Consider the following 115,343-nt stretch of genomic DNA (forward strand, 5'->3'; position numbering starts at 1 on the left):
GCCGCGGCTCCCGCCGCTGGGGCTCCGGCCGCCGGCGCGCCGGCCACCCCGGCCCCGGCCGCCGCCAAGTCCTGATCGACCTCGGCTCCGAAGATCAAAGGCCGCGAAGTTCGCTTCGCGGCCTTTTTCTTGCCCGCGACGCAGGCGCCCAGGCCCGGTGGAAGCGCCCGCAGCAAAGCTGTCTTGCCGCGTTTTCCCATTCCGTGAGTAGAGTATCGAACCGTACCGCTTCACCGGAACCGTTCGACCATGACGCCTCGCCTGCTGGCCCCCGTCGCCCTTGGCGCCGCCCTCGCCGCGCTGATGATCGCCGCCCCCGTCTCGGCGTTCGCCGCCAAGGCCCCGACCGTGGCGCTGAAGTCGCTGGCCGACCTGCCCACGCCCCTGCCCTATCCCTATGACGAGAAGGCCGACGCCGAGGCCGACGTCGCCAAGGCGATCAAGACCGCCAAGGCCAAGCACAAGCTGGTGCTGATCGACCTGGGCGGCAACTGGTGCGGCGACTGCCGGGTGTTCGCCGGCATGATCGAGCAGCCCGACCTCAAGGCCTTCGTCGACAAGCATTACGAGGTCGTGACGGTCAATGTCGGCCGCTACGACCACAACATGCAGATCCCGGCCCGCTACGGGATCGACAAGCTCAAGGGCGTGCCGACCTTCCTGGTGGTCGACACCAAGGGCAAGCTGGTCAACCCCGACGCCCTGTTCGCCCTGACCGACGCCCGCCACATGACGCCGCAGTCGCTGGCGGACTGGCTGGCCCAGTGGCCGAAATAGACGGTTTCCACGATCCGGCGCCGGGCGGCTGTTCGACCGCCCGGTCGCACGCTATAGGCGAAGGCGACAAGCTTAGCCGTTAGGTGGATTCCGATGCGTACGATTGCCGTTCTGGCCGCGATGGCCTTCCTCGCCGCGCCCGTCGCGAGCCTCGCGGCCCCGGCGCCGAAGGTCGGGATCCGCAGCACCGCCCAGTTGAAGACGCCCCTGCCCTATCCCTATGACGAGAAGGCCGACGCCGACGCTCAGGTCGACGCCGCCGCCCGGCGCGCCAAGGCCGCGCACAAGCTGCTGCTGATCGATCTGGGCGGCAACTGGTGCCCCGACTGCCGCATCCTGGCCGGCGTCATGCAGCTGCCCGAGGTCGCCGCCTTCGTCGACCAGCACTACGAGGTGGTCACGGTCGATGTCGGCCGCTTCGACCGCAACACCCAGATCCCCGCGCGCTACGGGATCACCGAGGTCGAGGGCGTGCCCGCCCTGCTGATCGTCGACGAGACCGGCAAGCTTCTGAACCGCAAGGAGCTGATCGACGTCACCGACGACCACCACAAGCGTCCGCAGCAGATGGTCGACTGGCTGGCCAAGTGGACGAACTAGGCTAGGGCCTCCGCCACCCCGTCACCGGACCGCCGCCCGCCGCCTCGACGCGAGCGATCGCCTCGGCCAGGGGCTCGGCGGCCACCGCCATGTGGTGGGCGTTAGCGTGCAGGATGGTGTCGGGATCCAGCAGGATCGCCACGTGGCCCCTCCAGAACACCAGGTCGCCGCGCCGCCGCTCGGGCTCGGCGATGGGCGCGAAAAAGGCCAGCTGCATGTCGGTGTCGCGCGGGACCGCCCGACCGCAGGCCGCCAGGGCCTGCTGGATCAGGCCCGAGCAGTCCAGGCCCAGCGATTCGCGCCCGCCCCACTGGTAGGGCGCGCCCAGATAGCCTTCGGCCACCGCCACATAGTCGGTCAGGGCCACGCCCACCGGCGCCAGGTGGGCGGCGACGAACCAGCCCGTGCCCTCGCCCTTGGCGAAGCGGCCCTCGACAGCCTCGATCGTGGTCAGGGCGTTCAGCGAATAGAGCCCCGTCGGCCGTGACTTGATGTTCGGCTCGCTGAAGGCGTAGGTGCGCGGGACGGCCACCTGGTGGGTGGCCGGTTCGCCCGGGGCGGCCCCAGGGGCCTCGAGGTCGGCCTGGGCCACGAAGCCCACATAGCCGTCGCGCCCCGCCTGGCCCCAGGCGAAGCCGTCCTGCACGTCCAGCACCCGGAACAGCTCGCCGAACAGCAGCTGGTCCCACTGCTCGGCCCTAGGGTCGGGCGCCTTGCGCAGGGCGGCGGTCGGGACCGCCACGCGGCGCACGGTCGGGGCCGCGTAGCGCTCTGCGGCGACCAGGCCCTGCAGGTCGAGGTCGGCCAGGTCGGGCCGGGCCAGGGTCACCCGGGAATCGAAGCCGCTCATGCGTCGGCCTTCGGGAAACGCGATTTCAGCATGCCGTACAGCCCCCGGATCACCTGGGCCTCGCCGCCGGACGCGAAGCCCGGCCGCGCCTTGGGATTCCAGGCGAAGATGTCGAAGTGCGCCCACGCGCCCGTGGTCGGGGCGAAGCGCTGCAGGAACAGGGCCGCCGTCATCGAGCCGGCCTGGGCCCAGGCGTCGGGATCGTTCTTGAGGTCGGCGATGTCGCTCTCGACCGCCTCGCGATAGCCGTCCCACAGGGGCATGCGCCAGACCGGGTCGGAGGCGTTGCGCGCGCCCTCCTCGATCTCCAGGGCCAGGTCGTCGTCGGGCGTGTAGAAGGGGATCACCTGCGGCCCCAGGGCGACGCGGGCCGCCCCGGTCAGGGTGGCCAGGTCGATCGTCAGCGCCGGCTCCAGCTCGGCGGCGCGGGCCAGGGCGTCGGCCAGGATCAGCCGCCCCTCGGCGTCGGTGTTGCCGACCTCGACGGTCAGGCCCGCGCGGGTGCCCAGCACGTCGCCGGGCCGCATGGCGTCACCGGCGATGGCGTTCTCGACCACCGGGACCAGCACGGTCAGGGCCACGGGCAGGCCCGCCGCCATCACCATCCGGCCCAGGGCCAGGGCGTGGGCGGCGCCGCCCATGTCCTTCTTCATCAACCGCATGCCCGACGAAGGCTTGATGTCCAGCCCGCCGGTGTCGAACACCACGCCCTTACCGACCAACACCAGGCGCGGATGGGCCGGATCGCCCCAGGTCAGTTCCAGCATGCGCGGCGCACGGGCCGGGACGGCGGCGCGGCCCACGGCGTGGACGGCCGGATAGTTCCGCTCCAGCAGGTCGTCGCCCACCACCACGTCCAGGGTCGCGCCGTGGCGCTCGGCGATCTCGCGGGCGATGGTCTCGATCTGCAACGGCCCCATGTCGTTGGCCGGGGTGTTGACCATGTCGCGGGCCAGGGCGCAGGCGTGGGCGACGGCGTGGATCTCGTCCAGGTCGACGTTTTCGTCCGCGACCAGTCGTCGCGGCTCGCCGCGGTCCTTGGACCGATAGCGGTCGAACCGGTAGGCGCCCAGAGCGAAGGCCAGGGCGATCTGGCCGGGCTCCAGGCCCTCCGGGGTCCAGTCCAGGCGATAGTCGCCGGCCGGCAGGCGGCTCGGCAGGGCGCGGAACAGCATGGCCTCGGCCTTGTCGCGCGTCCCCAGCCCCAGCAGCACGCGGTCCACGGCCCCTTGCGGCGTCGGGAGAACCAGCACCTGGCCGGCCTTGGCCTTGAACTCCTCCAGGGCCACGAAGCCCTTCACGAAGCTGGGCCGCGCCGCGACGAAGGCGTCCAGCTGGTCCTCGTACAGGCAGTGGATGGGCGTCGGCGCGCCGTCCTCCGGGGAGCGGGACGAGGAGGCGATGATCGGTTCCGACATGGGCGCGCCCCTAAGCGAACAGGCAGGTGGAAATTATGCTTAACGATTCCTTGAGGCCCGCGCGCGAGGATGCGGGACCGTCGGGAGATTCCTCTTCATGTGTCGCAAGCGCGCGCTCCTCGCAACCGTTCTCGCCCCCGTTGTCGCCCCCATGATCGTTGGCGTCCTCGCCGCGGCCCCGGTCCAGGCCGCCGACAAGCGGGCCAAGGACGCGCCGCAGTCCGCCCCGGCCGCCGCCGCGCCCCAGGCGCCGCGCAAGGCCACCCCGGCCGAGCGGGCCGAGGCGCAGCGCGCCGATCCGCTGACCCGCATGGCCTTCTGGTCCACCGAGCTGGAGCGCGACGGCCGCGACATCGACGCGGGCGTGGGCCTGTCCCAGGCCCTGCGCGCCCTGGGCCGCTACGACGAGGCCGCCGACACGGCGGCCGGCATCCTGATCTTCGCCCCCGACAGCTATGACGCCCTGATGGAATCGGCGCGGGCCAACGTGGCGCGCGGCCAGGGCTTCTACGCCATCGAGCCGGGCCGCAAGGCCGCCGCCCTGCAGCCGCGCGACTGGCGCCCCCTGTCGCTGCTGGGCGTGGCCTACGAGCAGGCCAAGCGCGACGACGAGGCCCTGGCGGCCCACCGCCAGGCCGTGGCCCTGGCTCCGAGCGAGGCCGTGCCGCTGAGCAACCTGGCCATGCACCTGGCCTCGACCGGCGACCTGAAGGGCGCCGAGACCGCCCTGCGCCAGGCCGCCGCCCTGCCCACCGCCACCATCCAGGTCCGCCAGAACCTGGCCCTGGTCGTCGGCCTGCAAGGCCGCATGGACGAGGCCGAGAAGCTGGCCCGCCAGGACCTGCCGCCCGAGTCGGTCGACAACAACCTGGCCTGGCTGCGCGCCGCCACCGGCCAGGAGAGCGCGACGCGCTCGTGGAGCGCGGTGAAGGCGGGCGGGTAGGGCCGCTTCCATGGACGACCATTTCGTCTGCGGCATCTGCGGCGAGACCCATGCCGGCCTCACCACGGACTGGGCGTACACGCTTCCCGACGAGGTATGGGCGCTGCCCGAGTCGGAGCGAGCGGCCCGTGCGAAATACGACTCCGACCTTTGCCTGCTGGACGACCGCCATTTCATCCGCTGCGTCTTGCCGGTTCCGTTGGTCGGGCAAGAGGGCGCCTTTTGCTGGGGCGCGTGGGCGGAGGTCGAGCGATCGACCTTCTATCGATACCTTGAACTCTACGAGGTGGACGGCTCGGACGAGCCCCCCCATGACGGGACGCTCGCGAACGCGCTGTCTGTCTATGGCCGCACGACGGGCGTGCCGGTGCTCATCCAGTTTGGCGATCCAACCCAGCGTCCGATCCTGAGCACTCGACCGGACGACCAAAGCCCGCTGGCCCAGGAGCAACGTCTCGGCATCGACGAGGCGCGTCATCACGAGATCGTGGCGCGCCTTCGAGGCTAGCCGTTCCGTCGATCCAACCTTTGAACGATCCGCGCGGGGCCGTGCTGGCCCTCGCCCAGCCCTACCGCTGCTTCAGCACGTCCTGGATCTTGATGATCGCCGGACCCATGATCACGATGAACAGCACGGGCAGGAAGAACAGGATCATCGGCACGGTCAGCTTGGCCGGCAGGGCCGAGGCCTTCTTCTCGGCGGCCGACAGGCGCAGTTCGCGGTTCTCCTTGGCCATCACCCGCAGGGCCGCGCCCAGCGGCGTGCCGTAGCGCTCGGCCTGGATCATGGCCGTGGCCACCGACTTGATGCCGGGGTGGTTGGTCCGGCGGGCCAGGCCCTCATAGGCCAGGCGCCGTTCGGGCAGGTAGCTGAGCTCGGCGGTCAGCAGGCCCAGCTCCTCGGCCAGCTCGATCGAGGCCGAGCCGACCTCGGACCCGACCTTGGCGATGGCCGCCTCGATCGACATGCCGCTTTCGACGCAGATCAGCATCAGGTCCAGGGCGTCCGGAAACGCCTGGACGATCGACTCGCGGCGCTTCTGGGCGATGTTGGAGATGTAGAGGTTGGGCGCGTAGTAGCCGGCCCCCAGGGCGAAGACGCAGGCGGCGATCTTCTGCATGGCCAGCAGGCCGAAGTCGTTGATCAGATAGAGGTAGAACGCCACCACCACCGCGAAGGCGAACGGCATGACGAAGCGGAAGAAATAGAAGGTCGAGACCGGCTTGGGCCCCCGGAAGCCGGCCTGGGCCAGCTTGTCGACGACCTTGGGATCCTCCAGCAGCTTGGACAGCTGCAGGCGGTCGACGACGTTCTTGTACATCCCCTCGTCGACGTGGCGCAGGCTGCCGCCGCCCTTCTGGGACAGGGCCTCTCGCGAGCGGCGGCGCAGCTCCTCGCGGCGGTTGGCCACCGACTTCAGCCGGCCCTCCAGGCCGTTGCTGCTCATCATCGGCGCGGCCAGGGTGACGATGGTGGCGAACACCACGATCGCGATGAAGGCGCTGAACAGGGTCTGGGGGTTGGTGAGCAGATCGATCATGGCCGCCCTCCCCTAGAACTTGAAATTGATCATCTTGCGCATCACGAAGATGCCGCACGACATCCAGCAGGCGGCGACCATCAGCATGATCCGGCCGCGCGGATCACTGAACATCGGCGCCATGTAGGCCGGGGCGGTGATCGAGATCATCGCCGCCACGCCGGGCGGCAGGCAGCCGATGATGAAGGCCGACGACACGGCCTCGGCCGACAGGGCCTTGATCTTCTCGGCCATCAGCTTGCGGGCCCGCAGCACCGTCGACAGGTTGCCCAGGGCCTCGGCCAGGTTGCCGCCCGTCTTGGACTGGATGGTCAGGACGATGGTGAAGAAGCGCAGCTCGTTGGTCGGCATGCGCTCGTACATGCGGTCCAGGGCTTGGTCCATCGACATGCCCATGCCGGTGTTCTCGGTCAGCATGCGGAATTCGCCGGCCAGGGGCTCGGGGCACTCGGTGCCGATCATCCGCAGGCAGTCGTGGACCGGCAGGCCCGACTTGATGCCGCGCACGATGATGTCGATGGCGTCCGAGAAGGCCTCGGTGAACTTCTTGGTGCGGGCCTTGGCCATCATGCCGATGACCCAGCGCGGCAGGCCGAAGCCGGCGGCGAAGGCCGCGCCCAGGGCGACGATCGGCATCTGGCGCAGCAGCAGCAGCACCAGGCCGACCAGCACGCCGACCACGCCGCTGATGATCCAGAACATCTGGACGTTGTCGCCCAGGCCGGCGGCGCGCAGGCGCGCGGCGATGGTCAGGGACGCCTTCTTCTTCTGCTGGTCCTGTTCCTTCAGGGTCTTCAGCAGCTGCTTGCGGCGGGCGTCGGGGGTGTTGGCGGCGGCCTTGGCGCGAGMGGCCACGGCCTGGCGGTCGCCGGCGATCAGCTGGGCGCGCTTGACGGTCTTGGCCGAGGCGCCGCCGCCCCCGCCGGCCAGGACGAAGCCCAGTCCCGCGATGGTGATGAAGCCGAGGACGGCGGCCAGGATGATCAGCATGGCCCTATTCCGCCGCGTCGAGGGCTTCGGCCAGCTCGCGCTCCAGGCCGTAATAGCGGGCGCGGTCCCAGAAGCGGGGTCGGCCGATGCCGGTCGAGCGGTGCTTGCCCAGCACCCGGCCCTCGGCGTCCTCGCCGTTCATCTCGTAGACGAACAGGTCCTGGGTGACGATCACGTCGCCTTCCAGCCCGACCACCTCGGTGATGTGGGTGATGCGACGCGAGCCGTCGCGCAGGCGGGCGGCCTGGACGATGACGTCGACCGAGCCGACGATCATCTCCTTGATGGTCTTCGAGGGCAGGCCGTAGCCGCCCATGGTGATCATCGACTCGATCCGGCTGATCGCCTCGCGCGGGCTGTTGGCGTGCAGCGTGCCCATCGAGCCGTCGTGGCCGGTGTTCATGGCCTGCAGCAGGTCGAACGCCTCGGGGCCCCGGACTTCGCCGACGATGATCCGCTCGGGACGCATCCGCAGGCAGTTCTTGACCAGGTCGCGCATGGTCACCGCGCCCTGGCCTTCCAGGTTGGGCGGCCGGGTTTCCAGACGCACCACGTGCGGCTGCTGCAGCTGCAGTTCGGCCGCGTCCTCGCAGGTCACCACCCGTTCGGTCGGGTCGATGAAGGCGGTCATGGTGTTGAGCAGGGTGGTCTTGCCCGAGCCGGTGCCGCCCGAGATGACGATGTTGCAGCGGCAGGCGCCGATGACGCCCAGCACGCGGGCCCCTTCCGGGCTGATCGACGCGAAGTCGACCAGGTTCTTCATCGTCAGCTTGTCCTTCTTGAACTTCCGGATGGTCAGGGTGGGACCGTCCAGGGCCAAGGGCGGGGCGATGACGTTGACGCGGCTGCCGTCGGGCAGGCGGGCGTCGCAGATCGGCGAGCTCTCGTCGACCCGGCGGCCCACCTGGCTGACRATCCGCTGGCAGATGTTCATCAGCTGGAGATTGTCGCGGAAGCGCACGTTGGTGAGCTGGACCTTGCCGCCCACTTCGATGAACACCCGGTGCGCGCCGTTGACCATGATGTCGGCGATGTCGTCGCGGGCCAGCAGCGGCTCCAGCGGGCCGTAGCCGAGGACGTCGTTGATGATGTCCTGGACCAGGTGCTCCTGCTCGGACACCGACATCGAGACGTTCTTGATCGCCACCAGCTCGGCGACGATGTCGCGGATCTCCTCGGCCGCCGCCTTCAGGTCCAGCTGGGCCAGCTGGGAAAGGTCGATGGTGTTCAGAAGCGCGTTGAAGATCGTGGTCTTGGTGGCGTGGTAGTAGTCGCTCTGCTCGCGGACCACGTTGGCGGTCGGCGGCGCGCCCTGGGCGGCGCGCAATTKCTCGAGCCCGTTGGTGGGCTTGGGGCCGGCGGCCTTGGGGGGCGCCGCGGCCTTGGCGGGCGCGGGCGCGGCCGGCTCGGCGCCGGGATCGACGCGCTGCGGGCGCGTGGCGATGGCCGGCCCGTCGTTGGAGACGGGCGGCGGCGCCTGCTCGGTCCGAACGGCGGCCTGGTCGCGCTTGCCGAACATGCCCTACTTCTTCTTGAACAGGCTGGAGAGGATGGACGTCTTCTGGGTCGCCGGCGGTTCGCGGCGGCTGATCAGCCGCGCCAGGTGGTCGATGCCCTCGGCCGCCTTCGACTTGGGCGCCACCTCGGCGACCATCTGGCCGTTGTTGGCGGCCATGCCGAAGGGCTTGGGATCGAACGGCAGCACCAGGGACGGCGTCAGGCCCAGGGCCTCGCCGAAGTCCTTGACCGGGATCTCGGGACGGCCGGGCACGCCCACCTGGTTCAGCACCAGGCGCGGCGGGGCGTCGTTCGGACGGGCCTGGCGGACCAGGTCGACGATGTTCTTGGCGTTGCGCAGGCTGGCCAGGTCGGGCGTGGCCACCACGACCAGGTCGTCGCTGCCGATCAGCACCTGGCGGGTCCAGGCGCTCCAGCTGTGCGGCAGGTCCAGCACCACGAACGGCGCGACGCCGCGGATCTTCTGGGTCACTTCCTCGAAGGCGTCGGACGGGATCTCGTAGTCCTGGTCCAGGGCGCCGGGCGCGGCGAACAGCGACAGGCGGTCGCCGCAGCGGACCATCATGCGGTCCATCAGCACCGGGTCCAGGCGGTCGGGCTGGGTCAGGGCGTCCAGCACGCCCTGCAGCGGGTCCTGGTTGAAGTCGAGGCCGGCCGTGCCGAACGGCAGGTCCAGGTCGACCATCACGGTGGCGGCCTGCACGCGCTCGGCCATCGACCAGGCGAAGTTGTGGGCCAGGGTCGAGGACCCGACGCCGCCCTTGGCGCCGACGAAGGCKATCTGCCGGCCGACGAACGGCGCGGACGGGTCGGCATAGAGGCTGGAGACCGCGCGGATGATCTGCAGCGGCCCCTGGGGCTGGGTGATGTACTCGCTGACCCCGCGCCGCATCAGCTCGCGATAGAGGGCGATGTCGTTGGTCTGGCCGATGACCACGACCTTGGTGCCCGGGTCGCAGACCTGGGCCAGGCCGTCCAGCAGGGCCAGCATGCGCGGCGCGGCGTCCAGGCTCTCGACCAGCACCAGCGAGGGCGTCGACTGGTTCTGGTAGTAGTCGACCGCGGCTTCCAGGCCGCCGGGACGGGCGACGGTCGAGGCGCGGGCCATGCGGCGGTCGGCCGAGGCGGCCTCGACCAGGGCCACGGTCTCGGACCGGGCGCAGAAGGCGTGAATGGTGATGCGCGGCACGGCCGCCTCGCCCATGTCGGCGTCGGCGGCGGCGAGCACCTCCTGCACCATGGCCTGGGTCGAGCCGACCGGATGGACGGTCGGGGCCACCGGCTCGGCGGCCTCGATCGGCACGTCGCGGACGGCGGTCGGCGCGGGGGCCTGAGCGGCGGCCGGAGCCGGCTGCGGCGTGTAGGGCGGCGCAGAGGGCGGCAGGTCGGCGAATGGGGCCGAGGCGCCTTCGCTGGGCCGAACGGGCGGGAAGTCGGCGAACGGGTCGTCGGCCCCCGCGCGCGGCGCGGGTGCGGGTGCGGCGCGCCAGGGATCGCCGCCCGCCAGGGCGAAGTCGTCGTCGGCCTCGAAACCCAGGTCGAAGGGGTCGTGATCGTTCCGCCCGGCCATCAGTTGACGGCCTTCGAGACGACGCCGTTGGACTGTTCGTCCTTGGCCGACGAGGTGACCTCGCCCTTGCGGTACTTGTCGAGCACGGTCGCGCGGCGGCCGGAGTCGATCGGCGTCTCGTTGCGCGGGCTCAGCAGGTCTTCGGGATTGGCCACCTGGGCGGCCATGTTGGCGGTCACCGCGCAGCCGAAGTTCTCGTAGGCGGTGTTGTTGCGCGTGGCGGTGATGTTCTCCCAGCCGCCGCATTGCGGGACCTGGGCGGTGAAGCGCAGGAAGCCGACCTTCAGCGGCGCGCCCGGCGCGCCGGCGGCGTCATAGCCGGTCACCCGCACCGAGGCCGGGGGCGCGCCCATGGAGATCAGGTGCTGGCGCGCGGCCATCGCCATGCGGCCGGCCACCTCGCCGCCCGTGCCGCCGATCGGGGCGGCGACCACGATCTCGCGCGCCTCGGCCGAAAGCCAGCGGCCCACCAGCCCGTCCAGGGCCTGGGTCTGGGCGGCCGACAGCCCCTCGGCGTGCGGCGCCAGCAGCACCTCGTCCGGATGCGAGTCGACGTGGACCCGATCGTTCCACTGCGAGGTCTCGGTGCGCGGCGGGACGGCCGTCTCGGGCTCGACGCCATGCGAGGCGCAGGCCGACAACAGGGCCAGGACCAGGCCCGCGGCGGTCAGGTTCGGAAGAAGATGGGGTCGCGTCATGTCCGCGTTCTCACTCGATCACGTAGCCGACGGGGCCCTGGTAAGCGCGCCCGTTGTTCGCGCCGGCCGGCGCCTTGACCACCTTGTTCAGCCGGCCCAGCAGGACGGTGCTCATGTCGCTCGCGGTCTGCAGGCCGTCGGCCGGGGTCTGCAGGTTCTGCGGCTTGGTCGGGTCGACGATGTAGGGGGTGATGATCACCACCAGCTCGGTCTCGCCGTTCTGGTAGTCGCGCGACCGGAACAGCGCGCCCAGGATCGGCAGGTTGGTCATGCCCGGCAGGGCGTCGATGTTCTGCTTGGTCTGCTGCTGCAGCAGGCCGGCGATCATCAGCGAACCGCCCGACGGCAGCTCGACCGTCGTCTCGGCCCGGCGCACCGTCAGGCCCGGCACCACTAGGCTGGAGCCGCCGGTGGACGAGGCCAGGGTGAAGGCCCCCGCGCTGCTCAGCTCCGAGACCTCGGTCGACAGCTTCAGCGAGATGCGGCCGCCCGACAGCACGACCGGCGTATAGCCCAGGCCCACGCCGTAGGGCTTGAACTCGATGCTGACCCGACCGGCGGTGTCCATGCCCGTCGGCACCGGGAACTCGCCGCCGACCAGGAACTTGCCCGCCTCGCCCGACACCACGGTCAGGTTGGGCTCGGCCAGGGTGCGCACCAGGCCCACGCGTTCGAAGGCCTGGATCATGCCCTTGCCCGAGTTCAGGCCCGCGCTGCCGGCGGTGTCCTTGACCGTCGCCGTGTTGCCGTTGACCACCTTGATCGGGTTGCCGTTGGAATCGACGGAGTCGAAGATCGTCGAGTGGACGACCTGGTAGCAGGTGCCGGTGACGCCGGCGGCGCAGGGCACCACCATCTGCGGCTGCTTGGTGGTGTCGCGGGCCCAGCCGCCGACGACGCCGCCCAGCAGGCTGTTGTTGACGCCGTAGGTCGGGGTGAAGCCGAACTTGTACTGGGTCTCGCCCAGCTGACCCAGCACCACKCTGGAATCGACGCCCAGCTGCTTGATCATGTTGCGCTGGACCTCGACGACCCGGACCTTGAGCATCACCTGGTCCTTGCCGGCGATGGTCAGCATGTTCAGGACGTTCTCGGGCTTCTCGACGAACTTGGCGGCGATCTGCGAGGCCACGCCGGTCTCGTTGGCGTCGGCGACCGAGCCCGTCAGGATCACGCTGTCGCGGATGGCCTGCACCTGGATGTGGGCGTTGGGCAGCACGCGGTGCAGGGTGTCCTCCAGAGCGGTGGAGTCCTGCTCGACCCGGATGGCCAGGCTCAGGATCTTGCGGCCCGAAGCGTCGAAGAACACCGCGTCGGTCGAGCCCAGGGCCATGCCCAGCACATAGATGCGGCGCGGACCGCGCAGCACCGCGTCAGCCACGGCCGGGTTGGTCACCAGCATGTCGCGCACGTCGACGGGCAGCTCGATGATCGCCGACTTGCCGCGCGACAGCGACAGGTTCTGGGCGCCCGAGGCGGTCAGGTCGATGCGCAGCACCTGGTCGGCGGGCGCGGCCAGGGCCTGCGTCTCGACCGGGCGGGGCGCGGCGGCCCGGGGCTGGGTCGCGTAGAAATGGGTGCCGGCCGCCGGGCCGTCGGCCAGGGCGGCGGTCGTCGGCGCCAGCGCCAGGAGCGCCGCGAACGAGGCGGAGAGGAGCCGGCGGATCATGGGCGGACCGAGATGCTGGAGGTCTGGCCGCCGCGGTTGATGCGGACGACCGAGGAGTCTGGCGGAGCGACGGCGCCCGAGGGGCCGCCCAGGTCGGTGTAGGCGCGCAGGGTCAGGGTCACCGGACCGCTCGCCTTGGCGCGGGACAGGGCCTCGGCCTCGACCGGGCCGACCTCGAGGGTGGCGGTGGAGGCGACGATGGTCTTGGCGTCCTTCTTCTCGGCCGCCGTGGTCTGGTCCAGGGCCAGGACCCGGACGTTCTGGATGACGGTCTCGGCGACGACCTGCTTGCCGCCGCCATCGCCCTCGCCGACGGTCGTCTGCTCGTGGGTCTGGATGACGTCGACGCGGTCGCCCGGCAGGATGAAGCCGCCGACGGCGGTCTCGGAGGTGACCGGCACGGCCATGGCCCGCTTGCCTGGGCCCAGGACCACCGACAGGTAGCCGCCTTCACCGCCGCGCACGATCTTGCGGGCCGTGATGGGTTCGCCGGACAGGATCGGGTCGCGCACGATCGCGCCCTCGACGGCCTTTTCCGGGCTGACGCCGCCGATCATCTCGGCCGCGTCGCCGACCGCCTTGGCGGCCTTGGCGGCGACCTTGGTCGGAACGGGCTCGGCCGCGCCGTTGGTGATGAAGGCGGCGTTGATGGTGTCCGAGGGCCAGGCCTGCCAGGCGACGTCGGCGGCGGTCAGGCGGTCGCCGATGGCCAGGTCGCGCTTGGCGACCAGGACCTGGGTCATGGGCTTGGCGGCCGGAGCGGCCTCGACGACGGGCGCCGGCGCGGGCTTGCCGCCCATCGCCTTCTGCATGACCACGGCCAGGCCGATGGCCGCGACGGCGGCGACCAGGACGATCATGACGCGAAGAGGATTCATGCGGACGGGCTCTGGCGACGGGAATACAGGTCGGGGCGAGCCGCCTTCAGGCGATCACGCGCAAATCGTCGAACGGCCCTTCTGGCCGCTTCGCACACTCGCGCGACCATGGTTAACAGCGGCTAAAGGCTCAGCTCCGAAAGGCGGGGCCGAGGGCGCGACAGGCTGACGCGGGGCGCCGGTCGCCGAAGACCTAGGCGCCGACCGCCAGGGTCAGGGCGCCTTGCGGGAAGGCCATCAGGGCGCCGACCGCGATGGCCACGCCGTAGGGGATGTCGCCGTCCTTGGCGCCCAGCTTGCGGACCCAGGGCGGGCTGCCGGCCAGGACCGGCTCGAACCAGCCCGAACGCAGGCTCAGCAGGCCCAGGGTCAGGGCGCCGCCGGCCAGGGCGGTGACCAGCATGAACGGCCCGGCGGCGGGCCAGCCCAGCCACAGGACCGCGGCCGCGAACAGCTTGGCGTCGCCGCCGCCGATCCAGCCGGCCGCGAACATGCCCATGCCGACCAGCAGGGCGGCCAGGCCGGCCGCCAGGCAAAGGCCCAGGGTCGCCAGCGAGGCGCCGCTGATCAGGGCCACCGGCGCGAACGCGGCGATCAGGACCAGGGAGATCCAGTTGGGGATCGTGTAGCTGGTGGCGTCCTTCAGCCCGGCCACGACGACCAGGGCGGGGAAGACGAGCAGCAGGGCGAACTGAAGGGTCTGCATGGCGGCCTTGCCGTTTCAATCGGCGCCAGCTTGCGCCCGATCGCGTGAAGCAATGGTTTCCCGCGCGGCGAAAATCCCGCCGCGAGGCTGCAAGATCGAAAGGTCCGGCGAAGCCTAGCCGGCCTTGAAGATGTCGGCGCCCTTCTGGAAGGCGTCCTTCACGTGGCCGCCCATCACGCCGACCACGCCGACGATCACCACGGCGATCATGGTGGCCATCAGGGCGTATTCGATGGAGGTGGCGCMGGAGTCGTCCTTCACGAAGCGAATTGCGAACTGCCGCATGGCTGGGTTCCCGATCAGGAAGGGGAAAAAAAAGGCCCCGGCATTGCTGCCGAGGCCCTCTTTTTCGAGCGGTAGCGGATTACGAGGCCGAAGCGCCCGTGACCGCGTCGTCGGCCTTCTTGAAGGCGTCCTTCAGGTGGCCGCCCAGGGTGCTGACGATCGTGGCGATCACGACGGCGATCAGGGCGACGATCAGGCCGTACTCGATGGCGGTGGCGCCGGATTCGTCCTTCAGGAAGCGGGTGACAAACTTCGACATGGTGGATCTCCTGGTCAGTAAGTGGATCTGGGCTCTCAAGCCGTGTCGACTTGCTCACCCCCGAAAACACGATCAATTTCGCCCAGCTCGCTTAATGGCCAGTAAACACCGGATAGTTTCGCGAATTTTTTCGATGGTTTATTTTAGTTTACCATTATTTTCTTTTAACTATGCCATAATGCAACAAGCGAAAACCCCTTATGCATCAAGGTTTTCTCAAGTGTCGGAAAGAATACACAAGCAGCGCGCTTAGTTCTTTATTGACCATTCCGAGGCATCCTCGGCGTGTACAAAGCCTGGGAAGACATCGTCATGCGCCGCCTGACTCTCGCGCTCTGCGCCGGTCTGAGCCTCTCCATCGCCACGGTCGCCGTCGCCGACAGCCCGTCCGCGCCGCTGTCGGTCAGCGCCGGCGCCGCCGCCCGGATCGTGCTGAGCGCGCCCGTGCGCGACATCGTGGTGGGCGATCCGGCGGTGGCCGACGTCAGCCTGGTCAACGACCGGACCCTGGTGGTGATGGGCAAGAAGGCGGGCGCGACCACCGTCCTGGCCTTTGACGCCCGCGGCCGCGCCCTGGCCGACCGCGACGTGGTGGTGTCCGACATCCCCGCCCAGGCCGTCGTCGTCCAGCGCGGCGCCAGCGCGGCGACCTACGCCTKCGGCGACCGCTGCTCGCTGCTGAGCACCACCGCCGCGCCCCCCGCCCCGGCCGCGGCCCCGACCACGCCGTAAGCGCCGCCTCCGCCCCCCCCTGATCGCGACGACCTAAACCACTGATTAGGGACGCCTGGCCTAGATTGCGCGCCTGACCTTCCTCAAGGGCGCTGACGCGTGGCTGATCGAACCCGACACTATCGCCGCCTGCTGGCCCGCCTGGGCCTGCTGCGCCGCTTCGCGCGCGACGACGACGGCTCGACCGCGATCGAGTTCGCCTTCGTCTCCATCCCGTTCCTGCTGCTGGTGTTCGGGATCATCGAGCTGGGCATCGCCTTCCTGGTGTCGATGAGCCTGGAGAACGCCCTGATCATGGCCGATCGCAAGATCCGCACCGGCGACGCCCAGAACACCACCAAGGCGCAGTTCCTCAAGGACGTCTGCGGCCAGATGTCGTGGCTGGGCAACGCCTGCACCAACTCGATCACCCTGGACGTGCGCGTGCTGCCGTCGTTCGCCGACGCCAACAAGCTGCAGAAGCCCGTGACCGGATCCACCTGCTTCGACACCGGCGGCCCCAGCTCGATCATGCTGGTGCGCGGCTACTACAAGTGGCCCCTGATCACGCCGCTGCTGCAGCAGGCGGTGGGCGGCACGACGGGCGCCCGCGAGGTCACCTTCGCGACCGTGTTCGTCAACGAGCCCTATTCGGAAACCCCGGTCGCGATCAAATGCTCATGACCGGCCGTCTTTCCCGCTTCTGGCGCGACCGCCGCGGGGTCTCGGCGGTCGAGTTCGCCCTGATCGCGCCCCTGCTGCTGCTTTTCTATTTCGGCATGGCCGAGCTGACCGAGGCGATGATGGCCCAGCGCCGGCTGAGCCACCTGACCGCCTCGATCGGCGACGTGGTCGCCCGCGACACCCAGCTCAGCAACGCCCGCCGCGACGACGTCTTCACCGCCGGCAAGGTGATGATGGCCCCGTTCCCGACCTCGACCCTGCGGATGTGCGTCTACAGCGTCGTCTCCAACGCCGCGGGGAAGGACGTGGTCGCCTGGGCGGAACCGTCCAACAGCCCGACCAACTGCCCCAAGCAGAACGACGTGGTCGACATCCCCGTCTCCGTCCTGCCGGCCGGCCAGAGCGTGATCGTCAGCAAGGCCAGCTACGAGTACGACACGGTGTTCAAGACCGTCTCGCCCGAGACCATGATCTTCCGCCGCACCTTCTATCTGCGGCCGCGCCTCGCCGACCAGGTGGCGCGCGTCCCCTAGGGCTCGCGGAGCGTATCGGCCAACCGTTCGACCAGGGCGTGGGGACCGAAGGTCTCGCCCTCGAACCGCCGCGCGGGCCGCACGCCGATCAGGCTGTTGGTCAGGAACACCGCCTCGGCCTCGTCCAGGGCCTCGGCGCCGGTCGCCACCTCGTGGACGTCGACGTCCAGGCTCAGCGCCGCCGCGATCACCCGTCCCCGGGCGATGCCGGCCAGCACCCCGCAGTGCAGGGCCGGAGTGAACAGCGAGCCGCCCTCCACCCAGAACAGGTTGGCCGCCCCGGCGCAGGCCAGGTCGCCGTGATTGTTGCGGATCACCGCCTCGTCGGCCCCCGCCGCCTTGGCCTCGGCCCGGGCCAGAACGTTGTCGAGATAGGACACGGTCTTGAGCCGCGCGGCGGGCGAGCCCTCGTTGCGGCGKGTCTTGGCCAGGACCAGGTCGACCGGCGTGGTCACGGGCGCGGCCGCGGCGGCGGTCGCGGCCAGGCGGAGCACGGGCGCGGCGGGACGGTCCAGGCCCCGGCCGCCCGAACCGGCCGTCAGGGTCAGGCGCACGGCGGCGCGGGTCTCGGCCAGGCCGGCCCGCTGCGGCGCGGCCAGGCAGAGGGCGCGGGCCTGCTCCAGGTCGAAGGCCGGCAGGCCCAGTGTCTCGCAACCGGCCGCCATCCGCGCCAGGTGGGCGTCCAGGTGCGGCAGGCCCCCGGCGGTCCACAGCATCGTCTCGAACAGGCCGTCGCCGAGCAGCAACCCCCTGTCATCCAGGGGAAAGGCGTCCAAGGGGAAGGCGTCGTGGGGAAAGGCGTCGGGAGAGGTCATCCGCGGGGCGGCTCCATCAGCGCCCGGCGCAGGGCGGCGAACTTGGCTTCGGTCTCCAGGCGCTCGGCGTGGGGATCGCTGTCGGCGACGATGCCCGCTCCGGCCCTCGCCTCCAAGCGCCAACCGTCCGCATCCTGTTCCAGGCCCACGGTGCGGATCAGCACGCTGGACTCCAGGGCCCCGTCCGCCCCGGCCCAGAACAGCGAGCCGCAATAGGGTCCGCGCGCGGTCTCCAGCTGGGCGATCACCTTCATGGCCTGGACCTTGGGCGCGCCGGTGATCGAGCCGGGCGGGAAGGCCGCGCGCAGCAGGTCGGCGCTGGTCAGGCCCGGGGCCAGCCGGCCGGTCACGGTGGAGACCAGGTGGTGGACGTTGGCGAAGGTCTCGACCCGGAACAGCTCGGGCACGGCGACGCTGCCCGGCGGGCTGACGCGGGCCAGGTCGTTGCGCATCAGGTCGACGATCATCAGGTTCTCGGCCCGGTCCTTGGCGCTGGCCGACAGCTCGGCGATCAGCCGGGCGTCCTCGGCCTGGTCGGCGCCGCGCGGGCGGGTGCCCTTGATCGGCCGGGTCTCGATGGAGAGGTCGCCGCCCCCTTCCCTGCTATGAGCCACCTTCAGGAACCGCTCGGGCGAATTGGACACCAGGGCCCGGCCCGGCAGACGCAGATAGGCCGAGAACGGGGCGGGGCTGTCGGCGCGCAGGCGGGCGAACAGGTCGAACGGGTGGGCGCCGGCCGCCAGCCGTCCGGTCCAGGCGCGGGCGATGTTGGCCTGGAAGATCTCGCCGCCGACGATGCGCTCGACCACCTGGGCCACGGCGTCCTCGTAGGCTTCGCCGTCGCCGACCTCGAGGCCCTCACACAAGGGTCCTTCGTGCACCGGCGGCGCGGGGGCGTTCAGCCAGGCCAGGGCCGCCTCGGCCCGGGCCCGGGCGAAGCTCTGCGATCCGCCCCGGCCGACGGCCAGCACCCGCCGCTGMAGGTGGTCGAAGGCCAGCAGGGCCGGATAGCGAGCGCAGGCCAGGTCGGGCCAGCCGGTGCGCGGCAGGTCCAGGTGCTCGACGCGGTCGCCCAGCTCGTAGGCGGCCAGGCCCACCACCCCGCCCTGGAACGGCGGCCCCTCGGGGTCGGCGCCCTGGGGCGGCCCGATCAGCTCGGCCAGGGCGGCGAATGGGTCGCGCCCGTCTTCGGCCGTGACCGTCAGGGTCTGGTCGGGTTCGCGCAGCAGGTAGGACCACCGCCCCGCCTGGCCGCCCGAGATCAGGGCGCAGGCGAAGGGCTCGTCCCGCCACGGGGCCGCGGCCCAGACCGGGTCGCGCCAGGGGGCGCTGATGAGGACGACATGACGCATCGGCGGGTGATACCGCCGCGAACGTCCCGGCGCTACGCCTCGCGTTCGCCGCCCTTGACCATGAACAGCACGCAGAAGCCGGCCAGCAGCAGGGCCGCGACCGGCACGAAGCCGCCGACCTGGGTCTTGAACACCGCCGTGGCCAGGGCCACCAGCAGCGAGCCCAGCCACATGGTCGCCGTGCCCGACAGGGCGTAGAGCCCGAAGAAGGCCGCCGTCTTGTCCGGCGGACACAGGCGGATCAGCAGGGTGCGGCTCGACGCGTACTGGGCGGTGACGAACACCGCGATCAGCAGGCCCAGGCCCAGATAGATCAGCTCGGGCACGGTGCGGAACAGCGGCCCGTTCCAGACMGGCGCGTGGGCGGCGGGGTCGAAGGCCCAGAAATAGAGGATCTTCTCGCGCCCCATGCCCAGGCTGCACAGCAGCACCAGCAGCGAACCGGCGATCTCCAGCTGCACGGCCTTGCGCGGCCCCAGCACCTTGTCGAACCACGGGGCGATCAGGCCGCCGGCCACCCCGAAGATGCTGAGCGAGATGCCGTAGGCCAGCATCTCCAGCGCGCCCCAGCGCATCAGGCCGGCGGCCAGCAGCCCGCCGAACACCAGCAGGGCGGTCATGCCGTCGTTGTAGAGCAGTCGTCCGCCCAGGAAGAGGGCGATGTCGCGGTGGCCCTTCAGGTTGGCGAAGATGTCGCGCAGCATGCCGATCCCGTCTCGGACGCTGGCCATCCAGCCGCGGCCGGTGCGGACGGCGTCGGGGGTCCATAGGAAGAACGGGATCGCGCCCAGCAGCATCACCGCCGCCGCCAGCGGGCCGGAGATCCGGCTGGGCTCGTTCTTGGCGGGGTCCAGGCCGAACAGCGGGGCGTGCGGCACGCCCGGCCAGTCCACCTGGCCCGGCAGCACCATGCCCCACAGCATGAAGACCAGCAGGGCCACAGACAGGCCGTTGGCCACCGCATAGCCCAGGCCCGAGATCAGGGCGGCGCGCCCGGGCGCCGACCCGGCGGCCCGGCCCAGCAGCGAATTGCTCAGCACGTCGGCGAGGTTGTAGGCCACCCCCAGCACGATCAGCAGGCCGCTGGTCACCCACAGCGGCAGGCCGCCGGCGGGCATGGCCCACCACAGGGCGACCAGGGCGGGGACCATCACGGCGGTCGTCAGGCCCAGCATCGACTTGCGCGGCCCGTACTGCTCGATCATCGCCCCGATCAGCGGCGCGGTCAGGGCGGTCAGCAGGCCGTAGATGGTGGAGATGTTGGCCACCACCGCCTGGCCCTGGACCGGATCGCCGACCAGCACCCGCGAGAAGTAGGGCGAGAAGATGTAGATGGTGATCAGGATCACATAGGGGTCGCGCGCCCCCTGCTGCAGGATCCAGGCGAGCGCGCCGCGCGACAGGCCCGACTTCAGCGGGGCGACCGGCTCGCCCTCGCTGGGGACCGCCGCGGCGGCCGAGAACTCACTCATGCGGTTCCACCCTCGTCACAGGGCCGTCGTCTGACGCGGCGGCTTGGACGGAGCGTGGCGGTTAAACGGGTGTTTGTCACGTCCCCCTTTCAACCGTCATCCCGGGCCTTGTGCCCGGGACCCCTGGTTCAGCTTGCACGTGAGGTGCTTTGGCGCGCCGGCGCGCCACTCATCCGCACTTGCGGCGGATAGAGGGGTCCCGGGCACAAGGCCCGGGATGACGGTGATTATTGGAAACGTCAGAGCAGGATCGCCGCCCGCACGGCCTCGCGGCCCGCCGCGTCCAGGCCCACGGCCTGGTCCAGATAGCCGTCGAGCGAACCGTGGCGGGCCTTCATCTCGGCGATCGCGGTGGCCAGGTACTCGGCCTCCACGCCCATGGCCGCGCGCATGGCCGCGTCGGTGGGACGGCGACCCAGCTCGGCCTGCAGGCGGTCGGCCAGCTGCGGCCCGCGCCGGGCGAAGCGCTCCTCGTTGTTGGTCAGCAGGTAGTCGTCGACGATGTCGTCGTCGCCCACCCCGGCCAGGTGGTGGGTCAGGGCGGCCAGCAGGCCGGTGCGGTCCTTGCCCGCCGCGCAGTGGATCAGCACCGGGCCGCGCGCCGCGCCCAAGGCCTGGAAGTAGCGGCGGAACAGGTCCAGGTGCCGCTCGGCGAACGGCGCGCGGCGGTAGTACTCGACCAGGTAGCCGCGGATCGAGGCCTCCGACAGGTCGGACTCGCGCAGGAACGCGTGCCAGGGGTCCTCGCCGGTGACACCCAGGTCGTTGTCGATCACCTCGGCGGCGAAGCCCTCCCAGCGCCGCGACGGGTCGCGTTCGCGCTCGTTGGGCCGGCGCAGGTCGACGATGGTGCGAAGATCGAGGCCCGCCATGGCGACGAGGTCCTCGTCGGTGGCCTCGGCCTGGTGGGCGGCGCGGAACAGCAGCCCCTTCTTCAGCCGGCCCTGGCCGGCGGCGTAGTCGCCGAAATCGCGGAAGTTCTCGACGCCTTGCAGGACGATATGACGGGTCATGGCGCCGTGTTAGCGCCACAGGGTGACGAAAGCGAGACGCCGGCCGGTCCTTTTGATCCGCTCATCCCGGCGAATGCCGGGACCCAGATGGAATGGCTTCGAGGCTGACGCCATGAGCGCTGAATTCATCCCATCATCCACACCGCCATGGGATCTGGGTCCCGGCTTTCGCCGGGATGAGCGGAGTGTAGGGTGGAGTCCATGACCGACCTGCACCGCTTCCAGAGCTTCGACGGCGTCTCCATCGGCTATCGCGTGCTGGGCGATCCGGCGGGCTGGCCGACCCTGATGCTGCACGGCTTCCTGGCCAGCGCCGAGACCAACTGGTTCCTGCCGGGGATCGCCGCCGCGGTGGCCGGTTCCCTCGCCAATGGCGGCCGGCGGGTGATCGCCCCCGACCTGCGCGGCCATGGCCGCTCGGACGCCCCGACCGATCCGGCCGCCTGGCCGCGCGACGTGCTGGCCATGGACCAGGAAGCGCTGATCGCCCACCTGCACCTGAAGGACTACGACCTGGTCGGCTATTCGCTGGGCGCGCGGACGGCCGTGCGGATGCTGGTGCGCGGGGCGCGGCCCAGGAAGCTGGTCCTGGGCGGCATGGGCGACAGCGGGCTGATGGCGGCCGGGGCCCGGGCGGCGATGTTTGAGGACAGCATCCGCCATGGCGACGCGGCCCAGGACCCGCGCGCCGGACGCCGGGTCCGCGCGATGATGGCGGCGGGCGGCTTGAAGCCCGAGGCGATGCTGGGGGTGCTGACCTCGTTCGTGGCGACCTCGGCGGACGAGATCGGAGCGATCGACGTCCCGACCCTGGTGGTGGCGGGGCAGCGGGACGACGACAACGGCTCGGTCGCGGGTCTGGCGGCGATGATGCCGGATGCGCGGGGCGTGAGGGTTCCGGGGGATCACCTGACGGCGGTGATGGAGCCGGCGCTGGCGGAGGCGATTGTCCGATTTCTAGAGGATAGCGGCGGCTAACACTTGCCCCCTACGGACCGCTTCGCGGTCGTCTTCCCCCACAGGGGGAAGAGGCGCCCCGTGCATCCGTCCTCCGCCCCCTATGGGGGCGGACAGACGGCGAAGCCGTCAGGTGGGGGCAAGTGGGTGAGCCACCTGCCCCCTTCATGATCACCGGAACGGCGGCTCGTCGAAGGCCCGCAGTTTCCGCKAGTGCAGGTTCGGGCCTTCCTCCAGCAGCAGCTTGCAGGTCAGGATGCCGATCTGCAGGTGCTGGCTGATCGCCCGCTCGTAGAAGGCGTTCGCCTGGCCGGGCAGCTTGATCTCGCCGTGCAGGGGCTTGTCCGACACGCACAGCAGCGTCCCGTACGGCACCCGGAAGCGGTAGCCCTGGGCCGCGATGGTGGCGCTTTCCATGTCGATGGCCACGGCCCGGCTCTGGTTGAAGCGCAGGGCCGAGAGGCTGTGGCGCAGTTCCCAGTTGCGGTCGTCGGTGGTGACCACCGTGCCGGTGCGCAGGCGCTTCTTCAGCTCGGGGCCGGTGTCGCCGCTGATGGCCTTGGAGGCGTCGTAGAGGGCGCGCTGGACCTCGGCGATCGACGGCACCGGAATCTCGGGCGGCAGCACCGCGTCCAGCACGTGGTCGTCGCGCAGATAGGCGTGGGCCAGCACGTAGTCGCCGATGGTCTGGGTGTCGCGCAGGCCGCCGCAGTGGCCGATCATCAGCCAGGCCTGGGGACGCAGCACGGCCAGGTGGTCGCAGATGGTCTTGGCGTTGGACGGGCCCACGCCGATGTTGACCAGGGTGATGCCCCGGCCGCCCGGGGCCATCAGGTGGTAGGCCGGCATCTGGTGCTTGCGCCAGGTCGATTCCGCCACCGCCAGTTCGGGATTGGCGGTGTTGGCGGTGATCATCAGCCCGCCCGAGCACGACAGCGCCTCGTAGGGGCTGTCGGGCTGGCCCAGCTGCTCGATGCTCCAGCGCACGAACTCGTCGACATAGCGGTGGTAGTTCGTGAACAGGATGAACTGCTGGACGTGCTCGGCCGGGGCGCCGGTGTAGTGGCGCAGGCGGGCCAGCGAGAAGTCGGTGCGCAGGCCGTCGAACAGGGCCAGGGGCCGGGCCTCCTCCATCGCCGGATTCCAGACGCCGTCGGCGATCTCGTCGCCGATGAAGGCGAGGTCCGTGGTCGGGAAGAAGCGGGCGATGTCCTCGCTGCGCACGTCGGCCTGGTTCAGGTCTATGCTGGCGTCCAGCACGTAGGGATAGGGGATCTCCTGGCTGGAGCGGTCGATCTCGATCTCGACGTCGAAATCGTTGAGCAGCAGGGTCAGCTGCTCGACCAGGTAGTCCTTGAACTGCTCGGGCTTGGTGATCGTGGTGGCGTAGACGCCGGGCCGGCTGACCCGGGCGTACGACCGCGCCAGCTTGGGCGGCAGGGCCTCGGGGTCGTAGACCAGCCGAAGCTCGGGATAGGCGAACGTGCCGTCGAACCGCGTCTGCGGGTCGGGCCGGGTTCCATGTTCGAGATAGGCGCGAAGCGCGGTCCGCAGGGCGTCGACGGCGCGTTCGTATTCTTGGTTCAGCCGTTCAACGGCGGCGATTGCTTTTTCTTGGTTTGACATGGCGCCCTATATCAGCGTTCCGCCGCCTTTTCCACCCAAGGCGCGACCAGACCCCCGTCGAAGGCCCTGGGGCATGGACGAAGCCCAATTCGTCGGCCACAAGGGGCGCAATGACCCGCACGGCGACGTGAGGAGAAAGGCTTCTCCCACGTCTTACCAAGACGCCAAGACCATACGGTCGAGCCCGCGCGCTCGACGGGGGAGCCCATGAATAGACGTTTCGCCTTCCTGATCATCGCCGCCATGGTCCTCGGGGTCCTGGTGGGCTGGGCCTGCAACCAGTACCTCGACGCCGCCCAGACCGCCGAGGCGGTCAAGTGGTTCAAGATGGGCACGGACCTGTTCCTGCGGCTGATCAAGATGATCATCGCCCCGCTGGTCTTCACCACCCTGGTGGCCGGCATCGCCCACATGGAGGACGCCGCCGCCGTCGGCCGGATCGGCGCCAAGACCATGGGCTGGTTCATCAGCGCCTCGGCCGTCTCGCTGCTGCTGGGCCTGCTGATGGTGCACCTGCTGCACCCCGGCGCGGGCCTGGTGCTGAACGAGGTGACCGACGTCGCCGCCAAGGCCCCGGCCGCCTCGACCGAGACCTTCACCCTGCAGGGCTTCATCACCCACCTGGTGCCGGTGTCGATCTTCGACGCCCTGGCCAAGAACGAGATCCTGCAGATCGTGGTGTTCAGCGTGTTCGTCGGCACCRCCGTCGCCTCGCTGGACAACAAGGCCCCGCAGATCATGGAGATCGCCGAGCAGGGCGCCCAGATCATGCTGAAGGTCACCAGCTTCGTGATGAAGCTGGCCCCGCTGGCCATCTTCKGSGCCCTGGCCTCGACCATCGCCGAACAGGGGGTCTCGATGCTGGTGGTCTACGGCAAGTTCGTGGTCGGCTTCTACGCCACCATGGGCACGCTGTGGCTGCTGCTGTTCATCGCCGCCTTCATCGTGCTGGGCAAGCGCGCCATCCCGCTGTTCGGCGCGATCCGCGACCCGGCCCTGCTGGCCTTCTCGACCGCCTCGTCGGAAGCCGCCTATCCGCGCATCCTGGACGCCCTGCCCAAGCTGGGCATCCGCCGCCGCATCGTCTCGTTCGTCCTGCCGCTGGGCTATTCGTTCAACCTCGACGGCTCGATGCTGTACTGCACCTTCGCCACGATCTTCATCCTGCAGGCCCACGGCGTGCACCTGACGGTCCAGCAGCAGATCTTCATGCTGCTGCTGCTGATGGTGACCWSCAAGGGCATCGCSGGCGTGCCGCGCGCCTCGCTGGTGGTGATCATGGCCACCCTCACCTATTTCGGCCTGCCCGAGGCCTGGATCGCCCTGGTGCTGGGCGTCGACCACCTGCTGGACATGGGCCGCAGCGCCACCAATGTGGTCGGCAATTCGGTGGCCGCCGCCGTGGTCGCCAAGTGGGAGGGCGAGCTGGACGATCCGGAGCCCGAACCCGTGGCCGCCAAGGCCTAGAAGCCGTTAGCGTGGCAATTGACTTCGGGGGGGAGAGGACCAATCTCTCCCCCGAGGGACATTCGGTCAGGGAGACCGCCATGAACACCAAGACCATGATCCGGGCCGGCCTGCTGACGACGGTCTTGCTGACCGCCGCCGCCCCGGCCCTCGCCGCYGGCGCCGACGATGCGGCCGCCAAGGCCCCCGCCGCCAAGCGCAGCTGCTTCTACATGTCCGAGTGGGACAACTGGAGCGCCCCGGACCGCGACACCCTCTATCTGAAGGTCCGCAACCGCGACGTCTATCAGGTGGACCTGTCGCACGGCACCAGCATGCTGACCTCGCCGGGCGTGCACCTGGTGTCGATCCAGCGCGGCGTCGACTCGGTCTGCAGCCCGCTGGACCTGGACCTGCGGGTCTCGGACGGCTGGGGCATGGCCATGCCGATCATGGCCAAGAAGATCACCAAGCTCTCGCCCGAGCAGATCGCCGCGATCCCGAAGAAGGACCGGCCGTAGGGCCGGACCGGCCGGTGCCGATCAGCGCCGGCTGACCCTCACCCAGTCGACCTCCATCACGGCCGGCAGCGCCGCGTCGTCGACGCCCTTGGCGTTGGCGCCCTCGGGCCACGCCCCGCCGAAGGCCAGGTTGAGGATCAGGTGGAACGGCTGGTCGAACGGCGCCGGCCCCGCCTCGCCGGTCGCCGGCTTCCAGTCCTCCGGCCCCGCCTGGAAATAGCGCTGGCCGTCGACGAGCCAGACGATCCCGCCCGGCGACCATTCGACCGCATAGACGTGGAAGCCGTCCGCCGTCGGGGCCGGGGCGACCTGGCCGCCTTTCTGGCGATGCCCCGCCCCGCCGCCCTCGCCGAAATGGATCGTGCCGAAGATCCGGTTCTCGCGCCCGCCCGCGCAGGTCTCGCACGGCGCGCCCAGATTGACCGTCTCCAGGATGTCGATCTCGCCCGAGCGCGGCCAGCCGCCGTAGACGCCGGTCTCGGGCATCATCCAGATCGCCGGCCACACGCCCTGTCCGCCCGGGACCCGCGCCCGGACCTCGACGCGGCCGTAGCGCCAGGACGCCTTGCCCTTGGTCAGTATCTTGCCCGAGGCGTAGTCCAGGGTTCGGGTGGCCTTGGAGCCGTTCCAGGGGTTGGCGATGCCGGTGGTCGGCCGCTTGATCGCCGTCAGCAGCAGCAGACCGTCCTTGACCGCCACGGTGTCGGGCGAGGCGACATAGCACTGCCGCTCGTTGTTGCCGCCGCCCCCACAGTCCTCGGCGTAGGACCATTTCGACAGGTCCAGCGCGTCACCGTCGAACTCGTCGGCCCAGACCTGTTTCCAGTCCTGGGCGGCGGCCGGCGCGGCGAACAGCAGGCCGGCGACCAGGGCCAGCTTGGCGGCGTGTTTCATGATGTCCTCCCGCCGGCCACCCTACCAGAACCGTCAGGACGCCGCCGCCTCCAGCAGCGCCACGACCATTGCGTTGACCGGCGTGGCGATCCCGTGCCGCGCGCCCAGGCGCACGATCACCCCGTTGCGGGCGTCCAGCTCCATGGGCCGGCCCGCCGCGCGGTCGGCGTGCAGCGAATTGACCCCGTCGGCCGGGCCGGCGCGATAGCCCTCGACCACCGTGTCGGGCAGGTCGTCCGGCAGGTCGGCGCCCTCGGCCCGGCCCACCGCCACGCATTCGCGCACCAGGGCCCGCATGATCTCGGCCACCGGCTCGCGCCGGGCCACGCCCGAGGGCTTGAGGGTCAAGGCGTTGACCGCCCCGGCGCAGTTGAGGGCCAGCTTTTTCCAGGCGGCGGTCTTGAAGTCCGGCGTCGTGGCCACCTGGATCGGCGTGTCGGCGAACAGCTCGACGAAGGCCTCGCCGCCCAATCCCTGCGGGACCAGGATCGAGCCGTCGCGGCGCTGGCGCACGCGGCCAGGGGCGCTGCGCTCGGCCGGGATGTCGACCACGGCCGGGGTGATCCGCTCGGCGGGCACGTACGGCGTGAAGCGCTCGACGTGCTCGACGCCGTTCTGCAGCGCCGCCACGCGGGTGTCCGGCCCCACCAGCCGAGCCAGCCAGGCGCCGGTGGCCGCCGCGTCATAGGTCTTGGTGGTGACGATCRCCCAGTCGACGGGCCCCTCATCTTCAAGAAGGGCCTGGTCCGGCGCGGTCAGCACGCGCGGGCTCGCCGTCAGCGTCCCGCCGGGCGTCTCGACCTCCAGACGGTCGAAGGCCGTGCGGGCGCAGACCTCGACCGTCAGCTCCGGGTTCTGGGCCAGCCAGGCCGCCACCGTGGCCCCTACCGCACCCGGTCCGATCACCGCCACACGCACCGTCATCGCCAGTCTCCAGACAAGAAAACGCCGCCCTCTCGCGAGGGCGGCGGCATGTTATCCCCGTTGTCCCTGCTCTTATTCTGCCGGCAGGGTGTTCTCGGAGCGCTTTTGCAGCATGGTGTCGAAGCTCGACCACACGCCGTCGGCGCCGTGCCATTGGCCCTGGGTGGCGGCCTTGGAATATTCCGTGGCCCGGGCCTCGAAGAAGTTGGCGTGCTCCACGCCCGACAGCAGCGACTGCAGCCAGGGCAGCGGGTTTTCCTTGATGCCGTAGACTTCCGGCAGATGCAGCTGGCGCAGGCGCCAGTCGGCGATGAAGCGGATGTACTTCTTGATGTCTTCCGGGGTCATGCCCTGGATCTCGCCGGCCTCGAAGGCCAGGTCGATGAACTTGTCCTCCATGGTGACCACGGTCTTGCAGCAGTCGACGATGTCGTCGGCCACGGTCTTGGTCACGGCGCCGGTCTCGGCGTTGAAGGCGTGGTACAGCTTGATGATGCCTTCGCAGTGCAGGCTCTCGTCGCGGATCGACCACGACACGACCTGGCCCATGCCCTTCATCTTGTTGAAGCGCGGGAAGTTCATCAGCATGGCGAAGCTGGCGAACAGCTGCAGGCCTTCCGAGAAGCCGCCGAACATCGCCAGGGTGCGGCAGATGTCGGCGTTGGAGTCGACGCCGAACTTCTGCATGTAGTCGTGCTTGTCGCGCATGGCCTCGTATTCCATGAACGCGCCGAACTCGCTTTCCGGCATGCCGATGGTCTCGAGGAGCAGGGCGTAGGCCGCGATATGGATCGTCTCCATATTGGCGAACGACGACAGCATCATCTTCACTTCGGTGGGTTTGAAGACCCGGCCGTAGCGTTCCATGTAGTTGTCGGCCACCTCGATGTCGGCCTGGGTGAAGAAGCGGAAGATCTGCGTCAGCAGGTTCCGTTCCTTGTCGTTCAGCTTGACGGCCCAGTCCTTGAGATCCTCGCCCAGCGGGATCTCCTCGGGCATCCAGTGCACCTGCTGCTGCTTTTTCCAGAACTCGTGGGCCCACGGATAGCGGAAGGGCTTATACGCGGCGGACGGAGTCAGGAGGCCAGGGGTGGTGATCAGCTTGGCGGACATCGAGGACGGCTCCTGGGCAGGCGGACGCGAATCGGACGGACGATTAGACTCTCTTGGTAGCGCAGTCGTCGGGATCATCTAGTGGCCACGACGTCGCAGCACACAACATGTTGTGGGCAGATTGGGTAACGAAAGATGAATCAAGCTTACACCATCTATGGCGCGCTTGGCTCGGGCTCCGTGCCCGTCGAAGCGACTTTGACCCTTCTGGGGCAGCCCTACGCCGTGGTCGAGGCGCCCACCTGGGAGGGCGCGGCCCAGCAGGCCAAGGTGGCGGGGGTCAATCCGCTGAAACAGATCCCGGCCCTGGTCACGCCCGAGGGCGAGACCATCACCGAGAGCGCCGCCATCCTGATCTGGCTGGCCGACCGCCACCCGGAAGCGCGGCTGGCTCCCTCGCTCGATTCGCCCCTGCGCGGCCAGTTCCTGCGCTGGATGGTGTTCGTGCCGGCGTCGATCTACTCGCTGTTCTGGGTGCGGGACGACCCGTCGCGACTGGCGGGGCCGGACGCCGAACTCGGCGCGCGGATCAAGGCGGCGACGGCCGACCGGATCGCCGAGTGCTGGGGGATGATGGAGGGACAGCTCGATCCCGGCCGCTATCTGCTGGGCGACGAGCTGACGGTGCTCGACCTCTACGTCGCCGTGGTCAGCCGGTGGGGTTCGCGGCGCAAGCGGTTCTACGAGGTGGCGCCGCGGATGGGCGAGGTGGTCAAGCGGGTGGACGCCGATCCGCGGCTCGAGGCGTTCTGGGCGGCGCGGTTCCCGTTCGTGGACGGGTGGGAGAGCAAGGGGGCGGCGGGGTAGGTCGGGACGTGGGATCACACCCACTTACCCCCACCTGACCGCTTCGCGGTCTGTCCGCCCCCAAGGGGGGCGGAGGACGGAAAGCGCGCGCCCTCTTCCCCCTGTGGGGGAAGACGATCGCGAAGCGATCCGTAGGGGGCAAGTGTTCGCCGCACATGCGCCCTTGGGCTCTCGCCCATGATCCTGCTAACACCCCTGCCATGCTGACCGATCCCCTGTTCTACGCCGTCGCCATCCCCGCGGTGATCCTGCTGGGCCTGGCCAAGGGCGGGTTCGCCGGGATCGGGGTGGTGGCGGTGCCGCTGATGGCCCTGGTCGTCTCGCCGGTGCTGGCCGCCTCGATCACCCTGCCGATCCTGCTGGTCCAGGACGTGGTCAGCGTCTGGAGCTTCCGGAAGACCTGGGACAAGGGCCTCCTGATCCTGATGCTGCCGTCGGCGGCGGTCGGCATCTTCGTGGGCTGGCTGCTGGCGGCGCGGGTGTCGGTGGCGGCGGTCGAGCTGTCGATCGGCGTGATCTCGATCGCCTTCTCGCTGCAGCGCCTGTGGGCCGAGCGGGCGGTCCAAGCGGCGCAGGCGATCGAGGCCGGGCCCGCCAGGCCCTGGCTGGGCGCCCTGTGCGGGGCGATCGCCGGCTTCACCAGCCAGGTGGCCCACGCCGGCGGCCCGCCGTTCCAGATCTATGTCCTGCCCCGCCGCCTGCCGCGCGACGTGTTCATCGGCACCAGCGCCATCTTCTTCGCCGTGGTCAACTGGATGAAGGTGCCGGCCTATATCGCCCTGGGCCAGTTCACGCCCCGCGTGCTGACGACGGCGGCCGTGCTGCTGCCCCTGGCCCTGGCCTCGACCTGGGCGGGCGTGTGGCTGGTGCGCCGGGTGCCGGCCGAGGGCTTCTACAAGGTCATCTACGTGCTGCTGATCGCCGTCGGGGCCAAGCTGGCCTGGGACGGGGCGCACGGCCTGCTGGCCTAGACCTCACTGCTTCCAGCGGGCGGTGAGCGCCCGCACCACCACCAGGAAGCCGACGATCGCCGCCGCGGTCAGCGCCCCGCCGGCCAGCATCAGCACGGGATGGCGCCCGAACGCCATCCAGGGCCCGACCAGCAGGCTGGCCGCGATGACCAGCAGCGCCACGGCGATCGCGAAGTCCTTGCGGAGGATCCCCAGGACATGGGCCAGGCCCGGGCGGCCGGGCGACCCGCGGGACGGGGTTTCTGGATCATTCGGGCGCGGCACGGGACTATCCTGGAGCCGGTCGGGAAGGTTCCGACCCTGCGCCCGGACGCCCCTGGCCGCTATGCATCGCCGCGCCCTCGCCCCCCTGCACCGAACTTTCATGGCCCTGGGCGCGGGTTTTGGACACGCGGCCCTTTCGCCGCCACGATGATCGGCGCTTATATGTCACGGATCGCGCGTAGAGTTGGGGCCATGACCGAGACGACCAGCATCATTCCAGCGGCGGACCCTGCACAGGTCCCGGCAGTCGTCCCCGCCACCCACTATCCGACGGCGGGCGCCAAGTGCGCCGACCTGGTGGTGCACCTGGCCGGCCTGGCCTGCGCCCTGCTGGGCGGCGGCATCCTGCTGGGCCTGGCCTTCGGCCTGGGCTCGCTGAGCCAGGTGGCGGCCATCGCCGTCTACACGGTGGGCCTGATCACCATGCTGTCGCTGTCGACCGCCTACAACTTCTCCAAGGCCCGCTGGCGGCCGCTGCTGCGCCGCTTCGACCACGCCGGCATCTTCGTGATGATCGCCGCGTCCTACACGCCCTTCACCACCCAGAACCTGCACGGCTGGTGGGCGATCGGCATGACCGCCGCCGTCTKGACGGTGGCCGGCGTCGGCGTGCTGGCCAAGCTGTTCCTGCCGGGCCTGGACAAGCGCTTCTGGGTCGGCCTGTACCTGGCCTTGGGCTGGCTGGTGCTGGTGGCCATCAAGCCGATGATCGCCGGCATGGGCTGGGTGGCCCTGCTGCTTTTGGCCATCGGCGGCGTGATCTATTCGACGGGTACGGTGTTCTACCTGATGAAGCGGCTGAAGTTCCGACGGGCGATCTGGCACGGTCACGTGATCGGCGGCGCCGGCCTGCACTACGCCGCCGTGCTGGTCGGGGTGGTCCTGGCCTCGAGCGGACACCCCTGAGCCTGCCTTGAACACCCCCTCTGATCCCAAAAACGCCGTTTCGAACTTCTTCCGGGATCGCGCCGCCAACAGCCAGCGGGGCAAGCGCCTCTCGGCGCCCCTGACCCAGCCCGACAACCAGGTCGAGGCGCTGGGCTTCCCGGGCGTGCGGCTCAGCGTCGACGAAGCCGACGAGGCCCTGCGCAACGTCGCCGACCGCCTGGCCCCGGCCCGGCCGCTGCTGGGCCGCGACGACTTCAACATCCTGGCCCTGTCGGGCGGGGCGGCGGGCGGGGCCTTCGGGGCCGGCGCGCTGGTCGGCCTGAGCAAGGCCGGGACCCGGCCCCACTTCGCCATCGTCACCGGCGTCTCGACCGGCGCCCTGATCGCCCCCCTCGCCTTCCTGGGCCCCGACTGGGACGACCGCCTGACCGACGCCTATGTCGGCGGCCACGCGGCCGAGCTGCTCAGCCTCAAGCGCCTGGGTCCGACCCTGGGCCCCAGCCTGTTCCGCGGCGACTCCCTGGACGGACTGGTCGCCCCGTTCATCGATCAGGAGATGATCGAGGCCGTGGCCCGCGAGCACGCCAAGGGCCGCCGCCTGCTGATCGCCACCACCAACCTGGACAGCCAGAAGGCCACGATCTGGGATATGGGGGCGATCGCCACCCAGGGCGGCGACGGGGCCGTGAAGCTGTTCCGCGACGTGCTGGTGGCCTCGGCCACCCTGCCCGGCCTGTTCCCGCCCAAGCTGATCGACGTCGAGGCGCCGGACGGCGAAGGCGGCATGGCCCGCTATCAGGAGATGCACGCCGACGGCGGCATCGCCGCGCCGCTGTTCCTGATGCCCGACGCCCTGCTGCGCTGGCGCGAGCTGGGCCAGCGCCTGCGGCGCGGGCGGGTCTATGTGATCTTCAACACCGTGCTGGACCCCGCGCCCCGCACCACCCAGCCGGGCGTGACCTCGATCATGGGGCGCAGCTTCGAGACCATGCTGCGGTTCTCGTACCGCCAGGCCCTGAGCGTGGCGGCCGGCTTCTGCGCCCGCCACAACCTGCCGCTCTGGTCGGCCTCGATCCCGACCAGCTTCGAGAACTTCAACATGATGAAGTTCGAGACGGCCCAGATGCGCCAGACCTTCGACGACGCCGAGGCCCTGGCGATCAGCGGCCGGCTGTGGTCCAGCGCCCTCCCCACGCCCGAGCCCCTGTGGCGGGGCCTGTTCAAGCGCCAGCCGCCGTCGGCGCGCGACCGGACGGTGAAGGACCCGATCCTGGCGCCGTCGGCCGAGCTGATGCCGGTGGAGGGGCCGGTCGGGACCAGCGGCCCCGACCTGGAAGAACCTATTTCTTGAGGTAGCGGGCGCGCAGCTTGTCGACGTTCGGCGGAACGGCGCGGAAGTCCGAGGCCAGGCCCAGGCGGGCGTTGCACGACGGGCAGCGCACCGAGTCCGTGTCGGCCAGTTCGGCCGGCGGGTCGAAGCGCGTGCCGCAGGGCTTGCACTTGAAGTCGCCGGTCGCCGGCGGCGGCGGCTCGGGGGCCATCACCACCACGCGCTTCTTGGCGTCCGGCCGCTGGATGCGCTCCAGCGGCGGCGGCCCGCCCGGCGCGGCGACGCCGCTCTTCAGGCTCAGGATCTTGCGGGGGCGAGGGGGCTCGCTGTCGCTCATGACGCTTGACGGCTCGGTGAAGGACTAGGGGCGGGAAGGCCCGGCGCTAGCTGCATGATCTGGGCCCGAAACTCAAGCGCCCAGCGTGCCATTCGGCGGAACGCCCCTACCAGTGGGGCTTCAGGCTGAACGAAAAGGCCACCATTTCGTCCTTCTGGGTGGCCATGCCCATGATCTGGTCCTTGGCCCTGATCTTGCGGTGGACATAGCCGAACGAGGCCTGCATCGGGCCCTTGCGCCAGGCCACGCCGGCCTGGCCGTCGCCGACCAGCTTGCTGGAGGTGTCGGTGCTGACGCCGGCCCCGCTCCAGTCGCCGTCGCCGCTGCGCAGCATGTTCATGCCCACGGCCTGGCCGCTGGCGGCGGCGAACAGGTACCAGCGGCCCTGCTGGCCGAACTCGCGGCCGTCCTGGACGCCCAGCGAATTGGCGACCTTGTCGCCCATCTTCTTGCCGAACCGCACCGTGGCGCCCGCCTCGGCCGAGCCGCCGGCCCCGCCGAAGCCGAGGCCCGCGTGAGGCGTGACGTCCAGGGCGTACTTGCCGGCGTCCACCGAGACGGCGGCGGGCCAGCCGCGGGTGACGGTGACGTCGACGTCGCGGTCCTCGAAGCTGTCGGCGTCCGGGCGAACCAGGGCCAGGGGCCGGGTCCGGCTGGCCGAGGCCACGCTGGCCACCGAGACGCGCACCGAGTCGACGGCGTGCTCGCCCTCGCCGACCACGACGGCGTCGGACCGGTAGCTGACCGCGCCGCGGCCGGCATAATAGCGGTTGGCGTCCAGCAGGGCCGCGTCGCCGTAGGCGCCGGCAGGAGACAGGGCGAAGGTCGGGTCGCTGGCGCGCTCGGTCCGGGCGGCGGGCGCCTCGGCGAAGCCGACGCTGGCGGGCCGGACGCTCCGCACGCCCAGATCAACCGGGGTGGCGGCGCGCATGTCGACGATGAAGCTGGGCGGGGTCTTGCGGGCGGTCTCGGACGACCTGGCGGGCTTGGACGGTTTCGCGGTTTCAGCCTGCGCCGCGGCGATCGCCACGCAGCTGATGGTCACTCCCGCCACAAATGCCGTGCAAGCACGCATTCCGGTCCCCAGAACCCTTTCCCCACGAAGAGCCTAGCCTGAATTCGGCCGGCGTCCATGGGACAAAACCCCACGTCATCAACATTTCGCACCGAGGTTGGTTCCCAACGGAAAACGGCGCCGCGGGGACCCCGCGACGCCGTGTTTCTTCAAGGATTCTTAAGGCTTGGCTTCGGCCGCCCTATTGGCAGGCCAGGCATTCCTCGTAGTCGGTCTTGGCCGGGGCGTCGAAGCCGTTGGCGGGACCCGCCAGGGCGACGTCCGAACCGGCGTAGGCCGCGCGCTGCACCGACTTGGAGCGCAGGTAGTACAGCGACTTCACGCCGCGCTCCCAGGCCTGCCAGTGCAGCATGTGCAGGTCCCACTTGTCGACGTCGCCGGGCAGGAAGATGTTGACCGACTGGCTCTGGCAGATTTCCGGCGTGCGGTCGGCGGCCAGTTCGACCACCCAGCGCTGGTCCAGTTCGAAGGCGGTCTTGTAGACGTCCTTGTCGTCCTGGCTGAGGAAGTCCAGGTGCTGGACCGAGCCCTCGTTCTCCAGGATCGAACCCCACACCGCGTCGGTGTTCTGGCCCTTCTCCTCGAGCAGCTTCTCCAGATAGGGGTTCTTCACCGCGAACGAGCCCGACAGGGTCTTGTGGGTGTAGATGTTGGCCGGGATCGGCTCGATGCCGGCCGAGGTGCCGCCGCAGATGATCGAGATCGAGGCGGTCGGGGCGATGGCCAGCTTGTGCGAGAAGCGCTCCATCGAGCCACGCTCGGCGGCGTCCGGGCACGGGCCCTTCTCCTCGCCGATGGCGACCGACGCCTTGTCGGCCTCGCGGCGCAGGTGCTTGAACATCCGCATGTTCCAGCTCTTGGCCAGGGCGCTCTCGAACGGAACGTTCTGGCTCTGCAGGAAGCTGTGGAAGCCCATCAGGCCCAGGCCCACCGAGCGCTCGCGCATGGCGGCGTAGGCGGCGGTCGAGGCGGCGTCGGGCGCGCGGTCGATGAAGTCCTGCAGGACGTTGTCGAGGAAGCGCATGACGTCCTCGATGAACGTCGGGTGGTCTCGCCACTCCAGGAAGGTCTCGGCGTTGACCGACGACAGGCAGCAGACGGCGGTGCGCTCCTGGCCCAGGTGGTCGGTGCCGGTGTGCAGCATGATCTCGCTGCACAGGTTCGACTGGCGAACCTTCAGGCCCAGCTCCTGCTGGTGCTTGGGCATGGCGCGGTTCACGGTGTCGGAGAAGATCAGGTAGGGCTCGCCGGTCTGCAGGCGCAGCTCCAGGACCTTCTGCCACAGGGCGCGGGCGTCGACCTCGCGCAGCACTTCGTTGGTCTTGGGCGAGCGCAGGCCGAACTTGTGGCCGTCACGCACCGCGTGCATGAACTCGTCGGTGATGTTGATGCCGTGGTGCAGGTTCAGGGACTTGCGGTTGAAGTCGCCCGACGGCTTGCGGATCTCGAGGAACTCCTCGATCTCGGGGTGGTGGATGTCCAGATAGACGGCCGCCGAGCCGCGGCGCAGGCTGCCTTGGCTGATCGCCAGGGTCAGGCTGTCCATCACGCGGATGAAGGGGATGATGCCGCTGGTCTGGCCCTGGCCCTTGACCTTCTCGCCGATCGACCGCACGCCGCCCCAGTAGGTGCCGATGCCGCCGCCGTTGGCCGCCAGCCAGACGTTCTCGTTCCAGACGCCCAGGATGCCGTCCAGGCTGTCGTTGACCGCGTTCAGGAAGCAGCTGATCGGCAGGCCGCGCTCGGCGCCGCCGTTCGACAGCACGGGCGTGGCCGGCATGAACCACAGCCTGCTCATGTAGTCGTAGACGCGCTGGGCGTGGTCGGCGTCGTCGGCGAAGGCCGTCGAGACGCGCGCAAACATGTCCTGGTACGACTCGCCCGGCAGCAGGTAGCGGTCCTCCAGCGTGGTCTTGCCGAAGTCGGTCAGCAGGGCGTCGCGCGAGCGATCGACCTCAACCTTGCGCACCAGCGCCAGCTTGGGGCGTTCGCGCATCTCCGAGGCCGGGCGCGCTGCGGACGAAATCTTGGTCGCTTCACTAGCCGACATGAGCAAAACCCGTTGAATGACGTGCGTTTTCCGGAAGCGTCAGCTTCACTAGAACCCGCTACATATTGTGGGCCTTGAGCCCCCTGAACCCATATATGGGGCCACAGAGACCTCATCTTCGTCAACGGGAAGTAACGCTCTTCAGGCGAGTTTTTCGTTAACAACTCACTAACGCCCCAAGGTTCCTGGGGTCTATCAAGGGGTTGCACCGCAAAGAAACTTTGGCCCGATTTTTGCGTCACGGCGTTCGCCCAAACGCTCCGCCACCGGAGGGCCGGGTCGCCTCGATTCCAGATTCGAGGAAAGGGCCGCCCGACAAAAAAGCTGGGGGCTGAATGACGCCGGCCGCCTTGCCTTGGCCTCACCCCGTTCGCCAAATGGCCAGGCTTGAACCGAGGGGACCAATCATGATGCGCCGCGCCCTGCCCGCCGTGCTGCTCGCGGCCCTGCTGGCCGCCACCGCCGCCTACGCCGGCGAGCTCGGTCGCCGCAGCACCCTGGCCCAGATCGACGCGGCGATCCGCAAGGTCGCGCCCGTGGGCGGAGACGTCGATCCGGCCCTGGCGTACCTGCGGGCCAACCATGTCGAACACAGCGACCAGCCCAGGACGCGGACCGTCTACGCCATCGTCCGGAACATCCGGGGCGGATCGATCCTGTCCCTGGTCGAGAAGTCCGCCTCGATCCGCATCCTGTACGACGAGCAGCGGCGCGTGACCGAGGTCGACGTCCACGCCGACTACACCAGCCTCTGAGGGCAGGTCGCGGCCGGAGCCGGGCGCACACCGCCGGCCATTCCATCACGCCGCGCGGAGCAGGACGCAAAAGAAAAGGGCCCGGCCTTTCGGCCGAGCCCTCAACTTCAGTACCGGATCGCGATCTTAGAAGTTKATCGAGATCGTGGAACGGCGGTTCAGCGGTTCCTTCACACCGTCGCCGGTGGCGACGGCCGGGGCGCTTTCACCCTTCCAGTCAACGGCCAGGGTGTCGGCGGCGACACCGGCGCCGACCAGGGCGTCAGCCACGGCCTTCGCACGACGCTCCGAGAGCTTGGCGTTGTACTTCGGCGAGCCCGAGGTGTCGGTGTGACCGACGACCACCAGCTTGGTCGCGTGACCGTCCGTCGCGTACTTCGCGGCTTCCGAAACCACCGACTGGGCTTCCGGCGTCAGCACGTACTGATCGAACGGGAAGTAGACGATGAATTCGCGGGCCTCGTACTGCGGCGGAGGCGGCGGCGGAGGCGGCGGGGGCGGAGGAGGCGGCGGCGGCGGCGGCGGCGGGGGCGGCGGGGGAGGCGGCKGCGGCGGCGGCGAAGCGAAGGAGTAACGCAGACCCACGGTCAGCGATTGGTCCTTGTACTCGCCGGCGAAGGCGCCGGGTTGGATCGAGCCCGAGCCGACCGACTGCCAGCCGTGCTCTTCCGTGGCGAACCAGCGGTAGGTCACGTCGACCTTCAGCTTGTCGGTCGCCTTGATCGAGGCGCCGGCGATGGCTTGCCAGGCGATGGCGATGTCGTCGTCGTCGACGGTCAGGTTCTGCGGGGCGGCGGGTTGACCCGCGCCGTTGCCGCTGAACTGGCCCAGGGCGCTGACGTCGAGGCGGTTGATGCCCAGACCGGCGCCGACGAAGGGGTTGATCCACGAGTCCGGCGCGAAATCGTACAGGACGTTGACCATCAGCGACCAGGAGTCGATCGAGCCCGAGGGGCTGCCGCAGGTCGGGGCGGCCGTGGTGCGGGTCACGCCGGGGGTGCAGAGCGCGATCGGCTGCTGACGGACCGGGTTGCCGCGAACCGAGGTCAGATCGCCGGGGCGATAGCCGCCTTCCAGTTCAGCGCGCCAGTTCGGGTTGAACTGGTAGCCCAGGCGGACGAAGCCGGCCCAGTCGTCGTCCGTCGACCAGGTCCAGTGCGCGTGGGCGCCGTCCCGCAGGTTCAGGTCCGATTCGGTGGAGATGCCCTCGGGCCAGTGGTAGCCGAGGTCGACCGCGCCGTACCAGCCGGTCTCTTGGGCCGAAGCGGCGCCAGCGGCGAACACCGCGGCCAGAGCCACTCCCGCCAGGAGTTGGAGTTTCATATCAAGAGCCCTCTATTGCCCTGCAACGGCCGAGACCGACCGAGCATTGTTATACCAAGGCGCGCGATCCGCGAAAGTGTCAGCAGAGCAACACCCGTCCGCTTTCGAGCGCCCTTTAGAGATGACGCCGCGAAAACGTGCCGCCCCCACGAAATCAACTTCCGAGCGTATCTGCTGACAGTCTCGGAAAAAGCGCCAGCATAATATCGGTTCGCACGTGAATCCGCGCAGCGCAAGGCCTTGAGCACGTTTTGGACCGTGTCGCCGCGTAAAATCGTCGCAGCCGTGCAGGAACTCCACAGTTCGCGCACACGGGCGCCGGCTACCTCAGTCGAGGGTGCGCCGATAGCGCGACATGGCCGCCGCCGCGATCGCCACGACAAATACCGCCAAGGCGACAAGACTGGTCCACAAATCCTGAACACCCAGTCCCTTAAGTAAAGAGCCGCGCACGACCCGCAGGAAATKGGTCACGGGAATCACGCTCCCCAGCGCCTGGGCCCAGGCCGGCATGCCCCGGAACGGGAACATGAAGCCCGACAGCAGGATTGAGGGCAGGATGTAGAAGAACGACATCTGCACGGCCTGCAGCTGGTTGCGGGCCACGGTCGAGATGAGAAAGCCCAGCGACAGCGAGCCCAGGATGAACAGCACCACGCCCAGGGCCAAGGCGTCCCAGCCGCCGCTCATCGGCACCGAGAACAGCACCCGCGCCAGGACCAGGATGACCACCGTCTGGATCAGTCCGACCACCACATAGGGCGACAGCTTGCCGATCATCACCTCGATCGGCTTGGCGGGGGTGGCCAGCAGGCTCTCCATGGTGCCGCGCTCGTATTCGCGGGTCATGCCCAGCGAGGTCATCATCACCAGGGTCAGGGACAGCACCACGCCCAGCAGGCCCGGCACGATGTTGTAGGCGGTGATGGCCTCGGGATTGTAGCGCCGGTGGATCACCACCTCGAACGGGTCCTTGCCTGTCTGCGCCACCGGCCCCACCAGGTCGCGGGAAAGCGCCGTACGCGGAAGGTTGGCCAGGGCCGCGATCGCCCCGCCGGTGGCGGCCGGGTCGGAGGCGTCGGCCTCGACCAGGATCTGGGCGTCGTCGCCGCGCACCACGCGGCGGGTGAAGTCCGAGGGGATGGTCAGGGCGAACTGCACCTCGCCCCGGGCGATGGCCCGGTCCAGCTCCTCGGGCGAGGCGGCCTCGTGGACGATCTTGAAATAGCCGTTGTGGGCCAGGGCCGACAGGGCCGAGCGCGCCATCGGCCCGTGGTCCTGCACCAGCACGGCCGTGGGCAGGTCGCGCGGGTCGCTGTTGATGGCGTAGCCGAACAGCAGCAGCTGGACGATCGGCATGACCAGGATCATCGCATAGGTCAGCCGGTCGCGGGTGAGCTGGATGAACTCCTTGGTCAGCACCGCCAGGATGCGGTTCGGGGACAGGCCCCTGTCCGGAGCCCCCGGATCGGACGACCGGGCGCTCATTGGAAATTGTCCCGCGACGAGGCCATCAGCTGGATGAACACGTCCTCCAGGGTGGGCGAGACCTCGCTCCAGGTGAACGGCGGCTTGCGGTAGGGGGCGATGGCCGCCTCCAGCGCCGCGCGATCCTGCCCGCTGACGTGCAGGGCGGCGCCGAACGGCGCGGCCATGGCCACGCCCGGGACCTTGGACAACTCGCGGCCCAGCCGGTCGGCGCCCGGTCCCTCGGCGCGGAAGGTGGTCAGGCCCGACTGGCCGATCACCTCATCGAGGGTCCCGCGCGCCATCAGCTTGCCGTAGGCGATATAGGCGATGTCGTGGCAGCGCTCGGCCTCGTCCATGTAGTGGGTCGAGACCATGACGGTCAGGCCCTCGGCCGACAGGGCGTGGATCTCGTCCCAGAACTCGCGCCGCGCCTGGGGGTCGACGCCCGCCGTGGGTTCGTCCAGCAGCAGCAGGCGCGGCTCGTGCAGCACGCAGGAGGCCAGGGCCAGGCGCTGCTTCCAGCCGCCCGACAGGCTGCCGGCCAGCTGCTTCTGGCGATTGGCCAGGCCCAGCCGTTCCAGCGCCCCGTCCACCCGCGCCCGCCGCCGGTCCAGGCCGTAGATGCGGGCGGTGAAGTCCAGGTTCTCGCGGATCGACAGGTCCTCGTAGAGCGAGAACTTCTGGGTCATGTAGCCGGTCTGGCGCTTGATCTCCTCGGCGTGCCGCCGGAAGTCCAGGCCCAGCACCGTGCCCTCGCCGGCGTCGGGGGTCAGCAGGCCGCACAGCATCCGCAGGGTGGTGGTCTTGCCCGAGCCGTTGGGACCCAGGAAGCCGGTGATCTTGCCGGAGCCGACCTGGATGGTCAGGTCCTGGACCACGTGCTTGTCGCCGTACGACTTGTTCAGCCCCCGGACATCGACGGCCAGGTCGGCCGCCGGTCCCTCCACGGGCTTGGCGGCGACCGCGCTCACTTGCCAGAATCCTTCTTTGGCCCCTTCAGCGGGACCACGTCGACCGGCAGGCCGGGCGGCAGGTCGGCCGGACGGTCCGGCAGGGCCTCGACCAGGAACACCAGCCGGTCGCGGGCGTCGCGGCTGTAGATCACCGGCGGAGTGAACTCGGCCCGTGGGCTGACGAAATTGATCCGGGCCGAAAGGCCGGTCTTGCAGCCATCGCATTCGAAGGCGATCCGCGTCCCGGGCTGGTAAAGCGCGACCTCGGCCTGGGGCACGTAGAACCGCAGCCGCACGCGGTCGTCGGCCAGCAGGGCCACGACCGGCTGGTTGGCCGCCACCCACTCGCCGGGCTGGTAGAAGACGTCCTGCACCCGGGCCGCGGCCGGGGCCCGGGGGCTGATCTGGTTGAGACGGTCCTGGGCCAGGGCCAGCTGGTCGCGGGCGGCGGCGGCCTGGCTCTGGGCGGCGCGGACGGCGTCGGGCCGCGCGCCCAGGGTCCCGACCTCGCGCTGGCGCTCCACCGTGCGGACATTGGCCTGGGCGGTGCGCAGCGTCGCCTTGGCCTGGTCGAGGCGGGCCTGGGCGTAGAAGCCCTTGGCCGCCAGCGGCGCGACGCGGTTGTAGTCGGCCTGGGCCTGGGCCAGCTGGGCCGCGGCGGCGGCGCGCTGGGCGTCGTAGACCGCCAGCTCGGCGGGCCGCTGGCCCTTCTCGGCGTCCAGGGCCTGGCTCTGCGCGGCGGCGGCCTGCGAGGCGGCCTGGTCGCGGGCGGCGACCAGCTGGGCGGCGTCCAGGGCGAACAGCGGCTGGCCGGCGGCCACGCGCTGGCCGCGCTGGACCGACACCGTGCTGACCGGCCCGGCCGCCGAGGCCCCGACATAGAGCGTCTCGCCCTCGACATAGCCCGACAGCCGCCGGGGATGGGCCGAGCCCGGTCCCCAGAGGCGCCAGGCCACGAAGCCGACCAGTCCCACCGCCACGACGGCCAGGACGATGCGAACCTGAGGCTTCATGCGCGCCCCTCCCCCGTTTCGACCAGCATGCCCTTCAGGACCACGTCCGCGTGCTGGGCCAGCAGGGCCTTCAGGTCGATCGGCTTGACCCCGACCGGCTCGAACACCTCGCGCCACAGCACGCCCAGCAGCAGCGGCCCGGCCAGGCTGAACACATAGAGCTGGGGATCGCCGGGCTTGACCTCGCCCCGCGCCTGGGCGGCGGCCACGGCCCCGCCGACGGCGCCCAGCATCACCGACACCACGTCCTCGTGCCAGACCTTGGCCAGCTCGGGGAAGTTCCGCGACTCGCCGATCACCATCTTGGCCACCGCCCCCAGCCGGCCCTCGGTCATCACCTCGGCGATGCGGGCGAAGACCAGGCGGATCAGGTGGTCGAACGGCATCTGGCTCTGGCCGACGAAGCCGGCCACGGCCTCCAGGTTCGGCGCGATCGTCTCGCGCACCACCGCCCGGAACAGGTCCTGCTTGGTCTCGAAATAGAGATAGAGCGCGCCCTTGGAGACCCCCGCCCGGGCGGCGATGTCGTCCAGCCGCGCGGCGGCGAAGCCCTTCTCGGCGAACACGGCCAGGGCCGCGGCGATGATCTCGCCGGGCCGGGCTTCGCTGCGTCGTCGCCACTTGGGTTGGCCGGGCTGCATGGGCGGTCTCGATATATAACTGACCCGTCAGTTATATATGAAAGCGGGACGCCTCACAACGGTTCCCCGAGACGCTCGAAAAGCCGCGCGGTCAGGGCGGGCCGGGCCGCGTCCGTGGCGCAGGCCGCCACCGGAGCCAGGACGCCGATCTCGCTGGTGGCCAGGAAGGCCGCGTCGCTGGCGTCGCCGCACGCCCAGTCGTAGATCGCGCCCAGATAGTTGGAGTAGATCACCCGCCCCAGGCGGTCCGGATCGACGGCCGGAGACACTTCGCCCCCGGCCTGGGCCTGGACCATGGCCAGAACGGCGATCTCGGCKGCGTCGCGCCCCAGATGGGTGCCCTCGAACAGCACGCGGGGAATGCGGACCAGGACCTGCCGATAGAGCCGGGCGTCGTCGATATACATCTCGGCCGAGACGCGCCCGGCCTCCAGCGCCAGCTCGACGCCGGTGGCGACCGTGCCCGACAGCGCCGCCTCGACCTTGTCCAGCGCCACGTTCATGACGGCCAGGGCGATCGCGTCCAGCCCGCCGATCAGGTTGTAGATGGTCTGAGGCGACACCTCGGCCGCGGCGGCGATCTGGCTCAGCGGGACCTTGTCGATCCCGTGCTCGCGCCAGAGATCGGAGGCGGCGGCGATGATCTTGGCGCAGCGGCGCGCCTTGCCCCGCGCGCGCAGGGCCAGCCCCAAATGTGGATTGGGTTCCATTTTCATTGCCGTGGCCATTTTTGGATTGTATTCCAATTTTCAACAAACGGAACCATACGGCGGTCCCTGGGACCCCGATTTCGGGAAGCACGTCCTTGGGCATCTTCGACACCCACGCCGGCCTGGCCGCCCGCTACCAGGCCGCGCGCGCCGCCGGCCGCATGCCCACGGGCGTGGTGATGGAGCGGCTGCTGTCGGCCAGCGAGGCGATCATCGACGGCCGCCGGGTGGTCACGGCCGGCACGCACAACTATCTGGGCCTGGCCTTCGACGAGGCCTGCATCGAGGCCGCGGTGGCGGCGGTGCGGCGCGAGGGCACCGGCACCTGCGGCTCGCGGATCGCCAACGGCTCCTTCTCGGACCACGTCGCCCTGGAGCGCGAGCTGGCCGACTTCCACGGCATGCGCCACGCCATGATCTTCTCGACCGGCTACCAGGCCAACCTCGGGGTCATCTCGACCCTGGTCGGCCCCGGCGACTTCCTGCTGCTGGACGCCGACAGCCACGCCTCGATCTACGACGCCTGCAAGCAGACCCAGGCCGGCGCCATCCGCTTCAAGCACAACGATCCCGAAAGCCTGGACGCCCGCCTGCGCCGCCTGGCCGGCGAGCCGGGCACAAAGCTGGTGGTGGTCGAGGGCATCTATTCGATGCTGGGCGACACCGCGCCCCTGAAGGCGATCGCCGAGGTCTGCCGCAAGCACGGGGCCTACCTGCTGGTGGACGAGGCCCATTCGATGGGCGTGCTGGGCGCGCGCGGCCGCGGCCTGGCCGAGCAGGAGGGCGTGCTGGACCAGGTCGACTTCATCGTCGGCACCTTCTCCAAGAGCCTGGGCGCCGTGGGCGGCTACTGCGTCTCCAACCACGACCAGTTCGAGATCCTGCGGCTGGCCTGCCGGCCCTACATGTTCACCGCCTCGCTGCCGCCGGCCACGGCGGCCTCGACCCGCGTCGCCCTGGCGGCGGTCCAGGCGCGGCCGCAGCTGCGCGAGAAACTCTGGAGCAACATCCGCCGCTTCCACGGCGCGCTGGCCGACGCCGGCTTCCAGTTGGGCGCCGCGCCCAGCCCCATCGTCGCCGTCCGCCTGGAGTCCGAGGCCACGACCCTGGCCCTGTGGCGGGCGCTGCTGGACGCCGGCTACTACGTGAACATCGGCCTGCCGCCCGCCACGCCGTCGGGCGAGAGCCTGCTGCGCTGCGCGATCTCGGCCGGACATTCGCCCGCCCAGCTCGACGGCCTGAGCGCGCGGCTGATCGAACTGGGCCGGACCCATGGCGTCCTCCCCGCCGTCCACGGTCAGAAGGCGACGACCGCCTGGACCATCGGAACCCAGGCCGTCATGCCGGCCGTATAGGGGGTGAAGGTGCCGCCATAGGGCGCGTCGACCGTGCGCATCAGCTCCGCGGTCAGCCACACGCGCTCGGTCGGCACGAAATACCACTTCACGCCCACGGCGGCCTCCCACGAGTCCCGGAACTCGCCGAACACCATCGAGCCGCGGCCATACGCCATCAGCGTGCGGGGCCGGATGAACCCGGCCGCCGACAGCTCGAAGCCGTGATCGAACATGGACGTGATGGGGATCGGGCCGTCGGCCTCGAAGTCATCCACCCAGCGGAAGAAGTATTGCCCGTTGACCGACCACCCGTTCTTTTTCAGCCCCCCGTCGATCGCCCACATCCGATAGGTGGCCTTGTCCACGGTCACGCCCGACGCGAACGCGCCGGTGGAAAAGGTCAGGACGCCGTCGGAGTTGTGCATCGACACGTTCTCCGGGCTGGAGGTGTCGAGGTTCGAGAAGCGATCCTCCCGCGACGAGGTGAACGACGTCCCCAGGCGCATGCGCAGGTCCGGCGAGGCGTAGTAGTCGTCGTACATGTTGCGCGACTTGCCGGCCGGGCCGTAGGGGCCGAGCGGTTCCCACCAGAGGCTGCCGGAGTAGGTCAGGTTCTCGTCGATCTTGGTGGCCGCGACGTTCAGCGTGTTGAGGCCGTTGCCGACGAACGCCATGTAGTACAGCTGGTGGGGAAGCTCCCCGGCGGCCCAGATCCCCTGGGTGAAACCGGGGCGGAAGAAGTTGTCCGCCATGGTGCGGTCGATCGCCTGGAAGTAGGGGAAGGTGTTCACGAGCGACCGGCTGCCGGGAACGCCGGTGTAGCCGGCCGTCAGCGTGAAGGCCTTGTTGAACTGCCAGCCGATGTTCCCGGCCACGACGATCGAGGCCGCCCCCGCGGCGGTCCACACCCTGAAATTATAGCGCAGTCTCGGATCGAACACGTAGCCGCTCAGGGTGGCCATCGAGCGATTGACGGTGATGTCGTTGCGCTTGTTGACGTCGCGGACGACGCCCAGGTGATCGGTGAAGGTGTCGTCCGCCGAGGTGGAGTTGAGATAGCGGATCTGCGTGTCGAGATTGAACTTCAGGAGGACGGGAACCTTGGCCTCGTCCGGCGTCTGCCAGATGACGACGCCGTCCTGGTAGCGCTCGGCCACGCGAGTGACGAGACCTTCCGGCTCCCCCGCGGCGGACGCGACCGCGACCTGCGGAACGGGGGCTGGAGCCGGCGCCGCGGACGGCGGCGGGGCGGCCTGCGGGGCCGCCGCCGTCGACTGGCTGTCCAGTTGCCGCTGCAGCCGGTCCAGCGTGCCCGTCAGCGCCTTCTGCTGTTCCTGCATGGTTCGAAGCTGGTCGCGGACCGCCGCGATCTGCTGTTCTAGGTCGGCGGGCGTGGGCGGGCCGGCGGAAGCCTGCGCCTGGGCGGCGGCCGCGCCCATTGTCGCCAGCGCGCCGACCGCGACGCAGAGTCCGACCCGCGCGAACGGCCTCGCCATGCCAGATTCCTTCCTAGACCCACCATGCGCGGCGACGCCTCCGGGGCGTCGGCGCGAAAGGGATCATGACCAGCGGCGATCGCGCGCACGATCAGGGGAAACCCTCAGTCAAACCGACGCTTCGCCCCAACCCCTGGGCGGCCCCGAAGGCCTCCGGGGACAGGCGCTCGACCGAGGGTGGCGCTTGGTCTAGCTTGACCTTATGCGCGCCCTCCTGACCCTCGCCGCCCTCCTCGTGCTCGCGGGCCCGGCCCAGGCCCGGGACGACACCGACGCCGCCAGCCGTTGCGCCGTCCACGCCGCCCGGCTCGACAAGCCGCTGGGCGACCTGTCGACCCGCTCGGCCTTCCGGTTCTGGAACATCTATATCGAGCGCTACGAACCGATCCCGTTCGACGCCGCGGCGGTCACGCGGAAGCTGGTCGCCCAGTGCGGCGACGACGACCTGCGCGAGGGGGCCTGGGCGTTCACCATCCACATGCTGGCCGCCTCGGGCGACCTGGACGGGGCCTTGGCCGCGGCCGAGGAGCGCCTGCGGCTGTCGCCGTCCGACACGGCCTGGAAGGCGCTGGCCGAGGTCCGGCTGCGCCGGGGCGACGAGGCCGGCGCCCTGGCGGCCCTGCGCCACGGGACGCCGCCCTTGACGCCGCCCTTGACGCCGGGCGACGCGGACGACGCGGTGGGCCTGGCCCGTCTCTATGACTCGCTGGCCGTCGAGCGGGACTCCACCCCGCCGGCGGCCCTGGCCGTGCTGCAGGCCGGTGAACGGTCCTGGCGCGCCGTGGTCCAGGCCCGGCCGACGCCGGAGAACACCATCCGGCTGGCCTCCATGATCTCGCGCCAGGGCGTCCCGCTGGAGCGCATGGGCGATTACAAGGCCGCCGCCGCGGTCTACGCCCGCGTCGAGGCCGAGCTGGCGCCCCTGCGCGCGGCGCCGCTGGACGGCTTCGACGAGCGCGGCGTCCAGGCCGTCCTCAGGCGCGCCTATGTCTACCACACGCGAGCCTCGGCCAGGGCCGGCGACCGGGCCGCCATGCTGGACAGCGCCGGCAAGGCGCTGTCACTGGCCCAGGACGATCCCGTCGCCTTCGCCGACGACGGAACACTGCGGGGCGCGATCTCCATCGATCGCTGGGGCGTGGACCCGTCCTCGCGGTTTCCCGCCGACGAGTACCGACTGGTCGGCGACGACCTGCTGCGGGCCGGCGCGGCGCGCGAGGCCTTGCCGGTGCTCCGGGCGGTCTCCGACTTCTGGGCCGCGGTCGCCCAGGCGCGGGGCAAGCCCTACGACGGCGTGCACCTGATCTCCGTCGCCAAGGCCCAGCGCCTGGCGGGCCAGCCGGGCGCGTCCCTGAAGACGATCGATGACGGCCTGGCCCTGATGCGCGCCGAGGCCCCGCGCCGCACGCCCGTCCCCATCGATCGCTACATGCAGCCGCAGATCGCCGAGGGCCTGCTGGAGAAGGGCCTGGCCCTCGACGCCCTGGCGCGCGGGGCCGAGGCCTGCGCCGCCTTCCGCGAGGCCCGCGTCACCTTCAGCCCCGAGCCGACCCACCATCCGGTGACGAGCCCGCTGCTGACCCAGCTGGACGAGGCCGTCGCCCGCCCGGCTTGCGCCGTCTAGCACGGTCTCGGACGGCGCGACCCAGCCGACGCCGAAGCCGCGCGGTTGCCCGGTCGATGTCAGCCAGGCCGACCGCTACAAGTATCCGGACTGCAAGTAGGCGCGGCCCGGCGTCCCGCCCCTAGGGCTTGGCCGCCCGCCCGTATCGCTTCATCGCCTCGAGCATCCGGTCCACCGGCATGGCGTACACCCTCACGTCGTCGGCGCCGGTCATGGTCTCGCCCGCCAGCAGGGCGTTGGTGATCGCGGCCTCGGTCGCCTGGGCTGTGGCCTTGAACAGCGGGTCCATCTGGTCGTTGCTCAGCATCCGGACGGACGAGACGTCCTCCGCCGACCAGACCTTGGGATTGGCCGTCGAGAAGGCGATGAAGATGTCCCCCGAGCCGTTGCCGCCGAAGCCGCCCTGCCGGCCGACACCCAGCGCGACCCGGGTGGCCAGCCGCTTCAGCTGATGCGGCAGCAGCGGCGCGTCGGTCGCCAGCACCACGATGATCGAGCCCTGCTCGCGGATATCGTCCGCCGAGGCCTGGCCGCGCGCCGCCGCCGTGGCGTCGCAGGGCTTCAGCCACTTGCCGGCCGGCGGGGCGGTTGCACCGCTGGCGTAGCAGGGCAGCAGGTCGGGGATCGCCTCGCCGATCGGCGCCCCGGCGATGCGCAGGTCCTTGCGGCCGCCGAAATTGCACTGCACCAGGACGCCGACGGTATAGCCGCCTTGCTTGGCCGGCAGCACCCGCGAGGCGGTGCCGATCCCGCCCTTGAAGTGCAGGCAAACCATGCCCGTGCCGCCGCCGACCGAGCCTTCCTGGACCGGTCCGCCCTTGGCCGAGTCCAAGGCCGCCAGGACGTGCTCGGGCTTGACGTGGAAACCGTTGATGTCGTTGAGCAGGCCGTCATAGGTCTCGGCCACGACGGGCAGCCACCAGGGCTGCAGCACAGCCTGGCGCGACAGCTCCCACTGGATCACGGCGTCGCGGACCACCCCGACGCTGTGGGTGTTGGTGATGGCCACCGGCCCCTCCAGGTAGCCGCCCTCCTGCAACCAGGTCGTGCCGGTCATTTCGCCGTTGCCGTTCAGGGTGAACCAGGCGCCGAACACCGGGTCGGCGTCGACCTTGCCGCGCGGCAGGACCACGGTCACCCCGGTGCGCACCGGCCCTTGTCCGGGGACCAGCTTGCCGTGGCCGGAGATCAGGGTGGTGTGGCCGACCTCGACCCCAGCGACGTCGGTGATGGCGTCCAGCGACCCGGGCGTGCCGCCGATCGGCAAGGCCAGCTCGTTCTCGCGCGGGCCGGCCTGGGCCGAGGATGCGACGAGCAGGGCCGTGAGGATTGGCGCGAGGAGGCGCGCGAGCGCGTGGATCGGCATGTGTCTGTCCCCTGATTGTCCGGGGACGATAGGCCGGGAAGGACGCGCGCCGAAAGACCCGCGCGGCGGGCCTAGCTTCGCCCCGCGTCGCGCAGGCGCTTGCGGCGGCCGCCCAGGGCGTCCGGGCGGTTCAGGACCTTGCGGTATTCGTCGCGGCGCTCGTGGATCGAGGCGATGACCAGGCCCATGGGCACGCCGATGTCGACCAGCACGGCTTCCGACAGCTGCAGCGAGGCCTCGATGGTCTCGGGCACGGCGTCGGTGGCGCCCAGCTCGTAGAGGCGGGCGGCGTGGCGGGCGTCGCGGGCCCGGGCGACGATCGTCAGGTCGGGGCGATGGCCGCGCGCGGCAGCCACCACGGCTTCCGCCGCCTCCGGCGAGTCCATGGTCACCACCACCGCCCGGGCGTAGTCCAGGCCGCAGCGCTCCAGCAGCTCGACCCGCGAGGCGTCGCCGAAATAGACGCGGTGGCCGTTGCGGCGGCCCTGCTGGACGAAGCCGGGGTCGCGGTCGATGGCGATCCAGGGCAGCTCGTGGCGGTCCAGCATGTCGCCGACCAGCCGGCCGACCCGGCCGTAGCCCACAACCAGCACCCGGCCCTCGGGCTCCTCGCCCTGGTGCTCGGCGACTTCGGGCGCCTCGCTGACCGGGGCCGCCGCGCGCTTGGCCAGGCGGGCGCCGATCCCCGCCAGCAGCGGGATCAGGAACATGGTCAGGGTGGCGGCCACCAGCACCGCCTGGCCGACCTGGTCGGAGACCACGCTGGCGCCCATGGCGTTGTCCAGGATCACGAAGGCGAACTCGCCGCCGGCCGCCAGGGTCAGGGCGGCCTCGATCGCCGCCCGGCCCGACAGGCCCATCAGCCGGCCCAGCCCCATGACCATCACGCCCTTGACCCCGATCAGCCCGGCGGCGACCGCCAGGACGAAGACCGGCGAGGCGACCAGCAGCGACAGGTCCAGGCGGATGCCCAGCGACACGAAGAACAGGCTGAGCAGCAGGCCCTTGAACGGCTCGATCTTGACCTCGACCTCGTGGCGGTACTCGGTCTCGGCCAGCAGGATGCCGGCCACGAAGGCGCCCAGGGCCATCGACAGGCCCGACAGCGACGCCACCAGCCCCGCCCCGATGATCACCAGCAGGCAGGCGGCCATGAACATCTCTTCGCTCTTGGCCTTGGCGACCGAGCGCATCATCGGCCGCAGGGCCAGGCGGCCGAACAGCACGATCACCCCCAGGCCGACCGCCGCCGGGCCCAGGGCCAGCAGGTCGCGCAGGCTGAACGACCCGTCGCCCCGGCCCAGCACGGCCAGGGTGATCAGGATCGGGGCCACGGCCAGGTCCTGGAACAGCAGCACCGAGAAGGTCGCCCGTCCGCCCTCGGAATGCAGGCGCTTGCGCTCGACAAGCACCGGCACGGCGATGGCGGTGGACGACAGGGTCAGGGCCGCGCCGATGGCCAGGGCGGCGACGGGCTGCTGGCCCAGGGCCATGGCGATGGCGCCCAGGGCCAGCGAGCAGCCGATCATCTGCAGGGCGCCCAGGCCGAAGACCAGCTTGCGCATCAGCCGCAGCCGCTCCCACGACAGCTCCAGCCCGATCATGAACAGCAGGAACACCACCCCGAACTCGGCCAGCTGGGCGATTTCCTGAGGGTTGTCGACGGTGACGTAGTCCAGCCAGGGCAGGGTGCGGGAGAGCGCCCCCAGGCCGAACGGTCCCAGGATCACGCCGGCGATCAGGAAGCCCAGGATGGGGTTCAGCTTCAGCCGCTTGAACAGCGGCGCGACGATGCCCGCCGTGGCCAGGAACAGCACCAGGTCCTTGTAGTCCGCCGGCGACATCGCATGGTTCACGTGGTGGGGCCCCCTCTTGGCAGGTTCCTAGCTGGCGAGTTTCAGCCGCACGCCGGCGCCGGCCCCATCCTCGTGATCATTGTCGGGCGGGATCAGCGCCACGCCGCCCGTCTCGAGCGCGTCGATCAGCAGGCGTTCGGTGCTATGGTGCAGGGCGTGGCGCTCGGTCTCGAAGTCCTTGACCGTGCTGCGCGAGACGCCGGCCCGGTCGGCCAGGTCGCCCTGCGACCAGCCCAGCAGGCCGCGCGCGCCGCGGCACTGGGCCGGCAGGAGGATTTTTGCGTGGGGCATCTGGCGCTCCCGGGCTTAGTCACCCATATTGGTTGAGTACGCCCGAAAATGTTGACCGTCAAGGAGCGCCTTTGCACCACACGTCCCTGATCGCCACCATCGTCGCCGGCCTCGGCCTGGCCTTCGTGTTCGGCGCCATCGCCAACCGCTTCAAGCTGCCCGTGCTGGTCGGCTACCTGGTGGCGGGCGTGGTCGTCGGACCGTTCACCCCCGGCTACGTGGCCGACACCGAGCTGGCGCCGCAGCTGGCCGAGATCGGGGTGATCCTGCTGATGTTCGGCGTGGGACTTCACTTCTCGGTCAAGGACCTGATGGCCGTGCGCAAGATCGCCATTCCCGGCGCGGTCGTGCAGATCCTGGCCGCCACCCTGATGGGCATCGGCCTGGCCCACCTGCTGGGCTGGACCCTGGGGGCGGGGATCGTGTTCGGCCTGGCCCTGTCGGTGGCCTCGACCGTGGTGCTGCTGCGCGCCCTGCAGGAGCGGCGGCTGATCGAGACCGACCGCGGCCGCATCGCCGTGGGCTGGCTGATCGTCGAGGACCTGGCCATGGTGCTGGCCCTGGTGCTGCTGCCGGCCCTGTCGGGGATCCTGGGCGGCGAGGCCCCGCCCCCCGGCCCCGGCGGCGTGCTGGGGGCCTTCGCCATGACCCTGGGCAAGGTCGCCGCCTTCGTGGCCTTCATGCTGATCGTCGGCCGGCGGGTGATCCCGTGGATCCTGCACCGCATCGCCCACACCGGCTCGCGCGAGCTGTTCCGGCTGGCCGTATTGGCCATCGCCCTGGGCGTGGCGTTCGGCTCGGCGGCGCTGTTCGGCGTGTCGTTCGCCCTGGGGGCCTTCTTCGCCGGCATGATCATGGCCGAGAGCGAGCTCAGCCAACAGGCCGCCAACGAGACCCTGCCGCTGCGCGACGCCTTCGCCGTGCTGTTCTTCGTGTCGATCGGCATGCTGTTCAACTGGTCGGTGGTGCTGCGCGAGCCCCTGGCCGTGTTGGCCACCCTGGCGATCATCGTGATCGGCAAGTCGGTGGCGGCCTATCTGATCGTCGTCGCCTTCAAGCGCCCCACGAGCGTGGCCCTGACCATCTCGGCGAGTCTCGCCCAGATCGGCGAGTTCTCGTTCATCCTGGCGGGGCTGGGCGTGTCGCTGAAGCTGCTGCCCAAGGAGGGCCAGGACCTGATCCTGGCCGGGGCCATCCTGTCGATCCTGCTGAACCCCCTGCTGTTCGCCATCCTCGACAAGGTGCTGGTCAAGCTGGAGAAGCGCGCCGGAACGGTCGCGCCCGCCGTCGCGGCCCAGCCGCACGGCGTGCTGGTGGGCTACGGCCGCGTCGGCAAGGCCGTGGCCGAGGGGCTGAAGGGCCGCATGCCGCTGGTGGTGATCGAGGACGAGGGCGAGCGGGCCGACGAGCTGCGGGCCGGCGGCTTCGAGGTGATCCAGGGCAACGCCGTGCGCCCGGAGGTGCTGCTGCAGGCGGGCCTGGCCGAGGCCACCCACCTGTTCGTCGCCGTGCCCAGTCCGTTCGAGGCCGCCCGGATCATCGAACAGGCCCGCGCCGCCAGCCCGGCGGTCAAGATCATCGCCCGCGCCTATACCGACAACGACGTCGACCTGCTGACCCAGATGGGCGCCACCCACGCCCTGATCGGCGAACAGGAGATCGCGCGCGGCATGCTGGCCCTGGCCCCGAGGAAGGCCCCGCCGCCGGCTTCGGTGCACTAGGATCGGGGACATGCCCTTGGGCGTGTCCCCACCTCAAGCTCCGCGCCCAGAATTGGGGACACGCACGTGTGCATGTCCCCGGCCGGCGTCACGCCGCATTGACCCGCCCTGCGTCCCGGCTTAGGGACGCCTCACCATGAGCCCCCGCCGCGCCCAATCTCGGGACAAGTCCCGGACGACCTGGCCCATCGCCCTGCTGGCGATGCTGGCCCTGCTCGTCCAGGCCCTGATCCCTGCGGCCGCCATGGCCCACGACGCGGCCGGCCAGTCGGTGATGATCTGCACCGCCGACGGAGCCAAGGTCGAACAGGTCAGCGGCGACGTGATCGGCAAGAAGGATCCGAAAGGGTTCGCCGGCCTGCCCTGCGCCCAGTGCCTGGCCGTGGCCCTGGCCACCACCACCGCGCCCGACGTCGCCGTCGCGCCGGTGCTCTACGGCGTCCACGTCGCGCCCGCCCCCGTCGCCGCCCTGACCGGCGTCGCCCTGGCCCGCGCGCCCCCGCGTCCGCCCGGACAGGGTCCGCCCACCGCCTGATCGCCTGACCTTCGTTGCGCGCGTCCACGGCCGAACGCCGACGACGCGCGTCGTCACGCCTTCAGACCTCGGGACACCCCCATGCCGCCCTCCTTCCGCCTGGCCCTGCTGGCCGGCGCCGCCCTCTGCTCCCCCCTGGGCCTCCCCGCGCTCGCCCACGCGACCGAAAGCGACGCCGACCAGCGCACCGCCGTCGACTCCGTCATCGTCACCGCCCGCGCCAATCCCGAGGACCCGCCCGTCGTGGCCGCCGCCCGCCGGCGCCTGTCGGAGACCCCCGGCGGGGTGTCGGTGATCTCGCAGGAGGCCTTCATCGAGCGCCAGGCCCTGGCCCTGGACGACATGCTGCGCGACGCCCCCGGCGTCTACGCCCAGCGCAAGTGGGGCGGCGACGTGCGGATCTCGATCCGCGGCTCGGGCATCGGCAACGCCAGCCACAACCGCGGCCTCTTGCTGGCCCAGGACGGCGTGCCGCTGAACGAGGCCGACGGCTACGGCGACAGCCAGATCGCCGACCCGCTGAACACCCGCTATGTCGAGGTCTATCGCGGCGGCAACGCCCTGCGCTTCGGCGGCGCCCTGCTGGGCGGGGCGATCAACATGGTCACGCCCACGGGCCGCGACGCCGGGTTCGAGAACCAGATCCGGATCGACGGCGGCTCGTTCGGCCTGCTGCGCGAGCGCGTCGCCCTGGCCCGCCAGTCGGGCGACTGGGACGTCTACGCCGCCGCCACCAACCAGACCGCCCAGGGCTGGCGCTCGCAGAGCCAGCAGAACATCCAGTTCGGGTCGCTGAACGTCGGCCGGTCGTTCGGCCAGGACCGCGAGGTCCGCTTCATCGTCAACGGCTCGAACATCAACCAGGAGATCCCCGGCGCCCTGACCCTGGCCCAGTTCCAGGCCGATCCCCACCAGACCGCCGTCGCCAACGCCAACGGCGACCAGGGCCGCAACCAGCGCGGCCTGCGCGGCTCGCTGCGCACCACCTGGCGGCTTTCCGACCAGCTGGTCTTCCAGGGCGCGGTCTATGCGGTGTGGAAGGACCTGGACCACCCGATCTTCCAGGTCATCGACCAGCAGAGCCGGAACTACGGCGCCTTCGGCCGGTTCGACTGGGACGGCGAGCTGGGCGGCAGGAAGGCCGACGCCTTCTTCGGCGCCTGGTACCGGACCGGCGACATGGACTCCAACTTCTACGTCAATGTCCGCGGCGCCCGCGGCGCGCCGACCTCGCGCACGCAGCAGAACGCCGACGCGGTCGACGTGTTCGGCGAGGGCCGGCTGTTCATGACCGACCACCTGGCCGTAGTGGCCGGCGCGACCTGGGGCCAGGCGGGCCGCGACTACACCAGCTTCGCCGTGCCGGGCGTCCCGACCACCTTCAACCTGCACGCCGAGAAGACCTACGACTGGATCTCGCCCCGCCTCGGCCTGCTGTGGCAGGACGAGGCCGGCGACCAGGTCTTCGCCAACCTCACCCGCTCGGTCGAGCCGCCGAACCTGGGCTCGATGTCGCCCACCAACACCGGCTTCGCCCCGGTGCGGGCCCAGGACGCCTGGACCGGCGAGATCGGCGCGCGCGGCCACAGGGGCCCGTTCACCTACGACGTCACCGCCTACCGCGCGAACCTGAAGAAGGAGATGCTGCAGTACACGGTCAATGCGTCGATCCCGGCCTCGACCTTCAACGCCGACAGGACGATCCACCAGGGGATCGAGGCGGCCCTGGACTGGGCCGTGGCCCCGCGCTGGCGCCTGCGCCAGACCTGGACCTGGTCGGACTTCCGCTTCGACGGCGACGCCCAGTACGGCGACAACCGCCTGCCGATCGTGCCCGAGAACTTCTATCGCTCGGAGGTCCGCTACGACGACCCGCGCGGCTGGTTCGTGGCCCCCTCGGTCGAGTGGTCGGCCACCGACCAGTGGATCGACTACGCCAACACCAAAAAGGCGCCGGGCTACGCGATCCTGAACCTGAACGCCGGCTGGAAGGTTACGCGTTCGGTGTCGCTGTTCCTCGACGCGCGGAACCTGGCCGACAAGGCCTATGTGTCCAACACCCAGGCCGCCCTGACCTGGACCGCCGCGACCGCCACCCTGTGGCCGGGCGACGCCCGGTCGGTGTTCGGCGGCGTCACCGTGAACTTCTGAGGGAGGACGCCATGAAAGCTCCGATCATCGCCCTGCTGGCCCTGGCGGCTGTCGCAGCCGCCCCCTCGCTCGCCCTGGCCCACGTCGTGGCCGCGCCGGGCGAGGCCAAGGCCGGGTCCTATTCCGCCATCGCCTTCCGCGTGGGCCATGCCTGCGCGGCCGGCGACGCCACGCTGAAGCTGCGGGTCGAGGTGCCCGACGGCGTGGCCTCGGCCCGGCCCCAGCCCAAGCCGGGCTGGACCATCGCCATCGAGAAGGACGGCGAGCGGACCACCGCCGTCACCTGGACCGGCCGCCTGCCCGACGACCAGTTCGACGACTTCGCCCTGCTGATGAAGCTGCCCGCCCCAAAGGCCGGCGAGCCCGGCTCGCTGGTCTTCCCGACCATCCAGACCTGCGAGAAGGGCGAGAGCCAGTGGACCGAGATCCCCGATCCGCAGCGCCCCGGCGAGAAGCTGACCCGCCCGGCCCCGACCGTGCGCCTGACCCCCGCCGCCACCGACCAAGCGCCCGCCATGCCCGACATGCCGGGCATGAAGCACTAGTGCAGAGTAGAACCATGAACCGTTTCGCCCTCGCGGCCGTCGCCGCCCTCACCCTCTCCGCCCCCGCTTTCGCCGGCGACTACCGCGCCGGCGGGATCGAGGTCCGCCGCCCGTGGACCCGCCCCGCCCAGGCCGGCATGAACGGCGTCGGCTACCTGACCGTGGCCAATGTCGGCGCCAAGCCGGTCAAGCTGGTGGCGGTCGAGACCCCCGCCGCCCGCTCGGCCACCATCCACCAGTCCAGCATGACGGGCGGCGTCTCCTCGATGCGGGCGCTCACCGGCGGCCTGACCATCGCCCCCGGCGCCAAGGTCGAGTTCGCCCCCGGCGGCTATCACCTGATGCTGATGGGCCTGAAGAGCGCCCAGGCCTTGGGCGGCAAGACGCCCCTGACCCTGGTGTTCGACGACGGCCGCAAGATGCGCATCGACCTCTCGGTGGAAGCCGGCCCGCCCAAGGCCGACCCGATGGCCGGGATGCATATGGATCACCACTGAGGGCGAAAGCCGCACTGACGGGGACATGCCCTCGCGGCGTGTCCCCAAGACCAGGCTCGGTGCGAAATTTGGGGACACGCCGCAAGGGCATGTCCCCGGCCGCGAGTGCACCTCGCCGCCGATGACTTCCGCGCACTAGAAGCCGGTACCGGCCAGCTCCTCCACCTTCCCGCCGCCGCGGCGGGCGTAGCAAACCACGTAGTTCCCGGCTTCATCGGGCCGAAACGAGCGAAATTCGACGCAGGTTCGATCCGAGAGCCGCATGACGACGGGAAGGGTCCGGCGCTGGCTCCAATTTCCGCCAAACGCGATCGTCGCGTCCCTGCGGGCTCGCTCAACGAGAGGCGCGTCGGCGGGACGGACCAAACTCGGCGTGGCGAGGACATACCCCGCCGTCGCGGAAACGGCTGCGACGAACAGGCCTAGGGATCCGGCCAGCAGCAGCGCTCTAATATTCGGCATATCCAAAGCGTGGCGCATCAGGGGAAGCTCCGCAACGGCGCGAACTGACCTTGGGCGCCGGAATCCAGCTCCCCGTCCAAACATGACAAAAATGTAAGGGACGAAACGCCCTGGAATGGCCAAGTTGCGATCCACTTCTTCCAGTGGAACGAACTTTCATGAAACGAGTCTGGTTCGCAGCCGCCGCCGTGGCCGCGCTGTCCCTGTCGGCCTTCGGGGCGCAAGCCCGCGAGGATCACGACCACGCCTGCATCGACGACGCCTGCACCCTGCAGTCGCTGTTCGTCGCCGCCGACACCCCGGCCGCCGGCCCCGCGACGATGTCGCTGGAGTCGCCGCGCTACGGAACGTGGGGCTTCGACGCCTCGGGCATGGACCGTTCGGTCAAGCCGGGCGACGACTTCTACAAGTACGCCAACGGGACCTGGGACGCGACCACCGTCATCCCCAGCGACCGCACCCGCTACGGCAATTTCGACAAGCTGGCCGAGCTGTCGGAAGCCCGCACCAAGGCGATCATCACCGAGGCCGCCTCGGCCAAGACCCCCGACGCCGACACGGTCAAGATCGGCGCCGCCTACACCGCCTTCATGGACGAGGCCCTGGCCGAGAAGCTGGACGCCAAGCCGATCGCCCCGGAACTGGCCGACATCAAGAAGGTCGGGACCAAGGACGACTTCACCGCCCTGATGGGCCGCAGCGCCACGACCGGCTTCTCGACGATCCTGGGCCTGGGCATCAGCGCCGACGCCAAGAACCCGACCCGCTACGCCGTCTACGCCACGACCGGCGGCCTCAGCCTGCCCGACCGCGACTACTATCTCGACGCCAAGTTCGCCGAGAAGAAGACCGCCTACGAGGCCTATGTCGCCCAGATGCTGACCCTGATCGGCTGGGACAAGCCGGCCGAGAACGCCAAGGCCGTCGTCGCCTTCGAGACCCAGCTGGCCGAGGCCTCGTGGACCCGCGCCGAGCGCCGCGACCGCGACAAGACCTACAACCCCATGACCCCGGCCGAGCTGCAGGCCCTGACCCCGGGCTTCGCCTGGAACCGCTACCTGGTCGGGACCGAGCTGCCCAAGATCGACCGCGTGGTGGTGACCACCAACACCGCCTTCCCGAAGTTCGCCAAGGTCTATGCCGACACCCCGCTGGACACCCTGAAGGCCTGGCAGGCGTTCAAGGTCGCCGACGGCGCCGCGCCGCTGCTGTCCAAGCGCTTCGTCGACGCCAGCTTCGCGTTCCGCAACAAGACCCTGGCCGGCCAGCCCGAGCAGAAGCCGCGCTGGAAGCGCGCCGTCGCCTCGGTGAACGGCGAGCTGGGCGAGGCGGTCGGCCGCGTCTACGTGGCCCGCTACTTCCCGCCGGAATCCAAGGCCAAGATGGTCGACCTGGTCGGCAACATCCGCGCCGTCCTGAAGGCCCGCCTGGAAACGCTGGACTGGATGTCGCCCGAGACCAAGGCTCAGGCCGAGGACAAGCTGGCCAACTTCACCGTGAAGATCGGCTACCCCGACAAGTGGCGCGACTATTCCAAGCTGGTGATCAAGTCCGACGACGTCTACGGCAACGCCCTGCGCGCCGGCGCCTTCGAGTGGCGCCATGACGTCGAGCGCCTGAACGGCCCGGTCGACAAGAGCGAGTGGGGCATGACCCCGCAGACGGTCAACGCCTACTACAACTCGGTCAACAACGAGATCGTGTTCCCGGCCGCCATCCTGCAGGCCCCGTTCTTCCATCCGGATGCCGACCCGGCCGTCAACTACGGCGGCATCGGCGGGGTGATCGGCCACGAGATCAGCCACGGCTTCGACGACCAGGGCCGCAAGTCGGACGGCAAGGGCGTGCTGCGCGACTGGTGGACCGCCGAGGACGCCGCCAAGTTCAAGACCCAGGCCGACAAGCTGGGCGCCCAGTACGGCGCGTTCGAGCCCCTGCCCGGCGCCAAGGTCAACGGCGCCCTGACCATGGGCGAGAACATCGGCGACATGGGCGGCCTGGCCTTCGCCCTGCAGGCCTATCACGCCTCGCTGGGCGGCAAGCCGGCCCCGGTGATCGACGGCTTCACGGGCGACCAGCGCGTCTATCTGGGCTGGGCCCAGGTCTGGCGCGCCAAGATCCGCGACGACGCGCTGCGCCAGCAGGTGGTCAGCGACCCGCACTCGCCGGCCTATTACCGCGTCAACGGCACCATCCGGAACCAAGACGGCTGGTACGGCGCCTTCGACGTCAAGCCGGGCGACAAGCTGTACGTCGCACCGGAGGACCGGGTCCGGATCTGGTAGCACGGACCKGGGACACGCCCTCGCGGCGTGTCCCCAACCGCGCCACAGACTTGGGGACACGCGCAAGCGCATGTCCCCCGGGAACGCAAAAACGGCGGCCCGCCATGCGGAGCCGCCGTTTTTATCGTCTGCGTCAAAAACCGAAACCAGGGCCCAGAAACACCAAACCCGTCGCGGGGGATAATCGCGACGGGTCCAGCTATTTCTCGATCATTCGATCTAGGTGGGCGTTTCCTCCCCGAAACGCCGAAGGAAGGGAGCTCTCTTTGGGCTCGTTTCTTCCTTGCAAGGGTTAGAAACGGCAAATCCGAGATGGTGTCAACGGCAACGATCCGGATTCCGTAAGGGGAAACGAAAATTTTTGACACAAAACCGTTAKATTGGACTGGCGGGTCAAACTTATCGTCGTTCTCCCACGATATTTTTGACAAGTCAGTCAAAACTTACCGATTCAGCTTCTCCCGAAGCTTGACCAGCACGGCCGAGCGCGACTCGAAGACATAGTCGGGACGCGAGACGGTGACCGGCTCGACTCCGGCCGCGCCCAGGGCGGCGGCGGCGTCGAAAAGGTCGGCGGCGGCCAGCAGGGCGCCGTTGGCCCGCCGGGCGCCCTGGCCGACGAACGGGGCCACGGCCGCCTGGCCCGCCGCGTCCTGCTCGGCCGGCCACACCAGGGTGGCCATGTTCCGCGCCCGGCCCTTGGCCTCGACCACCGACAGCAGGCGGGCCAGCGAGTCCAGCTGCCCGGCCGTCCACGGCGTGATCAGCGAGGCGGTCAGCTGGGCCTGGCTCTTGAGGATCACCCCGTCGCTCAGCACCTTCAGGCCGTTGGCCGCCAGGGTCGCCCCCGTGGTGGTGATGTCGACCACCAGCTCGGCCGCCCCGGCCGCCGGGGCCCCCTCGGTGGCCCCGCTGCTCTCGACGATCCGGTAGTCGGCCACGCCGTGGCGGGCGAAGAAGGCCCGGGTCTGGGTGACGTACTTGGTGGCCACACGGAGACGCCGGCCCGTCTTCGCAAGGTGCGCGTGACCCACCTCGTCGATGTCGGCCATGGTGTCGACGTCCAGCCAGCTCTTGGGGGCGGTCACCACCAGGTCGGCGCGGCCGAAGCCCAGGGCCCGCAGCAGCATGACCCGGGCGTCCATGTCGTCGCCGCGCTCGCGCAGCAGGTCCTCGCCGGTGACGCCCAGGTGCAGCTCGCCGCTGTCCAGGCCCGCGGCGATGTCGCCGGCCGACAGCAGGCGCACCGACACGCCCGGCAGGCCCGACAGCTCGGCCGAATAGCCGCGCGAGCCGCCCGACATCTCCAGCCGGAAGCCGCACTCGGCCAGCCAGGCCTCGACCTGCTCCTTCAGGCGGCCTTTTGACGGAATGGCGAAGATCATCTGCCCATTCACTGGAGTACTCATTCGCCGCCCCCCGCATAGGCTCGCGCCGGGCGCACCATGCAGCCCACGGCGCCGGTCTTGGTTTCCGCGCCCAGCCGGTTGGGCAGGCCGTCGTAGCGGCMGCCGGCGGCCACCGGGCGTTCCTCGTCCAGGGCCGCGCTGCGCACCTCGAACAGGAAGCCGTCGTAATAGCCGAAGGCCCGGCCGAAGGCGGCGGCCAGGGTCATGCCGTCCTCGGGCACGCCGCGCGCGACCAGGCCCGCCAGGCGCTTGCGCCAGCCGTCCAGGGCCGCGTCCAGCGCCCCGCGCTCGCGCCCGCCCAGGGCCGAGATGGCGTCCAGGGCCGCGCCCGGACGGTCGCCGACCGCCAGGAAGGCCCGCACGGCCTCGGCCTCGCCGGCCGACAGCGACCCGGCCTTGGCGGCCTGAGCCCGCTCGACCAGGCGGTGGGCGATCTCGGCGGGACGGCGGCCGCCCACCGGCTCGATGCCGGCGAGGCTCCACAGCTCCTGCAGCACCGCCGAGGCCTCGGCCTCCGGCAGGCCCGCCAGCAGCGCCGCGATGCGGCTTCCCTCTTCGCCCATTGCTTGTCCGAGGGCCGACGATCCGCCTTCGAGCTCGATCCTCAGCTGGCGCGGCTTGGTGAAGGCCCGCTTCAGCCGCGCGCCCAGGGGCGGGGTCAGGCCCAGGCTGTCGACGAAGGCCCCGAACAGGCTGACGTCGCCCAGCAGCAGGGTCAGGTCCGAGCGTCCTCCGGCCACGGACGACGCCCAGGCCAGGGCGGCGATCTCGGCGTCGGCGGCCACGGGATCGCCGGCCTCGAAGGCCTCGATCCCGATCTGCAGGAACTCCTCGGCCCGGTCGCTGCCGCGCGGCGCGACGCGGAACGCCTTGCCTTCGTAGAAGTAGCGGCCCGCGCCCTCACCCGCAGCGAGGTGCTGGCGCGCCACGGCCACGGTGAAGTCCGGCCGCAGGCAGGCCTCCTCGCCCGCGTCGCCCGAGACGACGAACAGCCGCGAGCGCATGGCCTCGCCGGCCAGGTCCAGCAGCAGGCCCAGCGGCTGCAGCACCGGCGCGTCGGTCGGCGTGGCGCCGGCGGCCAGGAACGGAGCGCGGATGGCGTCGAGCGCCTCCGCCGGGATGGAACGCTCGAGCCTCATGCCTTAGCCCCCGATGATCTTGCGGACCGCCGCGACCAGCTCGCCGCGCGGGATGGTCTGCTGGCCCGGCCGCTCGGCCTTCCAGGCGGCGTTGTCGGCCACGCCCGAGGCCAGCTCGCGGCCCAGGTCCAGGTCCTTGATGGTGACCGTGCCGGCCGCGATCTCGTCGCCGCCCAGCATGATCGCCGCCGGCGACAGCCGCCGGTCGGCGTATTTCATCTGCGGCCGCATGCCCGAGGTCCCGAGATACACCTCGGCCGGGATCCCCGCCGCGCGCAGCTCGCCGGCCACGGCGAAATATTCGCCCATGTGGGCCTGGTCGAAGGCGATGATCACCACCGGGCCCCGCGCCGCGCCGCCGGGCTCGCGCCCCGCCGCCCGCAGCGCCGCCGCCAGGCGCGAGACGCCGAACGAGAAGCCCGTGGCCGGGGTCTGCTGGCCGGTGAACCGCGCCACCAGGTCGTCATAGCGCCCGCCGCMGCCGATCGAGCCGAAGCTGACCTTGTTGCCCTTGTCGTCCGTGGTCGACAGCAGCAGCTCGGCCTCGAACACCGCGCCCGTATAGTATTCGAGCCCACKGACGATCGAAGGCTCAAAAAGAGCCTGGTCGTCGGCCACGCCCAGGCTCTTCAGGGCCGCGTCGATCTTGGCCAGCTCGTCCAGCCCCTCGTCGCCCTCGGCCGAACCGCCGATGACGTTGGCGATCTTCGCCAGCGTGTCCGAGCGCCCGCCGCTCCCCGCCTGGACGAAGTCCAGCACCGAGTCGACCGCCTTGCCCACCAGGCCCGCGCCCTTGGTGAAGGCGCCGCTCTCGTCCAGCCGGCCCTCGCCCAGCAGCAGGCGCACGCCCTCCACGCCCAGGCGGTCCAGCTTGTCGACCGCGCGCAGCACGGCCAGCTTCTGGCCGTTGGTCTCGACCCCGGCCGCGGTCAGCAGGCCGTTCAGCAGCTTGCGGTTGTTGATCTTCAGCACCGCCCCGCCGCGCGGCAGGCCGGCGGCCTGCAGGCCCTCGACCGCCATGGCGATGATCTCGGCGTCGGCCTCGGGACGGGCCGAGCCGACGGTGTCGGCGTCGCACTGGATGAACTCGCGGAACCGCCCGGGACCCGGCTTCTCGTTGCGCCACACCGGCCCGAAGGCGTAGCGGCGGAACGGCTTGGGCAGGGTCTCCCAGTTCTGGGCGGCGAACCGGGCCAGGGGCGCGGTCAGGTCGTAGCGCAGCGCCATCCACTGGTCGTCATCGTCCTGCAACGCAAATACGCCCTCGTTGGGACGGTCGCTGTCGGGCAGGAACTTGCCCAGGGCGTCGGCGTATTCGAACGCCCCGGTGTCCAGCGCCTCGAAGCCGTAGCGCTCGTAGACGGCCGACACCGCCTCCAGGATCGCCCGCTCGGCCCGCAGGTCGCGGGCGCGCTTGTCGGCGAAGCCGCGCGGATTGCGGGCCTCGGGACGGAAGGTGTTGTCGCTGGTCTCGTCGGTCTTATCGGTCATGGCGCGCGTCGGATCCTTAGAACTTCAAGGTCTCGACGGATGGCGCTCGTGCTCAAGCCCCATCCGCCTTGGGCGGGGCTCGGGCTGGGCGGTCGCTTTAGAGCGAACGGACCCGGCCGATCCCGCGAGGCGAGGTCGGATGGTGGTGGTGGCCGTGATGGTGCGGCGTGCGGGTCATTGCGGTGGGGCTTGTAGCGGATAGGGCGAGGCGGGGGAAGGGGGGCGGCTTGACGCCTCCGGCTTTCGCAGCAATGTTCTCTTTATGTTCCATAACGACCCGCCCATGTGGGCGGGTGTCAGGTCAATGCCCGCTCCCAACCATATAGCGCGCGCCTCGAGCGCCTTGACTTGGGATCGCTCATCCCTCCAGAAGTTTCGCCGTGGGCGAGGAATTCCAACAGCGATGACACTGGATATTCGTGGGAGCCTGAAAAACACCAAGATCAGCGCGAACCGATATGTCGTCTTCGAGGAGATGATATCGAACTCGATCGACGCCTTCCTAATAAGGCAAGACGAGTCGCCGTCAGAGATTGGCCTTCGAATCAAGATCGCGGTTAGCCTGATCACGACGGATCTGTTGGGGGAGGAGCTCGATGTGGCTGTCTCCTGCACTGACAATGGTTGCGGTCTCGGCGAAAAGCAGATCGACGCTTTCCTGACCAAAGACACTTCCTACAAGGACGACCTCGCGATCGCCGGCATCGGCAAGTGCAAGGGCGCTGGGCGGATTCAGTACTTTCACCACTTCGCCCGGGTCGGTCTCGCCAGCACCTACCGGAACGCATCAGGCGTCGAGAGCCGACGGCTGGCTCCCACCGAAGGCGCAAAAAAGCTTGAGCTTACGGACTTCACAATCAGCGCTGGGAACGAGGCCGATATAGGAACAACGATCAGCCTTGACCGGCTAAAGCCTCAGACTCGGGCCAACCTCTTCCGCCTCGAGCCCCTCAGCGAGGTCTTTTCCGCCGCCAATCTGCGGCGGCATGTGCTGATTGCATTCCTGCAAAGGCTGGTCAGTCTCCGCGCGAGACTCGGCGATTTTATCATCATCTTCGAGACGACAAATCCCGATGGCCGGATCGATACCGAAACTCTGAAGGCAGAGGATTTGCCGGAACCGGCTTCGGTGCGCCCGGTGGATGTTGCTGAGCGAGAGCCCAGGACCGGCGATCCGCTAGGAAAGAACCAGCGGTTCACCCTGACCCACTACAAGCTTGACGCTAGGGAGCTCGACCTGCGCCGCAATGCGATCGCACTTTGCGCCAAGTCCTCACCCGCGCAAGACATCACAGCTCGCTATCTACGCACTGGCGCTGAGATGAACAATCCAGTCGCTGGTCACTACCATCTCGTCCTCATCGAAGGAGAAATGCTAGATCGCCGGGTCAACGAGCAGCGGGATGGCTTCTGGGGTATTCCTGAAACGATACCGACTGGAGAATTGTTCGCCGACGAGACCGTCTCGTTCGAGGCCCTTTATGAGCAGATCGATCCCATCATATATGAACTGGTGACGCCAGTTTCCTGGAATAAAGAGGCCGTTATCCAGGACGTCCAGAACATGTTCGGCGTCATCCCGCAGATGCTGCAGGACACCGAAACCCGGGTGAATTACGGGGACACCGCCAAATCCGTCGTTGAGCGTGTGCTTAAGAAGTATCAGGATCGAATTATCAATGAGACTGCTGAGATTTTCGACCTGAAGCAGGAAATTTTGAAGGCAGAGCCACACACGGCAGATTATCGCGATAAAATACACGAACTGTCCTGGCGATACACCGCGTCACTCAAGAACTTCGATATGGCCAACCTCTCCCAACTAGTGGTGCGGCGGGCAGCGATCGTTGAGATACTAGCCTTGGCCTGCGGCCGACAACTCGAGGTTCAGACCGCTGAAGTCGGCCGAGCCCGCAATGAGGAGATCATCCATAGCATCTTCTTCCCGATGCGGAAGGACAGTACCGAGGCCAAGGATCACGATATCTGGCTGCTAAGTGAAGAATATCAATACTACGACTACATCGCATCTGATAAGCCGCTGTCCCGCATCCGCTGGGATGGCGATGGCCTGCTATTCGACAGCGGCGTAGACGACGAGCTTGCGAAAATTCTGGACCGCAGGACGGCCGACCATAAGGGCCGGCGCCCAGACATCGCCATCTTCAGCAAAGAAGGCTCCGCCATCATCGTGGAGTTTAAGGCTCCTGGCGTCAGCATGGACGAACATATTGGCGACCTGTCCGAATATGCTCATCTGCTCGCCGCAAAGTCCAAAGGTCGGCTTCGGAAATTCTATGGCTATCTGATTGGAGACACGATCAATCCCCTGCGCATGGCCGGATGGACACGCTTCGCGACGGGGAAGGGTTATTTCCGATCCGACCCTCTTCCCGACCCGGAGCATGGTCGCAACCTCGGCGAACTCTACGCCGAGATTCTGTTCTTCGAGGACGTAGTCGATCGCGCTCGAAAGCGAATTGGCGTCTACAAAGATAGGCTCAAGATCGAATTGAGCTAGGGAATCTTTCAGACAAATACTGAAGCAATATAGGCTTCTATCCAATGTTCGACTCTGGCGGCTCCACGCTGCCGATCGGCGAGGTTCCTCGATCTAGAGCAATCGGAACATCCGCGCGTAGCACCTCACATCTCACGGCGAGACGATCGCAGGACGGGACGGGTTGCTCAAGGACCGCCCTCCGGGCGGCCGCCCCGCGGCGCGCAGCGCCGTCCTTGACCAACCCGTCCCGTCCTGCACGCTGCAGCCTCCAAGAGATGTAAGGTTCGGCCCGACCTGGGGAGGTCGGGCGCGGCAGGGGGTTTCCTTTTAATCACCGTCATCCCGGGCCTTGTGCCCGGGACCCCTGGTTCAGCTCGCAAGTGAAGCGCATTGGCGCGCTGGCGCGCCACCCCTCCGCACTTGCGGCGGACAGAGGGGTTCCGGGCACAAGGCCCGGAATGACGGTTGAAAGGTGGGTGATGAAGGGCGGGCGATGGGGACAGACCTGCGTCCATCCTTGGGTGATCCACCACAAACCCCAACCCAATCAACGCCCTAGAAAATCTCGACCCAAATCGATCCTCGGCGTTCAGGCCGCCCGCATACTAACCCTCGCCCCACCACCGGGGAGGCCGTCCAGCTGGCGACCTGGCGGGTGGCGGGGGCGGTCGAGCGGGTAGCGGTCGTCGGGGTCCTTCGGGGCGCCTTCGCGGCGGTCCCGGGCAGGTTCTCCTCAGGAGACGAAGCCCGGGCGGCGGAGGATCGGCGGGCGCGGCAGGCGCGGGCTGAAATCGCCCGCGTGGTCCGGACGGGTTCGTCACCCTCCGCCCGCCGGGGGCCTCTCTCGGGAGCGGGTTAAAACCCCGCACCTCGAAGGCTCACCGGATAACGGCCGCGCGGAGCGTCCAGACCCTGTCGAAACGGTACACTCCAACACTAATCACCGGGCACGGCCCGGACGCTCCGCCGCCTCCCCACCCGCCGGGTTTCCCGGTCGGGGACATGCGCTCGCGCGTGTCCCAGCAGACGCAGTGCGCGATTTGGGGACACGCCCAAGGGCATGTCCCCGGCCGGGCGCGCCCGCCCCAACCCAGTCCAGCCCTTCACGGAGACTTCCATGACCAAGTACACACCGCCCGCCAACGATGACCTGGCCGCCTTCCGGGCGGAAAGCGACTTCGACAGCCTCACCGACGCGGAGATCGAGGCCCGGATCGAGGCCGGCCGAAAGGCGCTGGGGCGGGAAATCCAGCTGAGGATCCTGCACCTCCACGAGCGCGCGCGGTCGCGGCCGCCGGCCCAGGCGGCGAGCAAGCCGGGCAAGATCCGTCATTGAGCGCTTTTGGGGACACGCCGCGAGGGCGTGTCCCCGGCCGCGCTTCAGTGTTTCCCAGATCCACTAAAGTCTTAATGACGTCTTTACTGATTTATCCACAGCCGCCTCACAGTCCACGAACATGAACGCCGTGTAATATGACACCGAAGTAACCCACCTTTCCGGCTTGTAACTTGAGATGAATGTCCGGGGTCGGCAGTTATCGCCTCATCTGAGGGGATGACACGATGACCAAGACCATGCTGCTGGCGAGCGCCGCCGCCCTGTTTTTCACCGCCGGCGCGGCTCATGCCGCCCCTGGCGCCGCTGATGCGCCGCAGGCCGCCCAGGCTCCGATCCCGACCGGCCCGACGGCGACGGCGCCGCTGGACGACTCGGCCCAGAAGGGCGTGCTGGTCTTCACCCCCGACTTCTTCGCCGCCCAGCGCCCGAACACCGCCCTGGACATGGTCGAGCGCGTGCCGGGCTTCTCGCCCGACGACGGCGCGGGGACGCGCGGCTTCGAGGGCTCGGTCGGCAACATCCTGATCAACAACAACCGCCCGGCCTCGAAGAACGACCAGGGCACCGACGTGCTGGAGCGCACGCCCGCCAGCCAGGTGGACCGCATCGAGCTGATCCGCGGCGGGGCGCCCGGCATCGACATGCAGGGCTATTCGGTGGTGGTGAACGTGATCCTGAAGACGGCCGCCAGCCGCCAGTCGATCGTCACCTGGAACGCCTATCTGTTCGACGGCGGCCACGACGTCCAGGGCGGCAGCTACCAGTTCACCGCCAAGAACGGCGACCGCAGCTGGAGCGTGCTGCTGAGCGACGGCACCAGCACCAGCGACTCCAACGGCTCGGGCCGCGACATCATCCGCGACGCGACGGGGAAGGTGACGTCCGACCTGCCGTTCGCCAACGACGGCTGGGGCGGCGGCGACTCGATCCGCCTGAACTATGCGGGCCCGGTGGCCGGCGGCAAGCTGGAGGCCACGGCCCAGTACGGCATTCACGACTGGCAGGAGTGGCAGGAGATCGGGGTGACCGGCGGCCCCGACGGCTCGTACAGCGACTATGCCGAGGACACCAAGTCGGGCGAGCTGGGCTTGACCTACATCCGGCCGCTGGCGCCGAAGTGGACGCTGGAGACCCGGCTGATCCACCAGTTCGAGAGCTTCGAGAACGAGGCGACCGGCCGCGAGAGCTCACTGGGCGTGGCCAAGCCGGAGGCGCGGTTCACGTCCGAGGGCGACTCGTCGGAATCGATCCTGCGGGCCCTGGTCCGCCACGAGCGCAGCGCCGCGATCACGATCGAGGCCGGCGGCGAGGTGGCCTACAACATGCTGGACACCCAGCAGGCCTTCACCCTGGGCGGGACGGCGGTGGACCTGCCCAGCGCCTCGGTCAAGGTGGAGGAGCTGCGCGGCGAGGCCTTCGTCAAGGGGACCTGGCGGGTGAACCCGCGCCTGACCCTGGAGGGCGGGCTGCGGCTGGAGACCTCGACGATCAAGCAGTCGGGCGACGCCTCGGCCAAGGAGAGCTTCTTCTATCCCAAGCCGCGCTTCCAGCTGACCTGGACGCCCAAGGCCAACCACCAGGTAAGGGTCCGCTTCGAGCGCGAGCTGGGCCAGCTGGACTTCGGCGACTTCGTGGCCTCGTCCGACTTCGACGACGGCAACGTGCACGGCGGCAATGTGGACCTCAAGCCCGAGCAGCGCTGGATCTCGGAAGTGACCTTCGAGCGGCGGTTCTGGGGCGAGGGCATCGTCTCGATCGGCTATCGCCACGACGAGATCATCGACGTGATCGACCGCCTGCCGCTGGACGGCGGCCTGTCGGCGACGGGCAATATCGGCAACGGCACGCTGGACCGGCTGTCGGTCAACATCGTGGTGCCGACCGACAAGTGGGGGATCAAGGGCGGGCGGTTCACCTTCAAGAACGACTGGAACGAGACCCACGTCACCGACCCGACCACCCACCAGGACCGGCCGATCTCGGACGTGCGCCCGACCCAGGCCAATATCGGCTTCCAGCAGGACATCACCGCCTGGAAGACCCAGTGGGGGATCAACTGGCTGCCGAAGCTGGGCCTGGAGACCTTCGATCCGGACCAGACCAGCGGCTGGCGCGGGGCGGGCTATCTGGAAGGCTTCGTCGAGTACAAGCCCACCCCGACCCTGTCGCTGCGCGCCCAGCTGAACCTCTGGGACGACTTCGTGATCCGCCGCACGGTCTATGCCGACCGCGCCCCGCCGCGCCCCGTGGCCTTCACCGAGGAGCGCGACATCAATCCCAACACCTTCGTGACGCTGAAGCTGCGCAAGACGTTCTAGGCGCCTGGATTTGATTGGAGCTCCTCATCTCAAGTTGTCATCCCGGCCGTAGCGAAGCGAAGAGCCGGGACCCAGGGGCCGGTGCAGTGCGCCGGCCCCTGGGTCCCGGACAGCCTCTTCGAGGCTTCCGGGATGACAACGGTTTGAGGTTACTGGGGCGGTCCGCCCGGCCCCTGGAAGTCGAAGCCGGCGTCCTTGCGCTTGCCGCCCCCGAAGGTCCAGGCCAGGCTGACGCGCACCATCCGGGCGTCGGGATCGCGGACCACCAGGCTCTTCAGGGCCGGCGTATCGATCACGTCCTTGTTGCGATAGAGGCCCAGCACGTCCTGGACCGTGACCACCAGCGCCAGGCGATCGTCGATCTTGCGACGCCAGCCCAGGTCGATCCCGGTGGAGGACATGCTGTAGCCCTGGGCGGTCAGGCGCTTGCCGTTGATGAAGCCGTTGACCTGCAGCAGGTCCTTGGCCGTGGCCTGCCAGCTGAGGCTGGCCCGGCCCGAGGCGGCGGTCATCGAGCGCTTGTCGGCGAAGCCCAGGTTGKACGCGTCGATCTCGGACCAGAACAGGTTGGAGCTGAGATTGTAGGTCAGGGTCTTGGACAGCTTGCCGTTCAGCACCAGCTCCAGCCCGCCGTTGCGGCCCTGGGCGACATTGGCCTTGGTGGTGACGAAGACGCCGCCGCCGATGTCGGTGACCACGTCGCTCATCACCTTGTCGTTCAGGCGGTAGTACAGGGTGGCCATGGCCAGCAGGGGGGCCTTGCGGTACTGCCAGCCCAGCTCGAACGACTGGGTCTCCTGGGGCTTCAGGTTCGGGTTGCCGATCCGGTAGTTGACCGGGTCCAGCATGAACGGGACGGGGCTCAGGTCGAACGGGCCGGGGCGCTGCAGGCGTTCGCTGTAGCTGGCCGTCAGCTTCTGGCGCTCGCCCAGCGGGTAGGACAGGTGCAGGCTGGGCAGCCAGTCGGCCGTATCGTTCTCGTCCCTGCGGTTGGGCGTGGCCAGGTCCAGCTGGGACTTCTCGTAGCGCAGCCCGGCCAGCACGGTCAGCTCGCCCACCGGCCGCTCGTAGGTGGCGTAGGCCTGGCTCAGGGTCTGCTCGTAGAGGAAGACGCTGGTCAGCAGCGGGTCGGGGACCAGCGCGTCCAGGGTCGCGCCCCGGAAGCCCCGGTTGGTATAGCCGTTGTCATCGAACTGCAGGTCGAACCCCAGCTTCAGCGTCCGCCCCTCGCCCACCGGCCGGACATAGTCGCCCTTCAGGTCGGTCTGGCGGACGTCATAGCCCAGGCGCTGCTGATCGAAGCTGTCGGTGGCCGTCGGCAGGCTGTTGACGGTGTGGCCGGTTCGCACGCGGTTATCGTCGGTGACGTCATAGCTGAGCTTCAAGGTCAGCTCGTGGCCCTCGCCGTCCAGCTTGCGGCGCAGGTTGCCGCTGATCGCGGCGTTGTCCCGCCGCTGGCGGACGGTCAGGTCGCGGTCATAGGCCTGGGTCGGATCGCCGGCGCCGTCCTGCCGATCGGTGTGGGACTGGCTGTCGACGGCCAGGTCGAAGCGCGACAGCCGCGCCTCGCCGCCCAGCCGCAGCCTGTCGGTCAGATCGTAATCGACCGTGCCCTGGCCGGTGACGCTCTCGAAATGGAGCTGGCTCTGGCCCCGGGTCTCGCTGTCCAGGTCGGCCTGCCGGCGATGCTCGTACTCGACCTGGTCGGCCGCGTCGCGGCGATAGCCCAGGTCGCCCGAGGCCGACAGCTTGCCGCCATTGTAGCCGACATTGCCGCTGATCCCGCCGCGACCGCTGTCGCCGGTGGTCAGGCGCAGCCCGCTGGTGCGGCCGACCCCCTTGGCCTTCTTGGTGATCAGGTTGATGACCCCGCCGGTGCCGTCGCCCCGGAACTCGGCCGAGGGATTGGTGCTGACCTCGACCCGGTCGATGCGGTCGGCCGACATCTGCTGCAGCGCCTGGCCGCGCCCCTCGCCCTGGAACAGGCCCGAGGGCTTKCCGTCGATCAGGATGGTCACCGACGAGTCGCCGCGCAGGCTGACATTGCCCTGCAGGTCGACCTCGACCGACGGGATGTTGCGCAAGGCGTCGGCCACCGTGCCGGCCTGGCTGGAGAGGTCGCCGCCGACGCTGTAGCTGCGCCGATCGATCGAGGTGCGGACCTGGGGCGCGTCGGCCTTGACCTCCACGGCGGCGACGCCCGTGGCCGCCTCGGCGGGCTTTGGCGACGCGGACGGCGCGGCGGCGGGCGGAGAGGCGGGAGCCGCCGCCGGAGCGGCTTGAGCGGCGGCGAGCGCCGCCCAGACGAGGCCGATATGCACTTCAGTATCCCCCTTGGAAAGCCGCTGGCGGAGGCGGCGGAATGACTTATGATACAGCTGTACTTTCGATCAGAATACAAATGTACTTTCGGTAATGGAGGCGGTGCGTGCGGATTTCGGGCGCGGAGAGCCAGGTGATGGAAGCGCTGTGGCGATGCGGGCCGCTGACGCCGGACGGCGTGGTGGCGGAGGTGGGCGAGGCCCACGACTGGGCCCCCGGCACGGTCAAGACCCTGATCACCCGCCTGCTGCGCAAGGGCGCCATCGCCGGCTCGCGTGAGGCGGGCGGCTATCTCTATCGCCCGCTGATCACGCGCGACGACTATGTGCAGTCGGAAAGCCAGAGCCTGGTCGATCGGCTGTTCGGCGGCGAGGTGGCTCCGCTGGTCGCCCATTTCGCCCAGCACCAGGCGCTGACGGCCAAGGACGTCCAGCTGCTGAAGGACCTGATCGCGGAGATCGAGGACGATGGCTGACCTGCCGGAGCTCGGAGAAATCCTGCTGCGCGCCAACCTGGCCCTGGCCGTCGCGGTGGCCGGGGTGATGGTCCTGCGCCTGCCCGTCCGGCGGTTGTTCGGCGCGCGGATCGCCTACGGCCTGTGGATCCTGCCGCCGCTGGCCGTCCTGGCCATGCTGGTTCCGGCGCGAGTGGTGACCCTGCGCCTGGCCGCGGCGGCGATGGAAGCCACGGAAACGACGCTTCCCTCGGCGGCGCCGGCGCCCGACGCCCCGCCGTTCGACGCCCTGCCCTGGCTGGTCGCGCTGTGGCTGGCCGGCGTGTCGGCCTGCCTGGCCTGGCAGACCTKGCGGCAGCTGCGGTTCGCCCGCGCGGCCCGGGCCGGACGGGCCGGCCCCGCCGTGGTCGGCCTGCTGCGGCCGCGCGTGGTGACCCCGGCGGACTTCGCCCAGCGCTACACCCCGGCCGAACGCGAGGTGGTCCTGGCCCACGAGCGGGTCCACCTGGAGCGCGGCGACCCGGCGGTCAACGCCGGCCTGGCCCTGCTGACCTGCGTGAACTGGTTCAATCCGGCGGCCCACGCCATGTCGCACTGGCTGAAGATCGACCAGGAGCTGGCCTGCGACGCCCGGGTCGTCGCCGCCCACCCCAGGGCCCGCAAGGCCTACGCCCAGGCCATGCTGAAGACCCAGTTGGCCGCCCGCCCCATACCGTTGGGCTGCCACTGGTCCAGCCATCCGCTGGCCGAGCGCGTGCGGCTGCTGACCCGCCCGGCGCCCAGCCGGGCGCGTCGCCTGATCGGCGCCGGCCTGACCGTGACCCTGGCCCTGACGGCCGCCGTGGGCGCCTGGGCCGCGCGCCCGGCGCGGCTGGCCTTCACCTATGAGACCCCGGCGGCGTCMGCCCCCGAAGGCGCCGTGATCGAGCCCGCGGCCTATTCCCCCTCGGCGCCGCGCGCGCCGTCAGCGCCCGCGCGCCCCGCCAAGCCGCGCGGACCGACAGGGCGGGCCGAAGCCAAGCCCGCCGTCGCCCCCCTGGTCGCGGCCGCCGCGCCCGCTCCCGAGCCGATCCGCCCGCCCGGCCTTCAGCGCCCCGCGCGGATCATCCAGGCGGTGGCCGACCGCTCGCTGGTCCAGCCCGGCTCGGCGGTGCGGGTGGTGGCCAGCGGCCTGGCGCCCGACGGCGTCCCGCTGTGGTCGGATTTCACCGCCTTCGGCTCTCAGCGGCTCTATCGCAAGGGCGCCTACGAGCGGGGCGGCAGCCGCTATTCAGTGTTCACCAGCGTGGTCCAGGAAGGCGAGCGCCTGCGGGTCACGGTCAGCCTGGGCCGCGCCTTCCGGCCGGAACTGACCGGCGCGATCGACCTCGCMCCCGGCCAGACCGGCATCATCCGCATGCCGACCGGCCAGGCCATGGTCGTCACCGCCACCGTCCGCCCCGAGACACCGGAGGAGGTCGAGGAAGGGCGGAGAATGATCGAGCACGGGGATGGCGGCTGGGGGTGAGGGCGGTTTGAATCCCTCTCTCTTTGAGAGAGGGAGGGGCCCGCCGCGAAGCGGTGGGAGGGTGAGAGGTTACACTCTCTCAGGATAGGGCTCCGACGAAAACGGCCAGCCTCGATGGCCCGCGCGAACGCCTCCACGCGATGGAAAATGCTTGGCGGAAAGCTTCGGGATTTGCCGGCAGACGGTGAAACCACTCACCCTCCCACCGCCTGCGGCGGTGGGCCCCTCCCTCTCTCTTAGAGAGAGGGGATCAGCCCCCGCCCTACTTCTTCAGCCGCTGGATCAGCGCCGTCGTCGACGGGTCATGCGCGCCCACGGCCCCGCTCTCCAACTCCGGCAGGATGCGGCCGGCCATCACCTTGCCCAGCTCCACGCCCCACTGGTCGAAGCTGTTGATGCCCCAGATCACGCCTTCGACGAAGGTCTTGTGCTCGTAGAGGGCGATCAGGGCGCCGAAGGCCTGAGGCGTCAGGCGGTCCATCAGCACCAGGGTCGAGGGGCGGTTGCCGGCGAAGGTGCGTTGCGGGGCCAGGGTGGCGATCTCGGCCGTCGACACGCCCTTGGCCTGAAGTTCGGCGACCACGTCCTCCGTGGTGCGGCCCACCATGAAGGCCTCGGCCTGGGCCAGCAGGTTGGACAGCAGCTTCTCGTGCATGCCGGCCGGGCCCTCGTCGGACTTGGCCACGCCGATCAGCTCCATCGGGGTGATGTCCGTGCCCTGGTGCATGCACTGGAAATAGGCGTGCTGGACGTTGGTGCCCTCGTCGCCGAACACCACCGTGGCCGTGCCGCGCTTGACCGGCTTGCCGTCCGGACCGACCGACTTGCCGTTGCTCTCCATCTCCAGCTGCTGGAGGAACGAGGCCAGGCGGCGCAGGCGGTGCGAGTACGGGACGACCGAGCGGGCGCGGCGGTCGAGACCATTGCGGTTGAAGATCTGGGCCAGGGCGATCAGCACCGGGGCGTTGACCTCCAGCGAGGCCGTGCGGAAGTGCTCGTCCATGGCCGCCGCGCCGTCCAGGAAGCCCTGGAACACGTCCCAGCCGCAGGCCACGGCCACCGACAGGCTGACCGAAGACCACAGCGAATAGCGGCCGCCCACCCAGTCCCAGAAGCCGAACACCCGGTCGTCGGCCACGCCGAAGGCGGCGGTCTTGTCCAGGGCGGTGGAGATGGCGGCCAGGTGCTGGTTGGCGCCGGTCTCGCCCAGGGCGGCGGCCAGCCAGGCGCGGGCGGCGCCGGCGTTGGCCAGGGTCTCCTGGGTGGTGAAGGTCTTGGAGACCACGATGACCAGGGTCTCTTCCGGGTCCATGTCGGCCGTGGTCAGGGCGAACTCGGCGCCGTCCACATTGGCCACGAAGCGCAGGTCGATGCTCGGCTTCACCGGCCGCAGGGCGTCCCACAGCAGGCGCGGACCCAGGTCGCTGCCGCCGATGCCGATGTGCAGGATGGCCTTGAACGGCTTGCCGGTGGCGCCCTTGATCGCGCCCGAGCGGACGGCCTCGGCGAAGGCCTTCATCCGGGCGCGGACGGCCTCGACCTCGGCCATGACCGGCGCGCCGCCGGCCTTGACGTCCGCATCGGCCTTGGCGCGCAGGGCGGTGTGCAGGACAGCGCGGCCCTCGGACGAATTGATCGCCTCGCCGCCGAACATCCGGACCCGGGCGCCCTCGACGTCGGCCGCGTGGGCCAGGTCGAGCGCGGCCTCGAGGCCGGCCTCGTCCCAGGCCTGCTTGCTGAGGTCGACGTGCAGGCCGGCGACGTCCAGGGTCAGGGTCTCCAGGCGCCGGGGGTCGGCCTCGAAGAACTCGACGATGCGCTTTTCGCCGGCGGCCTTGGCGGCGGCTTCCAGGCGGGTCCAGGCGGCGTCGAGATCGGCCATGCGACATTCCTTCATGTGGTTTGGTAAATCGGCGTTTACCCGGGCGGGCTTAGCAAACCCCTGCCGCCACGTCATGGCAGACCAATGACGTTTTTTGCGGGAGGTCCTCATGTCGTGTGACGCCGTCGCCTTTTCGGCCATGCTGTTGTTCGCTTCGTTCAGTCCGGACGCACAGGCGAGCGCCGCCCCGGCCGTCGTCCAGCAAGGCCAGCCCCCGGCTTCCGTGGCTGGCGAGCCGCTGTTCGTCGACATCGTCGGCCGGGCCAAGACCCTGAAGGCCCGGACCGAGGCCTATCGCGCCGCCCTGCCCAAGGACCCCGCCGCCGTCGCCGCCGCCCTGAAGGGCTGGGACGCGTTCGGGGTGAAGATCGGCGAGCTGTCGGACCTGGACATGAAGGGCCACGTCACCCTGAAGGAGCGCGGGGCGGTCGACGACCTCAAGTGCATCCTGCGCGGCATCAGCCAGGACCTGCCCGCGAAGCTGAAGGCGGTGACCGAGGCCAAGACCGTCAAGGACCAGGACCTGGCCCTGCGCGACATGGTCTATCTGCTGAACGACAACGTCGAAGTGATCACCGCGCCGCCGCAGCCGGCGGCTTAGGGGCCCCTCAAATCCCGCTCATCCCGGCGAATGCCGGGACCCAGATCCCATGGCGTGGAATCTGACGGGATGGGCTCAGAGCTCAAGGAACCCACCACTCCGCCATTCCATCTGGGTCCCGGCATTCGCCGGGATGAGCGGGCCTAGGGCAAACCTAAGCGTCCCGATACTTCACCGAGCACCCGTACGGCTGGCTGTACGCCACGGCCACCTTGCGCCCCGCCTTCACGTCGTTCAGCGCGGCGGCGACGTAGTTCTTGGCCGTCTTCAGGTCCTCGACCCTGGCGCTGGGCGTATCGTCGATCGCGCCCTCGTAGACGATCTGACCGCCCTGATCGATGACGAACATGTGCGGCGTGGTCTTGGCCTTGTAGGCCGTGGCCACCGTCCCTTGCGGGTCCAGCAGGAGGGTGGTCGGCTTGGCGCCCTTGGCGTTCATCCAGGCCTTGGCGGCCGCCCCGTCCGGGAAGTAGCCCTGCTTGCCCGGCGCCGACGAGGCGATGGTCAACCAGACCACGCCGTCGGCCGTGGCCGCCTGCTGCAGGCCCTGCATGTTGCCGGAGTAGTGCTTGCGGACATAGGGGCAGCCCTCGTTGACCCATTCCAGCACCACGACCTTGCCCCTGAACTCGGCCAGCGAGCGGGTCTTGCCGTCCACGTCGACGGCGGTGAAGGCCGGGGCGGCCTTGGCGTGAGCCAGGGACGGGATCGCCAGCATCAGCGCGGGCAGGCCGGCGGCGACGAGACGACGGGTGATCGGCATGGCGGTTCTCCGGGTTGGAAGCCCTCCGGCGCGGAGGATTCCACAAAACCCCGTTCCGCGAAACACGCGCAGGAACTCCACGGGTCCTGCACGGCTCATCGCCGCACCTTCGCCATCGACGCTTGATAAGGCGAAGCTCGTTGTCCAGAAGACCGTTCATGCCGCCGAAGTCCAAGATCTCCGCCGCCCTCGTCGCCCCAATTGTCTTCCTGGGGGGCCTGACCCTGGCCGCGTGCGCCACCGAGACCAAGACCACGGTCTTCGTGCCGGTCGTGGCCCCGACCCCGCCCAGCTCGCTGACGCCGCAGCCGGTGATGTTGTTCAACCAGACCAAGGACGGCCGCAAGCTGTTCACGCTGGACGCCGAGTTCCCCTATTGCGACGTCGAGACCGGCAAGGTGATCGTGGTGCCGCGCTGGTACGTCACCGACTTCGCCAGCGTGCCCTGGTACGGCCAGGGCTTCGTCGACCCGCAGGGGCCGACGGCGCGGGCGGCCATCGTCCACGACTGGCTCTACACGATCGGCGAGCCGGGCAAGCGGCAGGAGGCCGACGACATCTTCCTGCGGGCGATGCTGAAATACGGCGTGCCGCCGTTCCAGGCCAATGTCGCCTACCAGGCCGTGCGGATCGGCGGCGAGAAGGGCTACGGCCTGCCCACCGACTGGAAGTTCACCGACCCCAAGCGCCAGGACCTGTTCCAGCCCCCGCCGTTCGCCAAGCCGCGCACCGGCGCGGTGCGCATCCTGCCGCGCTGCCAGGGCTTCGGGACGCTGATCCAGTCGGGCTGGCGGGCCTATCCGATCAAGGGTCCGGTGGTGACGCCGCCCCCGCCGGTGGTGGTCACCCGCACGCCGCTGGACCAGGTGAAGGAACGGCTGCCGTTCGGCGGCAAGGGCGACAAGAAGAAGTAGGGCCCTACCCCTTGGCCGCCTTCTCGATGGCCTCGATCACCAGCCCCTCGGTCAGCAGCTGCGGCAGCACCGCCGGCTCGCCGCTTCCCTTCGGATAGACCAGGTACAGCGGCACGCCCGCGCGGCCGTGCTCGGCCAGGGCGGCGGCGATGACGGCGTCGCGCTTGGTCCAGTCGGCGCGCAGCAGCACGGCGTCGTTGGCCTTGAAGGCGTCGACCAGGCGCTGCCCCTTCAGGGCGGTCCCTTCGTTGACCTTGCAGGTCACGCACCAGTCGGCGGTGAAGTCGACCATCACCACCTTGCCCTGCGCCTGCAGCGCCTTGACCTTCTCCGGGCTCCAGGCCTCGGCGGCCAGGCCGGGGCCGGCGGGGGCCTCGGCGCTCGTGGCGGCGGCGGGCGCCGGCGTGGCGGGGACGGCCCGGACGCCGACCACGACCAGGGCGACGGCGGCGGCGACCGACAGGACCGCCAGTCCGAACGGAACGGCCGCGCCCTTACCGACGATCTGGCGGGCCTGGCCCAGGCCGTAGAGCCAGGCGGCGAAGGCGACCAGCACGCTGGCGGCCAGCAGGGCGGCCAGGGGGATCGAGCCGGTCTGCTGGCTGTAGACCCAGGCCAGCCAGGCGGCCGTGGCGTACATCGGGAAGGCCAGGCCCTTCTTCAGCACGTCCATCCACGGACCCGGACGCGGCAGGCGGCCCAGCAGCCCGGGCACGAAGGCCAGGATCACGAATGGCGCGGCGAAGCCCAAGGCCAGGCCCAGGAACACCGCCAGCGACAGCAGCGGCGGCTGGGTCAGGGCGTAGCCCAGGGCCCCGGCCATGAACGGCGCGGTGCACGGGGCGGCGACCAGCACCGCCAGGGCGCCCGTCAGGAACGAGCCGGCCATGCCGTCGCCGCTGGCGCCCCCACCCGCGCCCGAAGCCGCGTTCTGCACCGAGGCGCCGACCTCGAACACGCCCGACATGTTCAGCGCCACCAGCAGCATCAGCAGGGCCAGGGCCGCCACCACGGCCGGCGACTGCAGCTGGAAGCCCCAGCCCACGGCCGCCCCGCCGGCCCGCACGGCGATCAGCAGGCCGGCCAGGGCCAGGAAGGTGACGACCACCCCGACCAGGAAGGCCAGGCCCTGCACGCGGGTCCGGCCGGCGTCGTGGGCGTGGGCGTGGGCGGTCAGGCTGGCGGCCTTCATCGACAGGATCGGGAAGACGCAGGGCATCAGGTTCAGGATCAGGCCGCCCAGGAAGGCGAAGGCCACGGCCAGGGGCAGGCCCAGGCTGGCGCCCTCCGCCGAACCCGACGCCTTGGCCGGGGCGGCCGCCGGCGCGCCCAGGCCGCCGGCCTCGGCGGGGATCGTCCCCGGCGTGGCGGTGATCTCGTAGGCGACGCCGTTCAGGGCCAGCACGCCGGACAGCTCGGTCGGCTTCTGCTCGACCTGGGAGAAGTCGTAGCCGGGGGTCAGGGACAGGGTCAGGCCCTCGGGCCCGCGCTCGATCGCCTGCTCGGGCGGATGCTCGATGGCCTTGCCGGAATAGGGATAGAAGAACGCGCCCGAGACGTCGGCGCCCTTCAGCGGCGCGCCGGTCACGGCCAGTTTCAGCACCGAGCCCTGCAGCTGGAACACCGCCTTCAGCCCGGCCGGCTTGGGGGCCTTGGCCAGGGTCTGGGCGACCTTGGCGCCCCACTTCGGATCGGCCGAAGGCATGCCGGCGACGACCGGCAGGGTCAGGGTGACGACGGCGTCCTCGGGCACGCAGACCTGCTCGCAGACCAGGAAGGCGGCGGCGGCCTTCAGCGTGACCACCGAGCCGACCTGGGCGTTGGCCGGCACGCTGATCGGCACCGGCAGCAGCACCTCGCCGGTATAGGCGAAGTCCAGCAGCGGCCCGACGCGGCTCTTCTCCGGCGTCGGCCAGACGATGTCGCCGGCGGTCCAGCCGGCCGGCAGGGTCCAGACGATGCGGGTCGCGTCGCCGGCGTCGCCGGGATTGCGCCAATAGGTGTGCCAGCCCGGCTGGATCTTCTGGCTGAGGGCCACATAGACCGTCGAGCCCGGCGCGGCGCCGCTCTCCTGCGAGACCAGCTCGACCTCGATGTGCCCGGTCTGGACCGGATCGGCCTTCGCCTCCCCGGAGAGCATCGGAACGCCCAGCAGCAGGGCGACCATCAGCGCCGGGACGACGGCGAACAGCTTGCGAAGCGACATGAACGGGTTCCAGGCCAGGTCGAGAGCACGACACATGACCTCTCCGAGCGCTCTCGACAATGGCCAAGCCGCCGTGATCAGGTCGTAGACCCGTGTTCGCGAGAGAGTCGCCGCCCATGCCCGCTTCGTTCGACGACATCGAGATCGGCCAGGTGGTCGCCCTGGGGACCACGGTCGTGGACGGCAAGGCGCTGGAGAGCTTCTGCGCGGCGTTCCAGCCCGGCTGGCCGGCGGCCAGCGGCGCGCCCGACACCATGGTCTTCGCCATCTGGTCCAAGCTGGACAGCGAGGCCAGCGCCGTCTGGCCCCAGACCAAGCGGGTGGGCGTCGACGCCCTGCGCTGGCTGCGCAACCCGCCGGCCGGCGAGCTGCTGCGCGGCCGCATGACGGTGATGGGCAAGGACCCGGTCGGCGACGGCAAGGGCATCGTCATCGCCCAGCACGACCTGCTGGACGAGGCCGGCCGGCTGGTCTTCTCGTGCCTGACCCGGAGCATCTTCGCGCGGTAGGCGGCGACCGAAGCCGGGGGCAGACGCATGCGCCTGTCCCCGACCGCGCAAAGAAAAAGGCGGCGGGCCCTTTCGACCCGCCGCCTCTTCAACGCCGTGAAGCGTCGATCCTAGTTCAGCGCGCCGTTGGCGGCCGATTGCTGCTGGCGCAGGGTGGCCATGGCGATCAGGCGGTCCCAACCGATCAGCGACACCAGGTGGGCGTAGATCTGGGCCAGGGCGCCGCTGGTCTGCAGTTCCTTGACCTTGTCGGCCGGCAGGGCGTTCAGCTTCTCTTCCGAGACGCCGTAGTACTCGGCCACGGTCTGGGGCTCGCCGGCCTGGCCGTTGGCGTCCACCGGGGTGAAGACGGCCTTCTTCAGTTCGAAGAGGTCGTTGTCCTTCAGCAGCTGCACGAACGAGTCGGTGCGGCGGCGCTCGACTTCGAAGTCGTCGCAGAACTTGATGCAGTTCTGGGTGTATTCGGTGGGCTCGCCCTTGTCGTCGAACAGCGGGGTCTGGCCGCCTTCGGCCAGCAGGTCCGAACCGCGATCGATGCAGACGATCATGCGCTCCTGGGCGTCGTCATTGGCCAGGACGAACGGGTAGCGGCGGATATAGGCCGGGATGTAGCAGCCCGGCTCGAAGCCGCCGTCGGCCGCGATGAACAGGTTCTCGCCGGTGTTGAGGCCCATGACGGCCAGCGGGACGCGGTCCTCGCCGGCGAAGATCACCGGATACGAGAGGGCGGCCGGGGCGAACTCGGTGACGGCCAGCGGCACGGCGGTGCCGTTCAGGGCGAAGCTGTAGGGCTTGTCCTTGTGGACCAGGCCGAGCTTGGCGTGCTGCTCGCGGTTCAGCGGCTCCGGCGAGGAGTAGAACAGAACGTTGCCGGAGATGCCGCCGGCGGGTTGGGTCGTTTCCATGAACAGCTCGACAAAAAGCTAATGAACGGACGCCTATTGCGTTTAGACGCCCTTAGAAGGGTCCGGCGCTTCTAGCCGATCCGGAGGGGCCTCGCAATCGACCCCTCCGCCTTACGGTTAAGTTGGACCGCCGTTTCGCTCAGTACGCGAAGGAAGTCCGGTAAACGCTGTCATTAGCCGAGGTGCCGAACCCCCTAGAACTTCCAGGCCACGCCCGCCCGCACCGAGCGGCCCGGCGACGGGGCGATGTCCTTGAGGAATGAGACGTGCTCGCGAATCTCCTCGTTGGTCAGGTTGCGGCCGTCGATGAACAGCCGCAGCGGGGAACCCTCGATCGGCTTGAACGTGGCCTTCAGATTGACCACCGTGTAGCCGTCGGTGGGCAGTTCGAAGGTCGCCACGCGGTCCTGTTCGGCCACCCGGCGCACCTCCAGGGTGGTCTCGACGCGCGGCGCGGTCCAGACCACCGAGCCGCCCAGCGACCACGGCGGGATGCGGGCCGGGACGCCGGCATCGGTGTCGCCGTGCACCCAGTCGAAGGTGGTCTCCAGGCGGATCGACTGGCTGACCCCGCGCCAGGCCTCGTAGCTGGCCTCCAGCTCGGCCCCGTGGAAGTCGGCCTTGGTCTGGAAGTACTGGTAGACGGGCAGGTCGTCCTCGACCGCGCCGGTCGGGGCCTCCTCGATGAAGTTGTCGTACTTGGCGGCCCACAGGTGGCCCTCGGCGCGCAGGCGGTCGCTTTTCCAGCGCACCGTGGCCTCCAGCGAGGTGACGGTCTCGGAGTCCAGGCTGTCGTCGCCGACCTCGAAGCCGCCGGTGCCCGGGTGCGGGCCGTTGGCGAACAGCTCGAACTCGGTCGGGGCCCGGCCGTTGCGCGACAGGGTCAGGGCGGTGAACAGGGCGTCGGTCGGCTTGTAGAACACGCCCAGCGAGGCCGAGACGTTGTCGAAGTCGCGCGTCTCGGTCGGGGTCTGCAGCTCGCGGGTGTCGAAACGCAGGCCGGCGTCGACGCCCCAGACGCCGCGGTCCAACCGCTGCAGGGTGAAGATCCCGTATTCCTTGATATCGGTGGAGGGCACGAAGGCCTCGTCGCCGATCGCCTCGAAGTGGCGGTCCAGGGCCTGGAAGCCGATGGCGCCCTGGTGGCCGTCATGCTCGCGATGCACCAGCTCCACCCGGCCTTCCGTGCCGTGCGACAGGAAGCGGGTGCCCACCGCGCCGTCCTCGACGCTGACCTCGGCGTGTTCGTAGTCGGCGTAGCCCAGCGAGACGCGGACCTTCTCGAACCACGGGTTGTCCAGGTCCTGCTCGCCGCGCACGTCGTAGCGGGTCTGCTGCAGGTGGATCGAGACCGGGCCCTCGGCGTTCGGGTCGATCGGGGCCAGGATCTGCTCGTAGGGCACGCCGTAGGTGGTGTCGGTCTTCTTGACCGAAGCCCCGATGAAGCCCCGGTCGTGGACCCAGGAGACGCCGGCGCCGTAGGCGTCGACCTCGACGTCGGTGTTCTTGACCACGTGGTCGGGATCGACCGTCAGGCCGTCGCGGGCCGCCAGGCGGTCGGAGACGGCGGCGGTGGGGATCGAATAGTCGTCGGTGCGGCGGCTGGAGAAGTCGGCCGCGAACACGATCGGGCCCTTCCCGGCCTTGACCGCGCCGCTGTAGGCGTAGCCGTCGTCGACCGACGAGGCCGAGGCCGACAGCCGGCCTTCGGGGCCGTTGGCCGCCGGGCTGGACGGCACGCGGTCGTCGATCATGTTGACCACCCCGCCGATGCCCGAGCCGCCATAGGCCAGGGTGGAGGGACCGCGCAGCACCTCGATGCGCGAGGCCTCGCCCGGGTCGCTGGCCACGGCGTGGTCGGGCGACAGGGCGCTGGCGTCCACCTGGCCGACGCCGTTCTGCAGCACCATCACCCGGGGGCCCGACAGGCCGCGGATCACCGGGCGCGAGGCGCCGGGGCCGTAGAAGGTGGACCGCAGGCCCGGCAGGCCGTTCAGCATGTCGCCGATGCCGGCCGGCGGGGCCACGTCCAGCTGGTCGCGGGTCACGACGTTGACGCTGCTGGTCACGGTGTCCAGCGACACGGCGTAGGGGGCGGCGGTGACCACGACCTTGTCGACGGCGTCGGGGGCGTCCGGGGCGGCGGCCGCGTCGGTCGGCGCCGGGGTTTCGGCGGCTTGCGCCGAAACGGGGACGAGGGGCGCGACGAGGGCGAACGCCAGGAGGCTCGCGGCGGAAAGCAGTACGCGACGGGGCATGGGAAATCCTGAACCTTGGCCGGGGGAGCGGCGCGGTCGAAGTGTTATGAAATAACATTACGAGTCGTCAAGCCGGTTCTCGCCAAAACCCGGCTTGACGCGGCGTCTCGTCGCCGTTCTGTGGGCGGATGACCGATCGGAGGCCGTCGATGACCCGAAACGCGCTGTTCGCCGCCGCCCTTTCGGGCGCCCTACTGATGGGCTGCTCGCCGGTCCAGGACCTGTTCTCCAAGGCCGCCGCCCCGGGGGCCGCGCCCTATGCGGTCAGCCCCAGCACGGCCAGCTGGACCAAGCCGCCGCCCGGTTACCTGACGACCGGCATGAACCTGGACGGCGCGACCATCGTCGGCCCGCCCCCGGCTCCGGACTCGCCGCGCGGCAAGGCCGACCGGGCCACCTTCAAGGCCACGCGCAAGCTGGCCGGCACGCCGGCCTGGGACAAGGCGATCGCCGACGCCGACCTGTCGGGCGCGCACGGCTTCAAGAGCTTTTCCTGCGCGGCGGGCGTCAATATCGGACCCGAGGCGACGCCGGTCCTGGCCAATATGCTGCTGCGGATGACCGACGACGCCGCCACCCTGTACCAGCCGGCCAAGGCCGTCTTCCAGCGCAAGCGGCCGCCGGTGGGCAACAAGAAGCCGATCTGCGTGCCGCGCGAGAAATGGATCGAGACCGACGGCTCCTATCCGTCAGGGCACAGCCTGATCGGCTGGTCCTGGGCCCTGGTCATCTCGGAAGTCGCCCCCGACCACGCCAGCGCCGTCCTGGCGCGGGGCCGCGAGTTCGGCGACAGCCGCATCGTCTGCGGCGTGCACTACCAGAGCGACATCGAGGCGGGCCGCTACCTGGGCTCGGCCATGGTGTCGCGCCTGCACCGGGACCCGGCGTTCATGGCCGACCTGGAGAAGGCGCGGGCGGAGGTTGCGGCGTCTCGGGTCGCGGGACCTCCGACCGGATGCCCTGCCGCCTAGCACTTGCCCCCTACGGATCGCTTCGCGATCGTCTTCCCCCACAAGGGGGAAGAGGGCCGGCGCGCGCATCCTCCGCCCCCTATGGGGCGGACAGACCGCGAAGCGGTCAGGTGGGGGCAAGTGGGTGAGCTACGGATACGCCCTGGGCCGCCCCACGAACACCACGTGCGGCCGCAGCGGATCGCCCTCCGCCACGCCCGGATGCTCGAAGTCCCGGGCCGGGTCGTAGGTCATGCCCAGTCGCCGCATCACCGCCTGGGAGGCCAGGTTGGTGCGGGCGGTGAAGGCGATGATCTCGTCGATGCTGAGGTCGAAGCCGTAGTCGAGGGCCGCGCGGGCCGCCTCGGTGGCGTAGCCCTGGCCCCAGGCGTCGGGGGCGAAGCGCCAGCCGATCTCGACCTGGCCGGCCAGCCGCKGGTTCTCCTCGGGAACGTGCCAGATGCCGGTCAGGCCGATCACCCGCCGGTCGTCCCGGCGCTCGACCACGTAGAAGCCGAAGCCGTGTTCGGCGAAGTGGGCCTGGACGCGATCGACGAAGTGGTCGCTCTCGGCTCGCGAGCGCACGCCGCCCAGCCAGGCACCGACCGCCGGATCGGCGTTGATCGCCGCGATCGCCTCGCGGTCGGCGTCGACCGGCGCGCGCAGGACGAGCCGATCCGTCCCGATCACGCCGGCCGGCCGCTGGCCAGGGCGCCGTAGAACTCCGGCCGCCGGTCGCGGAAGAAGCCCCAGGCCGCGCGGTGGGTCTGCAGGAAGTCCAGGTCGAAGGTGGCGTTCACCAGGCCCTCGTCGCTGCGGCCCAGCTCGCTGATCAGGTCGCCGCGATGGTCGGCGATGAAGGACGAGCCGTAGAAGGTCTGGCCGCCGTTCGGATAGCCGTCCCACGGCTCGAAGCCGATGCGGTTGGCGCCGACCACCGGGATCACGTTGCTGACCGCGTGGCCCTGCATGGCGCGCCGCCACGGCAGGGCGGTGTCCAGGCTGGGGTCATGCGGCTCGCTGCCGATGGCGGTGGGATAGAACAGGGCCTCGGCGCCCATCAGGGCCATGGCGCGGGCGGCCTCGGGGTACCACTGGTCCCAGCAGATGCCGACGCCCAGGCGGCCGAAGCGCGTGTCCCAGACCTTGAAGCCCGTGTCGCCCGGCCGGAAGTAGTACTTCTCCATGTAGCCGGGGCCGTCGGGGATGTGGCTCTTGCGGTAGAGGCCCAGCAGGCTGCCGTCGGCGTCCGCCATGACCAGGCTGTTGAAGTAGTGCGGGCCCTCGCGCTCGAAGATCGAGATCGGGATCACCACGCCCAGCTCGCCGGCCAGGGGCGCGATGGCCTTGACCACCGGGTGCTCGCGCCACGGATGGGCCTCGGCGAACCAGCGCTCCTCCTGGGCCACGCAGAAGTACGGCCCCTGGAACAGCTCGGACGGCAGGATCACCTGGGCGCCCTTGCCGGCGGCCTCGCGGATGAAGTGCTCGGTCTTCTTGATGTTGGCGGCCAGGTCCATGCCGTACGAGGTCTGGATGGCGGCGACGCTGAGCGTGCGGGTCATTCGGACTACTCCGGTTCTTGCTGGCTGATGCAGTGGAACGAGCCGCCGCCGGTCAGGATGGCGGTGGAGGGCAGGCCGATCACCTCGCGCTCGGGGAACAGGCCGCTGATCACCTCGACGGCGAAGGCGCCCGACTCCTCGGCGTAGATCGGCACGATCACCGCCTCGTTGGCGATCAGGAAGTTCATGTGCGAGGCCGGGATGATCTCGCCGTCCTCGTCGAGGATCCGGCCCGGCGACGGGATGCGGATCACCTGCAGGGGCGAGCCGCGGCTGTCGGTCATGCCGGCCAGGGCGCGGGCGGTCTCGGAATAGACCTCGGCGTTGGGGTCGTCGACGCCGAAGGCCATCGGGCAGGCCACCACGCCCGGCGCGACGAAGCGGGCCAGGTTGTCGACGTGGCCGTCGGTGTGGTCGTTCAGCAGGCCGTCGCCCAGCCACAGCACCTTCTTGGCGCCCAGGGCGGCGGTCAGGGCGGCCGTGGCCTTGGCCTCGTCCCAGTCGCCGTTGCGGTTGGCGTTCAGCAGGCACTGGCGGGTGGTGAGGATCGTGCCCGTGCCGTCATGGTCCAGGGCGCCGCCCTCCAGCACGAAGGCGTTGCGGGCCAGGGGCGCGCCGCTGGCGGCGGCGATCTGTTCGGCGACGATGTCGTCGCCCTCCAACTGGTACTTGCCGCCCCAGCCGTTGAACTTGAAGCCGGCCGCGACGGCGCCCTTGGCGGTCTCGGTGAAGATCGGGCCGGTGTCGCRCAGCCAGATGTCGCCGAACTGGCCGCGGACGATCTCGACGGTCGTGTCGCCGAGAAGCGCGCGGGCGGCGGCCTCGGCCTCGTCGCCGACCACCATCAGGCGCACGCGCTCGCCGCCCGGACCGGCCAGGGCGCGGGCCAGGGCGGCCACTTCAGCTTGCGCCTGCTCGAGGTCTTCCTGCCAGAGCTCGGCGTGGCTGGGGAAACCCACCCACATGGCGCGGTGCGGAGCCCACTCGGCGGGGACGGTCGTGGTCATGAACAGAACCTGGATCGAAACGGGAGGCGCAAATGGGCCGGGACGGCCCCGGGGTCAAGCCGCCCTTCTAGCAAACTGGTGCGACAAAAGAAAAAGGGCGGTCCGTTTCCGGACCGCCCTTCCGTCTTTGACCGAGTGGTCAGCCTCTGGAGGCTGATTAGAACTCGGTGCGCAGGGTGAACTGAACCGTACGCGGCGAGCCGATGTAGTAGGTCGGCGCGCTGGCCGACGAACCCGGAAGGGCCACGGCGTTGGTGCGCGAGCTGATCGAGCCGAAGTAGGTCTCGTTGAACAGGTTGTTCACGTTCAGCTGGGCGTAGGTCTTCTTGGCGAACGGCAGGTCGTACGACAGCGACATGTCCCACACGGTGTAGTGCGGCGCCACTTCGTCGTTCACGTCGGTCGAGTAGCGGTTACCGGTGTACTTGCCCTGGACGCCCAGGTGCAGGGCTTCGGTGATGTCCCAGTCGACGCGGCCGCCGAAGGTGTACTTCGGGGTCTCGACGACCTGCTTGCCCGACAGCGGCAGGGTGTTGCCGGCGGCGTTGACCACCAGGTCGTCCTGGATCTCGCTGTTGTTGTACGAGAACGAGCCAGTGACCGTCAGGTATTCCGCCACGGCCCAGGCCGCTTGCGTGTCGACGCCCCAGGCCTTCACGTCACCGACGTTGCGGTCGATGCTGATGTTCAGGTCCGGATCGAAGGCTTGCACGATGCGGTTCTTGTAGTCGGTCTTCCACAGCGCGGCGGTGGCCATGACGGTCGGCGCCGAGAAGCGGTAGCCCAGGTCGTAGGTCTTGGTCGTTTCCGGACGGGTGTCGGCCGGGGTGCCGACGCCGTTTTCCAGCGTGGCGGTGTAGAGGTTGTCGGTACGCGGCGAGGAGAAGCCCTCGGCGTAGCTGACATAGACGGTGTGACCGCCGCCGATGTCATAGGTCGCGCCGGCGTTCGGCAGGACCTTGTCGTACTTCACGGTGGCCGACCACGGCTTGATGTAGCGCAGGTTGGCGGCGGTGCCGGTGGCGAACTGCACGGTGCCGTCGGTGTTGGTGACGACGGGCGCCTGGGTGGTGCAGCTGACGGTGAAGCCCGAGATCACGGTCGTCAGGTTCGTGGCGTTCTGCGTGTAGCAGTACTGGTTCAGCTCGCGCTTGAAGAAGGGCGCGCGCAGGCCGAGGTTCACGATCAGGCGGCTGTCCATGAACTTGCCGCGGTATTCGGCGGCGACCTGGTTCAGCTGGGCGATCGAGAAGCGGTCGCGAGCGCGCAGGAAGCTGCCGTCCGAGGTGTAGATCTTGGCGCCGTGGCCATCCTTGCCGCCGAACACGTTGGTCGTGTTGCCCTGGGCGTCGAGCGAGGTGTACTCGCCGGTCTGACGGTGGCGGCCGTAGTCGCCGGTGTAGGCGATGCGGATGCGGTTGTCGTCGTTGAAGTCCCAGATCAGCGAGCTGGTGACCGTGTAGCGGCGGGTGTTGGTGACGCTGGGCGCGAAGAACGCGACGGTGTCGAGCGTGTCGCCGTCGCCGTTCAGGTCCTTGGCGGCGCCGTTCGAACCGCGGACGCGGCCGTCGGTTTCAGCCACGGTGGCCAGCTGCGAGCCGCCGTCGGCCAGGGTGTACTGGAACGACGGGTCGATCGTCAGGCGCAGGTTGTCGGTCAGGTGGAACAGGGCCGAGCCGCGGACGCTGCCGGTGTTCGACGGGTTGACCTGACGGCCGTAGTAGTCCGAGCAGTTGCCGGGGATGGCCGGGGCGGTCTCGGTGATGGTGCGGGTCGCCGCGCTGATCACGCGGTTGGTGCAGGTGGCGGTGTAGTCGAGGTTCTTGCCGAAGGCGTTGAACTCGGCCAGCGTCAGCTGACGGATGTTGTTGTTGCGGTTCTCATTGTAGTTCACCGCGAGGCTGACGAAGTCGCCGCGATCGCCGATGTCCTGCATGATGCGGGCGTTGACTTGCTTCTTCTCGAGCGAGCCCGGGCCCTTCCACTTGTCGTACTTCTGGTACGAGCCGGCCACGAAGGCGCGGGTGCCCCAGGGGCCGATGTCGCCGGTGTTCAGCATCAGGAAGCCGCGGCGATAGTCGTCACCGCCGATCGAGGCGTCGGCGATGCCGCCGAACTCGTGGGCCGGCTTGCGGGTGACGTAGTTGATGGTGCCGCCGGTGGCCGAAGCGGTCGGGCTGTCGACGTCGGTCGTGCCCAGGTTGACGCTGGCGCGGTCGATCAGCTCGGCGTCCAGCTGCTGGTTCGGATAGACGGCGTAGTTGCCGGTGTCGTTCAGCGGCACGCCGTCGAAGGTGACCGAGACGCGGGCGCCGTCGAAGCCGCGCAGACGCAGGTTGCCGCCCGACGAACCGTAGGGGTCGTTGTTGGTGAAGCTGACGCCCGGCAGCAGGTTCAGCGACTGGAACACGTTCTGGCCGGTGGACTGGGTCGCGAGGAACGCGTTGTCGACCGAGGCGCGCGACTTCGGCAGCGTCTCGACGATCTGGCCGGCGACGGCGCGCTGGCCGGCGGCGGTCACGACCACGCTGTCGACTTCGTTGGCTTGCGAGCCGGTCGACTGGGCGAAGGCGGCGGTGGCGCTGAGCAGGCAACCGACCAAAGCGGTCGACGCCAGACAGGCGAGCTTTTTCGTCATCATCTTGATCTATCCCCTCGTTCAAGTCGCAGCGGGGTGCATGAAGCCCGCCGGACCACTCATTAAGAGGCTCTTTAGCGACGTATTTAGAAGGTTTGGTGACGGAAAGGCCACGATCGCGGATAAACACGCTTCGGGGGCCCCGCTTGCGGAAGATTTAGTCAGCGTCCTCTTACTTATGCGGGAGAAATCGGCGTGGCCCTTGATGAAACAGCGCGGGCGACTCGAGCGCGAATCGAAAGGCTGACCCTGATCTTGATCGGGGTCCTGACGATTCTGAGGGTCGTGGCGCTGTTCGTGACACCCCTGGAGTTGTACCCGGACGAAGCCCAGTACTGGCTGTGGTCGCGCCACCTCGATTTCGGCTATTTCTCCAAGCCTCCGGTCATCGCCTGGCTGATCTGGGCGACCACGGCGATCGGCGGCGACGCCGAGGCCTGGCTGCGCATCGGTTCGCCTCTGCTGAACGCCGCCACGGCCCTGATCGTCGCCCGCATCGCCACGCGGCTGTACGGCGACGAACGGGGCGGGACCTGGGTCGGCGCGGCGGCCGCGGCGATCTTCCTCCTGATGCCGGGGGTCCAGCTGTCGTCGGTGCTGATCACCACCGACACGCCGCTGCTGTTCTTCCTGGCCTTGATGATCTGGGCCTGCGTCAGCTTGCCGCACGCCTCGCCGCGCGTCCGCATCTGGGTCGCCGCCGGCATGGGCGCGGCGCTGGGCATGGCGTTCCTGAGCAAGTACGCGGCGATCTACGCCCTGGCCAGCCTGGCCGTGCACCTGTTCCTGTCGCGCGAGGCCCGACGCGCCTGGACCCCGGCCATGGCGATCGCCTTCTTCGCGGCCCTGCTCGTGGTCTTCGCCCCGAACATGATCTGGAACTACCGGCACCACTTCTCGACGCTGGAGCACACCGCGGCCAACGCCAACTGGAAGTCGGGCAAGCTGTTCAACCCGATGGAGCTGATCCAGTTCATCGGCTCGCAGTTCGGGGTGTTCGGACCCGTGCCGTTCGCCGTGCTGGGCGGCGGCGCCCTGCTGCTGGCGGTCCGCAAGCGGCTGGCCCCGGCCGACATCACGCTGCTGTGCTTCGCCCTGCCGCCGCTGGCGACCGTGGCGGCCCAGGCCTTCGTCTCGCGCGCCAACGCCAACTGGGCGGCCGCGGCCTATGTCGCCGGCTCGGTGCTGGTCGCCGCCTGGCTGCTGCGCTGGGACGCCCGCCGCTGGCTGATCGGCGGCCTGGTCCTGCAGGGCGTGCTGGCCGCCCTGTTCCTGACCTGGGTGATCGCTCCGCGCACGGCCGACGCCATGGGCATGGGCAACGCCTTCAAGCGGGCCCGCGGCTGGGACCAGACGGTGCAGGCGATCATCGAACGATCGCGCGAGGAGCAGGCCCTGCACGGCGGCCTGACCGCCGTCGCCCTGGACGACCGCTTCCTCTACAACGTCGCCGCCTATTACGGCCGCGACTATTTCGGCACGCCGGCCGCGCCGCCGTTGAAGATGTGGGTGCACGAGATCGCCGCCCGCAACCAGGCCGAGGCCGAGGCGCCGCTGGACGCGGCCCTGGGCCGCCGGGTACTGGTCGCCAGCCTGGAAGGCACCTATCGCGGCAAGATCCAGCAGGACTTCGCGGCGACCTCCGACCTGCAGATCGTCCGCGTGCGCCTGGACCGGAAGCGCTCGCGCCGCACCGACCTGTTCATCGCCCAGGGCTTCCAGCCCGTGCCGCGCGACCCGGTCACGGGCGTGCCGCCGGATACGCCGTGGAAGGATCCGGGGAAGTAAGTGATTTCTCCCTCCCCCCAAGGGGGAGGGACAGAGCCTTAGTCCTAAAGGCCGACCTCGAACGCCGCCTCGGTCTTGGCCTTCACCTCGTCGACCGTCACGTCCGGCGCCAGCTCGATCAGCCGGACCGGCGTCTTGCCGCGGTTGATCTCGAAGACGCCCAGTTCGGTGATCAGCAGGTCGACCACGCCGGCCCCGGTCAGGGGCAGCGAGCAGCGGTGCAGCAGCTTGGGGGCGCCGGACTTCTCGCAGTGGTCCATGACCACCACCACGCGCTTGACGCCGGCCACCAGGTCCATCGCCCCGCCCATGCCCTTGACCATCTTGCCGGGCACCATCCAGTTGGCCAGGTCGCCGTTCTCCGACACCTGCATGCCGCCCAGGATCGACAGGGCGATGTGGCCGCCGCGGATCATGGCGAAGCTGTCGGCCGACGAGAAGTACGAGCTGCTCTCCAGCTCGGTGATCGTCTGCTTGCCGGCGTTGATCAGGTCGGCGTCCTCCTCGCCCTCGTAGGGGAAGGGGCCCATGCCCAGCATGCCGTTCTCGCTCTGCAGCGTCACGGACATGCCCTGCGGGATGTAGTTGGCCACTAGGGTCGGGATGCCGATGCCCAGGTTCACATAGAAGCCGTCCCGCAGCTCCTTGGCCGCCCGTTCGGCCATCTGGTCGCGCGTCCAGGCCATCACGCATTCTCCTTCGGACGGGTCGTGACGCGCTCGATGCGCTTCTCGAACTTGGCGCCCTTGATCAGGCGGTCGACATAGATGCCGGGCGTGTGGACGCCGTCCTTGTCCAGGGCGCCGATCTCGACGATCTCCTCGACCTCGACGACGGTGGCCTTGCCGGCCGTGGCCATCATCGGATTGAAGTTCCGCGCCGTCTTCCGATAGATCAGGTTGCCCTCGGCGTCGGCCTTCCAGGCCTTGACGATGGCGAGGTCGGCGACGAGGCCGCGCTCCATCACGTACATCTCGCCATCGAACTCGCGGGTCTCCTTGCCCTCCGCCACCAGGGTGCCGTAGCCGGTGCGCGTGAAGAAGGCGGGGATGCCCGCCCCGCCGGCGCGGATGCGCTCGGCCAGGGTGCCCTGCGGATTGAACTCCAGTTCCAGTTCGCCGCTGAGGTAGAGCTGTTCGAACAGCTTGTTCTCACCCACATAGGACGAGACCATCTTCTTGATCTGGCGGTTCTCCAGCAGGATCCCCAGGCCGAAGCCGTCGACGCCGCAATTGTTGGAGATGACCGTGAGGTCCTTCGTCCCCGCCTCGCGGATCGCCGCGATCAGGTTCTCGGGAATGCCGCAAAGGCCGAAGCCCCCGGCCATGATGGTCATGCCATCGAATAAAAGACCCGCCAGCGCTTCGGCGGCTGTGGACTTGACCTTGTCGACCATGGTTCCTCCCGGAGCGACGTTCGCCGATTGCTCTGGACCGGCGGGCGGAGAAATTCAACTCTTGATGAATAAAATTTCGATGCGTGGAGTAGCGGCGTGACGGATCAGGCTAACCCTGGGGAAGCTATCATCGGGGGCGTGACGCCCGCCACCTCGGGCGTGCTCTTGACCCTGGCGCATCCGGCGCTTGAACGGTCTCGCGCCAACCGCGCCCTGGCCAAGGCGGCCAAGGGTCTGGACGGGGTCACCTTCCATGACCTGTACGAGACCTATCCGGACTTCGCGATCGACATCGAGGCCGAGCAGGAGAAGCTGTTGAACCACGACGTGATCGCCGTGCAGTTCCCGCTCTACTGGTACTCGACGCCGGCCCTCCTGAAGGAGTGGTTCGACCTGGTCTGGCTGCACGGCTTCGCCTACGGCCTCGAGGGCAACGCCCTGGCCGGCAAGCGCCTGTTCGCCGCCTGCACCACCGGCGGGGCGGCCAAGGCCTATCACGCCCACGGCTACAACCGCTTCACCCTGGACGAATACCTGCGCCCCCTGGAGCAGACCGCCTATCTGTGCGGCATGGTCTGGGAGACGCCCTTCGTGGTGCACGGCGCGGCGGTCAAGGACGACGAGGAGCTGAAGGCCGAGGCCCAACGCTACCGCGCCCGCATCGCCTCGCTGCTGACCGTCCCCGCCGACATCGAACTGGGGGCCTGAGCCATGCCGTTCCTGCTGCAAGCCCTGGTCTATCTGGGCGCCGCCGTCATCTCCGTCCCGATCGCCAAGCGCCTGGGCCTGGGCTCGGTGCTGGGCTACCTGATCGCCGGGGTGGTGATCGGGCCGTTCGCCCTGTCGCTGGTGGGCGAGCAGACCGACGTGCGGACCTTCGCCGAGTTCGGCGTGGTGATCCTGCTGTTCCTGATCGGGCTGGAGGTCCAGCCCTCCACCCTGTGGGACATGCGCAAGGCGATCTTCGGCTTCGGCGGGGCCCAGGTGGTGGGCACCTCGATCGCCATCGCCGGCGTCTCGATGCTGCTGGGCCTGCCGTGGCAGACGGCCCTGGCCGTGGGGATGGTGCTGGCCATGTCGTCCACCGCCATCGTGCTGCAGACCCTGGACGAGAAGGGCCTGAGACAGGGCCCGGTCGGGCGCGCCGCCTTCGGCATCCTGCTGCTGCAGGACCTGGCGGTGATCCCGATGTTCGCCCTGCTGCCCACGTTGGCGACCATCGCCCCGCCGGTCCACGCCGAGGCGGCCGGGGGGCACGGCGCCGCCAGCCTGATCGCCCACCTGCCGCCGTGGGCCCAGGGCCTGTCGGTGCTGGTGGCCGTGGGCGCCGTGGTCGGCGGCGGCCGCTACCTGGTGCGGCCGATCTTCCGCTTCATCGCCGAGGCCCGCCTGCGCGAGATCTTCACCGCCGCGGCCCTGCTGATCGTGGTGGGCGTGGCCAGCATCATGCAGATGGTCGGCCTCTCCCCCGCTCTCGGCGCCTTCCTGGCCGGGGTCGTCCTGGCCGAGAGCGAGTTCCGCCGCGAACTGGAGACCGACATCGAGCCGTTCCGCGGCCTGCTGCTGGGCCTGTTCTTCATCACCGTCGGCGCGGGCATCGACCTGAAGCTGGTGGCCGGCCAGCCCCTGACCCTGATCGGCCTGGTGCTGGGCCTGATGGTGCTGAAGTTCGCGGTGATGTTCGGCCTGGCCCGGCTGTTCGGGGCCCCGGCCCGGGGCGCGGCCGCTGTCGCCACCGCCCTGGCCCAGGGCGGGGAGTTCGCCTTCGTGCTGCTGACCTTCACGGTCGGGGCCGGCGTGATCGGCGCGACCCTGGCGGCCCTGCTGACCGCCGCCGTCGCGGTCTCCATGGCCCTGACCCCGGTGGCGATGATCCTCTACGAGCGCATCGCCCAGATGTTCGACGCGGCGATCCCCAAGGTCGCGCCCGACACCGGGGCCTTCGACGACAGCGAGCCCGACATCATCATCGCCGGCTTCGGCCGCTTCGGTCAGATCACCGGTCGCCTGCTGACCGCCAACGGCTTCCGCTCGACGGTGCTGGACAGCGACATCGAGCAGATCGACCTGCTGCGCCGCTTCGGCCGCCGGGTGCACTACGGCGACGCCACGCGGATGGACCTGCTGCGCGCCGCCGGCATCGAGCGGGCCCGGATGCTGATCGTCGCCCTGGACGACCGCGAGAAGACCGTCGAGCTGGTCGAGACCGCCCGCAAGGCCTTCCCCGACCTGGTGATCCTGGCCCGGGCCTGGGACCGCCGCCACGCCTACGACCTGCTGGCCAACGGCGCCGACGCGGTGGAGCGCGAGACCTTCGAGGCCGCCCTGGCCCTGGGGACCACGGCCCTGCAGAAGCTGGGCTACCGCGCCCACCGAGCCCATCGCGCCGCCGGCATCTTCCGCCGCCACGACCGCAAGTCGTTCGAGGACCTGCGTCCCGTCTGGGGCCAGGAGGAGGCCTACATCCTGGCCTCGCGCGACGCGGCCCAGACCATGGACAAGCTGCTGACCGCCGACCTGGCGCGCCTGCGTCCCGGCGACGGCGCGGGGGCCTGGGACACCGCCAGCCTCGACGAGGAACTGAAGGAACGCGCCGAACGGGAGGCCGCCCGGCGCGAGGAGGCGAAATAGAGTCGGGAACCGGACTCTGTCGCAGGGCTTCCTCTTTCGGAGGAAGCCAAGCGATGCGGTATTATTTCCAGCTCAGCGACGGCCACGTCCTGACCGACGAGGAGGGCGAGGTCTTCGACGACCTCGACGCCGCCAAGGTGGAGGCCGCCCGGATCGCCGGCGAGTGGCTGCGCGACAACGCCGACGAGTTCGCCCAGGACGGCGCCCTGCTGGTCGAGGTGCTGGACGAACGCCGGGCCGTGCTGGCCACCGTCGCCGTCGAGGCCGACGCCCCGACGGGAACGATGCACTKACCTAGACCCCTACAGCAGCCAGTCGCCGACGACGTGGTGCTGCGGGTCGAGATAGCMGCCCTGGGTCAGGCCGGCGATCGTCCAGTTGTCGAGGATCACCGTGCCCATGCCCACGGCGGTGATCTGCACCGCGTCGACATGGTGGTCGCCGTTGGTGTCGATGTCCTTGAAGCTGGGCTTCAGCAGCTGATCGATCAGGCCGTTGAGCACGGTCTGGGCCCGCGACGGCCCGCCGAAGTCGAACAGATCGCCCAGCTGCTCGCGCAGCGGCGTGACGATGCGGTCCTGGCCCGGGTTGAAGTCGGTGATGTGGTCGGTCCCCGACAGCGCGCCGAACACGAAGTCGTCGGCGCCGGCCCCGCCGGTCAGGGTGTCGTTGCCGAGGCCCCCTTCCAGGGTGTCGCGGCCCGTGCCGCCGTCCAGGCGGTCATTGCCCGCCCCGCCGTACAGGTGGTCCGAGCCGCCGCCGCCGTTGATCACGTCGTTGAACAGCCCGCCGGTATAGCTCGTATCTTTTTCGCCGGTGTCGGTGAAGCTGTTGGCCTTCAGCAGGCTGCCCGACAGGGTGCGGTTGTCACCCGCCTCGCCCACCGTGATCGAGACGGTGATCGGGGCGGTGAAGCCGCCGTGACCGTCCGAGGCGGTGTACGAGAAGCTGTCGACCACGGAGTGGCCGGCGGCCAGCTGGTCGAAGCTGTCGGCGTCGGCCACGTAGCGCACCTGGCCGTTCTCGATGCTGATCGAGGCGCCCAGGGCCGACTTGGCGCCCGACAGGGCCGCGATGGCCAGGGCGTCCAGATCGACGTCGTGGTCGTTGGCCAGCACGTCGACCAGGATCGAGGCGTCCTCGGCGACGCTGGCCGCGTCGGCCGCGCCGACCGGCGCGTCGTTGACCGCGTCCACACCCAGCTGGACGGTCACCACGCCCGAGACGCCGCCGTAGGCGTCGTGGGCGGTGTAGGTGAAGGCGTCGGCCCCGTTGTAGTCGGCGTTGGCCGTGTAGACGAACGAGCCGTCGGCGTTCAGCACCAGCGTGCCGTAGGTCGGGCCCTGGCCCAGCACCGCCGTCAGGGCGTCGCCGTTCAGGTCGCTGTCGTTGGCCAGCACGCCGTGGGCGGCGTCCACCGTCAGGACCGTGTCTTCAGACACCGTGAACACGGCGTCCAGCGTCGCGACCGGCGCGGTGTTGATGAACAGCTGCGACAGGATCGCGTCGTGGTCGGTGGGCTGGTCGATCGCCGCCTGGCCGGTGTTGAGGTGGACGTTGTCGAACACCGCCCCGTCCTTCAGGCTCTGCGAGACCAGCAGGTTGTCGATCTGCTGGGCGTTGCCCTCGAAGATGTACGAGTAGCGCTCCTCGGGCGTCAGGGTGCGGGCCAGGTTGTACAGCGCGCCGCCGGCCTCCAGCAGGGTCAGGCTCTGCTCGTAATAATAGGCGTTGAAGTCGCCCATCACCGCGATGTGGGCGTCCGGATCGGCGGCCAGCAGGCCGGCGACATAGTCGTGAACGGCCGTGCTCTGGTCGGCGCGACGGTCGTCGCCGCTGTTGGCGGCCGGCTGGTTGGCGCCGAACAGCGGGTCGCTGCCGCCACGCGAATAGTTGTGCACGTCGATGGCGGTGATCGTCTCGCCGCGGAACACGAAGTCGGCGGCCAGCGGGTTGCGGCTGTTGTTGAACGCGTTGGCGGGGCCGGTGGTGTCGGTGACCAGCCGGGCCGAGCCCTCCACATAGGTCACGCGGTCAGCCAGATAGAGGAAGGCGTTGCGGATGTTGCCGTTGCTCTCGCCGCCGGTGGTGTTGTTGGCGGTCGGGGCAATCTCGATCCAGCTGTAGTGCGGACCGCCGGCCGCCTCGATGGCCGCCACCAGCTTGTTCAGGGTGTCGGCCCCGCTGTAGTTCGTGCCGTTGCCGGTCCCGTCGGCGTCCTGGATCTCCTCGACGCCCAGGATGTCGGGCGCGCCCAGGTTATGGGCGATGTCGGCCGCCAGGGCCGCGAACTTGGCGTCGGAGTCCTGCGGCGAGATGTTCTCGAGATTGTAGGCCCCGATGGTCAGGTGGCTGGCGTCGCCGGCCAGGGTGGTGACCTCCAGCGGCACGGCGCCGGCGCTGGAGGTGTTCTCCACCGACGTGGCGATCAGCTCGTACTTGCCGCCGAAATAGCTGACCACGCCGGTCACGTCGCCCAGCTGGTCGCCCAGCACATAGGCCGAGTTGAAGCCGGGGTTCACGCCGCTGTCGGCATAGACCAGGATCCGCTCGGGATTGTTGTCGCCGTCCGACAGGGTGACCCCGCCCCGGCTGTTCAGGCCCGTGGCGTCGGCGCCGTTGTCGGCGACCACCCAGGTCTGGCCCGTGATCGTGGCGTCGGTCGCCTGGGCGTTATGGACCGTCACGACCATGCCCTCGATCGACTCGTAGAAGTCGATCCCGTCGGTCGCCGGGTCGTAGGACGTCAGGTGGTCGTCGTCGATCACCGTGGTCGGGATGGCCCGCCCGCCGGCGCCCAGCACCGTGGCGGCGACGCTACCCGTGCCGATGACGCTGATGGTCGGGGCGGTGATCTCGGTGATCGTCAGGTTGGTGGCGACGCCGCCGTTATACTCGTCGACCACGCCCGTCACCTTGACCAGGTCGCCGACGTGCACGGTGGGGATGGCGTTGGTGAACACGAAGACGGCGTCCGAGGTGGCGTCGTTGCCGTCGCCGGTGACGTCCTGGATCCAGAAGCCGCGCGAGCCGGTGGTGTCGATGGCCGTCACCACGCCCTGGGTCGAGACGGTCTGGCCGTCATAGGCCGAGATGTGGCCCGCGCCCTGGATGTCGTAGATCGCCACCGGGGCGAAGTCGTCGTTGACGATCGCGCCCTGGCCCACGCCGTCGACGATGGCCGCCGCGCCGTTGGCCACCACCAGGTTGGAGAGGTTGACGCTGAAGGCCTCGTTCGGCTCGGGCGTGGCGTCGCCGTGGACGATCACCGAGATCGTCTGGCTGGCCGGGCCGCCGGCCGTGAACGTGAGCGTACCGTGGGTCTCGTTGTAGTCCGAACCCGCCTGGGCCGAGCCGTCGGCGGTGGCGAAGTCCACAGTGAAGGCGCCGGTGGTGTTGGTGCGGGTGACGGTGAAGGTCATCACCTGGTCGCCGCTGTCGCCCTCGGTCAGGGTCACGTCGCTGATCGAGACGTTGGCGCTGGGCACGCCGCCGTCGGTGACCGTGAAGCCGGTCTTGTAGGCCACCGGATTGCCGTCATCGAGCGACCAGTTGGCAGAATTGGCGATGGCCGACAGGATCTCGGCCTTGGCGCCGGTGGTCGTGCCCACATAGGCGCCGTTGTCCAGCGAGAAGGCCAGGGCCGTGCTGCCCGCCGCCAGGCCGGTCGGGATCGCCGAGGTGTTGGAGTTGCTKGCGTCGCCGGCATAGGTCGAATTGCCGTCGGCGAAGTCCAGGGCGAACAGCGGCGTCGCGCTGGCGGCCGAGCCCTGATAGGCGATGATCTGGTCGCCCGAGGTCGACGGATTGAACGAGCCGGTCAGGCCCGTGACCGTGATCACCGTGCCCGCCGCCGCGCCGCCGGCCGGGGCGGTGTAGGTGAAGGTCCCCTCGCCGCTCCGGAAACCGCCCGCCGCCAGCCAGCCGTTGTCGGTGAAGCTGATCACCGTGCCGGCGTCGATCGCCGTCAGCAGCACGAACGAAAACGACTTGCCGGCGGTGTCGGCGCTGTAGCCGATCAGGGCGAGATCGCCCACGGACAGGGTGGTCATGCGTTTCCTCCGAAGGGGGTCTTGTTCTGGCGGGTCGCTGGGCTGTGATCTGGATCTTGGATGGGCCGAGTGTTCTAGGCGCTTCCAGCACGGCCGCGATCTTGATCCAGCCTATGGACGCTCGATGACAGGACGATGTCGAAGTTTTCAGCATTCCGCAATCGAGACGTTGCAGTTCAGCTTCGAGAAATTTGGATTTCCGATCTGAATAAAGTCGTGGTTCGAATCATTATTTACCTGCTCCGCACACGTCTCGGAAATAGACTTCCGGATTTGACCTTGAAGGGGCGACGAGCCGGCCCGCGGATGTTTCGAATATCTTCGGTACGCCAACCTCGGGGACGACTGGCGGCGGCCCGCGCAATGCCTGGAGCGGGCCGCGAAGATTGCGGCGGGCGGCGCCCGATGTCCGGCGGGAAAGAAAATCTTACTTACTTGATCAGAAACCAAACGCCGGCGCGCGCTCCCGCCGCCGCCCGATTGCTAGGCGCCGCCTCAAACGCCCTCTCTCTTTGAGAGAGGGGTTTAGGGTGCGCATCCCCGCCTTATCGCGAACCAAGTCGCTGAAATCCCTGCGCTAAATCTTTATTCCCCGCAKGGTTTCCCGGCGGCCGCATAATGGCTTMACCTCGACGCGGGAAAGGGCGCATGGCCAGCGACCGATGCGGCGGCGGGGGCGATCGAGCGGGAAGCTCTGTCGGATCCGGTCCGCGTTCGGTAGGGGCCGGAACAACCTCACGGCTCTGGTGCCGGTCGGGCGTGGTCCACAGATACGACGTGACGTGAGGGTCGATCGAGCAGCAGGCGGGCTGTGACAGGCTCGCGGTCCGGGACCGGGTGTCGTTGACCTGGCCCGCCCGCCGGAGGCTTCAAGGCGGCGAGGTTCGAATAGCACTCAGCGCCGCAGGCTTCCGGATAACGACCGCGCGGAGCGATCGGGCTTCGTCGAAACGGTATTCTCTAATTTCTTCCGGACGATGTCCGGCGCTCCGCAGCCCTTTCCAACTCACAGCCGGTTTGGCGTGGGATCACACCCCCTTGCCCCTACAGACCGCGAAGCGGTCCGTAGGGGGCAAGGGGGCGCCGCACTGCGCTTTGGAAAAGGAAACCCCACCGCACGATGTTCTCCGCCGCACACCCGTCGTTAAGCCGCTCCCGCTAAGCTCCGCGCCCATGAACGACCGTCCTTCCTCCGCCGGGGTCACGCCCGAACAGCTGGCCACCCTCAGCCACGAGTTCCGCACGCCGCTGAACGGGGTGCTGGGCATGGCGCGGCTGCTGGAGGGCACCCGGCTGACCGCCGAGCAGCGGGCCTATGTCGGCGCCCTGCGCGAGAGCGGCGACCACCTGCTGTCGCTGGTCAACGACGTGCTGGACTTCGCCCGCCTGGGCGCCACGGCCATCGAGCTGCACACGGCCCCGGTCGACGTCGAGAACCTGCTGCGCCAGGTGGCCGAGCTGCTGAGCCCGCGCGCCCACGAGAAGAGCATCKAGATCGCCTGGGCCGCCGCGCCCGGCCTGCCCGCCATCCTGGCCGACGAGGGCCGCCTGCGGCAGGTGCTGCTGAACTACGCCGGCAACGCCATCAAGTTCACCGAGACCGGCGGCGTGCTGCTGAGCGCCGAGCTCACGGCCGGGAACCGCCTGCGCTTCAACGTCCGCGACACCGGCCCGGGCGTCGCCCCGGAAGCCCGGGCCGCGATCTTCGAGGCCTTCGTCCAGACCGATCCCTCGCACCAGGCCCAACTGGGCGGCGCGGGCCTGGGCCTGGCCATCGTCGCCCGCCTGGCCGGCGCCATGAACGGCGAGGCCGGGGTCGGCGGCGAGCTGGGCCAGGGCGCCGACTTCTGGTTCGAGGCGCCGTTCGACTTCGCCCCGGCCGAGCCGGTCGATCTGCCGCTGACCGGTCGCACCGTGGCCATCGCCTCGCCCAACGCCATGGTCCGCGAGGCCGCGATCCGCCAGGTCCGCGCCAGCGGCGGCCAGGCCCTGGCCGGCGAGACCGTCGCCGCGGCCCTGAAGGGCGCGCCCGCCGACGCCGTGCTGCTGCTGGACGCCGCCCTCTCCGGTCCGCGCGGCGCGCTGAAGGCCCCGGCCGGCCGCGCCTGCGTCGCCCTGCTGACCCCCGACCAGCGCGACCGCATCCCCAAGCTGAAGGCCTCGGGCCTGGGCTACCTGATCAAGCCCCTGCGCCGCGCCTCGCTGATCGCCCAGGTGCTGGCGGCCCGGCCCGGAACCAAGGTCACGACGGTCGAACCCGTGCAGACCGCCCCCGCCCACGAGGACGACCGTATCGCCCCGGCCGCCGCCCCCGGCGTCCGCGTGCTGCTGGCCGAGGACAATCCGATCAACGCCCTGCTGGCCCGCGCCCTGCTGGAGCGCGAGGGCTGCAAGGTCGACCGCATCGCCAGCGGCGACGAGGCCGTCTCGGCCCTGTCGCGCGGCTTCTACGACCTGATCCTGATGGACCTGCGCATGCCGGGCCTGAACGGCATCGAGGCGACCAAGGCCCTGCGCGAACGCGGCGTGACCACGCCCATCGTCGCCCTCACCGCCGACGCCTTCGACGAGGACCGCCGCGCCTGCCTGGCGGCGGGCATGAACGACTTCCTGGCCAAGCCCCTGACCTCGCCCGCCCTGCGCGGCGTGCTCACCAACTGGACGGGCCTTGGCTGGACGAAAGCGGCGACGCGCGCCAAGGTCGCCGGCTGATGGCGGGGGCGCTCCTCGCCTCGGGGGAACGCCCATGACCGACCAGACGAAGGCCGAAACGCCGGCCCAGAAGAAGACCCTTCTCCAGACCCTGGCCTTCTTCGGCGAGCGTCGCAGCCTGGTGATGCTGGGCCTGGGCTTCGCCTCCGGCCTGCCCTTCATGCTGATCTTCGACACGCTGTCGCTGTGGCTGCGCGACGCCGGCCTGTCGCTGGCGGTGATCGGCTTCTTCAGCCTGGCCACCCTGAGCTTCTCGTTCAAGTTCCTGTGGGCCCCGCTGATCGACCGCACCAAGGTGCCGATCCTGCATGGGCTGGTCGGCCACCGCCGGGCCTGGATGCTGGTCTGCCAGGCGGTGATCATCCTGGGCCTGCTGGGCATTTCCGGAACCAACCCGGCCGCGAACCTGCCGCTGATGGCCGCCATCGCCGTGATCGTCGGCTTCGCCACCGCCACCCAGGACATCGTCATCGACGCCTGGCGGATCGAGGTGGTCGACACCGAGCGCCAGGGCCAGATGGCCGTGGCCGTGCAGTGGGGCTATCGCGGCGCGATGATCATGGCCGGCGCCGTGCCCCTGATCCTGGCCGAGCGGTTCGGCTGGAACATCTCTTACCTGGCCATGGCCGGGGCGATGCTGATCGGCGTTGTCTCGACCCTGCTGGCCCCGCGCGAGGCGGCCCACGCCATCCGGCCGATCCACACCGACGGCGTCGACCAGCCCAAGGCGCTGGAAATCCTGGAATGGCTGGTCCGGCTGGCCATCCTGGTGGTCGGCGCCCTGCTGATCGGCTCGGGCCTGTCGGGCGACGCGAGCATCCTGTCCAAGTTCGTCGGCGGCGAAGCCCTGGCCGACGCCTGGAAGGACAAACAGACGGGCATCTGGCTGCAACTGCTGGGCGTGCTGGCGGGCCTCGTCGTGATCGCCGTCGCCGCCTGGCCGATCCCCAAGGTGAAGACCAAACCCGGCGTCTATCTGTCGACGGCGCTCTATTCGCCGCTGAAGGAGTTCCTGACCCGCTTCTCGGGCGTGGCCGGCCTGATCCTGGCGGCGATCTGCGTCTACCGGGTCTCGGACTTCGTGCTCAACATCATGAACCCGTTCTACCGCGACATGGGCTTCACCCTCACCGAGATCGCCGAGATCCGGAAGGTGTTCGGCATCATCGCCTCGATGGCCGGGGTGTTCCTGGGCGGGGTGGTCGTGGCGCGCTTCGGCCTGATGCGGGCCCTGATCATCGGGGCCTTCGCCCAGCCGATCAGCAACCTGATGTTCGCCCTGCTGGCCATGAGCGGCCACAGCAACCCGATGCTGTTCGCCTCGATCTGCATCGACAACATCGCCGGCGGCGTCGCCGGCACCGCCCTGATCGCCTACATGTCCAGCCTGACCACGGCGGGCTTCACGGCCACCCAGTACGCCCTGTTCTCGTCGCTCTACGCCCTGCCCGGCAAGCTGATCGCCTCGCAGTCGGGACGGATCGTCGAGGCCTCGGCCCAGGCGGCCGAGCATGGCGGCCCGATCGGCGCCCTGAAGGGCCTGTTCACCCGTCTGCCGCCCGAGAGCTTCACCGCCGCCGGCGCCAAGCTGGGTGTCGGCCCGGCGGCCATGGCGGCCGGCTACACGGCCTTCTTCATCTACACCGCCCTGATCGGCCTGGTGGCCATCGCCCTGTCATTCGCCGTCGCGGCCCGCCAGCCGGCGCACATGGCGGCCAAGGCGGCGGCCGAGGAGGCGGAGGAGGGTCCGGCCTGATCTCAAAACAACCGCTCATCCCGGCGAACGGATTTCGAGTTCAGGTCTCGCTCTTCAGGCAGACCACCTGGGCCACCCGCAGGTCGCGGCGCAGGCCGTCGGCGACGCGGCCGTAGTTCTCGGTGGTGATCGACTCGCCCAGGGCGAAGCTGGCCGGACGGCGCCGGCTCTGCTTGAGCAGGTCCTCCACCGTCTCCTGGGCGGTCGTGTAGATGCGGCCCCGGCGCGGCGATTCCGCCACCGTGACGCCGATCACCCGACCGGCGCTGTCCAGGGCGGGCGCGCCGGACAGGCCCGACAGCGTGCCCTTCAGATTGTCGGTGCGGCCGACCTCGGCCCAGACCAGGACCGGCTCGACCCGGGCGCCGCGCCCCCGGATGACCAGGTTCTCGCGGCCCAGCAGGCGCGAGGTGACCTCGCCCGGATGGCCCTGGGGGAAGCCCGGATGATAGGCCCGCTCGCCCCGGCGCGGCGRCTCGGCGGCGGCGCGCAGCGGCACGGCCGGCGCCCCGCCCTCGGTGGTCAGGATCGCCGCGTCGCCGGACGGGTCCAGGGTGACGCGGGCGGCCACGCCCCGGCCGTCGGCCACGACGATCGCCGCCTCGCGGCAGCCGTCCACCACGTGCCGGGCGGTCAGCCACGAGCCGCCGTCGTCGACCGAGAAGGCCGTGCCGCTGCCGGGCTGGCCCTTCTCGGGCACCTGGACGACCACGGACGGATCGAACGGCGAGGCCGGCCCCAGAGGCAGGCCCACGTCGCCGGGCACCGGCGGCGGCGGCGGCGGGGCGTCGGAACGCTCCTGCCGGCCGATGGCCACGACCAGCAGGGCGCTGACCACCGCCCCGTAGATCAGCCAATCCGGAAGTTTGGGGAAATGCACTGGACCCGCCCCGGCTCGCCCGCCCTAGCCCGCGACCGCGGCGGCCAGGATCAGGGCGGTGGCCAGCTTGGCCCCGACCAGCAGGGCGGCGGCGGCCACCTCGCCCTCGTTGATCCGCTCGGGCAGGCCCTTGAGCAGCATGTCGGTGATCCGGAAGACCAGCAGCTGGACCACGATGGTCGAGACGCCCCACAGCACGATCTCCAGCGGCGAGACCGAGGCCGACAGCGAGGTGGCCAGCGGGATGGCCAGGCCCACCATAACCCCGCCCAGCGACAGGGCGGCGGCGGCGTTGCCCTCGCGGATCAGCTTGATCTCCTTGTGCGGGGTCAGGAGGGCGTAGAGCGCCGTGCCGACCACCAGCATCACCAGGGTGATGGCGGCGTGCATCAGGGTCAGCGGCAGGCCGCTGGCGAAGGCCTGGATCTCGGGCGACTGGAGCTGAGGCGGCATGAAGACTGTAATCCCCGAACTTGAGGGACGCATTGCTAGCACGGGATCAAGCGCCGTGCGTAGGGGGCTCGTCGGCGAGGGTGGAAGGCGGACGTTTCCTCGGGCATGCTTCCCGCCTCAGGCCGAACCCAAGGACGCCGCCATGCTCACGACCAGTTCAAGGGCGGCGTTCGTCGCCGCGGGCCTGACCGCCGCGATGCTCGCCCTGGCGCCGCACCCGGCCCACGCCCAGGCCACCTCACGGATGTGCGCCGACAAGGCGGGGGAAACCCCAGGCCCCGCGTGCCTGGTCGCCCACGAAACGCTCGGGGCGCTCCCGGCCGGCCCGCTCTACTGGAGCCTCTACACCTTCGCCGACACGCGGTCCGCCGAACGCGTCAAGCCTGCGCACGCCAGCATCGTGGAGGCCTTCGGCCGGGTGTGGCTGTTCGACCTGGGCGGCAAGGGCGGCCAGCTCGAAGGCGGGCGGCACATGGCCGATGTCGGCCCGCTGCCCCTCGACGCGACGTCGGGCGATTTCAGCGTCGAGTACCTGAAGTCGACCTTCACGCCCGGCATGACCGCGCCCGTCCACGTGCATTCCGGACCCGAGGCCTTCTATGCGATCAGCGGCGCCAGCTGTCTGGAAACGCCGGACGGCGCCCAGGTCGGCCGGGGGGCGGGGCACTCCCTGATGGTGCGGCGCGGCCCGCCGATGCTGCTGATGGCGATCGGCCAGGAGACGCGCCAGGGCTTCGCCCTGATCCTGCACGAGGAGGGCAGCCCGCCCACGACCCTGACCTCGGCCTGGACGCCCAAGGGGCTGTGCCCGAAGGATTGAGCGGACGCCTAGCCCGCGAACCTGATCACCGACCAGCCGTAGGCGCGGATCCGCCAGGCGCCGTCCTCCAGCACCTGCGTGAACGACCAGCCGCCGTCCTCGTCGAACGGCTTGCCGTCGCGCACGCCGGTCCAGCGGGTGGGCAGGGAGAAATAGACCGTGTCGCCGGTGCGGCCGAAGTCCTGCGGCGAGCCGAAGGTGTGCCGTAGGTCGGAGATGGCCCCGACGTGGCGAGCCATCAGGTCGCGCCAATGGGCCAGGCCCGCCTGGCCGCTGAAGACGTGCGGCGGGAAGTTCTCGAGGATCGTCACGTCGCCGGTCGAGAACACGCCGGTCAGGACGCTGGTGTCGGCCGTCTCCAGGAACCGCGCCAGCGCCTCGGGGCCGGCCATCATGGCGGCGTCCGGCGCGGCGACGGCGTCCGGCATCAGGCCGCCGCCTCGTCCTCGTCGTCGTCCAGCACGCCGGCCATGGCCGCCATCGACAGCTTGCGCATCGCCGAGGCGCGGACCTTCTCGCTCTCGCTCTTCAGCTGGCCGCAGGCGGCCAGGATGTCGCGGCCCCGGGGCGTGCGGATCGGCGAGGAATAGCCGGCGCGGTTGAGGATCGCGGCGAAGGTCTCGATCGCCGCCCAGTCCGAGCACTGATAGTCKGTGCCCGGCCAGGGGTTGAACGGGATCAGATTGACCTTGGCCGGGATGCCCTTGATCAGCTTGACCAGGGCCCGGGCCTCGTCGGCGCTGTCGTTGACGCCCTTCAGCATCACGTACTCGAACGTCACCCGGCGGGCGTTGCTCAGGCCCGGATAGGCGCGGATGCCGGCCATCAGCTGGTCCAGCGGATACTTCTTGTTCAACGGCACCAGCACGTCGCGCAGGGCGTCGTTGGTGGCGTGCAGGCTGATGGCCAGCATGGCCTGGGTCTTCTCGCCCAAGGCTTCCAGCTGCGGGACCACGCCGGAGGTCGAGACGGTGATCCGGCGACGCGAGATGGCGATGCCCTCGTTGTCGCTGATGATCTCGATGGCGTCGGCCACCTGGCCCATGTTGTAGAGCGGCTCGCCCATGCCCATGAACACGATGTTGCTCAGCAGGCGGTCGTCCTTGTCGGACGGCCATTCGCCCAGGTCGTCCTTGGCGATCTGCACCTGGGCGACGATCTCGGCGGCGGTCAGGTTGCGGACCAGGGCCTGGGTGCCGGTGTGGCAGAAGCTGCAGTTCAGGGTGCAGCCGACCTGGCTGGAAACGCAAAGGGCGCCGACCCGTCCCACGGACGGGATGTAGACGGTCTCGACCTCGATGCCCGGGGCCATGCGGATCAGCCACTTGCGGGTGCCGTCCTTGCTGACCTGGCGCTCGACCACCTCGGGCCGGGCGATCGTGAAGCTGTCGGCCAGGCGGGCGCGGGTTTCCTTGGCCACGTCGCTCATCTGGGCGAAGTCGGTGATCCCGCGATGGTGCACCCAGCGGAAGATCTGGGTGGCGCGCATCTTGGCCTTGCCGTGCTCGACCACGCCGCTCTCGGTCAGGGCGGCGACCATCTGAGGCCGGGTCAGGCCCGAGAGGTTGATCAGGGGCTTGGGCGCATCAGCTTGAGGAGCCATGCGCGACAGGTCGAGGGTGACGCTCAAGGGGAGGTCCGGGGACAAGGGATTTTCAGGATCGAGGCGGGGATATAGCAGTTCCCGCCGCTTTTTCCAAAAGGACGGGGCGTCGCGGCCCCCTTTCTCACCTAAAGAATGGGACCTCCGGTCCCGCGCGCCTTGACGCTCGCGGGCAAGCCGCCTCCCATGTCGCCATGGATCCTGACGGATCGCCGAAGTCTGGGGAGGCTCCGATGAAGACCCGCCTGCTGGCCGCCTGCGCGGCCCTCGCCCTGTGCGCCGGCGCCATGGCCGCGCCCGCCGTCCACGCCCAAACACCCGCCGCAGCCGCGCCGACGCCCGAGGAGGCCAAGGCCTTCGTGGACGGCGCCGAGAAGGAGCTGATGGCCATGGGCGAATACGCCGCCCGCATGGCCTGGGTGCAGGCGACCTACATCACCGACGACACCAATTGGCTCAACGCCAAGGTCGACGCCGAGGCCAACGCCATGGCCGTGCGCTACGCCAAGCAGGCCGCGCGCTTCGACAAGACCCCGGTCGATCCGGTCACCCGTCGCAAGCTGAAACTGCTGAAGGCCGGCCTGGTCCTGCCCGCCTCCGACCGGCCCGGCGCGGCCCAGGAGCTGGCCGACGTCCAGGCGCGGATGCGGGCGCTCTACTCCACCGGCAAGGTGGTGATCGACGGCGAGACCCTGACGCTGGACGACCTGGACGACCGTCTGCGCACCGAGCGCGACCCGGCCAAGATCAAGGCCATGTGGGAGGCCTGGCACGCGGTGGCCAAGCCGATGGCCGCCGACTACCCTCAATTGGTCAGGCTGGCCAACGAGGGCTCGGTGGAGCTGGGCTACAAGGACACCGGGGCCCTGTGGCGCTCGTGGTACGACATGGAGCCCGACGCCTTCGCCGCCAAGACCGACGCCCTGTGGGCCCAGGTCGCGCCGTTCTACAAGAACCTGCACTGCTATGTGCGCGGACGGCTGAACGCCAAGTACGGCGACGCGGTCCAGCCCAGGACCGGCCCGATCCGCGCCGACCTGACCGGCAACATGTGGGCCCAGAGCTGGGGCAACATCTACGACATCGCCGCCCCGCAAGGGATCCCCGGCCCCGGCTACGACCTGACCCAGTCCCTGGTCGCCAAGGGCTACGACGCCACGAAGATGATGAAGACCGGCGAGGGCTTCTACACCTCGATGGGCATGGCCCCGCTGCCCCAGACCTTCTGGGAACGCTCGATGATCACCCGACCGCGGGACCGCGAGGTGGTCTGCCACGCCTCGGCCTGGGACGTCGACAACGACCAGGACATCCGGGTGAAGATGTGCACCCGGGTCAACGCCGACGACTTCTACACCGTGCACCACGAGCTGGGGCACAACTTCTACCAGCGCGCCTACGCCGGCCAGCCGTTCCTGTTCAGGGGCGGGGCCAATGACGGCTTCCACGAGGCGATCGGCGACTTCGTGGGCCTGTCGGCCCTGACCCCGACCTATCTGAAGCAGATCGGGGTGATCGACACCGTCCCGGGGGCCGACGCCGACGTGCCCTATCTGCTGAAGATGGCGATGGACAAGATCGCCTTCCTGCCGTTCGGCCTGCTGGTCGACAAGTGGCGCTGGCAGGTGTTCTCCGGCCAGGTCGATCCGGCCCACTACAACGAGGCCTGGTGGAAGCTGCGCACCCAGTACCAGGGCGTCGTCCCGCCCGGACCGCGCCCGGCCGACGCCTTCGATCCCGGGGCCAAGTACCACGTCGCCGACAGCACGCCCTACACACGCTACTTCCTCGCCCAGGTCTATCAGTTCCAGTTCTACCGGGCCGCCTGCCGCCAGGCCGGCTGGAAGGGGCCGMTGAACCGCTGCTCTGTCTATGGCGACAAGGCCGTGGGCAAGAAGTTCGAGGCCATGCTGGCCATGGGCCAGTCCAAGCCCTGGCCCGAGGCGCTGGAGGCCTTCACCGGCGAGAAGGACTTGGACGCCAGCGCCATCGCCGACTATTTCGCGCCCCTGAACGCCTGGCTGATCCAGCAGAACAAGGGCCAGTCCTGCGGCTGGTAGGCGTCTGGTAACGAGGCCCAAACGGCGCGGCGATTCACCATCGTCGTTTGCGGCCCGTTCACCGTCCTGCGCGACAATGCCCGATCTCTGGGGAGTCGGGCCTTGCTCATGACCACGTGGAAACGGCTTGCGACGCGTCTCGCGACGCGCCTGGGCGGCGACGAGCGCGGCGCGATCGCCGTGCAGTTCGCGCTGCTGCTGATCCCCATCGCCATCCTGACCTTCGGCCTGATCGACCTGAGCCGGACCAGCGTCCAGAAGCGCCAGCTGCAGGACGCCCTTGACGCCGCGACCCTGATGGCCGCCCGCTCGACCGCGACCACCGACGCCGCCCTGGATACGGTGGGCGACGCCGCCCTGGCCACCGAGATGGCGGGCCTGGGCGTGGCCCTGGGCCCCAGCAACTCGACCTTCGCCCTGGGCCCGAACAACACCGTGGTCGGCTCGATCCAGAACGTCACGATCAAGCCGATCATCGCCAACCTCTGGAGCACCGGCAACAAGACCATCTCGGCCGGTTCGACCGTGATGCGCTCGGTCAACAAGCTGGAAGTGGCGCTGGTGCTGGACAACACCGGCTCGATGGGCAGCAGCCTGAACTCGGGGACCAAGAAGATCGACGCCCTGATCACGGCGTCCAAGTCGCTGGTCGACGTCCTGGCCGCCGCCGCGGCCCGGGCCAGCGAGACCGACGCGGTCAAGATCAGCGTCGTGCCGTTCTCGATGACCGTGAACGTCGGTTCGACCTATCAGAGCCAGACCGCCTGGCTGTCGGGCAAGATGCCGACCACCGGCTACGGCACGGACGTGTTCGCCACCAACCAGAACCGCTTCACCCTGCTGTCGAACCTGGGCCTGACCTGGAGCGGCTGCGTCGAGAGCCGGCCCGCGCCCTACGACGTCACCGACGACGCGCCCAACAGCGCGACCCCGGCCTCGATGTTCGTGCCGTTCTTCGCGCCCGACGAGCCGGACGACAACACCGTGGGCGTCAACCAGTCCTCGACGACGCGCTATCGCGACGCCCGCACCCAGAACACCTCGTATCCGATCGAGAACAACTGGCTGCCCGACGGGGTCTCGCCCAGCGGCACCCTGACCACCGCCTGGGCCACCCGTTCGACGCCGATCGCCAAGTACGGGACCAGCAACAAGAGCAACGTCCTCAGCGTGGCCAAGACCGGGACCGACTACGGCCCCAACGCCGGCTGCGGCCTGACCAGCCTGATGCGCCTGACCAATGTGCGCACCACCACCCAGCGCGACCTGGTCAAGGCCAAGCTCGGCCAGATGATCGCCGACGGCAACACCAACGTCGCCATGGGCCTGGCCTGGGGCTGGCACACCCTGTCGAAGAACGCCCCGTTCGCCGACGGCGTCGACCCCGCCACCACCGCCGGCAAGAAGACCACCAAGGTGATCGTGCTGCTGACCGACGGCGACAACACCAACGACACCGTCAACAACCCGAACAACTCGATCTACACGGGCTACGGCTATATCGCCCAAGGCCGCCTGAAGAACGCCAGCGGCGTCGCCCTGACGGCCAGTTCAACGGCCACCAACCGCCGCGACGCCATCGACAGCCGCGAGAAGCTGCTGTGCCAGAACGCCAAGGACAAGGGCGTGGTGATCTACGCCATCGGGGTGGGGGTCTCGGACCACTCCAAGGGCATCCTGCAGCAGTGCGCCACCAAGCTGGACATGTACTACGACGTGACCAGCGCCGATCAGCTGACCTCGGTGTTCAACACCATCGCCGGCTCGATCCAGAACCTGCGGATCACGAAATAACGGGTCTGCCCCCTCTCCCCTTGCGGGAGAGGGTGGCCTCGCGGAGCGAGGTCGGGTGAGGGGTTGAAGAACGACAAAGCCGCGACCGGCCTTTCGGCTGATCGCGGCTTTTGCTTTCGAGAGACCCCTCATCCGGCGCTTCGCGCCACCGTCTCCCGCACGGGGAGAAGGCTCCAGGCCTAGGCCAGCTTGATCTCGCGCAGGCGCTGCTGGAGGAAGGCGTCGGCGGTGATCGGCTCGGGATAGCGATCCGGGTTCTCTTCCGTGACGCAGCTGGGCAGGGTCTTGATCAGGTAGTCCGACGCGAAGTGCAGGAAGAACGGCGTCGAATAGCGCGGCACGCTGCGGCGCTCGGGCGGCGGGTTCTGCACGCGGTGGATGGTCGAAGGCAGGACGTGGTTGGTCAGGCGCTCCAGCATGTCGCCGATGTTGATGACGATGCAGCCCGGCGGCGGGTTGATCGGCAGCCACTGGCCGTCGCGGTCCAGCAGTTCCAGCCCGCCCTCTTCGGCGCCCATCAGCAGGGTGATGGTGTTGATGTCGCCGTGGGCGCCGGCCCGCACGCCGGTGGCGTCCTTGGGGATCGGCGGATAGTGCAGCAGGCGCAGCACGCTGTTGCCGTCCTTGACCGTCGGGTCGAAGAAGTCGCGGCCCAGGTCCAAATAGGTGGCGATGGCCTTGAGCACACGCACGCCCAGGCTGTCGAGCGCGCCGTACAGCCAGCCGACATTGTGGTGGAAGCTGGGGATCTCGGCCGGCCAGACGTTGTCGGCCATGGTGACGCGGAAAGGGTGGCCGGGCGGCAGGTCGCGGCCGACGTGCCAGAATTCCTTCAGGTCGTGGTGGGTGGCGCCCTTGGCCGTCTCGATGCCGAACGGGATGTAGCCGCGCGAGCCGCCGGTGGCGCCGGCATACTGCTTCTTGGTCGGCTCCGGCAGGGCGAAGAAGGCCTTGGCGTCGGCGATGGCCGCGTCGATGCGGGCCTGGTCCAGGTCGTGGTCCGAGATCACCGCGAAGCCGTAGCGCTGGAACGACGCGCCCAGCTCCTGGGCGAACCTGTCGAAATCCTTCGAGTACAGGGTGAACGAGACGGGTTCGATGGCGGATGCGGACACGGGCGTGGGCCTCGATATTTAGTAAGAGCGGACTTACTACACCGGCAGCGCCCCGGCGCGAAGTCCCGTTCATGCTGGCGTCATGCGCGCTGTTGGAACTTGACCATTGGCGAAGCGTTCAGCCTCGCAATCATTCAAGACGCCAAGGATCATGGGCGATAGCCCAGGATCAAGGCCGCAAGAGGGAAAAGATCGATGATGATGAAGAAGACCGCGCCGTGGATCGCCTTGCTCGGCGCCGCCGCCCTGACCGCCGCCTGCACCACCACCGACCCCTATACCGGCATGCCGGTGCGCAACAACACCGGCACGGGGGCCCTGGCGGGCGCCGGCGTCGGCGCGGTCCTGGGCTATCTGACCAACACCAACAAGGGCGAGCAGGGCCGGAAGAACGCCCTGATCGGCGCGGGCATCGGCGCCCTGGCCGGCGGCGCGGTCGGCAACTACATGGACCGCCAGCAGGCCGACTTCCGCCGCAGCCTGGAAGGCTCGGGCGTGATGATCCGCCGCAACGGCGACCAGATCGTGCTGGTCATGCCCAGCGACGTGACCTTCGCCGTCGACAAGTCCGAGGTGCAGCCCAACTTCACCCGCGTGCTCGACGACGTGGCTCGCACGCTGAACGCCTATCCCCAGACGACGATCGACGTGGTCGGCCATGCCGATTCCAGCGGTCCGGACGACTACAACCAGACCCTGTCGGAGCGCCGCGCCAGCGCCGTCGCCGCCTATCTGACGGGCACCGGCCGGGTCCTGCCCGACCGCGTCTTCGTGGCCGGCCAGGGCGAGCGCCAGCCGATCGCCTCCAACGACACCGCCGAGGGCCGCGCCCAGAACCGCCGGGTGGAGATCATCCTGCGGCCGCTGACGAAGTAGGACCCTGCACCGAACACTTGCCCCCTACGGACCGCTTCGCGGTCGTCTTCCCAGAGGGGGAAGAGGCGCGCGGCGCGGCGTCCTCCGCCCCCTATGGGGGCGGACAGGCGGCGAAGCCGCCAGGTGGGGGCAAGTGGGTGTGATCTCACGCCAAAGGCCATGAGCTTGATGGGAAGGGTGCGAAGCGCCCGGGCCTCGCCCGGAGTAGCTTTGATGTTGATACCGTTTCGACGAAGACGAGCGCTTCGCGCGGATCGTTTTCCGGAAGCCTTCGGATCGCGGATTTTTAACCCGCTCCGATGGAGGCCCCCGACGGGCGGGGCGCAGGCTGCACCCCGGACCGCCTGGGCGATTTCAGCCCAGGCCTGCCGCGTCCGCCGATCCCTCGCCGCCTGGGTTTCGTCCCGACTGAGGGGAGCCTGCCCAGGACCGCCGCGAAGGCGTCACCCAAGACCACCGGCGAGCGCTTCCCGCTCGTCCACCCCTGAAAGCCGTTCGGTCGCCGGCCGGACGCCCTTCCCATGCTTTCAGGTAGGATCAGGATACGGGCGTCTGGAAGGGTGAGGACAAGTTCGGTCGAAAAAGTTCAGGGCTTTGAAATCGCTGGAGTTCATCCGCTATCCGCCGAGGATAAGTCCGGCCGGGGACATGCACTCACGGCACGCCATCGCCAGACCGGCTCCGAAATCCAGGGTGAGTGCGTGTCCCCTCCTTCGTCCGCGGCGGCACAGTACTAGCCCCAAGCTCAGCGGACGACTTGGGGGACACGCACTCACACCGCACGCCCTGCGGACCCGGCCGGCGCACCGCAGTGAATGCATGTCCCCGGCTCAGAACACCCCGTCAGCCGCCCCGAACGCGTTCGTCCGCCGGTGCGCCAGGGCCTCGGCCACGTGCACCCGCTTGACGCCGGTCGCGCCCTCAAGGTCGGCGATGGTGCGGGCCAGGCGCAGGACGCGGGTCCAGCCGCGGGCGCTGATCTGGCCGGCCTCGGCGGCGCGGGCCAGGAGGGTTCGCCCGGCCTCGTCCAGATCGGCGATCCTCTCCAGGAAGCGCCCCTCGGCCCGGCCGTTCAGGGCCTCGGCGCCGACCGGCGCGCCCTCTATCGCTTCCGCCCGCTCCTGCTGCAGCCGCCGGGCCCGGGCCACGCGGGCGGCGGCCTCGGCCGTGCCTTCCGTGGGCGGCGGCAGGGCCAGGTCGGCGGCGGTGAC

At 69.7% G+C, this 115,343-nt stretch carries 97 protein-coding genes and 2 pseudogenes (1 of these 99 running past the window's edge); 42 read left to right on the forward strand and 57 right to left on the reverse strand.

Annotated elements, in window-relative coordinates; all coding sequences use genetic code 11:
* Nucleotides 1-249 precede the first annotated feature (249 nt).
* Together AC1U89_RS00005 and AC1U89_RS00010 are read left to right on the forward strand one after the other, a co-directional pair.
* Entirely contained in the window at nt 250-777 is a 528-nt protein-coding gene (locus AC1U89_RS00005; RefSeq protein ID WP_479897590.1) for a thioredoxin family protein, read from the forward strand.
* Nucleotides 778-870: 93 nt separating this feature from the next.
* On the forward strand, nt 871-1,377 hold the full coding sequence (locus AC1U89_RS00010; RefSeq protein WP_479897591.1) for a thioredoxin family protein: 507 nt from the start codon (nt 871-873) through the stop codon (nt 1,375-1,377).
* A 1-nt stretch (nt 1,378) separates the two neighbouring features.
* Here the strand turns inward: AC1U89_RS00010 and AC1U89_RS00015 are convergent, their stop codons facing one another.
* Together AC1U89_RS00015 and AC1U89_RS00020 are read right to left on the reverse strand one after the other, a co-directional pair.
* Complete coding sequence (locus AC1U89_RS00015) at nt 1,379-2,227, reverse strand: C40 family peptidase (protein ID WP_479897592.1); 849 nt, start codon at nt 2,225-2,227, stop codon at nt 1,379-1,381.
* Nucleotides 2,224-3,645, reverse strand: coding sequence for a leucyl aminopeptidase family protein (locus tag AC1U89_RS00020; RefSeq protein WP_479897593.1), 1,422 nt, complete (start codon nt 3,643-3,645; stop codon nt 2,224-2,226). The genes AC1U89_RS00015 and AC1U89_RS00020 overlap by 4 nt, the downstream gene beginning before the upstream one ends.
* A gap of 97 nt (nt 3,646-3,742) precedes the next feature.
* On the opposite strand from AC1U89_RS00020, the gene AC1U89_RS00025 reads away from it, so the two are divergent.
* Together AC1U89_RS00025 and AC1U89_RS00030 are read left to right on the forward strand one after the other, a co-directional pair.
* Nucleotides 3,743-4,588 carry a tetratricopeptide repeat protein gene (locus tag AC1U89_RS00025; protein WP_479897594.1) on the forward strand — a complete coding sequence of 282 codons (846 nt, stop codon included), beginning with the start codon at nt 3,743-3,745 and terminating at the stop codon, nt 4,586-4,588.
* Nucleotides 4,589-4,598: 10 nt separating this feature from the next.
* A complete protein-coding gene (locus tag AC1U89_RS00030) occupies nt 4,599-5,096 on the forward strand; it encodes a DUF2199 domain-containing protein (protein ID WP_479897595.1) in 498 nt (165 codons plus the stop codon).
* A 61-nt stretch (nt 5,097-5,157) separates the two neighbouring features.
* On the opposite strand, the gene AC1U89_RS00035 is transcribed toward AC1U89_RS00030, so the two are convergent.
* The 10 genes from AC1U89_RS00035 to AC1U89_RS00080 form a co-directional block, all read right to left on the reverse strand.
* Nucleotides 5,158-6,129, reverse strand: a complete 972-nt coding sequence (locus AC1U89_RS00035) for a type II secretion system F family protein (protein WP_479897596.1) — start codon at nt 6,127-6,129, stop codon at nt 5,158-5,160.
* A 12-nt stretch (nt 6,130-6,141) separates the two neighbouring features.
* Nucleotides 6,142-7,119, reverse strand: a complete 978-nt coding sequence (locus AC1U89_RS00040; protein ID WP_479897597.1) for a type II secretion system F family protein — start codon at nt 7,117-7,119, stop codon at nt 6,142-6,144.
* 4 nt (nt 7,120-7,123) lie between these two features.
* A complete protein-coding gene (locus AC1U89_RS00045) occupies nt 7,124-8,638 on the reverse strand; it encodes a TadA family conjugal transfer-associated ATPase (RefSeq protein ID WP_479897598.1) in 1,515 nt (504 codons plus the stop codon).
* 3 nt (nt 8,639-8,641) lie between these two features.
* On the reverse strand, nt 8,642-10,207 hold the full coding sequence (locus AC1U89_RS00050) for a CpaE/TadZ family protein (protein WP_479897599.1): 1,566 nt from the start codon (nt 10,205-10,207) through the stop codon (nt 8,642-8,644).
* Nucleotides 10,207-10,905: a CpaD family pilus assembly protein gene (locus AC1U89_RS00055; RefSeq protein WP_479897600.1), complete on the reverse strand. Its 699-nt coding sequence runs from the start codon at nt 10,903-10,905 to the stop codon at nt 10,207-10,209. Before AC1U89_RS00055 ends, AC1U89_RS00050 begins: the two co-directional genes overlap by 1 nt.
* A gap of 10 nt (nt 10,906-10,915) precedes the next feature.
* Complete coding sequence (locus AC1U89_RS00060) at nt 10,916-12,574, reverse strand: type II and III secretion system protein family protein (RefSeq protein WP_479897601.1); 1,659 nt, start codon at nt 12,572-12,574, stop codon at nt 10,916-10,918.
* Nucleotides 12,571-13,452 carry a Flp pilus assembly protein CpaB gene (gene cpaB, locus AC1U89_RS00065; protein ID WP_479897602.1) on the reverse strand — a complete coding sequence of 294 codons (882 nt, stop codon included), beginning with the start codon at nt 13,450-13,452 and terminating at the stop codon, nt 12,571-12,573. The genes AC1U89_RS00060 and cpaB overlap by 4 nt, the downstream gene beginning before the upstream one ends.
* Before the next feature lie 193 nt (nt 13,453-13,645).
* Nucleotides 13,646-14,158, reverse strand: a complete 513-nt coding sequence (locus tag AC1U89_RS00070) for an A24 family peptidase (protein ID WP_479897603.1) — start codon at nt 14,156-14,158, stop codon at nt 13,646-13,648.
* 114 nt (nt 14,159-14,272) lie between these two features.
* Nucleotides 14,273-14,443 carry a Flp family type IVb pilin gene (locus tag AC1U89_RS00075; protein ID WP_479897604.1) on the reverse strand — a complete coding sequence of 57 codons (171 nt, stop codon included), beginning with the start codon at nt 14,441-14,443 and terminating at the stop codon, nt 14,273-14,275.
* A gap of 79 nt (nt 14,444-14,522) precedes the next feature.
* Complete coding sequence (locus AC1U89_RS00080; RefSeq protein ID WP_029908916.1) at nt 14,523-14,702, reverse strand: Flp family type IVb pilin; 180 nt, start codon at nt 14,700-14,702, stop codon at nt 14,523-14,525.
* Nucleotides 14,703-15,014: 312 nt separating this feature from the next.
* On the opposite strand from AC1U89_RS00080, the gene AC1U89_RS00085 reads away from it, so the two are divergent.
* The 3 genes from AC1U89_RS00085 to AC1U89_RS00095 all read left to right on the forward strand — a co-directional run bounded on the left by AC1U89_RS00085 (nt 15,015) and on the right by AC1U89_RS00095 (nt 16,630).
* Nucleotides 15,015-15,434: a pilus assembly protein N-terminal domain-containing protein gene (locus AC1U89_RS00085; RefSeq protein ID WP_479897605.1), complete on the forward strand. Its 420-nt coding sequence runs from the start codon at nt 15,015-15,017 to the stop codon at nt 15,432-15,434.
* A 99-nt stretch (nt 15,435-15,533) separates the two neighbouring features.
* Entirely contained in the window at nt 15,534-16,097 is a 564-nt protein-coding gene (locus AC1U89_RS00090; protein ID WP_479897606.1) for a TadE/TadG family type IV pilus assembly protein, read from the forward strand.
* Nucleotides 16,094-16,630: a TadE/TadG family type IV pilus assembly protein gene (locus AC1U89_RS00095; protein ID WP_479897607.1), complete on the forward strand. Its 537-nt coding sequence runs from the start codon at nt 16,094-16,096 to the stop codon at nt 16,628-16,630. Before AC1U89_RS00090 ends, AC1U89_RS00095 begins: the two co-directional genes overlap by 4 nt.
* On the opposite strand, the gene AC1U89_RS00100 is transcribed toward AC1U89_RS00095, so the two are convergent.
* The 4 genes from AC1U89_RS00100 to AC1U89_RS00115 all read right to left on the reverse strand — a co-directional run bounded on the left by AC1U89_RS00100 (nt 16,627) and on the right by AC1U89_RS00115 (nt 21,282).
* The gene (locus AC1U89_RS00100) at nt 16,627-17,445 is read right to left on the reverse strand and encodes an aminotransferase class IV (protein ID WP_479897608.1); all 819 of its coding nucleotides are present in this window, start codon (nt 17,443-17,445) and stop codon (nt 16,627-16,629) included. The two genes, AC1U89_RS00095 and AC1U89_RS00100, sit on opposite strands and share 4 nt — an antisense overlap.
* Complete coding sequence (gene pabB, locus AC1U89_RS00105) at nt 17,442-18,797, reverse strand: aminodeoxychorismate synthase, component I (protein WP_479897609.1); 1,356 nt, start codon at nt 18,795-18,797, stop codon at nt 17,442-17,444. Before pabB ends, AC1U89_RS00100 begins: the two co-directional genes overlap by 4 nt.
* Before the next feature lie 32 nt (nt 18,798-18,829).
* Nucleotides 18,830-20,269 (reverse strand): MFS transporter, encoded by a 1,440-nt coding sequence (locus AC1U89_RS00110; RefSeq protein WP_479897610.1) that lies wholly within the window; start codon nt 20,267-20,269, stop codon nt 18,830-18,832.
* Between the two features lie 239 nt (nt 20,270-20,508).
* Nucleotides 20,509-21,282, reverse strand: coding sequence for a tyrosine-protein phosphatase (locus AC1U89_RS00115; RefSeq protein WP_479897611.1), 774 nt, complete (start codon nt 21,280-21,282; stop codon nt 20,509-20,511).
* Nucleotides 21,283-21,483: 201 nt separating this feature from the next.
* On the opposite strand from AC1U89_RS00115, the gene AC1U89_RS00120 reads away from it, so the two are divergent.
* Nucleotides 21,484-22,260, forward strand: a complete 777-nt coding sequence (locus AC1U89_RS00120) for an alpha/beta fold hydrolase (protein ID WP_479897612.1) — start codon at nt 21,484-21,486, stop codon at nt 22,258-22,260.
* A 150-nt stretch (nt 22,261-22,410) separates the two neighbouring features.
* On the opposite strand, the gene AC1U89_RS00125 is transcribed toward AC1U89_RS00120, so the two are convergent.
* On the reverse strand, nt 22,411-23,865 hold the full coding sequence (locus tag AC1U89_RS00125) for an AMP nucleosidase (RefSeq protein WP_479897613.1): 1,455 nt from the start codon (nt 23,863-23,865) through the stop codon (nt 22,411-22,413).
* Nucleotides 23,866-24,072: 207 nt separating this feature from the next.
* Here AC1U89_RS00125 and AC1U89_RS00130 point away from each other — a divergent pair, with 207 nt between their 5' ends.
* The gene (locus tag AC1U89_RS00130) at nt 24,073-25,332 is read left to right on the forward strand and encodes a dicarboxylate/amino acid:cation symporter (RefSeq protein ID WP_479897614.1); all 1,260 of its coding nucleotides are present in this window, start codon (nt 24,073-24,075) and stop codon (nt 25,330-25,332) included.
* Nucleotides 25,333-25,412: 80 nt separating this feature from the next.
* Entirely contained in the window at nt 25,413-25,832 is a 420-nt protein-coding gene (locus tag AC1U89_RS00135; protein ID WP_479897615.1) for a DUF6491 family protein, read from the forward strand.
* 21 nt (nt 25,833-25,853) lie between these two features.
* On the opposite strand, the gene AC1U89_RS00140 is transcribed toward AC1U89_RS00135, so the two are convergent.
* From AC1U89_RS00140 to AC1U89_RS00150, 3 genes are all read right to left on the reverse strand, one after another.
* Complete coding sequence (locus AC1U89_RS00140; RefSeq protein WP_479897616.1) at nt 25,854-26,726, reverse strand: glycoside hydrolase family 16 protein; 873 nt, start codon at nt 26,724-26,726, stop codon at nt 25,854-25,856.
* Nucleotides 26,727-26,759: 33 nt separating this feature from the next.
* Nucleotides 26,760-27,650, reverse strand: coding sequence for a 2-dehydropantoate 2-reductase (locus AC1U89_RS00145; protein ID WP_479897617.1), 891 nt, complete (start codon nt 27,648-27,650; stop codon nt 26,760-26,762).
* Nucleotides 27,651-27,722: 72 nt separating this feature from the next.
* Nucleotides 27,723-28,763, reverse strand: a complete 1,041-nt coding sequence (locus AC1U89_RS00150; protein WP_479897618.1) for a ribonucleotide-diphosphate reductase subunit beta — start codon at nt 28,761-28,763, stop codon at nt 27,723-27,725.
* Between the two features lie 135 nt (nt 28,764-28,898).
* On the opposite strand from AC1U89_RS00150, the gene AC1U89_RS00155 reads away from it, so the two are divergent.
* Entirely contained in the window at nt 28,899-29,570 is a 672-nt protein-coding gene (locus tag AC1U89_RS00155) for a glutathione S-transferase family protein (RefSeq protein WP_479897619.1), read from the forward strand.
* A gap of 200 nt (nt 29,571-29,770) precedes the next feature.
* Nucleotides 29,771-30,541 (forward strand): sulfite exporter TauE/SafE family protein, encoded by a 771-nt coding sequence (locus AC1U89_RS00160; protein ID WP_479897620.1) that lies wholly within the window; start codon nt 29,771-29,773, stop codon nt 30,539-30,541.
* Nucleotides 30,542-30,544: 3 nt separating this feature from the next.
* On the opposite strand, the gene AC1U89_RS00165 is transcribed toward AC1U89_RS00160, so the two are convergent.
* Nucleotides 30,545-30,805 (reverse strand): hypothetical protein, encoded by a 261-nt coding sequence (locus tag AC1U89_RS00165; protein WP_479897621.1) that lies wholly within the window; start codon nt 30,803-30,805, stop codon nt 30,545-30,547.
* A gap of 192 nt (nt 30,806-30,997) precedes the next feature.
* On the opposite strand from AC1U89_RS00165, the gene trhA reads away from it, so the two are divergent.
* Entirely contained in the window at nt 30,998-31,711 is a 714-nt protein-coding gene (trhA, locus tag AC1U89_RS00170; RefSeq protein WP_479897622.1) for a PAQR family membrane homeostasis protein TrhA, read from the forward strand.
* Nucleotides 31,712-31,718: 7 nt separating this feature from the next.
* Nucleotides 31,719-33,044 (forward strand): patatin-like phospholipase family protein, encoded by a 1,326-nt coding sequence (locus AC1U89_RS00175; protein WP_479897623.1) that lies wholly within the window; start codon nt 31,719-31,721, stop codon nt 33,042-33,044.
* On the opposite strand, the gene AC1U89_RS00180 is transcribed toward AC1U89_RS00175, so the two are convergent.
* From AC1U89_RS00180 to AC1U89_RS00190, 3 genes are all read right to left on the reverse strand, one after another.
* Complete coding sequence (locus AC1U89_RS00180) at nt 33,034-33,360, reverse strand: FmdB family zinc ribbon protein (RefSeq protein WP_479897624.1); 327 nt, start codon at nt 33,358-33,360, stop codon at nt 33,034-33,036. The two genes, AC1U89_RS00175 and AC1U89_RS00180, sit on opposite strands and share 11 nt — an antisense overlap.
* A gap of 106 nt (nt 33,361-33,466) precedes the next feature.
* Entirely contained in the window at nt 33,467-34,435 is a 969-nt protein-coding gene (locus tag AC1U89_RS00185; RefSeq protein WP_479897625.1) for a lipid A-modifier LpxR family protein, read from the reverse strand.
* 181 nt (nt 34,436-34,616) lie between these two features.
* The gene (locus AC1U89_RS00190) at nt 34,617-36,491 is read right to left on the reverse strand and encodes a ribonucleoside-diphosphate reductase subunit alpha (protein ID WP_479897626.1); all 1,875 of its coding nucleotides are present in this window, start codon (nt 36,489-36,491) and stop codon (nt 34,617-34,619) included.
* Between the two features lie 401 nt (nt 36,492-36,892).
* On the opposite strand from AC1U89_RS00190, the gene AC1U89_RS00195 reads away from it, so the two are divergent.
* Nucleotides 36,893-37,240: a hypothetical protein gene (locus AC1U89_RS00195; protein ID WP_479897627.1), complete on the forward strand. Its 348-nt coding sequence runs from the start codon at nt 36,893-36,895 to the stop codon at nt 37,238-37,240.
* A 126-nt stretch (nt 37,241-37,366) separates the two neighbouring features.
* On the opposite strand, the gene AC1U89_RS00200 is transcribed toward AC1U89_RS00195, so the two are convergent.
* The 6 genes from AC1U89_RS00200 to AC1U89_RS00225 all read right to left on the reverse strand — a co-directional run bounded on the left by AC1U89_RS00200 (nt 37,367) and on the right by AC1U89_RS00225 (nt 43,350).
* A complete protein-coding gene (locus tag AC1U89_RS00200; RefSeq protein WP_479897628.1) occupies nt 37,367-38,563 on the reverse strand; it encodes an OmpA family protein in 1,197 nt (398 codons plus the stop codon).
* A gap of 327 nt (nt 38,564-38,890) precedes the next feature.
* The gene (locus AC1U89_RS00205) at nt 38,891-40,051 is read right to left on the reverse strand and encodes an ABC transporter permease (RefSeq protein WP_479897629.1); all 1,161 of its coding nucleotides are present in this window, start codon (nt 40,049-40,051) and stop codon (nt 38,891-38,893) included.
* Nucleotides 40,048-41,004, reverse strand: coding sequence for an ABC transporter ATP-binding protein (locus tag AC1U89_RS00210; protein WP_479897630.1), 957 nt, complete (start codon nt 41,002-41,004; stop codon nt 40,048-40,050). The genes AC1U89_RS00205 and AC1U89_RS00210 overlap by 4 nt, the downstream gene beginning before the upstream one ends.
* Nucleotides 41,001-41,999 (reverse strand): HlyD family secretion protein, encoded by a 999-nt coding sequence (locus AC1U89_RS00215; RefSeq protein WP_479897631.1) that lies wholly within the window; start codon nt 41,997-41,999, stop codon nt 41,001-41,003. The genes AC1U89_RS00210 and AC1U89_RS00215 overlap by 4 nt, the downstream gene beginning before the upstream one ends.
* The gene (locus AC1U89_RS00220) at nt 41,996-42,640 is read right to left on the reverse strand and encodes a TetR/AcrR family transcriptional regulator (protein WP_479897632.1); all 645 of its coding nucleotides are present in this window, start codon (nt 42,638-42,640) and stop codon (nt 41,996-41,998) included. The genes AC1U89_RS00215 and AC1U89_RS00220 overlap by 4 nt, the downstream gene beginning before the upstream one ends.
* Nucleotides 42,641-42,693: 53 nt before the next feature.
* Complete coding sequence (locus AC1U89_RS00225; RefSeq protein WP_479897633.1) at nt 42,694-43,350, reverse strand: TetR/AcrR family transcriptional regulator; 657 nt, start codon at nt 43,348-43,350, stop codon at nt 42,694-42,696.
* A gap of 95 nt (nt 43,351-43,445) precedes the next feature.
* Here AC1U89_RS00225 and spt point away from each other — a divergent pair, with 95 nt between their 5' ends.
* Nucleotides 43,446-44,705, forward strand: a complete 1,260-nt coding sequence (gene spt, locus AC1U89_RS00230; RefSeq protein ID WP_479897634.1) for a serine palmitoyltransferase — start codon at nt 43,446-43,448, stop codon at nt 44,703-44,705.
* Here spt and AC1U89_RS00235 read toward each other — a convergent pair.
* A complete protein-coding gene (locus AC1U89_RS00235; protein WP_479897635.1) occupies nt 44,648-46,183 on the reverse strand; it encodes a hypothetical protein in 1,536 nt (511 codons plus the stop codon). The genes spt and AC1U89_RS00235 overlap by 58 nt on opposite strands.
* A gap of 202 nt (nt 46,184-46,385) precedes the next feature.
* On the opposite strand from AC1U89_RS00235, the gene AC1U89_RS00240 reads away from it, so the two are divergent.
* Nucleotides 46,386-47,807 (forward strand): hypothetical protein, encoded by a 1,422-nt coding sequence (locus AC1U89_RS00240; protein WP_479897636.1) that lies wholly within the window; start codon nt 46,386-46,388, stop codon nt 47,805-47,807.
* A 121-nt stretch (nt 47,808-47,928) separates the two neighbouring features.
* On the opposite strand, the gene AC1U89_RS00245 is transcribed toward AC1U89_RS00240, so the two are convergent.
* The 3 genes from AC1U89_RS00245 to AC1U89_RS00255 form a co-directional block, all read right to left on the reverse strand.
* Nucleotides 47,929-49,173: a DmpA family aminopeptidase gene (locus tag AC1U89_RS00245; RefSeq protein ID WP_479897637.1), complete on the reverse strand. Its 1,245-nt coding sequence runs from the start codon at nt 49,171-49,173 to the stop codon at nt 47,929-47,931.
* A 71-nt stretch (nt 49,174-49,244) separates the two neighbouring features.
* Entirely contained in the window at nt 49,245-51,017 is a 1,773-nt protein-coding gene (locus AC1U89_RS00250) for a cation:proton antiporter domain-containing protein (protein ID WP_479897895.1), read from the reverse strand.
* Between the two features lie 39 nt (nt 51,018-51,056).
* The gene (locus AC1U89_RS00255) at nt 51,057-51,320 is read right to left on the reverse strand and encodes a helix-turn-helix transcriptional regulator (RefSeq protein ID WP_479897638.1); all 264 of its coding nucleotides are present in this window, start codon (nt 51,318-51,320) and stop codon (nt 51,057-51,059) included.
* A gap of 71 nt (nt 51,321-51,391) precedes the next feature.
* Here AC1U89_RS00255 and ybaL point away from each other — a divergent pair, with 71 nt between their 5' ends.
* From ybaL to AC1U89_RS00280, 5 genes are all read left to right on the forward strand, one after another.
* Nucleotides 51,392-53,041 (forward strand): YbaL family putative K(+) efflux transporter, encoded by a 1,650-nt coding sequence (gene ybaL / locus AC1U89_RS00260; protein ID WP_479897639.1) that lies wholly within the window; start codon nt 51,392-51,394, stop codon nt 53,039-53,041.
* 136 nt (nt 53,042-53,177) lie between these two features.
* A complete protein-coding gene (locus tag AC1U89_RS00265) occupies nt 53,178-53,576 on the forward strand; it encodes a DUF2946 family protein (RefSeq protein ID WP_479897640.1) in 399 nt (132 codons plus the stop codon).
* Nucleotides 53,577-53,657: 81 nt separating this feature from the next.
* Nucleotides 53,658-55,727 carry a TonB-dependent receptor family protein gene (locus tag AC1U89_RS00270; RefSeq protein WP_479897641.1) on the forward strand — a complete coding sequence of 690 codons (2,070 nt, stop codon included), beginning with the start codon at nt 53,658-53,660 and terminating at the stop codon, nt 55,725-55,727.
* 11 nt (nt 55,728-55,738) lie between these two features.
* Nucleotides 55,739-56,272: a YcnI family protein gene (locus tag AC1U89_RS00275; RefSeq protein ID WP_479897642.1), complete on the forward strand. Its 534-nt coding sequence runs from the start codon at nt 55,739-55,741 to the stop codon at nt 56,270-56,272.
* Nucleotides 56,273-56,286: 14 nt separating this feature from the next.
* Nucleotides 56,287-56,769, forward strand: a complete 483-nt coding sequence (locus tag AC1U89_RS00280) for a copper chaperone PCu(A)C (RefSeq protein ID WP_479897643.1) — start codon at nt 56,287-56,289, stop codon at nt 56,767-56,769.
* A 135-nt stretch (nt 56,770-56,904) separates the two neighbouring features.
* Here the strand turns inward: AC1U89_RS00280 and AC1U89_RS00285 are convergent, their stop codons facing one another.
* Nucleotides 56,905-57,249 carry a hypothetical protein gene (locus AC1U89_RS00285; RefSeq protein ID WP_479897644.1) on the reverse strand — a complete coding sequence of 115 codons (345 nt, stop codon included), beginning with the start codon at nt 57,247-57,249 and terminating at the stop codon, nt 56,905-56,907.
* Between the two features lie 140 nt (nt 57,250-57,389).
* On the opposite strand from AC1U89_RS00285, the gene AC1U89_RS00290 reads away from it, so the two are divergent.
* The gene (locus AC1U89_RS00290; RefSeq protein WP_479897645.1) at nt 57,390-59,516 is read left to right on the forward strand and encodes a M13 family metallopeptidase; all 2,127 of its coding nucleotides are present in this window, start codon (nt 57,390-57,392) and stop codon (nt 59,514-59,516) included.
* Between the two features lie 443 nt (nt 59,517-59,959).
* Here AC1U89_RS00290 and hisG read toward each other — a convergent pair whose 3' ends face one another.
* From hisG to hisS, 3 genes and pseudogenes are all read right to left on the reverse strand, one after another.
* Nucleotides 59,960-60,925 (reverse strand): ATP phosphoribosyltransferase, encoded by a 966-nt coding sequence (gene hisG, locus AC1U89_RS00295; protein ID WP_479897646.1) that lies wholly within the window; start codon nt 60,923-60,925, stop codon nt 59,960-59,962.
* Nucleotides 60,922-62,093: pseudogene (locus tag AC1U89_RS00300) on the reverse strand (ATP phosphoribosyltransferase regulatory subunit); the annotation flags it as partial. The gene hisG and the pseudogene AC1U89_RS00300, both read right to left, overlap by 4 nt.
* Nucleotides 62,068-63,555 carry a histidine--tRNA ligase gene (gene hisS / locus AC1U89_RS00305; protein WP_479897647.1) on the reverse strand — a complete coding sequence of 496 codons (1,488 nt, stop codon included), beginning with the start codon at nt 63,553-63,555 and terminating at the stop codon, nt 62,068-62,070. The pseudogene AC1U89_RS00300 and the gene hisS, both read right to left, overlap by 26 nt.
* A 403-nt stretch (nt 63,556-63,958) precedes the next feature.
* On the opposite strand from hisS, the gene AC1U89_RS00310 reads away from it, so the two are divergent.
* The 3 genes from AC1U89_RS00310 (at nt 63,959) to AC1U89_RS00320 (ending at nt 69,715) form a co-directional block, all read left to right on the forward strand.
* Nucleotides 63,959-66,076: a hypothetical protein gene (locus AC1U89_RS00310; RefSeq protein ID WP_479897648.1), complete on the forward strand. Its 2,118-nt coding sequence runs from the start codon at nt 63,959-63,961 to the stop codon at nt 66,074-66,076.
* A gap of 1,099 nt (nt 66,077-67,175) precedes the next feature.
* Nucleotides 67,176-67,394 carry a hypothetical protein gene (locus tag AC1U89_RS00315; RefSeq protein ID WP_479897649.1) on the forward strand — a complete coding sequence of 73 codons (219 nt, stop codon included), beginning with the start codon at nt 67,176-67,178 and terminating at the stop codon, nt 67,392-67,394.
* Between the two features lie 227 nt (nt 67,395-67,621).
* Entirely contained in the window at nt 67,622-69,715 is a 2,094-nt protein-coding gene (locus AC1U89_RS00320; protein WP_479897650.1) for a TonB-dependent receptor plug domain-containing protein, read from the forward strand.
* Between the two features lie 149 nt (nt 69,716-69,864).
* On the opposite strand, the gene AC1U89_RS00325 is transcribed toward AC1U89_RS00320, so the two are convergent.
* Nucleotides 69,865-72,036: a TonB-dependent receptor domain-containing protein gene (locus tag AC1U89_RS00325; protein WP_479897651.1), complete on the reverse strand. Its 2,172-nt coding sequence runs from the start codon at nt 72,034-72,036 to the stop codon at nt 69,865-69,867.
* 107 nt (nt 72,037-72,143) lie between these two features.
* Here AC1U89_RS00325 and AC1U89_RS00330 point away from each other — a divergent pair, with 107 nt between their 5' ends.
* Together AC1U89_RS00330 and AC1U89_RS00335 are read left to right on the forward strand one after the other, a co-directional pair.
* Complete coding sequence (locus AC1U89_RS00330) at nt 72,144-72,512, forward strand: BlaI/MecI/CopY family transcriptional regulator (protein WP_479897652.1); 369 nt, start codon at nt 72,144-72,146, stop codon at nt 72,510-72,512.
* A complete protein-coding gene (locus AC1U89_RS00335) occupies nt 72,505-73,998 on the forward strand; it encodes a M56 family metallopeptidase (protein WP_479897653.1) in 1,494 nt (497 codons plus the stop codon). The genes AC1U89_RS00330 and AC1U89_RS00335 overlap by 8 nt, the downstream gene beginning before the upstream one ends.
* Before the next feature lie 262 nt (nt 73,999-74,260).
* Here AC1U89_RS00335 and pgi read toward each other — a convergent pair whose 3' ends face one another.
* Nucleotides 74,261-75,880, reverse strand: a complete 1,620-nt coding sequence (pgi, locus tag AC1U89_RS00340) for a glucose-6-phosphate isomerase (RefSeq protein ID WP_479897654.1) — start codon at nt 75,878-75,880, stop codon at nt 74,261-74,263.
* Nucleotides 75,881-75,989: 109 nt separating this feature from the next.
* Between pgi and AC1U89_RS00345 the strand changes: the two genes are divergently transcribed.
* The gene (locus tag AC1U89_RS00345; RefSeq protein ID WP_479897655.1) at nt 75,990-76,481 is read left to right on the forward strand and encodes a hypothetical protein; all 492 of its coding nucleotides are present in this window, start codon (nt 75,990-75,992) and stop codon (nt 76,479-76,481) included.
* A gap of 154 nt (nt 76,482-76,635) precedes the next feature.
* Here the strand turns inward: AC1U89_RS00345 and AC1U89_RS00350 are convergent, their stop codons facing one another.
* Entirely contained in the window at nt 76,636-77,244 is a 609-nt protein-coding gene (locus AC1U89_RS00350) for a redoxin domain-containing protein (protein WP_479897656.1), read from the reverse strand.
* Nucleotides 77,245-77,402: 158 nt separating this feature from the next.
* Between AC1U89_RS00350 and AC1U89_RS00355 the strand changes: the two genes are divergently transcribed.
* On the forward strand, nt 77,403-78,158 hold the full coding sequence (locus AC1U89_RS00355) for a DUF1353 domain-containing protein (protein WP_479897657.1): 756 nt from the start codon (nt 77,403-77,405) through the stop codon (nt 78,156-78,158).
* A gap of 4 nt (nt 78,159-78,162) precedes the next feature.
* On the opposite strand, the gene AC1U89_RS00360 is transcribed toward AC1U89_RS00355, so the two are convergent.
* On the reverse strand, nt 78,163-80,364 hold the full coding sequence (locus tag AC1U89_RS00360) for a protein-disulfide reductase DsbD family protein (RefSeq protein ID WP_479897896.1): 2,202 nt from the start codon (nt 80,362-80,364) through the stop codon (nt 78,163-78,165).
* A 116-nt stretch (nt 80,365-80,480) separates the two neighbouring features.
* Between AC1U89_RS00360 and AC1U89_RS00365 the strand changes: the two genes are divergently transcribed.
* Nucleotides 80,481-80,873 carry an acyl dehydratase gene (locus AC1U89_RS00365; RefSeq protein WP_479897658.1) on the forward strand — a complete coding sequence of 131 codons (393 nt, stop codon included), beginning with the start codon at nt 80,481-80,483 and terminating at the stop codon, nt 80,871-80,873.
* A gap of 110 nt (nt 80,874-80,983) precedes the next feature.
* On the opposite strand, the gene AC1U89_RS00370 is transcribed toward AC1U89_RS00365, so the two are convergent.
* The gene (locus tag AC1U89_RS00370; RefSeq protein ID WP_479897659.1) at nt 80,984-81,778 is read right to left on the reverse strand and encodes a SapC family protein; all 795 of its coding nucleotides are present in this window, start codon (nt 81,776-81,778) and stop codon (nt 80,984-80,986) included.
* A gap of 194 nt (nt 81,779-81,972) precedes the next feature.
* Nucleotides 81,973-84,036 (reverse strand): TonB-dependent receptor, encoded by a 2,064-nt coding sequence (locus tag AC1U89_RS00375; protein WP_479897660.1) that lies wholly within the window; start codon nt 84,034-84,036, stop codon nt 81,973-81,975.
* Nucleotides 84,037-84,185: 149 nt separating this feature from the next.
* Between AC1U89_RS00375 and AC1U89_RS00380 the strand changes: the two genes are divergently transcribed.
* Nucleotides 84,186-85,007: an acid phosphatase gene (locus tag AC1U89_RS00380; protein WP_479897661.1), complete on the forward strand. Its 822-nt coding sequence runs from the start codon at nt 84,186-84,188 to the stop codon at nt 85,005-85,007.
* A 129-nt stretch (nt 85,008-85,136) separates the two neighbouring features.
* Here the strand turns inward: AC1U89_RS00380 and AC1U89_RS00385 are convergent, their stop codons facing one another.
* The 4 genes from AC1U89_RS00385 to AC1U89_RS00400 all read right to left on the reverse strand — a co-directional run bounded on the left by AC1U89_RS00385 (nt 85,137) and on the right by AC1U89_RS00400 (nt 90,199).
* Nucleotides 85,137-85,676 carry a GNAT family N-acetyltransferase gene (locus tag AC1U89_RS00385; protein ID WP_479897662.1) on the reverse strand — a complete coding sequence of 180 codons (540 nt, stop codon included), beginning with the start codon at nt 85,674-85,676 and terminating at the stop codon, nt 85,137-85,139.
* The gene (gene aguB / locus AC1U89_RS00390) at nt 85,673-86,551 is read right to left on the reverse strand and encodes an N-carbamoylputrescine amidase (protein ID WP_479897663.1); all 879 of its coding nucleotides are present in this window, start codon (nt 86,549-86,551) and stop codon (nt 85,673-85,675) included. The genes AC1U89_RS00385 and aguB overlap by 4 nt, the downstream gene beginning before the upstream one ends.
* 5 nt (nt 86,552-86,556) lie before the next feature.
* Nucleotides 86,557-87,558 (reverse strand): agmatine deiminase family protein, encoded by a 1,002-nt coding sequence (locus tag AC1U89_RS00395; protein ID WP_479897664.1) that lies wholly within the window; start codon nt 87,556-87,558, stop codon nt 86,557-86,559.
* A 157-nt stretch (nt 87,559-87,715) separates the two neighbouring features.
* Nucleotides 87,716-90,199, reverse strand: coding sequence for a TonB-dependent receptor (locus tag AC1U89_RS00400; protein ID WP_479897665.1), 2,484 nt, complete (start codon nt 90,197-90,199; stop codon nt 87,716-87,718).
* Nucleotides 90,200-90,391: 192 nt separating this feature from the next.
* Here AC1U89_RS00400 and AC1U89_RS00405 point away from each other — a divergent pair, with 192 nt between their 5' ends.
* Entirely contained in the window at nt 90,392-91,984 is a 1,593-nt protein-coding gene (locus AC1U89_RS00405; protein WP_479897666.1) for an ArnT family glycosyltransferase, read from the forward strand.
* Between the two features lie 44 nt (nt 91,985-92,028).
* Here AC1U89_RS00405 and AC1U89_RS00410 read toward each other — a convergent pair whose 3' ends face one another.
* Entirely contained in the window at nt 92,029-92,670 is a 642-nt protein-coding gene (locus AC1U89_RS00410) for a 3-oxoacid CoA-transferase subunit B (RefSeq protein WP_479897667.1), read from the reverse strand.
* Entirely contained in the window at nt 92,670-93,380 is a 711-nt protein-coding gene (locus AC1U89_RS00415; RefSeq protein WP_479897668.1) for a CoA transferase subunit A, read from the reverse strand. The genes AC1U89_RS00410 and AC1U89_RS00415 overlap by 1 nt, the downstream gene beginning before the upstream one ends.
* A 96-nt stretch (nt 93,381-93,476) precedes the next feature.
* Here AC1U89_RS00415 and kefF point away from each other — a divergent pair, with 96 nt between their 5' ends.
* The 3 genes and pseudogenes from kefF to AC1U89_RS00430 form a co-directional block, all read left to right on the forward strand.
* Nucleotides 93,477-94,088, forward strand: coding sequence for a glutathione-regulated potassium-efflux system oxidoreductase KefF (gene kefF, locus AC1U89_RS00420; RefSeq protein ID WP_479897669.1), 612 nt, complete (start codon nt 93,477-93,479; stop codon nt 94,086-94,088).
* Nucleotides 94,089-94,091: 3 nt separating this feature from the next.
* Nucleotides 94,092-96,011 (forward strand): monovalent cation:proton antiporter-2 (CPA2) family protein, encoded by a 1,920-nt coding sequence (locus AC1U89_RS00425; RefSeq protein ID WP_479897670.1) that lies wholly within the window; start codon nt 94,092-94,094, stop codon nt 96,009-96,011.
* 53 nt (nt 96,012-96,064) lie between these two features.
* A pseudogene (locus AC1U89_RS00430) lies at nt 96,065-96,259 on the forward strand (DUF6894 family protein); the annotation flags it as partial.
* 54 nt (nt 96,260-96,313) lie between these two features.
* Here the strand turns inward: AC1U89_RS00430 and AC1U89_RS00435 are convergent.
* Entirely contained in the window at nt 96,314-100,063 is a 3,750-nt protein-coding gene (locus AC1U89_RS00435) for an Ig-like domain-containing protein (RefSeq protein WP_479897671.1), read from the reverse strand.
* 1,173 nt (nt 100,064-101,236) lie between these two features.
* Between AC1U89_RS00435 and AC1U89_RS00440 the strand changes: the two genes are divergently transcribed.
* A complete protein-coding gene (locus AC1U89_RS00440) occupies nt 101,237-102,775 on the forward strand; it encodes a response regulator (protein WP_479897672.1) in 1,539 nt (512 codons plus the stop codon).
* A 34-nt stretch (nt 102,776-102,809) separates the two neighbouring features.
* Entirely contained in the window at nt 102,810-104,531 is a 1,722-nt protein-coding gene (locus tag AC1U89_RS00445; protein ID WP_479897673.1) for an AmpG family muropeptide MFS transporter, read from the forward strand.
* Between the two features lie 40 nt (nt 104,532-104,571).
* Here AC1U89_RS00445 and AC1U89_RS00450 read toward each other — a convergent pair whose 3' ends face one another.
* A complete protein-coding gene (locus AC1U89_RS00450) occupies nt 104,572-105,411 on the reverse strand; it encodes a S1 family peptidase (RefSeq protein ID WP_479897674.1) in 840 nt (279 codons plus the stop codon).
* 24 nt (nt 105,412-105,435) lie between these two features.
* Entirely contained in the window at nt 105,436-105,864 is a 429-nt protein-coding gene (locus tag AC1U89_RS00455; RefSeq protein WP_479897675.1) for a DUF350 domain-containing protein, read from the reverse strand.
* 142 nt (nt 105,865-106,006) lie between these two features.
* Between AC1U89_RS00455 and AC1U89_RS00460 the strand changes: the two genes are divergently transcribed.
* On the forward strand, nt 106,007-106,684 hold the full coding sequence (locus AC1U89_RS00460; RefSeq protein WP_479897676.1) for a hypothetical protein: 678 nt from the start codon (nt 106,007-106,009) through the stop codon (nt 106,682-106,684).
* An 8-nt stretch (nt 106,685-106,692) separates the two neighbouring features.
* Here AC1U89_RS00460 and AC1U89_RS00465 read toward each other — a convergent pair whose 3' ends face one another.
* The gene (locus AC1U89_RS00465) at nt 106,693-107,112 is read right to left on the reverse strand and encodes a hypothetical protein (RefSeq protein ID WP_479897677.1); all 420 of its coding nucleotides are present in this window, start codon (nt 107,110-107,112) and stop codon (nt 106,693-106,695) included.
* Nucleotides 107,112-108,314: a dual-specificity RNA methyltransferase RlmN gene (gene rlmN, locus AC1U89_RS00470; RefSeq protein ID WP_479897678.1), complete on the reverse strand. Its 1,203-nt coding sequence runs from the start codon at nt 108,312-108,314 to the stop codon at nt 107,112-107,114. The genes AC1U89_RS00465 and rlmN overlap by 1 nt, the downstream gene beginning before the upstream one ends.
* 206 nt (nt 108,315-108,520) lie before the next feature.
* Between rlmN and AC1U89_RS00475 the strand changes: the two genes are divergently transcribed.
* Nucleotides 108,521-110,347 carry a M2 family metallopeptidase gene (locus tag AC1U89_RS00475; RefSeq protein ID WP_479897679.1) on the forward strand — a complete coding sequence of 609 codons (1,827 nt, stop codon included), beginning with the start codon at nt 108,521-108,523 and terminating at the stop codon, nt 110,345-110,347.
* Between the two features lie 108 nt (nt 110,348-110,455).
* Nucleotides 110,456-112,141 carry a TadE/TadG family type IV pilus assembly protein gene (locus AC1U89_RS00480; RefSeq protein ID WP_479897680.1) on the forward strand — a complete coding sequence of 562 codons (1,686 nt, stop codon included), beginning with the start codon at nt 110,456-110,458 and terminating at the stop codon, nt 112,139-112,141.
* A 179-nt stretch (nt 112,142-112,320) separates the two neighbouring features.
* Here the strand turns inward: AC1U89_RS00480 and AC1U89_RS00485 are convergent, their stop codons facing one another.
* On the reverse strand, nt 112,321-113,256 hold the full coding sequence (locus tag AC1U89_RS00485) for an isopenicillin N synthase family dioxygenase (protein WP_479897681.1): 936 nt from the start codon (nt 113,254-113,256) through the stop codon (nt 112,321-112,323).
* Between the two features lie 198 nt (nt 113,257-113,454).
* Between AC1U89_RS00485 and AC1U89_RS00490 the strand changes: the two genes are divergently transcribed.
* The gene (locus tag AC1U89_RS00490; protein ID WP_479897897.1) at nt 113,455-114,132 is read left to right on the forward strand and encodes a YiaD family glycine zipper/OmpA-like lipoprotein; all 678 of its coding nucleotides are present in this window, start codon (nt 113,455-113,457) and stop codon (nt 114,130-114,132) included.
* 830 nt (nt 114,133-114,962) lie between these two features.
* Here AC1U89_RS00490 and AC1U89_RS00495 read toward each other — a convergent pair.
* On the reverse strand, nt 114,963-115,343 hold the 3' end of the coding sequence (locus tag AC1U89_RS00495; RefSeq protein WP_479897682.1) for a YifB family Mg chelatase-like AAA ATPase. Its footprint extends 1,164 nt past the window's final position; 381 of the gene's 1,545 nt are visible here — the last part of the coding sequence; its start codon lies off the right edge, out of view — the gene reads right to left on this strand; it ends in the stop codon at nt 114,963-114,965.

Source organism: Caulobacter sp. 05T431, assembly GCF_056665975.1.

Bases quoted from the DNA above. Each gene is read 5' to 3' on its own strand.
- AC1U89_RS00180 (WP_479897624.1), bottom strand. From the start codon at position 33,360: ATGAGCGACAGCGAGCCCCCTCGCCCCCGCAAGATCCTGAGCCTGAAG.
- pgi (WP_479897654.1), bottom strand. From the start codon at position 75,880: ATGGCCGATCTCGACGCCGCCTGGACCCGCCTGGAAGCCGCCGCCAAG.
- AC1U89_RS00465 (WP_479897677.1), bottom strand. From the start codon at position 107,112: ATGCCGGACGCCGTCGCCGCGCCGGACGCCGCCATGATGGCCGGCCCC.
- AC1U89_RS00425 (WP_479897670.1), top strand. From the start codon at position 94,092: ATGCCGTTCCTGCTGCAAGCCCTGGTCTATCTGGGCGCCGCCGTCATC.
- AC1U89_RS00285 (WP_479897644.1), bottom strand. From the start codon at position 57,249: ATGCGCCACGCTTTGGATATGCCGAATATTAGAGCGCTGCTGCTGGCC.
- AC1U89_RS00120 (WP_479897612.1), top strand. From the start codon at position 21,484: ATGACCGACCTGCACCGCTTCCAGAGCTTCGACGGCGTCTCCATCGGC.
- AC1U89_RS00400 (WP_479897665.1), bottom strand. From the start codon at position 90,199: ATGATGACGAAAAAGCTCGCCTGTCTGGCGTCGACCGCTTTGGTCGGT.
- AC1U89_RS00140 (WP_479897616.1), bottom strand. From the start codon at position 26,726: ATGAAACACGCCGCCAAGCTGGCCCTGGTCGCCGGCCTGCTGTTCGCC.
- AC1U89_RS00015 (WP_479897592.1), bottom strand. From the start codon at position 2,227: ATGAGCGGCTTCGATTCCCGGGTGACCCTGGCCCGGCCCGACCTGGCC.
- AC1U89_RS00490 (WP_479897897.1), top strand. From the start codon at position 113,455: ATGATGAAGAAGACCGCGCCGTGGATCGCCTTGCTCGGCGCCGCCGCC.
- AC1U89_RS00290 (WP_479897645.1), top strand. From the start codon at position 57,390: ATGAAACGAGTCTGGTTCGCAGCCGCCGCCGTGGCCGCGCTGTCCCTG.
- AC1U89_RS00080 (WP_029908916.1), bottom strand. From the start codon at position 14,702: ATGTCGAAGTTTGTCACCCGCTTCCTGAAGGACGAATCCGGCGCCACC.
- aguB (WP_479897663.1), bottom strand. From the start codon at position 86,551: ATGACCCGCACGCTCAGCGTCGCCGCCATCCAGACCTCGTACGGCATG.
- AC1U89_RS00365 (WP_479897658.1), top strand. From the start codon at position 80,481: ATGCCCGCTTCGTTCGACGACATCGAGATCGGCCAGGTGGTCGCCCTG.
- AC1U89_RS00160 (WP_479897620.1), top strand. From the start codon at position 29,771: ATGCTGACCGATCCCCTGTTCTACGCCGTCGCCATCCCCGCGGTGATC.
- AC1U89_RS00070 (WP_479897603.1), bottom strand. From the start codon at position 14,158: ATGCAGACCCTTCAGTTCGCCCTGCTGCTCGTCTTCCCCGCCCTGGTC.
- AC1U89_RS00320 (WP_479897650.1), top strand. From the start codon at position 67,622: ATGACCAAGACCATGCTGCTGGCGAGCGCCGCCGCCCTGTTTTTCACC.
- AC1U89_RS00245 (WP_479897637.1), bottom strand. From the start codon at position 49,173: ATGCCGATCCACGCGCTCGCGCGCCTCCTCGCGCCAATCCTCACGGCC.
- AC1U89_RS00315 (WP_479897649.1), top strand. From the start codon at position 67,176: ATGACCAAGTACACACCGCCCGCCAACGATGACCTGGCCGCCTTCCGG.
- AC1U89_RS00240 (WP_479897636.1), top strand. From the start codon at position 46,386: ATGCGCGCCCTCCTGACCCTCGCCGCCCTCCTCGTGCTCGCGGGCCCG.
- AC1U89_RS00020 (WP_479897593.1), bottom strand. From the start codon at position 3,645: ATGTCGGAACCGATCATCGCCTCCTCGTCCCGCTCCCCGGAGGACGGC.
- AC1U89_RS00355 (WP_479897657.1), top strand. From the start codon at position 77,403: ATGCCGCCGAAGTCCAAGATCTCCGCCGCCCTCGTCGCCCCAATTGTC.
- cpaB (WP_479897602.1), bottom strand. From the start codon at position 13,452: ATGAATCCTCTTCGCGTCATGATCGTCCTGGTCGCCGCCGTCGCGGCC.
- AC1U89_RS00030 (WP_479897595.1), top strand. From the start codon at position 4,599: ATGGACGACCATTTCGTCTGCGGCATCTGCGGCGAGACCCATGCCGGC.
- AC1U89_RS00055 (WP_479897600.1), bottom strand. From the start codon at position 10,905: ATGACGCGACCCCATCTTCTTCCGAACCTGACCGCCGCGGGCCTGGTC.
- AC1U89_RS00265 (WP_479897640.1), top strand. From the start codon at position 53,178: ATGAGCCCCCGCCGCGCCCAATCTCGGGACAAGTCCCGGACGACCTGG.
- AC1U89_RS00010 (WP_479897591.1), top strand. From the start codon at position 871: ATGCGTACGATTGCCGTTCTGGCCGCGATGGCCTTCCTCGCCGCGCCC.
- AC1U89_RS00375 (WP_479897660.1), bottom strand. From the start codon at position 84,036: ATGCCCCGTCGCGTACTGCTTTCCGCCGCGAGCCTCCTGGCGTTCGCC.
- AC1U89_RS00270 (WP_479897641.1), top strand. From the start codon at position 53,658: ATGCCGCCCTCCTTCCGCCTGGCCCTGCTGGCCGGCGCCGCCCTCTGC.
- AC1U89_RS00370 (WP_479897659.1), bottom strand. From the start codon at position 81,778: ATGGAAACGACCCAACCCGCCGGCGGCATCTCCGGCAACGTTCTGTTC.
- AC1U89_RS00150 (WP_479897618.1), bottom strand. From the start codon at position 28,763: ATGTCCGCCAAGCTGATCACCACCCCTGGCCTCCTGACTCCGTCCGCC.
- AC1U89_RS00235 (WP_479897635.1), bottom strand. From the start codon at position 46,183: ATGGCGAGGCCGTTCGCGCGGGTCGGACTCTGCGTCGCGGTCGGCGCG.
- AC1U89_RS00115 (WP_479897611.1), bottom strand. From the start codon at position 21,282: ATGACCCGTCATATCGTCCTGCAAGGCGTCGAGAACTTCCGCGATTTC.
- AC1U89_RS00155 (WP_479897619.1), top strand. From the start codon at position 28,899: ATGAATCAAGCTTACACCATCTATGGCGCGCTTGGCTCGGGCTCCGTG.
- AC1U89_RS00005 (WP_479897590.1), top strand. From the start codon at position 250: ATGACGCCTCGCCTGCTGGCCCCCGTCGCCCTTGGCGCCGCCCTCGCC.
- AC1U89_RS00310 (WP_479897648.1), top strand. From the start codon at position 63,959: ATGACACTGGATATTCGTGGGAGCCTGAAAAACACCAAGATCAGCGCG.
- AC1U89_RS00195 (WP_479897627.1), top strand. From the start codon at position 36,893: ATGATGCGCCGCGCCCTGCCCGCCGTGCTGCTCGCGGCCCTGCTGGCC.
- AC1U89_RS00275 (WP_479897642.1), top strand. From the start codon at position 55,739: ATGAAAGCTCCGATCATCGCCCTGCTGGCCCTGGCGGCTGTCGCAGCC.
- AC1U89_RS00350 (WP_479897656.1), bottom strand. From the start codon at position 77,244: ATGCCGATCACCCGTCGTCTCGTCGCCGCCGGCCTGCCCGCGCTGATG.
- hisG (WP_479897646.1), bottom strand. From the start codon at position 60,925: ATGAGTACTCCAGTGAATGGGCAGATGATCTTCGCCATTCCGTCAAAA.
- AC1U89_RS00255 (WP_479897638.1), bottom strand. From the start codon at position 51,320: ATGCCCCACGCAAAAATCCTCCTGCCGGCCCAGTGCCGCGGCGCGCGC.
- AC1U89_RS00035 (WP_479897596.1), bottom strand. From the start codon at position 6,129: ATGATCGATCTGCTCACCAACCCCCAGACCCTGTTCAGCGCCTTCATC.
- AC1U89_RS00345 (WP_479897655.1), top strand. From the start codon at position 75,990: ATGTCGTGTGACGCCGTCGCCTTTTCGGCCATGCTGTTGTTCGCTTCG.
- AC1U89_RS00460 (WP_479897676.1), top strand. From the start codon at position 106,007: ATGCTCACGACCAGTTCAAGGGCGGCGTTCGTCGCCGCGGGCCTGACC.
- AC1U89_RS00095 (WP_479897607.1), top strand. From the start codon at position 16,094: ATGACCGGCCGTCTTTCCCGCTTCTGGCGCGACCGCCGCGGGGTCTCG.
- AC1U89_RS00455 (WP_479897675.1), bottom strand. From the start codon at position 105,864: ATGCCGCCTCAGCTCCAGTCGCCCGAGATCCAGGCCTTCGCCAGCGGC.
- AC1U89_RS00445 (WP_479897673.1), top strand. From the start codon at position 102,810: ATGACCGACCAGACGAAGGCCGAAACGCCGGCCCAGAAGAAGACCCTT.
- AC1U89_RS00220 (WP_479897632.1), bottom strand. From the start codon at position 42,640: ATGCAGCCCGGCCAACCCAAGTGGCGACGACGCAGCGAAGCCCGGCCC.
- AC1U89_RS00250 (WP_479897895.1), bottom strand. From the start codon at position 51,017: ATGTCGCCGGCGGACTACAAGGACCTGGTGCTGTTCCTGGCCACGGCG.
- AC1U89_RS00415 (WP_479897668.1), bottom strand. From the start codon at position 93,380: ATGGTCGACAAGGTCAAGTCCACAGCCGCCGAAGCGCTGGCGGGTCTT.
- AC1U89_RS00380 (WP_479897661.1), top strand. From the start codon at position 84,186: ATGACCCGAAACGCGCTGTTCGCCGCCGCCCTTTCGGGCGCCCTACTG.
- AC1U89_RS00480 (WP_479897680.1), top strand. From the start codon at position 110,456: ATGACCACGTGGAAACGGCTTGCGACGCGTCTCGCGACGCGCCTGGGC.
- AC1U89_RS00360 (WP_479897896.1), bottom strand. From the start codon at position 80,364: ATGTCGCTTCGCAAGCTGTTCGCCGTCGTCCCGGCGCTGATGGTCGCC.
- AC1U89_RS00280 (WP_479897643.1), top strand. From the start codon at position 56,287: ATGAACCGTTTCGCCCTCGCGGCCGTCGCCGCCCTCACCCTCTCCGCC.
- AC1U89_RS00025 (WP_479897594.1), top strand. From the start codon at position 3,743: ATGTGTCGCAAGCGCGCGCTCCTCGCAACCGTTCTCGCCCCCGTTGTC.
- AC1U89_RS00185 (WP_479897625.1), bottom strand. From the start codon at position 34,435: ATGCGTGCTTGCACGGCATTTGTGGCGGGAGTGACCATCAGCTGCGTG.
- AC1U89_RS00410 (WP_479897667.1), bottom strand. From the start codon at position 92,670: ATGGCCTGGACGCGCGACCAGATGGCCGAACGGGCGGCCAAGGAGCTG.
- AC1U89_RS00215 (WP_479897631.1), bottom strand. From the start codon at position 41,999: ATGAAGCCTCAGGTTCGCATCGTCCTGGCCGTCGTGGCGGTGGGACTG.